86 protein-coding genes, 1 tRNA gene and 2 pseudogenes (1 of these 89 running past the window's edge) are annotated in these 115,343 nt (G+C 58.4%); 37 read left to right on the top strand and 52 right to left on the bottom strand.

Features of this window, described 5'->3' with window-relative positions:
* Both rfbA and ACWTU9_RS14120 read right to left on the bottom strand, forming a co-directional pair.
* Positions 1-393: the 5' portion of a glucose-1-phosphate thymidylyltransferase RfbA gene (rfbA, locus tag ACWTU9_RS14125; RefSeq protein WP_455858800.1), read on the bottom strand. It extends 489 nt beyond the left edge of the window; the window shows 393 of its 882 coding nt (coding positions 1-393); the start codon lies at positions 391-393; its stop codon lies beyond the left edge, outside the window.
* Positions 394-680: 287 nt separating this feature from the next.
* Positions 681-1,274 (bottom strand): biotin transporter BioY, encoded by a 594-nt coding sequence (locus ACWTU9_RS14120; protein WP_455858799.1) that lies wholly within the window; start codon positions 1,272-1,274, stop codon positions 681-683.
* A 116-nt stretch (positions 1,275-1,390) separates the two neighbouring features.
* Here ACWTU9_RS14120 and ACWTU9_RS14115 point away from each other — a divergent pair, with 116 nt between their 5' ends.
* The gene (locus ACWTU9_RS14115) at positions 1,391-2,299 is read left to right on the top strand and encodes an MBL fold metallo-hydrolase (protein ID WP_455858798.1); all 909 of its coding nucleotides are present in this window, start codon (positions 1,391-1,393) and stop codon (positions 2,297-2,299) included.
* On the opposite strand, the gene ACWTU9_RS14110 is transcribed toward ACWTU9_RS14115, so the two are convergent.
* From ACWTU9_RS14110 to ACWTU9_RS14090, 5 genes are read right to left on the bottom strand one after another with little or no spacing between them, the layout of a single operon-like run.
* Complete coding sequence (locus ACWTU9_RS14110; RefSeq protein ID WP_455858797.1) at positions 2,296-3,216, bottom strand: phosphorylase family protein; 921 nt, start codon at positions 3,214-3,216, stop codon at positions 2,296-2,298. The two genes, ACWTU9_RS14115 and ACWTU9_RS14110, sit on opposite strands and share 4 nt — an antisense overlap.
* Positions 3,217-3,230: 14 nt before the next feature.
* On the bottom strand, positions 3,231-4,022 hold the full coding sequence (locus tag ACWTU9_RS14105; protein ID WP_455858796.1) for an ABC transporter permease: 792 nt from the start codon (positions 4,020-4,022) through the stop codon (positions 3,231-3,233).
* A complete protein-coding gene (locus ACWTU9_RS14100) occupies positions 4,015-4,902 on the bottom strand; it encodes an ABC transporter permease (protein WP_455858795.1) in 888 nt (295 codons plus the stop codon). The genes ACWTU9_RS14105 and ACWTU9_RS14100 overlap by 8 nt, the downstream gene beginning before the upstream one ends.
* Complete coding sequence (locus ACWTU9_RS14095; RefSeq protein ID WP_455858911.1) at positions 4,899-5,936, bottom strand: ABC transporter ATP-binding protein; 1,038 nt, start codon at positions 5,934-5,936, stop codon at positions 4,899-4,901. Before ACWTU9_RS14095 ends, ACWTU9_RS14100 begins: the two co-directional genes overlap by 4 nt.
* A 36-nt stretch (positions 5,937-5,972) precedes the next feature.
* Complete coding sequence (locus tag ACWTU9_RS14090) at positions 5,973-7,016, bottom strand: ABC transporter substrate-binding protein (RefSeq protein ID WP_455858794.1); 1,044 nt, start codon at positions 7,014-7,016, stop codon at positions 5,973-5,975.
* Between the two features lie 214 nt (positions 7,017-7,230).
* Here ACWTU9_RS14090 and ACWTU9_RS14085 point away from each other — a divergent pair, with 214 nt between their 5' ends.
* Positions 7,231-8,229, top strand: a complete 999-nt coding sequence (locus ACWTU9_RS14085; protein ID WP_455858793.1) for a LacI family DNA-binding transcriptional regulator — start codon at positions 7,231-7,233, stop codon at positions 8,227-8,229.
* 71 nt (positions 8,230-8,300) lie between these two features.
* On the opposite strand, the gene ACWTU9_RS14080 is transcribed toward ACWTU9_RS14085, so the two are convergent.
* Together ACWTU9_RS14080 and ACWTU9_RS14075 are read right to left on the bottom strand one after the other, a co-directional pair.
* Entirely contained in the window at positions 8,301-9,083 is a 783-nt protein-coding gene (locus ACWTU9_RS14080) for a DUF1499 domain-containing protein (RefSeq protein WP_455858792.1), read from the bottom strand.
* Positions 9,084-9,189: 106 nt separating this feature from the next.
* A complete protein-coding gene (locus ACWTU9_RS14075) occupies positions 9,190-10,818 on the bottom strand; it encodes a fatty-acid--CoA ligase (protein WP_455858791.1) in 1,629 nt (542 codons plus the stop codon).
* A gap of 209 nt (positions 10,819-11,027) precedes the next feature.
* Here ACWTU9_RS14075 and ACWTU9_RS14070 point away from each other — a divergent pair, with 209 nt between their 5' ends.
* On the top strand, positions 11,028-11,444 hold the full coding sequence (locus ACWTU9_RS14070; protein ID WP_455858790.1) for a hypothetical protein: 417 nt from the start codon (positions 11,028-11,030) through the stop codon (positions 11,442-11,444).
* A gap of 143 nt (positions 11,445-11,587) precedes the next feature.
* Complete coding sequence (locus ACWTU9_RS14065) at positions 11,588-11,977, top strand: DUF427 domain-containing protein (protein ID WP_455858789.1); 390 nt, start codon at positions 11,588-11,590, stop codon at positions 11,975-11,977.
* Between the two features lie 160 nt (positions 11,978-12,137).
* Here ACWTU9_RS14065 and ACWTU9_RS14060 read toward each other — a convergent pair whose 3' ends face one another.
* The 3 genes from ACWTU9_RS14060 to ppdK form a co-directional block, all read right to left on the bottom strand.
* Positions 12,138-12,908 carry a polysaccharide deacetylase family protein gene (locus ACWTU9_RS14060; protein ID WP_455858788.1) on the bottom strand — a complete coding sequence of 257 codons (771 nt, stop codon included), beginning with the start codon at positions 12,906-12,908 and terminating at the stop codon, positions 12,138-12,140.
* A 90-nt stretch (positions 12,909-12,998) separates the two neighbouring features.
* Entirely contained in the window at positions 12,999-14,102 is a 1,104-nt protein-coding gene (locus ACWTU9_RS14055) for a glycosyltransferase family 9 protein (protein ID WP_455858787.1), read from the bottom strand.
* 176 nt (positions 14,103-14,278) lie between these two features.
* Entirely contained in the window at positions 14,279-16,984 is a 2,706-nt protein-coding gene (gene ppdK, locus ACWTU9_RS14050; protein ID WP_455858786.1) for a pyruvate, phosphate dikinase, read from the bottom strand.
* A 241-nt stretch (positions 16,985-17,225) separates the two neighbouring features.
* Between ppdK and ACWTU9_RS14045 the strand changes: the two genes are divergently transcribed.
* The 3 genes from ACWTU9_RS14045 (at position 17,226) to ACWTU9_RS14035 (ending at position 19,652) form a co-directional block, all read left to right on the top strand.
* The gene (locus ACWTU9_RS14045; protein ID WP_455858785.1) at positions 17,226-17,570 is read left to right on the top strand and encodes a VOC family protein; all 345 of its coding nucleotides are present in this window, start codon (positions 17,226-17,228) and stop codon (positions 17,568-17,570) included.
* A gap of 109 nt (positions 17,571-17,679) precedes the next feature.
* A tRNA-Gln gene (locus ACWTU9_RS14040) sits at positions 17,680-17,754 on the top strand.
* A gap of 116 nt (positions 17,755-17,870) precedes the next feature.
* Positions 17,871-19,652, top strand: a complete 1,782-nt coding sequence (locus ACWTU9_RS14035) for a tyrosine-type recombinase/integrase (protein WP_455858784.1) — start codon at positions 17,871-17,873, stop codon at positions 19,650-19,652.
* A gap of 1,068 nt (positions 19,653-20,720) precedes the next feature.
* Here ACWTU9_RS14035 and proX (ACWTU9_RS14030) read toward each other — a convergent pair.
* The 8 genes from proX (ACWTU9_RS14030) to ACWTU9_RS13995 form a co-directional block, all read right to left on the bottom strand.
* Positions 20,721-21,710, bottom strand: a complete 990-nt coding sequence (proX, locus tag ACWTU9_RS14030; protein WP_455858783.1) for a glycine betaine/L-proline ABC transporter substrate-binding protein ProX — start codon at positions 21,708-21,710, stop codon at positions 20,721-20,723.
* A 401-nt stretch (positions 21,711-22,111) separates the two neighbouring features.
* Positions 22,112-23,047, bottom strand: a complete 936-nt coding sequence (locus tag ACWTU9_RS14025) for a LysR substrate-binding domain-containing protein (protein WP_455858782.1) — start codon at positions 23,045-23,047, stop codon at positions 22,112-22,114.
* A 79-nt stretch (positions 23,048-23,126) separates the two neighbouring features.
* Positions 23,127-25,394, bottom strand: a complete 2,268-nt coding sequence (locus ACWTU9_RS14020; RefSeq protein ID WP_455858781.1) for a N,N-dimethylformamidase beta subunit family domain-containing protein — start codon at positions 25,392-25,394, stop codon at positions 23,127-23,129.
* A gap of 329 nt (positions 25,395-25,723) precedes the next feature.
* Positions 25,724-27,043, bottom strand: coding sequence for a 4-aminobutyrate--2-oxoglutarate transaminase (gabT, locus tag ACWTU9_RS14015; RefSeq protein WP_455858780.1), 1,320 nt, complete (start codon positions 27,041-27,043; stop codon positions 25,724-25,726).
* 669 nt (positions 27,044-27,712) lie between these two features.
* Entirely contained in the window at positions 27,713-28,735 is a 1,023-nt protein-coding gene (locus ACWTU9_RS14010) for a DMT family transporter (protein WP_455858779.1), read from the bottom strand.
* Between the two features lie 110 nt (positions 28,736-28,845).
* Positions 28,846-30,183 carry an NAD(P)/FAD-dependent oxidoreductase gene (locus tag ACWTU9_RS14005; RefSeq protein ID WP_455858778.1) on the bottom strand — a complete coding sequence of 446 codons (1,338 nt, stop codon included), beginning with the start codon at positions 30,181-30,183 and terminating at the stop codon, positions 28,846-28,848.
* A complete protein-coding gene (locus tag ACWTU9_RS14000; protein WP_455858777.1) occupies positions 30,180-31,070 on the bottom strand; it encodes a dihydrodipicolinate synthase family protein in 891 nt (296 codons plus the stop codon). The genes ACWTU9_RS14005 and ACWTU9_RS14000 overlap by 4 nt, the downstream gene beginning before the upstream one ends.
* A gap of 1 nt (position 31,071) precedes the next feature.
* On the bottom strand, positions 31,072-32,559 hold the full coding sequence (locus ACWTU9_RS13995; protein WP_455858776.1) for an aldehyde dehydrogenase family protein: 1,488 nt from the start codon (positions 32,557-32,559) through the stop codon (positions 31,072-31,074).
* Positions 32,560-32,885: 326 nt separating this feature from the next.
* On the opposite strand from ACWTU9_RS13995, the gene ACWTU9_RS13990 reads away from it, so the two are divergent.
* The 7 genes from ACWTU9_RS13990 (at position 32,886) to ACWTU9_RS13960 (ending at position 41,085) form a co-directional block, all read left to right on the top strand.
* Positions 32,886-33,881 carry a LysR substrate-binding domain-containing protein gene (locus tag ACWTU9_RS13990; RefSeq protein WP_455858775.1) on the top strand — a complete coding sequence of 332 codons (996 nt, stop codon included), beginning with the start codon at positions 32,886-32,888 and terminating at the stop codon, positions 33,879-33,881.
* A gap of 308 nt (positions 33,882-34,189) precedes the next feature.
* Positions 34,190-35,167 carry an ABC transporter permease gene (locus ACWTU9_RS13985; protein ID WP_455858774.1) on the top strand — a complete coding sequence of 326 codons (978 nt, stop codon included), beginning with the start codon at positions 34,190-34,192 and terminating at the stop codon, positions 35,165-35,167.
* An 18-nt stretch (positions 35,168-35,185) separates the two neighbouring features.
* Positions 35,186-36,211 carry a glycine betaine/L-proline ABC transporter substrate-binding protein ProX gene (proX, locus tag ACWTU9_RS13980; RefSeq protein WP_455858773.1) on the top strand — a complete coding sequence of 342 codons (1,026 nt, stop codon included), beginning with the start codon at positions 35,186-35,188 and terminating at the stop codon, positions 36,209-36,211.
* A 70-nt stretch (positions 36,212-36,281) separates the two neighbouring features.
* A complete protein-coding gene (locus ACWTU9_RS13975) occupies positions 36,282-37,334 on the top strand; it encodes a quaternary amine ABC transporter ATP-binding protein (RefSeq protein WP_455858772.1) in 1,053 nt (350 codons plus the stop codon).
* A gap of 71 nt (positions 37,335-37,405) precedes the next feature.
* Complete coding sequence (locus tag ACWTU9_RS13970) at positions 37,406-38,170, top strand: SDR family NAD(P)-dependent oxidoreductase (RefSeq protein WP_455858771.1); 765 nt, start codon at positions 37,406-37,408, stop codon at positions 38,168-38,170.
* 138 nt (positions 38,171-38,308) lie between these two features.
* Complete coding sequence (locus ACWTU9_RS13965) at positions 38,309-39,829, top strand: trimethylamine methyltransferase family protein (RefSeq protein ID WP_455858770.1); 1,521 nt, start codon at positions 38,309-38,311, stop codon at positions 39,827-39,829.
* 200 nt (positions 39,830-40,029) lie between these two features.
* Positions 40,030-41,085 carry a GlxA family transcriptional regulator gene (locus ACWTU9_RS13960; RefSeq protein WP_455858769.1) on the top strand — a complete coding sequence of 352 codons (1,056 nt, stop codon included), beginning with the start codon at positions 40,030-40,032 and terminating at the stop codon, positions 41,083-41,085.
* Positions 41,086-41,119: 34 nt separating this feature from the next.
* Here the strand turns inward: ACWTU9_RS13960 and ACWTU9_RS13955 are convergent, their stop codons facing one another.
* Genes ACWTU9_RS13955 through ACWTU9_RS13945 form a run of 3 tightly spaced genes read right to left on the bottom strand, consistent with a single transcriptional unit; the run spans position 41,120 to position 44,823 of the window.
* Complete coding sequence (locus ACWTU9_RS13955; RefSeq protein ID WP_455858768.1) at positions 41,120-43,162, bottom strand: hydantoinase/oxoprolinase N-terminal domain-containing protein; 2,043 nt, start codon at positions 43,160-43,162, stop codon at positions 41,120-41,122.
* A gap of 59 nt (positions 43,163-43,221) precedes the next feature.
* Complete coding sequence (locus ACWTU9_RS13950) at positions 43,222-44,052, bottom strand: SDR family NAD(P)-dependent oxidoreductase (RefSeq protein WP_455858767.1); 831 nt, start codon at positions 44,050-44,052, stop codon at positions 43,222-43,224.
* A 9-nt stretch (positions 44,053-44,061) separates the two neighbouring features.
* Positions 44,062-44,823 (bottom strand): SDR family NAD(P)-dependent oxidoreductase, encoded by a 762-nt coding sequence (locus ACWTU9_RS13945; RefSeq protein WP_455858766.1) that lies wholly within the window; start codon positions 44,821-44,823, stop codon positions 44,062-44,064.
* 333 nt (positions 44,824-45,156) lie between these two features.
* Between ACWTU9_RS13945 and ACWTU9_RS13940 the strand changes: the two genes are divergently transcribed.
* From ACWTU9_RS13940 to ACWTU9_RS13920, 5 genes are all read left to right on the top strand, one after another.
* Positions 45,157-46,260 (top strand): mandelate racemase/muconate lactonizing enzyme family protein, encoded by a 1,104-nt coding sequence (locus ACWTU9_RS13940; protein WP_455858765.1) that lies wholly within the window; start codon positions 45,157-45,159, stop codon positions 46,258-46,260.
* Between the two features lie 48 nt (positions 46,261-46,308).
* Entirely contained in the window at positions 46,309-46,491 is a 183-nt protein-coding gene (locus tag ACWTU9_RS13935) for a tautomerase family protein (RefSeq protein ID WP_455858764.1), read from the top strand.
* Positions 46,492-46,616: 125 nt separating this feature from the next.
* Entirely contained in the window at positions 46,617-47,921 is a 1,305-nt protein-coding gene (locus ACWTU9_RS13930) for an amidohydrolase family protein (protein ID WP_455858763.1), read from the top strand.
* Positions 47,905-48,348 carry a hypothetical protein gene (locus ACWTU9_RS13925; protein ID WP_455858762.1) on the top strand — a complete coding sequence of 148 codons (444 nt, stop codon included), beginning with the start codon at positions 47,905-47,907 and terminating at the stop codon, positions 48,346-48,348. Before ACWTU9_RS13930 ends, ACWTU9_RS13925 begins: the two co-directional genes overlap by 17 nt.
* Positions 48,349-49,158: 810 nt before the next feature.
* Positions 49,159-50,811 carry an ABC transporter substrate-binding protein gene (locus tag ACWTU9_RS13920; RefSeq protein ID WP_455858761.1) on the top strand — a complete coding sequence of 551 codons (1,653 nt, stop codon included), beginning with the start codon at positions 49,159-49,161 and terminating at the stop codon, positions 50,809-50,811.
* A gap of 156 nt (positions 50,812-50,967) precedes the next feature.
* On the opposite strand, the gene ACWTU9_RS13915 is transcribed toward ACWTU9_RS13920, so the two are convergent.
* The 3 genes from ACWTU9_RS13915 to ACWTU9_RS13905 form a co-directional block, all read right to left on the bottom strand.
* Positions 50,968-53,040, bottom strand: a complete 2,073-nt coding sequence (locus ACWTU9_RS13915; RefSeq protein WP_455858760.1) for a hypothetical protein — start codon at positions 53,038-53,040, stop codon at positions 50,968-50,970.
* A gap of 185 nt (positions 53,041-53,225) precedes the next feature.
* A complete protein-coding gene (locus ACWTU9_RS13910) occupies positions 53,226-55,313 on the bottom strand; it encodes an AAA family ATPase (protein WP_455858759.1) in 2,088 nt (695 codons plus the stop codon).
* Between the two features lie 6 nt (positions 55,314-55,319).
* Positions 55,320-56,840: a VapE domain-containing protein gene (locus ACWTU9_RS13905; protein ID WP_455858758.1), complete on the bottom strand. Its 1,521-nt coding sequence runs from the start codon at positions 56,838-56,840 to the stop codon at positions 55,320-55,322.
* A 271-nt stretch (positions 56,841-57,111) separates the two neighbouring features.
* Between ACWTU9_RS13905 and ACWTU9_RS13900 the strand changes: the two genes are divergently transcribed.
* The 4 genes from ACWTU9_RS13900 (at position 57,112) to ACWTU9_RS13885 (ending at position 61,043) form a co-directional block, all read left to right on the top strand.
* Positions 57,112-58,041 (top strand): ArdC family protein, encoded by a 930-nt coding sequence (locus tag ACWTU9_RS13900; protein ID WP_455858757.1) that lies wholly within the window; start codon positions 57,112-57,114, stop codon positions 58,039-58,041.
* 164 nt (positions 58,042-58,205) lie between these two features.
* Complete coding sequence (locus tag ACWTU9_RS13895) at positions 58,206-58,550, top strand: hypothetical protein (protein ID WP_455858756.1); 345 nt, start codon at positions 58,206-58,208, stop codon at positions 58,548-58,550.
* A 104-nt stretch (positions 58,551-58,654) separates the two neighbouring features.
* Entirely contained in the window at positions 58,655-59,575 is a 921-nt protein-coding gene (ligD, locus tag ACWTU9_RS13890; protein ID WP_455858755.1) for a non-homologous end-joining DNA ligase, read from the top strand.
* Positions 59,576-59,837: 262 nt separating this feature from the next.
* Positions 59,838-61,043 carry a PGN_0703 family putative restriction endonuclease gene (locus tag ACWTU9_RS13885; protein WP_455858754.1) on the top strand — a complete coding sequence of 402 codons (1,206 nt, stop codon included), beginning with the start codon at positions 59,838-59,840 and terminating at the stop codon, positions 61,041-61,043.
* Here ACWTU9_RS13885 and ACWTU9_RS13880 read toward each other — a convergent pair.
* The gene (locus ACWTU9_RS13880) at positions 61,011-61,277 is read right to left on the bottom strand and encodes a helix-turn-helix domain-containing protein (RefSeq protein WP_455858910.1); all 267 of its coding nucleotides are present in this window, start codon (positions 61,275-61,277) and stop codon (positions 61,011-61,013) included. The two genes, ACWTU9_RS13885 and ACWTU9_RS13880, sit on opposite strands and share 33 nt — an antisense overlap.
* Before the next feature lie 84 nt (positions 61,278-61,361).
* On the opposite strand from ACWTU9_RS13880, the gene ACWTU9_RS13875 reads away from it, so the two are divergent.
* From ACWTU9_RS13875 to ACWTU9_RS13825, 11 genes are all read left to right on the top strand, one after another.
* Positions 61,362-62,567 (top strand): hypothetical protein, encoded by a 1,206-nt coding sequence (locus ACWTU9_RS13875; protein ID WP_455858753.1) that lies wholly within the window; start codon positions 61,362-61,364, stop codon positions 62,565-62,567.
* Positions 62,568-62,898: 331 nt separating this feature from the next.
* The gene (locus tag ACWTU9_RS13870) at positions 62,899-64,248 is read left to right on the top strand and encodes a DUF3560 domain-containing protein (RefSeq protein ID WP_455858752.1); all 1,350 of its coding nucleotides are present in this window, start codon (positions 62,899-62,901) and stop codon (positions 64,246-64,248) included.
* A complete protein-coding gene (locus ACWTU9_RS13865; RefSeq protein WP_455858751.1) occupies positions 64,245-64,847 on the top strand; it encodes a methyltransferase type 11 in 603 nt (200 codons plus the stop codon). Before ACWTU9_RS13870 ends, ACWTU9_RS13865 begins: the two co-directional genes overlap by 4 nt.
* 197 nt (positions 64,848-65,044) lie before the next feature.
* The gene (locus ACWTU9_RS13860) at positions 65,045-65,473 is read left to right on the top strand and encodes a hypothetical protein (RefSeq protein WP_455858750.1); all 429 of its coding nucleotides are present in this window, start codon (positions 65,045-65,047) and stop codon (positions 65,471-65,473) included.
* A gap of 461 nt (positions 65,474-65,934) precedes the next feature.
* Positions 65,935-67,620: an SIR2 family protein gene (locus tag ACWTU9_RS13855; RefSeq protein WP_455858749.1), complete on the top strand. Its 1,686-nt coding sequence runs from the start codon at positions 65,935-65,937 to the stop codon at positions 67,618-67,620.
* Complete coding sequence (locus tag ACWTU9_RS13850) at positions 67,617-68,204, top strand: hypothetical protein (protein ID WP_455858748.1); 588 nt, start codon at positions 67,617-67,619, stop codon at positions 68,202-68,204. Before ACWTU9_RS13855 ends, ACWTU9_RS13850 begins: the two co-directional genes overlap by 4 nt.
* Entirely contained in the window at positions 68,201-70,639 is a 2,439-nt protein-coding gene (locus ACWTU9_RS13845) for an AAA family ATPase (RefSeq protein ID WP_455858747.1), read from the top strand. Before ACWTU9_RS13850 ends, ACWTU9_RS13845 begins: the two co-directional genes overlap by 4 nt.
* A gap of 78 nt (positions 70,640-70,717) precedes the next feature.
* Positions 70,718-70,852, top strand: a complete 135-nt coding sequence (locus tag ACWTU9_RS13840) for a hypothetical protein (RefSeq protein WP_455858746.1) — start codon at positions 70,718-70,720, stop codon at positions 70,850-70,852.
* A gap of 345 nt (positions 70,853-71,197) precedes the next feature.
* On the top strand, positions 71,198-71,995 hold the full coding sequence (locus ACWTU9_RS13835) for a sce7726 family protein (protein WP_455858745.1): 798 nt from the start codon (positions 71,198-71,200) through the stop codon (positions 71,993-71,995).
* 7 nt (positions 71,996-72,002) lie between these two features.
* Positions 72,003-72,944, top strand: coding sequence for a sce7725 family protein (locus tag ACWTU9_RS13830; protein WP_455858744.1), 942 nt, complete (start codon positions 72,003-72,005; stop codon positions 72,942-72,944).
* 5 nt (positions 72,945-72,949) lie between these two features.
* The gene (locus ACWTU9_RS13825; protein WP_455858743.1) at positions 72,950-73,972 is read left to right on the top strand and encodes an RES family NAD+ phosphorylase; all 1,023 of its coding nucleotides are present in this window, start codon (positions 72,950-72,952) and stop codon (positions 73,970-73,972) included.
* A gap of 136 nt (positions 73,973-74,108) precedes the next feature.
* Here ACWTU9_RS13825 and ACWTU9_RS13820 read toward each other — a convergent pair whose 3' ends face one another.
* The 3 genes from ACWTU9_RS13820 to ACWTU9_RS13810 form a co-directional block, all read right to left on the bottom strand.
* Entirely contained in the window at positions 74,109-77,579 is a 3,471-nt protein-coding gene (locus tag ACWTU9_RS13820; protein ID WP_455858742.1) for an AAA family ATPase, read from the bottom strand.
* Complete coding sequence (locus tag ACWTU9_RS13815) at positions 77,576-78,835, bottom strand: metallophosphoesterase family protein (protein ID WP_455858741.1); 1,260 nt, start codon at positions 78,833-78,835, stop codon at positions 77,576-77,578. Before ACWTU9_RS13815 ends, ACWTU9_RS13820 begins: the two co-directional genes overlap by 4 nt.
* A gap of 70 nt (positions 78,836-78,905) precedes the next feature.
* Positions 78,906-84,491 carry a DUF3320 domain-containing protein gene (locus ACWTU9_RS13810; protein WP_455858740.1) on the bottom strand — a complete coding sequence of 1,862 codons (5,586 nt, stop codon included), beginning with the start codon at positions 84,489-84,491 and terminating at the stop codon, positions 78,906-78,908.
* A 563-nt stretch (positions 84,492-85,054) separates the two neighbouring features.
* Here ACWTU9_RS13810 and ACWTU9_RS13805 point away from each other — a divergent pair.
* Together ACWTU9_RS13805 and ACWTU9_RS13800 are read left to right on the top strand one after the other, a co-directional pair.
* A complete protein-coding gene (locus ACWTU9_RS13805) occupies positions 85,055-85,504 on the top strand; it encodes a MucR family transcriptional regulator (RefSeq protein WP_455858739.1) in 450 nt (149 codons plus the stop codon).
* 96 nt (positions 85,505-85,600) lie between these two features.
* Positions 85,601-86,368, top strand: a complete 768-nt coding sequence (locus ACWTU9_RS13800) for a thermonuclease family protein (RefSeq protein WP_455858738.1) — start codon at positions 85,601-85,603, stop codon at positions 86,366-86,368.
* A 13-nt stretch (positions 86,369-86,381) separates the two neighbouring features.
* On the opposite strand, the gene ACWTU9_RS13795 is transcribed toward ACWTU9_RS13800, so the two are convergent.
* The 20 genes and pseudogenes from ACWTU9_RS13795 to ACWTU9_RS13700 all read right to left on the bottom strand — a co-directional run bounded on the left by ACWTU9_RS13795 (position 86,382) and on the right by ACWTU9_RS13700 (position 111,728).
* Positions 86,382-87,254: a hypothetical protein gene (locus tag ACWTU9_RS13795; RefSeq protein WP_455858917.1), complete on the bottom strand. Its 873-nt coding sequence runs from the start codon at positions 87,252-87,254 to the stop codon at positions 86,382-86,384.
* Between the two features lie 126 nt (positions 87,255-87,380).
* Positions 87,381-87,527: pseudogene (locus ACWTU9_RS13790) on the bottom strand (DUF4236 domain-containing protein); the annotation flags it as partial.
* 48 nt (positions 87,528-87,575) lie between these two features.
* Complete coding sequence (locus ACWTU9_RS13785) at positions 87,576-88,625, bottom strand: hypothetical protein (protein WP_455858737.1); 1,050 nt, start codon at positions 88,623-88,625, stop codon at positions 87,576-87,578.
* Entirely contained in the window at positions 88,622-89,938 is a 1,317-nt protein-coding gene (locus ACWTU9_RS13780; RefSeq protein WP_455858736.1) for a hypothetical protein, read from the bottom strand. The genes ACWTU9_RS13785 and ACWTU9_RS13780 overlap by 4 nt, the downstream gene beginning before the upstream one ends.
* A complete protein-coding gene (locus ACWTU9_RS13775) occupies positions 89,938-90,756 on the bottom strand; it encodes a hypothetical protein (RefSeq protein ID WP_455858735.1) in 819 nt (272 codons plus the stop codon). Before ACWTU9_RS13775 ends, ACWTU9_RS13780 begins: the two co-directional genes overlap by 1 nt.
* Positions 90,749-92,188 (bottom strand): hypothetical protein, encoded by a 1,440-nt coding sequence (locus ACWTU9_RS13770; RefSeq protein WP_455858734.1) that lies wholly within the window; start codon positions 92,186-92,188, stop codon positions 90,749-90,751. The genes ACWTU9_RS13775 and ACWTU9_RS13770 overlap by 8 nt, the downstream gene beginning before the upstream one ends.
* Before the next feature lie 307 nt (positions 92,189-92,495).
* Positions 92,496-93,341 (bottom strand): trypsin-like peptidase domain-containing protein, encoded by an 846-nt coding sequence (locus tag ACWTU9_RS13765; protein WP_455858733.1) that lies wholly within the window; start codon positions 93,339-93,341, stop codon positions 92,496-92,498.
* Positions 93,342-93,687: 346 nt separating this feature from the next.
* Positions 93,688-94,074 (bottom strand): annotated as a pseudogene (locus tag ACWTU9_RS13760) (FMN-binding negative transcriptional regulator).
* 931 nt (positions 94,075-95,005) lie between these two features.
* Positions 95,006-95,785 (bottom strand): hypothetical protein, encoded by a 780-nt coding sequence (locus tag ACWTU9_RS13755; protein ID WP_455858732.1) that lies wholly within the window; start codon positions 95,783-95,785, stop codon positions 95,006-95,008.
* Positions 95,786-95,829: 44 nt separating this feature from the next.
* Positions 95,830-97,011: a M24 family metallopeptidase gene (locus ACWTU9_RS13750; RefSeq protein WP_455858731.1), complete on the bottom strand. Its 1,182-nt coding sequence runs from the start codon at positions 97,009-97,011 to the stop codon at positions 95,830-95,832.
* Positions 97,012-97,714: 703 nt separating this feature from the next.
* Positions 97,715-99,169, bottom strand: a complete 1,455-nt coding sequence (locus ACWTU9_RS13745) for an amidase (protein ID WP_455858730.1) — start codon at positions 99,167-99,169, stop codon at positions 97,715-97,717.
* Between the two features lie 122 nt (positions 99,170-99,291).
* Positions 99,292-100,461: a M24 family metallopeptidase gene (locus tag ACWTU9_RS13740; protein WP_455858729.1), complete on the bottom strand. Its 1,170-nt coding sequence runs from the start codon at positions 100,459-100,461 to the stop codon at positions 99,292-99,294.
* Between the two features lie 150 nt (positions 100,462-100,611).
* Positions 100,612-101,781, bottom strand: a complete 1,170-nt coding sequence (locus ACWTU9_RS13735; protein WP_455858728.1) for a M20 aminoacylase family protein — start codon at positions 101,779-101,781, stop codon at positions 100,612-100,614.
* Between the two features lie 261 nt (positions 101,782-102,042).
* Positions 102,043-103,152 (bottom strand): DUF2817 domain-containing protein, encoded by a 1,110-nt coding sequence (locus ACWTU9_RS13730; RefSeq protein WP_455858727.1) that lies wholly within the window; start codon positions 103,150-103,152, stop codon positions 102,043-102,045.
* Positions 103,153-103,336: 184 nt separating this feature from the next.
* A complete protein-coding gene (locus ACWTU9_RS13725) occupies positions 103,337-105,112 on the bottom strand; it encodes an ABC transporter permease subunit (RefSeq protein ID WP_455858726.1) in 1,776 nt (591 codons plus the stop codon).
* 20 nt (positions 105,113-105,132) lie between these two features.
* The gene (locus ACWTU9_RS13720) at positions 105,133-106,179 is read right to left on the bottom strand and encodes an ABC transporter ATP-binding protein (RefSeq protein WP_455858909.1); all 1,047 of its coding nucleotides are present in this window, start codon (positions 106,177-106,179) and stop codon (positions 105,133-105,135) included.
* A 204-nt stretch (positions 106,180-106,383) separates the two neighbouring features.
* Positions 106,384-107,580 carry an ABC transporter substrate-binding protein gene (locus tag ACWTU9_RS13715; RefSeq protein ID WP_455858725.1) on the bottom strand — a complete coding sequence of 399 codons (1,197 nt, stop codon included), beginning with the start codon at positions 107,578-107,580 and terminating at the stop codon, positions 106,384-106,386.
* Positions 107,581-107,903: 323 nt separating this feature from the next.
* Positions 107,904-108,605: a hypothetical protein gene (locus ACWTU9_RS13710; RefSeq protein WP_455858724.1), complete on the bottom strand. Its 702-nt coding sequence runs from the start codon at positions 108,603-108,605 to the stop codon at positions 107,904-107,906.
* A 164-nt stretch (positions 108,606-108,769) separates the two neighbouring features.
* A complete protein-coding gene (locus ACWTU9_RS13705; protein ID WP_455858723.1) occupies positions 108,770-109,939 on the bottom strand; it encodes a M24 family metallopeptidase in 1,170 nt (389 codons plus the stop codon).
* Positions 109,940-110,291: 352 nt separating this feature from the next.
* A complete protein-coding gene (locus tag ACWTU9_RS13700; protein WP_455858722.1) occupies positions 110,292-111,728 on the bottom strand; it encodes a LuxR C-terminal-related transcriptional regulator in 1,437 nt (478 codons plus the stop codon).
* Positions 111,729-111,778: 50 nt separating this feature from the next.
* Here ACWTU9_RS13700 and ACWTU9_RS13695 point away from each other — a divergent pair, with 50 nt between their 5' ends.
* Positions 111,779-112,174, top strand: coding sequence for a hypothetical protein (locus ACWTU9_RS13695; RefSeq protein WP_455858721.1), 396 nt, complete (start codon positions 111,779-111,781; stop codon positions 112,172-112,174).
* A gap of 105 nt (positions 112,175-112,279) precedes the next feature.
* Here ACWTU9_RS13695 and ACWTU9_RS13690 read toward each other — a convergent pair whose 3' ends face one another.
* Positions 112,280-113,359: a hydroxyacid dehydrogenase gene (locus ACWTU9_RS13690; protein ID WP_455858720.1), complete on the bottom strand. Its 1,080-nt coding sequence runs from the start codon at positions 113,357-113,359 to the stop codon at positions 112,280-112,282.
* Positions 113,360-113,556: 197 nt separating this feature from the next.
* A complete protein-coding gene (locus tag ACWTU9_RS13685; protein WP_455858719.1) occupies positions 113,557-114,507 on the bottom strand; it encodes a 2-hydroxyacid dehydrogenase in 951 nt (316 codons plus the stop codon).
* Positions 114,508-115,343 lie beyond the last annotated feature (836 nt).

Genomic DNA, 115,343 nt, shown 5'->3' with positions numbered 1-115,343 from the left:
CGACGCGCCGCTTTCCCGCTGCGCGGCAGCGCGGCAGAGCTGTGACAGGCCCTCGCCGAAATAGATGTTGTCGCCGAGGATCATCGACACATTGTCCTTGCCTATGAAGTCGCGGCCGATGATGAAGGCTTCGGCAAGCCCGTTGGGCCGCGGCTGTTCGGCATAGGAAAATTCGAGCCCGAATTCCGAACCGTCACCCAGCAACTCCCGAAAGATCGGCAAGTCGCGTGGTGTCGAAATGACCAGAATCTCTCTGATCCCCGCGAGCATCAAGACGCTCAACGGATAAAAAATCATCGGCTTGTCGTATATCGGCAGGATTTGCTTAGAGATCGCTAATGTTAAGGGATAAAGACGCGTCCCGCTGCCTCCTGCAAGGATAATTCCTTTCAACAAGCTCTCCTTGAATTGCCGAGGCCCCCGCCCTGAAATCAAGTTGCCTGTGCTTAGGTATCGCGCAATCGCTTGTCAATTCAAGCTCGGCCCGGGATCTGCACCAGAATTGCGCTGCATCTGCCGCCTCGCGGCAATCTGACTGACCGGCAACAAGCTGCTGACCGACCAACCACAAGCTGGCGCTGCAATGGGCGTGGCGATTTGGCAAACCGCCATCCTGGTGGACGCGTGACAACAAAAAGCCAGCGGGTCTTGGACCCGCCGGCTCGTTCTGTTGTCCGGTTTCAGGGCTGCTTCGGCAGCAACGACCAGAGCGCCGGCACCAGGCTGGCGGCGAGCGCCACCTTGATCAGGTCGCCGAGGATGAACGGCAGGACACCGAACTGCCACGACTTTTCCACGCCGATGATTGTGGCCAGCCAGGCAAAGCCCATGGCCATCATGACGATCTCGGCGACCAGCATGGCGTTGAACAGCTTGATCGGGTGGCGGTCCCAGCCGCGATCGGCGACCCAGCCGACAATTGCCGCCATGACGACGAAGCCGGCGAGATAACCACCGGTGCCGCCGATCATGTAGGCGATGCCGATGCCCTTTTCAGGCGTGCTCTGGAAGACCGGGAAGCCCATGGCGCCTTCGGCCATGTAGAGAAGCAGGGTAGCAACGCCAAGCCGCAGGCCAAATGCGGTGGCGATCAGCAGAACGGCCAGCGTCTGCATCGAGATGTCGACCGGCCCGAGCACGACTTTCGTCTTGGCCGACAGGGTCAAAAGCAGCGTTCCGGCGATCGCCAGCAAAAGCTGGGTTGCCAGGCGCAGCGCACCCTCCTGAGGCAAAGCGAGAGAAACAAGTGGGCGCATCGTCGTTGCAAGTGCCATGGTCTTCCCCAATCCGGATTGCCGCAGATGGCGGCCTCGCTTTTTCCTATATTGGCTTCCGTGCTATGCGGCAATCGCTTTTGCCGTCCCCTTGACCGGAGCTCAACGACACCGCCATGGCGCTCAAATTCGACACCAGCTTCGATCCGGCCTATGGCCAAGGGGTCACCGTTGCGCCGGACGTGCAGCGCGTCACCGCCAAAAATCCCAGCCCGTTCACCTTTCACGGCACCAACAGCTACGTTGTTGGCCGCGAAACACTGGCAGTGATCGACCCGGGCCCCGACGACGATGCGCATTTCCAGACGCTGCTCGCGGTGATCGCTAACCGGCCGGTCAGCCACATTTTCGTCAGCCACACGCATCGCGACCATTCTCCGCTGGCCGCCCGGCTGAAGGAGCACACCGGTGCTGAAGTGCTGGCCGAAGGCCCGCATCGCCCGGCGCGGGCGCTCCGGATCGGCGAGATCAATCCGCTCGATGCCAGCGCCGACACGGCTTTCGCGCCTGATATCGCGCTGCCCGACGACGGGCTGATCGAGGGCGGCGGCTGGGCGATCCGAACCGTGCTGACGCCGGGCCACACCGCCAATCACGCGGCATTTGCGCTGGAAGGCACCGGTATCCTGTTTTCGGCCGACCATGTGATGGCGTGGGCGACCTCGATCGTGGCGCCGCCGGACGGCGCGATGGCCGACTACATGGCCTCGCTCGACAGGCTGATCGCGCGCGGCGACCGCCTGCTACTGCCCGGCCATGGCGGCCCGGTGACCGCGCCGCGCAACTTCATGCGCGGGCTCAAAACCCACCGCAAGATGCGCGAACGGGCGATCCTCGAGCGGATCCGCGGCGGCGACCGGACTATTCCCGACATGGTCAAGGCGATCTACCGGGACACCGACCCGCGCCTGCACGGTGCTGCCGGCCTGTCAGTGCTCGCCCATCTCGAGGATCTGGCGGCGCGCGGCCTGGTCAGCACGGAGGGTGAGCCGGCCATCGACGGCGTTTATGTGCTGGTTGGCTAAAACCGGCTGGAACGTTCTTCCGGTTGAGCCGACTTCAAACCGTGGCAAGAGCATTCGGGATTAGCCGGAAGTCGTGCCGCGGTCTCCAGCGCAACCCGCGAGGCTGAAATTGAGAGGCTTGGCAACACGTCGTCCTGCAGCAATTTCTGGCGATTGCGGTCCATATAGTCGTTGAAACCTGCCGTCACGAACGCAAGAGGCACGAAGCACGCGCCGATCTCGCGCGACAAGGTAGCCTCGGGGGCGATCGAATGGTTGAGCACATCCGCCCCTAGGTTTCGAAACGCCAAGGCTTCCGCCGGGGTGGTCAGCCGCGGCCCGTAACAGTGGCCAGCGACCAACTGCTGCTCGATGCCATGAACGCGGCATTCGGCTGGCCAATGACGGCGGGCGGTTTCGACCAGAGCCGCCGCACATCTTGGACACACGATCTGCTTGCCCGAGCAGTCGAAGCTCTGGCGGCCGGGAAGCAGTGAAAACGGGGTCTGCGTCAGTTCGATGATATCGGCGTTCACCACCATGTCGCCGGGCTTGATCGCCTTGTTGACGGCGCCAATGGTCGAGCAGGAAAGGACTTGCCGTACTCCCGCTTTCATCAAGACCCAGAACGCCCGGCGATGGCAGGAATGGTCGATATGGTCGCGGGGATTGCCGTGCGAATACATGCACAAGGCACGTTTCGGTTTGCCTTCGACGGTAATCGACGCATCGAACTCGAGCAGCTTCCAGTTGTCGCTGCAACCGAAAGGCGTTTCAAAACTCATGTCGCGCCGCAAGGTCCGAACGCCATCGACTGCGACGTCTTCCGGAAAGGCGAGACCCCAATTCGCCGATCCGGTGATGATCGCCAACCCCACTTGGGGTATGTCCGTTGAATGATCCGCCAGATCGTCGGCTGCGTGATGATTGTTGGGCATGTTTCCGTTCTCTGTCAGGATTTTTGGCGAAGGCTCACGATCAGGACGGCGACCAGGACGATGACGGTCCACAAGGTCGAAATCGCCGCAATGGTCGGGTCGATCTGATCGCGCAGCGACAGGAACATAAGCTTCGGCAGCGTGCTGTTTTGACCGCTGGCGATGAAGATCGAAATGACAGACTCGTCAAGCGAGGTCAGGAAGGCCATCAGCGTGGCCGACAACAGACTGATCTGAAGTTGCGGGACAATTATTCCGCCAATGGCTCTCGCCCAGTTTGCGCCGAGGCTGCGCGCCGCCTGGACCTGGTTCCAATCAAAGCGGACCAGAGCGGGCAACAAAACAATGCAGGCGACCGGGATGGCCAGCACCACATGTCCGACCAGGACGCCGAACAGCGTTCCGACCAGACGTTGCGCCGCCAGAACAAAGAAGAGACCGATCGCGAGCAGGATGCCCGGCACAATGGACGGGGTGAGCAGAATGCCTTGAATGGCTACGGCGGCCTTTCCGCCAAGCCTGTTCATCGAGATGCAGGCCAGCAGCCCCAGGGGCACTGCGATCATCGCCGTCAATGTCCCAAGGATCAGGCTCGTCCTGAGCGCGACCATCCATGTAGCCGAACCAAAGAAAGTCTCGTACCAGCGCAATGAGTATGCGCTCGGTGGGAACTCGAGAAGATTGGACGCCGAAAAGGAGAGCGGGACGACGACCAGCGTCGGCAGCATCAGGAACACCATTACGAGCGCGCAAAAGCTCCACAGGAGGATGCGGGCCAGCCTGTTGTCTGGATAGGCTTCAAGCATGGGCTGTACCCACTATGCGCCGGGCAATCAGCCGCCGTGCAGCCAGGAACATCACCCCCATCAACGCCATCAAAATGAGGAGCAGAATACCCAGGACGCTCGCCGACCCCCAATCCTGAAATGTCGACAGCGTGCGCTCGATCCTGATGGAGAGAGGATTTACCTTGCCCCCGCCAAGCACCGCCGGCGTGATGAAGAACCCTATCGTGTAGATGAAGACGATGATCGAACCCGAGAAGATGCCGCCGGCCGAAAGCGGCAGAATGACGGTGCGGATCGTTTGCCCGAGAGTGGCGCCCATGCTCGCCGACGCGCGGACGAGGTTTGCGTCGATATCGCGCATCGCCGCATAAACGGGCAGCAGAAAGAGCGGCAGCATGTAGTGAACCATGCCGACGAGCGTTCCCGCGAAGTTGTAGACCAGCGGCAATGGCTCGGCTGTCAGGCCTGAACCGGTCAAAGCCGCGTTGATCAGGCCATCGCGCCGCAAGAGCACGAGCCAGCCATAGGTGCGCACCAGAATGGAGGTCCACAACGGCAGCATGACGAAGGCCATCAGCAAATTGGCCACCCTTGGTCTGGCGCTGGCCAAGGCGAGCGCCAGGGGGGTACCGAGAAGAATGCAGATCGCCAGCGTGCCGAGGGACAGCTCAAGGGTCGTGACGAGCGCCGACCATGTCAGTCCGCTCGACAGCACCTTCTCGTAGTTGCCGACGGTGTATTCGCCCCCTGTGGTCAGGAAGGATTGCCGGATGATCCAAACGATGGGCAGTATGGCCGCCAGCCCAACGATGAAAAGCGCAGGCAGTGAAAGCGAGAGGAAGAACCGCCGCTCGCGTCGAGCGTCTGCCGCGAGCGCAGGATCGGCGATGACGGTCACGCTACCGCTCCTGGTATGGCGTGAACTTTCGCTGCTGGTGCATAGGCGGTCACCCGCTGACCGGTGGCAAGTTCGGCGCAGCCACTGGCCAGCGCCGCCGGAATGCAGACAAGGATCTCTTGCCCGCCGTCAAGCGCCAGCGTCAAAAGCCAGTTCTCGCCACGAAACGCCTTGGCGCGCAGCCTTCCCTCAAGCGCCACCCCGTCTCGCCCGACGAGCTTCCCATCAAGATGGAAGCTTTCCGCGCGGATCATCAGAGCTTCGCGTGACGCATCGGCGCCGTCTATTCTGCGCACCGCGCCTGGGGCCACAATGTTGGCCTCACCCATGAACTCCGCGACGAAGCGGGTCGATGGACGATCATAGATCTGCTGTGGCGTGTCGATCTGCTGAATGCGGCCGGAGTTCATCACCGCAACCCGGTCTGACATGATCAGTGCTTCGCGCTGGTCATGCGTCACATAGATCGTGGTGATCCCCAGATCGTCGTGCAGACGACGGATCTCGTACTGCATGGTTTCGCGCAGATTCTTGTCGAGCGCCGACAACGGCTCGTCCATCAGCATCACGCGCGGCTCGAAGACGATCGCCCGCGCCAACGCCACCCGCTGGCGCTGGCCGCCGGACAGTGCGGCAATGTTGCGCTCCGACAGACCTTCCAGCTTCACGCGGGCCAATGTGTCGAGCGCCCGCTGGCGCGCCTCCGCTTTCGGCGTTTTGCGCAGCACCAGCGGATACTCGACATTTGCCAGAACGTTCATGTGGGGAAACAGGGCGTAGTTCTGGAACACTATCCCGATGTCGCGCTTGTTGGGGGCCAGGCGGGTGATGTCCCGATCACCCAACAAGAGCCTACCGGAATCGGGCCGGACAAAACCGGCCAGAGCCATGAGCAACGTGGTCTTGCCCGATCCGGACGGCCCCAGCAGTGTAAGGAATTCGCCAGCCTGAATGTCGAGCGAGACATCGTCCAGCGCGACGTAAGACCCATAGGTCTTGCGCACGCTGTCGATGGTGATCGGGAGCGACTTCATCATGTGCTGCAACCCTGGAGCTGACGAGTTCGAAGCTCAGCGGTTCATCATTTCATCGAAGGCTTTTTGGGCGGCCTCGCCGTTCTTGACCCACCAATCCGCATTCGAAAACACCGAAGTGCCGGCATTGTCAGGCGCGGTCGCCAAGGTCTTCAGACGGTCCTGAGGAATAAGGCCACCTTCATAACCGGCAGGATTGACCGGGCCATAGGCGATGAAGTCGGTCAGCTTCGCCACGCGCGCGGGCTGTGTCATCGCCGCGATGAGCTTCATGGCTGCTTCCTTGTTCGGCGCTCCCTTCGGCACCGCAAGACAGTCGGTGCCGATGACCGAACCCTTGAACGTGTAGTCAACCGTGCCGCCATCGGCTTTCACGGTCTGTGCCCGACCGTTCCAGGTCACGACCAGATCCGCCTCACCATCTTTCAGCAACTGGGCGGACTGCGCTCCCGAGGTCCACCAGACCGAGACATTCGGTTTGATCGCCTCGAGCCGCTTGATTGCGCGCTCCAGACCCTCCGGGGTGCTGAGCACGGGATAGACGTCGGTCGGCGCCACCCCATCGGAGAGCAGCGCGATCTCGATCAAGTCCTGCGCATTGGCGCGCAGCGCGCGGCGGCCAGGGAATTTGGCGACATCCCAGAACTCGGCCCAGGTCTTCGGCGACTTCTCGCCATAGGTCTTGGTGTTCCACGACATGACAGTGCCATAGGAGTCAAACGGATAGCAGTAGTCGGACTTCGCGCCGGCGGGCACGGAGTTGGGATCGATGATCTTGTAGTCGAGCGGCTCCAGCAGCGACTGTGCTGCCGCCTGCGCGCCTTCCGGCGAGCCGAGGTGGATGATGTCGGTGGTCACCGCACCCGAAGTGACCTGCATCTTCAGGGCGGCAAGGCCGTCGCTTTGCGTCTCCTCACGGATATCAAAGCCGAGCTCTTTTGCAGCGGGGGCCCACATGGCCTCCTTAATGGCGTTGCCATAGTCGCCGCCCGCGGTGGTGATGGTGACGGTTTGGGCATAGACGGGCAAGGCAACCGAGACCGCGATCGCTGCCAGGGAAATGCGTAGTAAACGGGACATAGTTTCTCCTCCTCCGGATTCATCAAAACGCCGATAAAATCGGCTTTTTTGTTAATCGTAACGTTACGATTGCTGAAAATAACCCCAGAGTCAAGCTGGTGCCAGGCAGTCCGTTCAGGTTCGCCGAGCCTGGATTTGACCCTCAGGTCGAATCCGGTAACGTTACGATGCCCAGCAAAATCAGCCGGCGCTTTCGCAAATCAAGTCGGGCGACATGGCCAATCTAAAACAGATCGCGGCGGAACTTTCCCTTTCGGTGACTACGGTGTCCCGCGCTCTGAAGGATGGGCCGGAAGTGCAGCCCTCGACCATAGCCCGCGTCAAGGAGGCGGCGAAGCGGGTCGGCTATGTCCCAAATCATCATGGGCGCGCGCTGAAAACCGGACGAACCCTGACGCTGACGGCAGTGCTGCCGATGGAGACGCGCGACTACCTGTCCGATCTGGCAAAGCTTCCCTTGATCGAAGGCATGACGCTGGCGGCGCGTCAAGCGGGTTATAGCCTATCCATCTATTCGACCACGCCCGATGACGATCCCGTCGAAAGCGTACAGCGCCTGCTCCACGCGCGCAGCGCGGACGGCCTGATCATCACGCGCATGGTCTCGGGTGATCCGCGCGTCAAGCTGCTGCTGGATCAACGCGTTCCGTTCGTCGCGTTTGGAAGAACCGACCTGAACATCGCCTATCCCTATGTCGATATCGACAATGAGCAGATTGCCTACGATGCGACCCAACGGCTCATGGACAAGGGCTGTCGACGCATTGCATTGCAACTTCTCGTGCCGAAGGATCAGGCGAGCGCCTTGCGTCTTGCAGGCTATGGAAGGGCGATGGCCGAGGCCAGTATTCCGATTGACCAATCGCTGATCGGTCATGGCACGTTCACGGTGGAATCGAGCGCAGCCTGGTTCGATCGCCTGCTGGCGTCGTCAGATCCGCCGACGGGCTTGGCATGCGCCAACGAATTGGGCCTTCTGGGAGCGTTGCACGCTCTCGGCAGACGCGGTCTCGAGCCGGGCCGCGACGTCCACGTCGTTACACGCGACAACACGCGTCTGGCACGCTTCCTGCCGGCGAAGATCGGCGTTCATTCCGTAGACATGGCAGACGTCGGGCACAAACTCATCGAGGTTCTGGAGAGCCGGATCGTCAATCCGCTTGGGCCGATCGCGACAGTCTTGTTGCAAGGCAGATACGACCCCGCCGAGTAGTCTGCCCGCGGACTCAATCCGCACTTTTGCGGCGCCGAGCGATTCCGATTGGCCGTCCGATGCTCTGGATGTCACTCAGCAGCCGCCGCGCCCACCTGGCCCGCAACCTCCTGGTCCAACTCGGCGAGGAACCCGACGATGCGCGCGGCATTGTCGCCGAGGTCGTAGCGGCCGTAGCGGGAGGCCGAGCGCATGTCGACGACGATCGTGTCGCCATCATTGCTTACCCGGATGGCGATGTCCGCGGGCAGGCCGACGATGAAGCTCCGGGCCACGGCCGATATCGTCACCTCGTCCTGGCCATCCGTCACCGGGTAAGGTGCCGTAAGCTGCCAGTCGCGGCGGTCGAGCACGGTTTCGACGGCGTCGACGACGGTTTCGAACGGCAGGTTGTAGCTGTGGCCGGTGACCAGCGGATAGGCATCCTGCTGCAGGCGTGCCTCGCCCGGCGTCGGCGGCGCGAGCGCGTTCATCTCCTTGGTGCGGTCGCTGGTGTCGAGCACAGGCGGATTGTCGAGATCGGTCGAGATGTCTCTGAGCGGCGGTGTGGTCGCTGCCCAATAGGCGGCGATGCCGTAGGGCGTCAGCACCAGCAGCGCCAGCAAGGCGCCGACCGAGAGGTCGCGGCCGCCGCGGTCGCCGAAATGCCACAACCTGGACAAAGCGAGGCCGGCAAACAGCAAGGCGAACGCGGCAAGCAGGGCGACGATCGCCAGCACCCACAGGAAGGCCGGCGTTTCGACCAGTTCGAAATGATGGCCGGCCAGCACGGTCAGCAGCAGCACCAGGGCAAAAGCGCCCGTGCGCCGCGACCAGCCGGCCGCCGTCGATGTCTGCCGGTCGTCAACGTCCATTGTCTTCAGCACCGCCTCACCCCGCACAGAGGCTTAGAGCAAAGGCTGCTCAAATTGAACATCCCCTGCCTAACGTTTTCGACAGCCCAAAATCGCACGACCTCAATCAATCCGTCGGCAGCCGATAGTCGCGGAACTGCTGACGCAGGGTGATCTTCTGGATCTTGCCGGTGGCGGTGTGCGGGATTTCGCCGACAAACGCGACGTCGTCGGGCATCCACCATTTCGCCACCTTGCCGTCCATGAAGGCCAGTATGTCGGCCTTGCTCGGCTCCTTGCCCGGCTTGGCGACCACGACCAGCAAGGGCCGTTCACCCCATTTCGAATGATGGACGCCGATTGCCGCGGCCTCGGCGACATCGGGATGGCCGACGGCGAGGTTTTCCAGGTCGATGGTCGAGATCCACTCGCCGCCCGACTTGATGACATCCTTGGCGCGATCGGTGATCTGCATATAACCGCCCGGATCGATATGGGCGACGTCACCGGTGTCGAACCAGCCGTCCTTGTCGAACTGCTCGGAGCCGACGCCGCCATAGTAGGCGCTGGCGATGGCCGGACCGCGCACCTTCAGCCGGCCAAAGGTCTTGCCGTCCCAGGGCAGTTCCTTGTCCTCGTCGTCCGTCACCTTCATTTCGACGCCGAAGGGCGGATAGCCCTGCTTGCCCTGGACATCGAGCCGGGCTTCGCCCTCAAGCTCTTGGTACTCCGGTTTCATGGTGCACAGCGTGCCGAGCGGCGACATCTCGGTCATGCCCCAGGCATGGATGACCTCGACGCCGTAATTGTCCTGAAATTTCCTGGTGATGGCGCGCGGGCACGACGAGCCGCCGATGACGACTTTGCTCAGATGGGGAAGCTTCTTGCCGGTCTCTTCCAGATGCTGCAGCAACATCATCCACACGGTCGGCACGGCGGCGCTGAATGTCACCTTCTCGGTGTCGAGCAACTCGTAGATCGAGGCGCCGTCCATCTTGCAACCGGGCATGACCAGCTTGGCGCCGATCATCGGCGCGCTTTGGCCAAGGCCCCAGGCATTGGCATGGAACATCGGCACGACGGGCAAGATGGTGTCCCGCGCCGAGATGCCCATGGCGTCAGGCATGGCGGCGATCATGGCGTGCAGCACATTCGAACGGTGGCTGTAGAGCACGCCTTTGGGATCGCCTGTCGTGCCCGAGGTGTAGCACATGCCGGCGGCGGTGTTTTCCGGGAACGTCTTCCAGGCGAAGTCGCCATCGGCCTCGTTCAGCCAGTCCTCATAGGCGACCACATTCGGCAGCGTCGTCTCGGGCAGATGCGCTTTGTCGGTCAGCACGATCACCTTGCGCAGCGATTTGACCGCGCCGGCGATCTTTTCCAGCAGCGGCATGAATGTCAGGTCGACGAAGATCGCCCTGTCCTGCGCATTGTTCATGATCCAGACGATCTGCTCGGGAAACAGCCGCGGGTTCAGCGTGTGGTAGATGGCGCCGATGCCCATGATGCCGTACCAGGCCTCGATGTGGCGCGCGGTGTTCCAGGCCAGGGTCGCGATGCGGTCGCCGAGAACAAAGCCATCGCGTTCGAGCCGTTGGGCAACCTTCAGCGCGCGGCGATGGATCTCGGCATAGGTGGTGCGCACGACCGGACCTTCGATCGAGCGCGACACGATCTCTCGTGTTCCGTGCTGCCGCTCGGCATTGTCGATCAGCTTGTGGCAGAGTAGCGGCCATTCCTGCATCAGTCCGAGCATCTGGTTCCTCCCATTGGTTCCTCGTTCTACCGTTTTTTGTTCCATTGTGAGACGAACGGGCCGATTGTCCAGCCATCAAGTCTCCAACCGTTAACGGCTGAAGCAAGCAGTGATCGAACGCTAGAGAAAACCGCCACAATCCGGCCATCGTCGGTGTTAACGTTCGTTAACGGGGCAAGGGGTGCGATTGGCGACTGAAAGAGGTTCGCATGGACGCGCAGCTCGACGACAGGCCGTTGGACGAGAGCCAGGCCGAAGACGTGCAGTTGGACGACATTCAACTCGACGACAAAGAGCTTGAAGATACGCTGGCCGCAAGTCTGGCCGATCTGGTGCCGGAGGCCAAAAAGGTTTCCGAAGACGAGTTTGTCGAGGTGGTCGGCGGCGCCCTCGAGGCGGTCGGCGGCACGCTGCTGTTCAAAATGTGCGTCCAGAACGAGGGCGAAGGCCAGCATGTCGCGGCCGCGTCCATCGGTGACGGCGGCAATCGCCAGTTCCTGCTGCTCACCTTGCCGACCGGCGGCGGCGCGCTGAAGGTCGAGACAACGTCAAGAAGCACCAACCCGGTGGCCGGCATTGCCGCTGCCTATGCCGGCCTCATGGACGTCTTCAAGACCGCGGCCTGAGCGTTCGCTAAGCGATCGGTTCAACGACCGACCAGGCACGCCTGCCTGTCACGACGGCCTTGCGCAACAGGTTCTCCGAACACACCTTAAGGGCGACAGCAAATCCCCGTCGCGCTCCCAACCGGACAAAGGAGAACCCCCGCATGGACCAGATCGCCAACCCGGCCCCCGGCTTTCAGAGCAATCCGGCCAAGGTCATCACAGTCGAGCCTTATCGCGGCACGGTTGTCGTGCGCGCCGGCGATACGGTGATCGCCACGTCAACGCGGGCGAAGCTTTTATCCGAACCTCCCTACCCCCAGGTGCTCTACATCCCTTTCGCGGACATCGATTTCAGCCAACTCGCCAAAACCGCCCATTCGACGCATTGCCCCTACAAGGGCGACGCCAGCTACTGGAGCGTGCTGCCGGCCGGCGAAACCGGCAAGGACGCGATGTGGGGCTACGAGCAGCCTTTCGACGAAATGGCTGAGATTCGAGACCACGGCGCCTTCTACCCCAACAGGGTGACGATCGAAGCCACGCCGGCTTGAGCAAACGGCTCAAGCGCTTATCGCGTCGTCATCCTCGGGTCTTCGCGACGGAGCTTCGCTCCTGCTTCGCCCGTGGATGACGAAGTTACGAGGCTTCGGCTAACCTCGAATGTCGCCAGTGACGCTTTCAACCGGCGATGAACACCGCGTTCGCCGCAAGCTAATCAGTCGTCCCGTCATTGCCGACCCCATCAGCGTCGTCGAGGCGGACGAAGGTGAGGCCCTTGGCCTTGAGCGCCAGCAGGCCTTGCACGACGCCCTCGCCGGCCGCGTGGGTCGGCTGGTTGATGTGGGCGATGATGACATCGCCATCCTTGGCGGCGGCGATGCGGCGGGCGGTTTGTTTTGCGCCGAGCAACGAGCCGCCATCGCCGTTTATCGAAAAGCCGGCGATCTTGAAGCCGAGCTTGCGGATCATGGCGATGGCCGACGGGCTGTATTCGGCGGTCGCGCCGCGGAACCATTTCGGGGCCGGCTCGCCGGTGCCGGCAAGAGCGGCCGCGCCCGACTCGACTTCGGCCTGCACCGCTTCAGGGCTGCCGGCGCTGCGGATGCCGTAGATCTTTTGCGGCGTGTCGACGGCCGGGATGTGACGGCCGCCATGGTTTTCAAGTTCGAACAGATCGGGATGCGCGCGCATGATCTCGACGGCGGCGGCATTGCGCTTCAGCCAGATGCCGGTGACGAAGATCGTCGCCGGAATCCGGTTTTCCACCAAGGCCGAAAGTATCCTCGTATCGGTCTGCCCGCCGCAGGCGTCGAGCGTGAGCGCGACGCGGCCCACACTGCCGGCCGCGTTCGCCTTGAGGCGCAGCGTCGGCTCGACAAGCAGCGCGGCATGGGCCGAAGACACGGCCAAGATAGATAGCGCCAAGGCGCAAAGCAGCTTTTGCAAGGGATGCCTGTCTCGTTTCGGAATCGGCGTCGTCATAGCCGCATCCCAAGACCGGCAACAAGGCGGAAATCGGGATATCAGCCATGAGAAAAGCTGATATCCCGACAAAGTGACAGCCGCGCACCGTCAGACGGCGTGTTCCAGCTCCACTTGTGTTCGCGACAGGATCTCGCGCACCGCTGCGACGACCGGTTCGACCTCGAGGCGCCAGACGCAGCAGGCCTTGCTGGGATCGACCGGATTGCACAGGCTGCCCGCTACACAATTGCACGGCATGGACGGCTGCAGGGCGAGGCTGGGCACGCCGACCGGCCCCCATATGGCCGGGCTGGTGAGGCCGTACAGGCCGACCACCGGCGTTCCCGCGGCTGCGGCCATGTGCATGGGGCCGCTCTCATTGCCGACAAACATGCGCGCCTGCTGCAGCACCGCCAGCAGTGTTTCCAGCGACAGCGCACCGACGAGGTTGACGATCGGCGACGTGGCCCTGGCCAGGATCTGCTCGGCCGGCTTGCGCTCGTCCGGCCCGCCGGCGAGCACAAAATCCAGTCCGGTCTCGCGCGCAATCGTGTCGATCACGGCGGCAAAGCGTTCCGGCTGCCAGCGCCGGCCGTGAAAACTCGCGCCGGCATGCACGGCGATGAAACCGTTTGGCCGCAGGCGGTGTTTGTCCAGCAATGCATGGGCTCGCGCGGTCTCCAGCGGCGAGGGCCGGATCGACGGCGCGCGCACGCGCAGGCCGACGCCAAGCGGCTCGAGCGGCGAAAGATAGCGGTAGAGGTAATGCTGCTCGCCAAAGCCGAACGGCCTGGCAAACAGATTCGCCGGCTGACGCTCATGCCAGCGCAGCGGCCTTTCCGGAGGGTTGTAGCCGATGCGGGTCCTGGCATTGAGGAGCCCGACGATGATGCGCGAGGTCTTTGAATCGGTGAGGTCGATGGTCAGGTCGAAGCGGAACCGGCGCAGCTTGCTGATCATCGAATAGAGTTCGCGCCCACGCTCCATCGGGGTGCCGCGCATGGCCGCGCGGCGGAAGGTCACGACCTCCGAGGCGATGCCGTGCGCGGTCACGAAACTGGCGAGGCGAGCCTCGCAGAGAAAGACGATCCGGACGCCGGGATATTCGAGCTGCAGGTTCCTGGCGAGCGTGGAGGATAAAACAATATCGCCGATGAACTTGGTCTGGATGATCAGGATCGAGCGGAAGGGTTTGGGCGAAATCTGCAACATCTGTTTCTCGGCACCGGGCGGGGTTGGGAGGCCGTCAAATTGGGCAGAAACGATGTCGGGATTGCGTGCGCGGATGCGCACATCAGCGTGAATTTGCTTACAAAATTGTAAGCTTAGTGGCAAACGGCCGCCCTTGGGAGGGCCGTTTGGTCGACGCGGAAAGAACTATGTCGAAATCAGGATGCCGCGGCGCTCTTTTTGAGGCGCGGCACTGCTGTCTTGGCAATCTGCACCGCGGCTTGCGCGGCGGCTAATCTTGCGATCGGCACGCGGTAAGGCGAGCACGAGACATAGTCGAGGCCGACCTCTTCGCAAAAGCGGATCGAGGCCGGATCGCCGCCATGCTCGCCGCAAATGCCGAGCTTGATGTCGGGCCGCGTTGCCCTGCCCTTTTCAGCCGCCATACGCACCAGTTCGCCGACACCATCGATGTCGAGCGAGACGAACGGATCCTGCTCGATGATACCCTTCTGCCGGTAGGTCTCGAGGAAGGACGCGGCATCGTCGCGCGAAATGCCGAAGGTGGTCTGGGTGAGGTCGTTGGTGCCGAAGGAAAAGAACTCGGCTGACTCGGCGATGACATGGGCGCGGATCGCCGCGCGAGGGAGCTCGATCATCGTGCCGGTGAGATAGTCGATCTTGACACCGGTCTCTTCCATCACGCTTTTTGCCACGGCATCAATGCGCGCCTTGACGTAATCGAGTTCCTTCACCAGGCCGACCAGCGGCACCATGATCTCGGGAACCACCAGCGCGCCGGCCTTCTTGCCGGCCTCGACCGCGGCCTCGAAAATGGCGCGCGCCTGCATCTCGGCAATCTCGGGATAGGAGACGGCGAGCCGGCAGCCGCGATGGCCGAGCATCGGGTTGAACTCATGCAAGGCCTCGGTGCGCTGCCTGAGTTTTTCCGGCGAGACATTCATGGCGGCGGCGACTTCCGCCACTTCGGCCTCGGTCTTTGGCAGGAATTCATGCAGCGGCGGATCGAGCAGCCGGATCGTCACCGGCAGGCCGGCCATGATCTCGAACAGTTCGAGGAAATCCGAACGTTGCATGGGAAGAAGTTTGGCCAAAGCGGTGCGGCGGTCCTTCTCGGTATCGGCCAGGATCATCTCGCGCATGGCGACGATGCGCTCGCCGTCGAAGAACATGTGCTCGGTGCGGCAGAGACCAATGCCTTCGGCGCCGAAGGAACGCGCCATGCGCGCATCGAGCGGCGTCTCGGCATTGGTGCGTACCTTCATGCGGCGCACGGCGTCGGCCCATTCCATGATGGCGGCGAAATCGCCGGACAGTTCGGGCTGCAGCATCGACACGGCGCCCTTCAGCACCTGGCCGTTGCTGCCGTCGATGGTGATGATGTCGCCCTTGCGAAAGGTCTGGCCCATCGACATCAGGGTGCCGGCCTTGTAGTCGACGCGCAGCGAACCGGCGCCCGACACGCAAGGCTTGCCCATGCCGCGCGCCACCACGGCGGCGTGGCTGGTCATGCCGCCGCGCGTGGTCAGGATGCCCTCCGAAGCATGCATGCCATGGATGTCTTCGGGGCTGGTCTCGATGCGCACCAGGATCGCCTTGCGACCTTGCGTCTTCAGCTCCTCGGCATCGGCAGACGAGAAGACGACCTCGCCGGTGGCGGCCCCCGGCGAAGCCGGCAGGCCCATGCCGATGACGTCGCGCGCGGCCTTGGGGTCGATGGTCGGGTGCAAGAGCTGGTCGAGAGAGGCGGGGTCGATGCGGGCGACCGCTTCCTCCTTCGTGATCAGCCCGTCCCTGGCCATCTCGACGGCAATCTTGAGCGCCGCCTTGGCGGTGCGCTTGCCGGAGCGCGTCTGCAGCATCCACAATTTACCGCGCTCGATGGTAAATTCGAGATCCTGCATGTCGCGGTAGTGCTGTTCCAGGCGGTCGGAGATGTCGACGAAGGAACGGAACGCGTCCGGCATCAGCTTCTGCAGCGACGGCTTGTCGGAACCGGCGGCGATGCGCGCCGCCTCGGTGATGTTCTGCGGCGTGCGGATACCGGCCACGACATCCTCACCCTGCGCGTTCACCAGGAACTCGCCATAGAGCATCTTTTCGCCGGTCGAGGGATTGCGGGTGAAGGCAACGCCGGTGGCCGAGGTTTCGCCCATATTGCCGAACACCATGGCCTGGACGTTGACCGCCGTGCCCCAGCTTTCTGGGATGTCATGCAGGCGCCGGTAGGTGATGGCGCGGTTGTTCATCCAGCTCGAAAACACGGCGCCGATCGCGCCCCAGAGCTGCTCGTGCGGATCCTGCGGAAACGGCTTGTCGAGTTCCTCCTCGACCTTGGCCTTGTAGAGCGCAATGACGTCCTGCCATTCCTCAGCCGTCAGTTCGGTGTCGAGCTCGTGGCCGAGGCTCGCCTTCTGGTCCTCGAGGATCTCCTCGAACACTTCGTGGTCGAGCCCCATGACGACATCGGAATACATCTGGATGAAGCGGCGATAGCTGTCATAGGCAAAGCGGGCATCGCCGGAATCGGTGGCCAGCGCTTCGACTGTCTCGTCGTTGAGGCCAAGATTGAGCACGGTGTCCATCATGCCCGGCATCGAGGCGCGGGCTCCGGAGCGTACCGAGACCAGCAGCAGTTTCGACGGATCGCCGAAACGACGCCCGGTCAGCGCGCCGATATGGTCCAGCGCCTTGACGACGTCGGCCTTCAACGTGGACGGATACGATTTGCCGTTGGCGTAATAGGCGTTGCAGACGTCGGTGGTGAGGGTGAAGCCCGGCGGCACCGGCAGGCCAAGACTGCACATCTCGGCCAGGTTGGCACCCTTGCCGCCGAGATGATTGCGGTCGCCGGCACGGCCTTCCGCGGCACCATCGCCGAAGGTGTAGACCCATTTGGTCATGCTCGCCCTCCAAGTCCTCGGAAGATAGACAACACTTCCCCGGAAGATAGACAACACCGGAGCCAAGGCCCGGTTCCCCCGCATTCCGACCCGAGCGTTATTATGCTGCAGTGCGAAAGGCAAGGCGTGGTCAGCCAAGCCTCGGCCACTACAATCGATTAAGCAAAAGCTGCGTCAAAAAGACTTGCCGACCAGCCGTTCGCGATATAGAACATAACATGAACAAGTTGGGAGTAGCGTGATGAAACTCAACGGAAAACTCGACTATCTCGAATTGCCTGCGACCGGCGGGACGCTGGACAGCGTCAAGGCTTTCTACAGCGCGGCCTTCTCGTGGTCCTTCACCGATTACGGGCCGACCTATTCGGCATTTGGCGAAGGGCTCGACGGCGGCTTCCAGGCCGATGGCACGGAGGCGCCGGCCAAACCGTTGCCGGTGCTTTATTCGCAGGATCTGCAAGCAACCTTCGACGCTGTCGAAAATGCCGGCGGCACAATCGTCAGGCCGATCTTCTCGTTTCCGGGCGGCAGGCGGTTCCACTTCACCGATCCGGCCGGCAATGAACTGGCGGTCTGGGGCGAATAGAGATCACCGTGCCAAGCGGTGGATCAGTTTTGCACAGGGGCCAACTCGGCATTGAGCTTTCCACCGGCTCGTCCTATAAGGCCGCGCGCAGGGGGCAAAGCTCGCCTGCTGGGGCGTCGCCAAGTGGTAAGGCATCGGTTTTTGGTACCGACATTCCCAGGTTCGAATCCTGGCGCCCCAGCCAACAAACTCCTAACTGATTGTTCTACCTCACTTTCTCGCACCGAAGACCAAGCGACGTCGAGCGTTGCTACAAATGAGTGCTACAAAAGCGGTCGAGGACGGCGCCTACTCAATGTAGTGCGCCGAGGGGGCATCTTTCATTTTCGCAGGGTTGTGCCCCCGAAACTGCGCCTTCGCATTGGGCGAACCGAGTTGGTACGCAGCCTGTCCACAAATGCGATTCCCTCTGCCAGAATGCGCGCCGATCTGCTTTACAGGCATACCGAGGGGATTTTTGCAGCCGCCGCCATGCTCTCATCCGATGAAATCGCTGGATTGGTGAGGGAGTTTTATGAACTCACTCTGACCATTGATGACCACCGCCGGCTTTTTCCCGACCAACAGTGGTCCGAGGAAAATCACCAAGCGCGGTCGGACTATCTAGATCAATCGCTCGCAGAGACACGTGACGCTCTGCGCAAGGACGACTTTGAAAAGGCCAATCCGGCCGCTCAAGTCGTGTTGGCTCGCCGCCATTTGTCTGAAGCCGCCCTTGGCCCGGGCGAATACAACCAGATTCGGCAGGCAATTTTGCGCGCTAGCATCGATATCATCGGCGAGCTCCGCGCGCGGCAGGATGGCGATTACAACTACGAATCAAAAGACAGCTTGGTGAAGGCGGCTTTCTACAGAAGCACGGGCAGCGAACCCGCACCGCCGAAGGACGCGACGGTTGCCAGCCCACCCCAGAAGGCCTCCAAACTTGAACCGAATTTTTCAGAAGTCGCCGAGGCTTTTCGGTCAGACCAGATTGCGGTCAAAAACTGGGACCAACAGACTGCTTCTCAGGCACGGGCTTCGTATCGCCTGTTTGCCGAAATTTGTGGTGACCGGCCTGTCTCAACATACACTCGTGCCGATGCGGACGAGTTTCGTAAGAAAATACAACGGCTGCCGTGGGATTACTCGAAGACCCCCGTATATCGAGACCGCTCGGTCGATGAGATCCTGAAAATCGCCGGCGCGCAGTCAGCGACCAAGGAAGTGCAGCTCTTAACACAGCGAACCGTAAAGCGGCATTTTTCCGTGCTCAGCGGTCTTTGGGGATCTGCGTTGTCCGCTGGAGCAGTGGCGCAGAACATATTTGGCGGTTTCCGCTTCGTCGCGTCAAAAAGAGCCACGGAGCAGCGTGATCTATGGACTGCGTCGGAGTTGCAGGTGCTGTTTGGGTCTCCAATCTACACAGGCTGCAAATCTGAGGTGCGGCGGGCAGAGCCCGGATCGCTAATTCTCAAAGACGAGCGATACTGGCTTCCATTAATTGCCCTTTTTTCCGGAATGCGGCAGGAGGAAATCGCCCAGCTCCATGTCGATGACGTGCGGGAATCTGACGGAATAGCGTTCTTCGATATCAATGATCGCCCACCGCGCATGCTTAAGAATGCAAATGCTGCGCGTCAGGTGCCGCTGCATTCAATGCTGATCAAGTCGGGATTTTTGGGCTACGTCGACCAGTGTCGGAAAGCGCGGCTAACAAGACTATTTCCAAATTTGAAACCCGGTGGCGCAGATAGTCGTCTGGGACATTCCTTTTCAAAATGGTTTACACGCTATCGCAGGGACATAGGTGTTTATCGAAAGGGACTTGATTTTCACAGCTTCCGCCATACTGCAAGCACGTTGATGCACCAAGCGGGCGTGGAGCGCGCGGTTTTGGATCACGTCACGGGCCACTCAACGCCCGGAGAGACTAGCCGATACGTTAAAGGCTCTGCAGTCGGACAGCTTCGACTAGCAATCGATGCCATTGACATCGGTTTTGATTTGATGGCGCTGCTGCTCGGCAGAGCAGACGTGAAGTCTGTCGTTCGTCCGCAGCTCAAATATCGTAAGCGGAGACGACCAGCTCAACAGAGTTGACGTCCGGCCGATATACAACCTCCCGAAAGCCTGAAGCCGATTGCTGGGAAATTGCAGCGTCTTCAGCACGACCCGCTGTTCGCGCTACGAACCGTCGAAAATGTTGTTTACTTCACCATCACAAGAACGTGTACGCTGCCCGTTTGCAAAAGCCGCAAGACCGCTTGTTCAATCTGCACGGTGTCGCGGATCTTGCCCGGCAGGCCGTAGACGCGCGCACATGGGCTTGGGAAAGAGCGCCTTCTTCCTGACAGTCCCGTTGGTGACGACGAAGCGGGTAACGGCAGCCTGGGCGCCGACCTTGAGCCGCGCGATGATGCGATAGACCCCAACTAGGGGAGCCCTCAACGAACTCCTGGTAATTTTCATTGTGAACTGACCCGGCATTGGAGTGCCCCCACTGAGTTGGACCGGCCGGCGTGAAAAAGTGATACGTTCGGAGGCCCTGGGCGAGGGCTCGCGAAGTCAAAAGGTTCAGATCATCGGCACACAACGCAATTCAAATTCCCATCAGCTCGCAAATGCGGGTCAATGATCTCGAATACGCCGATCGCTTTCTCGTCCAACGCAAAAAATTATGTAAGCCACGTCGACACTTCAGTGGCATATCTAGGCGATCGAGACCAAACCCTCCGCATGTTCGATGCTATCCGCTGCGAAGTCATCAAGGCTCGCATGGACACGGATCAGGGCTTCTCAGATAGCGCAACAGGTCTCGTCCGGAACGCTACAGGTGTATTGCGGCATTGTGCCGCCAACCTGATCTACCAAGGTAGCGGCATTGCGGACGGCAGTCTCGACATTCATTGCGCCACCTAGACCAGATCTGGCTTGCTGCGGTGTGGCGCGACAAGGCGCCGTACCTCGCAGCTGCCGCTGAATATGGCCCTCCGCTGCCATTCGATCCGGGACAATGCCCTGGCCTTTTTACCGGCAAGAAGCCCCCGATGGCGAGGTGCCCCTGGACCCGACCTTCGCTCCACTGCACGATACAAAAAAATCGGCGGTCGAGGGAGCGATCGGCCGCCGAGAATTTCTTAAACTGATTGGTAGAGGCGGTTCCTGTCGTCAGCTTTTCGCAGGAACGGCGCAGGCCTTATTGACCCAACCGTCGAACTGCGACTGATGCTCAGCAATCCAAGCCTCGGCGTGGCGCTGAACATCGTCGACGGAGCTTTCCCCATTTTTCTGTCGCATCGCTTCCGCCGAAAGATCATTGATATCGATAGTGACACTTTCAAATAGGGTTTTTACGGGCGGGTTGTCGGCGAGGAACTTGTTGTTGACCAGGAAGCTTGCGTAATCGATGCCGAATCCCAAGTTCTTGCCCTGATAGTCCGTGTACAACGCATCGTCGCCCTTGGTCTTCGGCACGTCCAGCCATTCCACATCCTTGCCGGGGACGAGAATGCCCGATACCCAATACGGGACCCAGGTAAAGTAGAAGATCGGCTTGCCTGCTTTGAATCGCGCGATGACATCTGCCATCAGAGCGTCATAGGATCCCTGGTTGTGGGTAACGGTGTCGCGCAGGCCCAGCTCGGTGAGATAGTGCTCGATACTCTTCTCGCAGCCCCAGCCCGGAGTACATCCGGCCAGATCGGCCTTGCCGTTGCCGTCGGCATCAAACCGGGCGGCTACAGCCTTGTCCTTGAAATCAGTAAGATTATGAACGCCTTCGTCATAGCTCTTTTTGTCGACGAGCAGGCCTTGCACGGCGCCGTCTACGACCTTGCCGACAATCGTCACTTTCTCCGCGCCGCCGACCTTGTCGTAGAAGCTTTTGTGCAAGAGGTTCCAGTAGGCGGCCGTGAAATCGCCGTCGCCATTGGCCAGTGAAATGAACAGGGCTGCATATTCGGTTTCAAGCGGCTCGGCGACTTTGTAGCCCATCTTCTCCAAAGCCGTGTAGACTACTTTATGGGTGAACTTCTCCACCATGCTCGCAGTAGCTTCCATCGGCCGGACTTCGCGACCCTCGCCGACCTTGCAGTCCGCGCTGGCAATTCCTGTGGCTGCGGTGAGCACAAGTGCTGAGAGTAGTGATTGACTGTACATTCGGTCCCCTTTTCGTTGATAGTGGTTTTTAATTCAATTCCGGCGCGACACTTGTGACAGAACGGCTCGCGTCAGCCGTCCTGCATCGCCTGCATTCCCGTCGCCGACTGGGCCTAAGAGCCGGAAGCAACGTCCAGTGTGGACTACTTCCCATGGCTGGACGGGACACGCTCGAACCCGGAGAGTTGCATCGACCAGAGACGCTACCGGCGCGGATATCGCAAAACAACCGTAGAAAAAATCATGTTCCGCAAGACCAAAATGTTATCGGCGGCATAGGCCACGGTTTAAAAACCCAATCTGTTGGCTGATGGCGCTGCGAAGCCGTGACAGGGTGGCGTATCCCGCCTGAATAGCGCGGCATCCAAGATGCCTGCGTGCCACGGCGGATATTGCCGGAGTTACACCGGCGGATACGAGGGTCCGCCCGAGGCCGCGGCGACCGGACATTGCTGCCTTAGCCAGCCGGCAAATGTATCGGACGCCAGGGATGCAGGCTTCAGATTGCTAAGTGTCAGGTAGTAGCTGCCGGACGCCGGAATTTCCAAGCTTGTGAACCTGACGAGTTTGCCTTCGGCAATCAGCGATTGGACGAGCCGATGCGATGCGAGGGCGACCCCCATATTGGCGCAAGCTGCAGCCACGGCTGCACTGAACCGGCTAAACCGGCGGCCTTCGCCGGTTCCATAGGGGATCCGGAACATCCGGAAAACATCGGGCCAGTCGATCCATTTCGGGTTGACCCAGTCAACATGAAGAAGAGGAAGCTCGGAGAGCTGGTTCGGCGACGTCGCCGCATGATCTAGCGCAAACTTAGGTCCGCAGACCGGGTAAAGCGTGTCATCGAACATAAATTCGGCCGTCTCGTCAGGCCAGATTCCCGAGCCGTATCGGATCCGCAGGTCGATTTCGGTGCGTCGGTAGTCGCGCGCTTCATCCGAAATCAGGTGATCAATGACAATGTCAGGGTACTTGGCCCAGAACTCCACCATCCGCGGAAGCAACCAAAGCGTGCCAAAGGCATCAGAACAGGCAACCGTGACAGTATTCGAACCGCCGCCGCGTTTAATGGTGCGTACCGCTGCCGACATATTGGAGAAACTGGTCGCGACGGCGCTGTAAAGGTCTTCCCCAGCGCACGTCAGGGCAACTCCCCCACCCAGCCGGACAAACAAAGGGATACCGAGTTCGTCCTCAATGGCCTTGATCTGCCGGCTGACCGCGCCAGGAGTGACATTGAGTTCCATCCCGGCTCGAGTGAACGACAGATGCCGGGCCGACGTTTCGAACACTCGCAGGGCCGTCAGGGAGGGAAGTTCATAGCTCCAGCGTGTCATTCGACGTGACCTCTATAGTCGGCCAAGATGCATGAACGACAGGTCGCCGGGCACTGCCGGCGGCAGTCGGCGCAGGACCCTAGACGACGTCAACCAGAGGAACTTGTACCGGAGGGGGCGCAAAAGGCTCGACGGTCCGGAAGCGCTCAAGAACATTGCGGGTCACACGGGACACGCCGTTGTCATACCCATCAATCGGCAGGCTCATACACCAGGATATCGAACCCACCGAGAATACTGCTCCTCCCCCGTTGGTTTCGAAGAAAACGATGTCAGATCGCACGTTATCATTTTCACTCCCCCCGATCATCCAGTGCATCGCGCCGAACTCTTCCTTCGCGTAAACCATATAATCGGTGTGATTGGTGGACGTTGCCAGCACGACCGCATGTTTTGGCGATCCCAAGTCCACGTCGTAGCGATCCAATTCTTGTCCTGCAGCACCGTTGCCGGCCAGGCCGTAGTTCCCGAAAAGAGCATCCCTGTCGATACCCGCCAGGATGAAGTCTACGCGGGAGTTGGCACTATCCGGCTTCCATTGATAATAGGAACTTGACTGGAAGCCTTGGGCACAAAAGCCGATTCCAACCAGCTGGTTCGGGGTGCGGTCCTGGCGGCGCCACAGCCCGCCAAATTCGCCGGTCGAGCTCATAAAGTACTCACCCGGCTCCGCTGACCACGTTCGCGAACCGTCCTCGGCCCGACGGACCTCAATCAAGCCTGGAAGCGTCGGATGGAACGCCGTTCTCCAGTAGAAGCCGTTGCCACCCAGATACATCAGACGGCCGCCGCGACCGAGATGGGTCCTCAGGGCGTCCCACATCGACAGCGACACATACTCGGGATGACATCCGGTAAGCACCACGCGGTAAGGCGCCAAGAGGCTCTCGCCTTCCCGATGGAGATCCTCGTCGGTGATGACGTCCGCCTGTATGCCCATGGCGTCGAGCCATCCTGTCAGGTATCCGTCGCCGCCAAAGGACCAATATTTCGCGTTCGGCGACATGTTAAGCACCGGCCGCAGCCGCGAGGAGTAACACACGCCGCTGCCATCGGTATGCAGATCGTAGAGCGACTTTCCGTAGTCCAGATGTTCGTCGAGAAAAACGTCGTCTTCTCCGAAAATCGGCAGGCTGCCCATGCTCATCTCATCCAGAGGGTCTCGCGCAATGAACCTCTGGTTGGCGTAGGCCATGTACGTGGCCGTGGACACAAGGTAAACCACTTCAGATGTGGCCTGACCAGTCGGCGGTCGTACGAAGAAAACAACATAGGCCGAATTGGTGCCAGCAGCATCAAGGCGAGCGGCATAAACGCCACTTTCAAGCCCTTCCGGCACTGTGAATGAGAAGTCCGTGGACCACTTTGCGTCGTAAAGATCGTCCTCGTGAAAATGGATGGCTCCATACTCGCGCGGGGCGGATCGCCAATCATGAAATGCGCCGGTCCAGTTGTGGCCTTTCATCGCTCTGGTGGGCATGTTGATCAGAATACCGTCAAGGCCGTTGCCCGAGACATCCTTGATGAGATCAGCGCCCTGCTCAATACTAAAGTCCCAGGCGGCGATTAAGTATTGCCGCCAGTAATTATCAACATTTCCATCGCGCAGGTTGGCGACTTCGTCCAAAGGGAGGGCGCAAGCGTACAGCTTCGGGGAATCGATCTTACCGTTATAATGGCCGTCGGACAAAGTACCCTGTGAGCTGCGCGATAAGGCGTGAGCAGCGAGCAGAAACGCTGACCTTTCCCTGCGACCCAGGCCTGCGGATAGTTCAAAGCGTCGCGTCTCCACGAGCTCAAGATCACCCACATCGCCGCGAAGATATTGATGCAGGATCAAGGCCCGCTCCTCGTGGCTGTAACTGGCCACGACCAACATCCACCGCCGCTCAGGCAACGGGGTATCGAGGGACACGGCGGAGAAATTACCTTCGCCATCCCCTACTCTTACCGTCAGGCGACTGAACTCGTCGATCTCGACCGCGAATCCGTCGCGTCGGTCTTCCTGCCACGTCCCGCCGATCGTTTGCCGCTTGCGTCCCGGTAGCGTGGGCCAGATCCATGCAGTGAACGTGAAGTCTTTCACTCCTGAAAAGGCGGTTGCATGCTCGACCTGGCCATACGAGCCTATGTGGATCGGCTGCAGCCGCGCGGGGTATTCTCCGTTAAACGGTGCGTCGAGACCGCGCTCGACCATAGCGGCGGCCCTGGGGTGGTCTTCGGTGGTGATGAGCCTCACCAGACGGGCCGAAAACGACTTAGCCTCGCCGAGCGAACTGACTTTGAAGTCGATAACATCACCCGGCTTCGCACTGAGAATGTTGGCATAGCCCGACAACGTCCTCATGCGTCGTCTCCATCCGGAAGCTCGGATCCAAAATGTTGCAGCCAGCGTTGGCGGAATACGTACCATTCCGCCTCGGCCAGATCGTCGAAGATTACATCCTGATGTCTTACCAAGGGACGTCCCGGTATTCCCGTCAGAGTCACGAGCATCCAGCGCCGGTTTTGCTCGATTGTTAGCAATGCGTGTTTCCCAGGGATTGGAAAACTCCGAAACGTCCGAAGGAGGCGTTGCAGGCTCGGGCTATGGTGCCCGAACGGTGCCCGGCGGAATTCGGCGGCCAGATTGAGTGATTCCAAGGGGTCGTCGTGATTCATACGTTTCACCGACGCCTAAGCGGCCGCAGTGGTTTCGCGCTTGAGTTCGTTGCCGACGACGGCGTCTATTGAGGCCTCGATGATACTCAAGCCTTCGTCGATCAAGTCGTCTGAAAGAGTTAACGGCACCAGAAGCCGGATCACGTTGAAGTGGCGACCGGCGGAGACAAGAAACAACCCTCGGCTGGCTGCTTCCTTGATAATCCTTGCGGTCATGGCGCGAGCAGGTCTGCTGACGTCGTCGTTTTCGATGAACTCGACACCCACCATCGCACCAAGGCCACGAATGTCGCCAATAGCCGACCGGTTCGATCGCTGCCTGATCCGTTCGAACCCCGCCTTGAACCTGTCACCGATCTCATTTGCCCGGGCTAGCAGCTTCTCATCGTCCAACACATCCAGAACCGCCAACGCTGCCGCGCAGGCTAACGGATTCGCAGCGTAGGTGCCGCCCAGGCCGCCAGCGTCGACACAATCCATAAGATCGGCCTTGCCCACCACTGCCGAAATCGGGAGGCCGGCGCCCAGGCTTTTGCCCATCGCAATCAGGTCGGGTTCGACCCCGCTGTGCTCGACGGCAAAGAGACGCCCGGTGCGACCGAATCCGGACTGGACCTCGTCGACGATCAGGACAATGCCGTGGCGGTCGCAGACCCGCCGCAGACCTTCCATGAACTCAGCAGGAGCGGGAACAAACCCCCCTTCCCCCTGGAGGGGCTCGATGACCAAGGCAGCCACTGCAGCAGCTTCAATTTCCGTTTCAAACACAGTGTCCAAAGCCGAAAGGCAATGTTCCACGCTCAGTCCGTGGTAAAGGTCAGGGAAGGGCGCACGATAAATTCCGCCCGGGAACGGGCCGAACAGTTCCTTGTATGGCTTCACCTTACCCGTCATGGCCATGGTCAGCAGTGTGCGGCCATGGAATGACCCGCCGAATACAATAATGCCGTGGCGCTTGGTGTAGGCACGAGCGACCTTGACCGCGTTCTCAACAGCTTCCGCACCGGTGGCCACCAGTAGGGTCTTGGCCGTTCCGCCGACCTTGCAAAGAGCGTTCAAGCGCTCCGCCACAGCTATGTAGCCTTCATAAGGAATGTTGCCAAAGTAGGTATGGCTGAACTTGGTCAGCTGTTCCTGCACCGCAGCGACAATCCGGGGGTGCGAGTGACCCACGGCCAAAGCGCCGGCGCCCCCCACGAAGTCGATATAACGCCGGCCCTCAACATCCCACACTTCTGCGTTTTTACCACGGTCCGCGTAAATGGGGTTGGAGCAAGAAACGCCCACCGGGAGAGCTGCTTTCCGCCGCTCATCCAAAGTCTTGTTGGAACCCATATCGAAATTTCTCCTGTACGTGGCCGCTGCCCGTTAAATTTACTCGAATAATACGCAGCTTGAGACGCGCCAACGTATCGGTTTTTTATTTCACGCAAAATCCATATGGCTATGCGGGGTGAACTTCAATCGTCCGTGCTGAGCAAAAAACTCACACTGTGCTTTACCGGAAATCACATCGTATTTTTGCCAGCATTTTCATTCCGCTCGTGTGATGGCCGTTCCTTATCGAGATGGAATGCCTGCCGCGTTGGAGGACAAACCGAGATTGTCAGGGTTAAGTCCCGGCGCGCATTCTGTGCCGATCCCCATCCAGATCCAGTGGGGGACGGCGGATTCCCCAACTTCTCGCCGGTACCGCTACACGGGAAGCCGTCCCAATTATCATCCACGCTATCTGTGCAAAAACGCCAAAACAACTGGATAAAAACTTATGTAGCTCAGCAGCTTAAGTTATCGAGGAAGGACTCTTCGACAAGCGGGCATTAACTGAAACAAAGAACGGCAAAATCCGATAATAAGTAGCTAAAACAACTGCTTAATGCGCATGATCGCGATCGTGTTAAACAGCACCGGTCCGATACAAGTCCGATCTCACCGGACATTGCACGGCCGCCATCGTCCCTCTGGCTGCAAGCCGATCTGGTCGGCGACTGTTCGCCGGCATGATTATGAATCCCCATGACGCTGAGGCCGTTCCAATTTCAGCTCCGAGCTCACACTAGACGCGATGGAGCCTTTTGAGGAGGCTACGGATCCCCAAAGCTTGACATGGAACAAGGCATTGAATTTCCCGTCAGTTCGTTTTGGCTTCAACACGGCGGTCTGAGGCCGGCTGAGCGATATCGCCGCACCACCCAGGCAGATGGCGAGCCCCCCAATCTCGGCCGCAGTGACAGGTTCATCAAATATGATCGCTGAAATCGCGATTGTGACGACCGGAGTGAGGTAGAGAACTGTACCGACATGGACGGCCGAAGAGCGGCGAAGATTGAGCCAATAGAACCCATAGGCACCTACGGTCGAGAAGATGATAAACCAGCCGACTACGAACCAGAATGATGGATCTAGGACCGGCGGGCGAAGCCCCACGTCCATCCATGCCAAGGGGCAGAACAAGATTGCGCAGCACGCGCTTTGGATTCCAATTCCAGGGAGGATAGGGGTTTCGTCTGCGACAGCTTTCGAAATCACTGTTGCCGTAACAATTCCAGCTGTCCCGAGAGTCGTCAAAGCGTAAGCAAGTGCTGGCGCGGCTAAGCCATCGTAGCCGCCCGCAAGGGATACACCTGTAAAGGCCACAGCCAGCCCGACCCATTCCCGCACAGTGACCCGCTCGCCCAATAAGGGGCCGGCCACAGCAGCGGTGAGCAAAGGCTGTAGGGCATAGATTATCGCGACAGTTCCGGCAGGCATGCCCATGTCGATCGCGACGATCGCACAACCGATCTGGAGGAACATCGCGCAGACGCCCAACACCCCGTTGACCCACAACGCGCGGAAACCGCTTTTGAGCACGTAACGGACTGACATTGGCGCCAGCACCAGCGTGATAAGCAAAAAGCGCCAGAACAGCACCAGCAGGACCGACTCTGTCTCTGACGCGAGCTTGGCGCCAATATAGCCCGAGCTCCACATTGCTACGAGGCCGAGGTCTAAAAGGGCCAGTGGATAGTTGAAAAGCTTTTTCATGAGATCTTTGCGTGCTTGAAACGTGCCGTGGCGCTGGGGGTGAAGGCCAGGGCCAGCCTCATCACAAGGTGGCGAAAGCGACCGATAGATCAATTATGGTCAAGGCGGGGCTATTCCCTCCCCGCCTTCCATTCCCTGTATTTTAGGTTCAGCCGAGCGCCTATCGCCGTCATCGGCTGGCGCGGCAAACCCTCGGGACTGTCGTACGCGGAGAAAATGTCACCGAGCTTGGAACTCATCCCCGCCAGAAGTTCAGCGGTCGCGATCCCGGTCGCTGTAGCCTTTGTTCCACCAATTCCGTTGCAGGCACAGGCAGCAAAGAGATTGGGCTCGACCTCGCCAAAGAGGGGTACTGTGTTCCAGGTCAGTGCCATGGCCCCTCCCCACCGGTACTGCATCTTCAGGTGGCTCAAATCCGGAAAACGATCAGCAAACTTCCTATCGTGGAGGTTGCCGGCGCTTCCGATCACACCGTCGCTGGCCGTGATGGCCGGATTATGGGTGTAGCGGGAACGGATCAGGATACGATCGCCCGCCGGTCCGTCCACACGCCTTACAGTTGTCCCCATAGGCGAAGCGGGCGTCGCGCCCCACTTGCGGGCACCGCCGAGCGCTCCCGGTTCGAACGGTTCACTCAACGAGGCATAGGTGAAGACATGCAGGAGTTCACGCTGCCCGATTCCAAAGCTCGTGGCATGGCCATTTACGGCAAGAACTACGCGGGCCGCGTTGATTTGACCTTTGGGGGTGATGATTTTGCAACCGCTCGTGGAACTCTCGATAGAAAGGGCCGGGGTTTGCTCGAACACGCGGACCGGCCCCTGGAGCTGGTCCGCAACGGCGCCTACCAGAGCGGCGGGCTGAATCAGGGCGGCGCCTGGCGTGAAAAGGCCGGACTTAAACGACGCCGTGCCCGTAACGTCAGCGATCTCGGCAGCGTTCAGGACCAGATGTGGTTCGCCCAGTGCGTTGAGTTTAGTAGAGTATTCCGCGAGATGGCTGGATCCCCCCTTCGTCATGGCCACGCTGTATTTGCCACACGGGTCGAAGACTGATTTCGCCCAGCCGTGCTCAGCCGCCAAACCGGCGTAAAGCTGGATCGCCGAACGCGCGACAACGATGTCGTTACGGCTTTTGGCTAATGCATCCCCGGCGAAATCGCTAGTCGAAATGTCGTGCGGCAGATCGATTAGGAATCCGGAATTCCTTCCGCTCGCGCCATTTCCAACGTTGTCCGCATCAATAACCGCAATGGACAGCTGGGGATCAAGCTGGACAAGGCGGACGGCCGTCGCCAGCCCTGCGAAACCAGCCCCGATAACCGCGACGTCGACAGTGATCGTCCGGTCCAGTTCAGGCTTCGGGATCCTTGGGGGTAGCAATGCCGTCCAGGCTGGGGGAGGGCCATGGTCCGGCAGCTGGCGCGCCCGAAAAACTCGGGCGGTCATTTTGCGGTTTCTTGCCCAATCAGAGGACCGAGGGCGGCACGAAGGGCTTCGACCCGCTCGCCGGACAAGGACCGAAATGGCTTTCTGACTTTGCCCGGCGAATAGCCCGTCAATTCAGCTGCGGCATAGACGCTTTGCACATAGTCGCCTTGCCACAACAACGACATAAGCGGTTCCAGCAGGACCCACAGCGCCCGGACATCGTCCCACCTCTTCTCGCGAGCAGCCTTGACGACCGCCACACAGGCGCGCGGGGCAATATTCGCGCCCCCCCAGATCAAGCCCGAACATCCCGCAAGTTGCGAAAATGGCACAAGCGGGTCGGCCCCGTTGATGACACCCAGCCCCGTGCCGATTAGGCTCACCTGCGCAATCAGGTCACCACTGCTGTCCTTGACGGCCTGGAACTCGGGCAATGTGCAAAGTTTGCGCAGCAGCTCAGGCGTAATGCGCACGCCGACGGCCTGCGGCACGTTGTAGCCGATAATGGGCAAACCGACCTTTGCCACCTCAGCGTAGAAGTCAAAAATCCCGTCGTCATCGGATGGCCCCTCGAAGAAAGGCGGCAGCACCATGACGCCGTCGGCGCCGGCATCCTTGGCGATTTGGGTCCGTCTCACCACATCTGCCGTAAGCAGGGCCGACGTCTGCGCGATAACCTTGGCTCGCCCGGATACGACGCGGGCGCCACGCTCGATGACAGCCTTCGATTCCTCCGCAGTCAGGTAGACATGCATCCCAGTGCCGGAACTGAACACGATGCCATCGACGCCCGCCCCCAAGTAGCGTTCCACGAGGTCGTCCAAGCGTTCGAAATCCACATTGCCACTAGAGTCGAAAGGTGTGGTAATGGCCAGGTTCAGGCCCGGAAATGCAAAAGCGGTCATCTTAAAAACCTTCGTGGGAGGTGCTCAGGTCGACCCAAAGCGTTTTTGTTTGTGTGTACTGGTCGTGGGCATGGAAGGCCTTATCGCGCCCCCCGAAACCGGACTGTTTGTAGCCACCGAACGGGGTTGCCGCGTCCCCTTCCCCGTAGCAGTTGACGGTGACAGTACCTGCCCGAAGTGCCCTGGCGGCCCTGAGCGCGCGGGTGCCATCGCCGCAGAACACCGAAGCCGCCAGACCATATTCCGTGGCATTGGTGAGCGTTACCGCCTCGGCCAGCGACTGCACCTCAATAACGGCGAGGATTGGCCCAAAGATCTCTTCGGTAATGTGCTTTCCCTCATGGGCATCAAACTCGATAATCGTGGGCTCGATGGTTGTGCCGTTGAAGGCGTTGCCGCCAACAATCAGCTTGCCATTCGCTTCCAGATAGCCGCTGACTTTCTCGAAATGCGCAGGGGAAATGAGCGGGCCGATGCGAGTGTCCGAGTCAAGCGGATCGCCAACCGTCCAGGTTTTGGCCACCTCCTTAAGCTTGGCGAGCAAGCGCCCCTTAACATCCTTATGCACGAGCAGACGCGAAATTGCTGAGCAGTTTTGGCCCATGTTCCAAAACGCGCCGTTGCAAATATGAGCGGCGACGGCATCCAGATCGTTGGCGTCATCCATCACGATGCAGGCGTTCTTGCCCCCCATCTCGAGAACGACCTCCTTCAGGTTGCTTTCCGATGAGTATTTCAGGAAGCGTCGGCCGGTTTCTGTAGAGCCGGTGAAGGATATCGCGTCGATGTCCGGATGGCGGCCGATCGGCTCGCCAACGTCCGGACCGTCCCCGGTTACGACGTTGAAAACGCCTGCGGGAATACCCGCTTCCAAGGCCAGTTCAGCTACGCGAAGCGTCGTCAATGAGGTTTCCTCAGCGGGTTTCACGACGACCGTGCACCCGGCAGCCAAGGCCGGTCCGATCTTCCATCCCAGCATGAGCAGCGGAAAATTCCACGGAAGCACGATCCCGACCACGCCGATGGCTTCCCGCACGACCAGTCCAAGCGATTGATCGGTGGCGGGCGAGACTTGGTCGTAGATTTTGTCGACGGCTTCGGCGTGCCACTTCAGGCTGTTGACTGTCTCCGGAACATCGATGTTCACGCAATCACTGATCGTCTTGCCGCTGTCGAGGCTTTCCATCAGGGCCAGTTCGGCGGTGTTCTCCTCGATGAGCGCGGCCAGCCTGAGCAAAGCGTGTTTGCGGGTCATGGGCGTTTGCTTAGACCACCGACCATCGTTAAAGGCCCCGCGGGCCGCCGCAACCGCCTTATCGACGTCGGCGGACGAACCCGCCGGCAAGTCAGCTAGGGCGGCACCGGTCGCTGGATTGACCGTTGGAAATGTCTTTCCCGACACCGCGCCAGTCCGCTCGCCGTCAATGACCATCTTCGTCGGCAATTTCATCGATTGCACCTGCGTTCTGTAGTCGACTTTACCGTGCATTCAGGTCTCCCGTGGTGGGCGCAGGCCGTGCCTTCAGGCCGCAAGTCAGTTGTTCATCAGCGTCGTACCTGCGCGCCGAAGCGGACCAAGGAAGCCTTGGTAGCTGCAGCCTTCGCTACGGCACAAATCAGCCCGCCGGTGGGCGGTAGGGCGTTGTGCTCAATAGTGGGTGCCCGCGGTTCGGCTTGTTGCGCTCGCTTTACGCGCGGGGCTGTTGAACGAACTAGCTGCCTGCCCGCTCGTTTGATCTTTAACGTGCCGATGGTTATAGATAACGGGACACCGCGCAATTTACTTTTTCTCAGGGCGCAGGATAACAATTACTTATGTCGAAGGACTACAGGCGTCTCCCACTCAGTGCGCTTCGTGCGTTCGAGGCAGCGGCCCGGCACTTAAGTTTCACGAAAGCTGCCAATGAGCTGTCTGTGACCCAGGCGGCGGTAAGCCGGCACATTCTGACGCTTGAGGACCACCTCGACACCCAGCTCTTCAATCGGGGAAACCAGAAGGTCTCTCTGACCCCAGCAGGTGAGGAGCTCTTTGAGGCCACCGCCCTGAGCCTGGCACATATCGGCGCTGCCTTCGACAGCGTCCGGCGACGGCAGAAACCGCAACGCCTTACGGTCGGCATGCCAAGTTCGTTCGCAACTCTCTTTATGAGTCACCGGATTGGCGAGTTTGTCACCAACAATCCAAACATTGACTTACACCTGGTCTCGCTCGAACGGAGCCCAACGCCCGCGACCGACGGCTTCGACGTATCCGTTGTCATGGGATATTTGCCCCGCCCTGAGTATACAGCAACGGAGCTGTTCAGCGAGGAAGTCTTTCCCATTTGCAGCACGACCTACCAAGCTCATTCCCCGAATATCGCATCGCCAGAGGACCTTTTGAATGAGGTCCTCCTCGACATGGACGATCAGCATTGGACCGCCTATCCATGGTCGCCTTTCAACTGGGCCCACTGGCTTGAGCAGTTCGGGATCTCCACCCCCTTCAAGCGCCCCATAACTTTCAATAACTATCCGACGCATCTGCAATCCGTACTGCGAGGAGCCGGTATCGGGCTTGGGTGGCGCCACCTGGTGAGCGACTATCTGGAGGAAGGCACGCTGATCAGGCCGCTGAAGGAAAGCTACCTTACGGGGCGGAAGCACCATCTCGTAGTCCCGAATTCGGCCATCGGACGGGAAGATGTGACCGTCTTCCGTGACTGGATGATTGCGCAGGTTGCGGGTCTCAATCCACCTGAAAGCGAGGGGCTGGAGGGCGAAGTCTCGTTGCAAAACACCGCGGTCGTCCCCACGGCGGATAACATTTAGTCCTGAAATGCATAACTTTTTGTTCGGTTGTTTAAATCTCCCACCGTCGTTAGCCTTTATCTGCAGGTAGACGGGCGGTCCTGACAGCAGACGAATGTTCTTGAACATGCGGCGTGCGAAGGGATGCGGTTAAAATGAAGTTACCGCTGGAAATGGGAACACAACACTAGCGCCACTTTTATCGGCCGCTCGCGAGAGCCCGTATCTCTAGGAAATCTCTGGCCGTCGTCAGGATGCCACTGCGCTGTGCGTGGGCGGTGACGCAGGCTATGGTCATCGACTGACTGTCATGACTGAAAGGAATTTTGGTGAAGCCCGAAGACATCCTCGATCCTTTCAAAACCCTCCGCATACCATTTGGAGACTGGGTGGACGTGGGATTGGGCTGGGTCGTCCAGCAATACCGGCCCCTGTTTCAGACATTGAAGTGGCCGGTTGACCAGCTTTTGACGGCATTTGCAATCGCCTTGAACGGCATCCCTCCCCTACTCACGATTTTGGGTTTTGGCCTGATCGCCTGGCAGATCGCGGGCTGGCGGCTGGCAGCCCAGGTCGTGGGATTGCTCGCTTTAATCGGTTTCCTGGGCATCTGGCCAGAAACGATGATCACCCTTGCCTTGGTATTCACGGCCGTTGTCGTGTGCACCGTCATCGGCATCCCGCTTGGGGTCCTTGCTGCAAGAAGCGACCGCGCAGCGGCGATCTGCAGGCCAATCCTCGATACGATGCAGACGATCCCGTCGTTCGTTTACCTCGTCCCCGTCGTCATGCTGTTCGGCATCGGCAACGTCCCCGGCGTCATCGTGACGATCATCTTCGCCCTGCCTCCCGTGATCCGGCTCACTACCCTCGGGATCCAGCAGGTTTCTGAGGAGGTGGTCGAGGCGATGAAGGCCTTTGGCGCCACGAACAGACAACTGCTGTTCAAAGCCCAACTGCCACTCGCGCTGCCCAGCATAGTAGCCGGCGTGAACCAGACCCTAATGATGTCTCTCTCCATGGTTGTGGTGGCGTCCATGATCGCGGTCGGCGGCCTTGGCCAGATGGTTCTGCGCGGCATCGGCCGGTTAGATATCGGTCTCGCGGCCACCGGGGGATTAGGCATCGTTATCCTCGCTATCATCCTCGATCGCATGACCCAATCCGCGATGATCCAGCGGAACCGCCATGTGCATATTGCCTGGTACGAGCGTGGCCCGGCCGGAGTGTTCACCCGCGCTGTTAGATACTTCCAGACCTCCCCGGCGGGGAACGGAAGGCAAGGATTAGCCGGCAATCAACGGTAAGCAAAAAGGGGAGTTTTCATGAACGTTCATCTGAAGAAAACGGTTCTGCAGTTAGCAACCGCCGTCGCCCTGGCCACCACATTCGGCATGTCCATCAGCCATGCCGTCGCGCAGGATCTGCCGGGCAAAGGCGTCACAGTACGCCCCCTGTACCTCGGTCAGGCCGAGGAATTGTTCGAGGCCTATATCGTCAAGCTGGGTCTTGAAGACCTTGGATACACTGTCAACGAGCCATCGGCTGCGCAGGTCCCCCTTGCCCACATCGCAGTCGGCAATGGTGACGCTGATTACTACACGCCACACTGGTACCCGTTGCATATCGCCTTCGCCGAAAAGGCTGGTGGAGAGGCGAAGCTGCGTCGTGTTGGAACCCTCGTGCGCGACTCGATCCAAGGCTACTCGATCGACAAGGTTACGGCTGACAAGTATAACATCAAGACCATCGACCAGCTCAAGGATCCCAAGCTTGCCAAGCTGTTCGACATTGATGGGGACGGCAAGGCCGACCTCTATGGTTGTGATCCCGGCTGGGGATGCGAACGCATCATCGAACACAATCTCGATGCCTACGGCCTGCGGGATACCGTGACCCACAAGCAGGGAGAGTACTTCGCCCTGCTCCCCGACGTCATCCAACGCGTCCAGTCCGGAAGCCCGGTTCTCTATTACAGCTGGACCCCCAACTGGATCCAGGGCGTGCTGAAGCACGGCAAGGATGTCGTTTGGCTTACCGTCCCCTTCACGGCGCTACCGGACGAACAGGCTGGCGCAAATACTACGGTTGCGGGTATCGGCAACCTCGGTTTTTCGGTGAATAGCCACCATGTCATCGCCAACACCACGTTCCTCAATGGCAACCCGGTCGCGACCAAATGGTTCGAATTGGTCGAAGTGCCGATAGCGGACGTCGATGCCGAAAACCTCCTGATCCATAAGGGGGAAAAGAACAACGAAGATATCCATAAGCACGCCGAAGCGTGGAAGGCCGCCCATCTCGACCAGTGGAACGCTTGGCTCGAAGAAGCCAAGAAGGCGGCGAAGTAACGCTTGCCGCATAAGTTAAGCGCCTGGCCGGCTTCCCTGGCCGGGCGCCACTCACAGTTTGGAGCTCCCCTTGAAAGCGCACGCCATCGAATTTAAGGACGTCTGGAAGGTTTTCGGGACCAACTCCAAGTTTGATTTCACCACCGTCCAGCGCCAGGACCTTTCAAAAGAAACCCTGCTTCAAAAGCACGGGTGTGTAGCAGCCGTCGCCGGCGTCTCGTTTCGCGTCGAAGCCGGAGAAATCTTTTGCGTGATGGGTCTGTCAGGTAGCGGCAAATCCACCCTCGTGCGCCACGTCAATCGTTTAATTAAGCCCAGCGCGGGCCAAGTAATCATCGGCGGCGAGGACATCAACCTCAAGTCTGAAAACGAGATGCGCGAGCTTCGGGCCCGAACCATGGGCATGGTATTCCAAAACGTGGCCCTCCTGCCCCACCGTACGGTGCGCGACAACGTCGCGTTGAGCCTCGAATTGCGCAAGGTGCCACCGAAGCAACGCTATGAGGTTGCAGAAGAAAAGCTTGAACTGGTCCAGCTTTCAGGATGGGGTGACCGGTACCCTGACCAACTCTCCGGTGGGATGAAGCAGCGTGTCGGGCTGGCGCGCGCGCTTGCCGCAGACCCGGCAATCCTATTGATGGACGAGCCGTTCTCGGCCTTGGATCCGCTGATCCGCCGCGATCTCCAAGACCAGTTCAAGGAGCTGTCGACCAAACTCGGGAAGACGACTCTGTTCATTACGCATGATTTGGAGGAGGCCATCCGGCTAGGCCACCACATTGGCGTGATGAAGGACGGCAAGATGCTGCAGATCGGCTCCGCAGATGACATTATCGGCAACCCAAAAGACCCGTATGTCGAGAGGTTCGTGCAGGGAAGCAGCCGCCTCGGCTTGCTGAAGGCTGAATCGGTCATGGTTCCCATAAGCGAATTCGCGAGCTCTAACGGTACCCTGAATCTGGACAATGCCCCGCGGATTGGCCTCGAAACAGCCCTCAAGGACATGCTCGGCCTCACCACCCAACACCCAAACGGGCCGCTGGTCGTGGTCGACGCAAATGGGGCAGATGTTGGGATCATCACCGCATCCATGATCCTACGCGGCATTCACGAGAGGATCTGACCCCTCCCGCGCCCCGATTCCCTGCATGGATAATTCGCAGGGTTTCCTCCTCAAGCAATGGTTGGACGCTCATGACCGCTGAAAGAAAGACTGTCGTTGTAACTGGCGCTGCCGGCGGGATGGGGCAGGCCATCTGCCGGAAATTCGTTGCCAATCGCTATTATGTTGTGGCGGGGGATACCAATGAGGATCGCCTAGCGACCACGGCGGCGAACCTCAATCGCGACGGAGAGAACGTCCTCGCCAAAGCTGGAGACCTCCGCAGCAAAGGCTACTGCGAGGACCTCGTCGACATGGCCATTGAATCAACCGGCCGCCTTGACGCGCTTGTTAACAATGCAGGCATTATCACCCGCGGCACCATTCTCGATACTAGTGACGAGGACTGGGACAGGACTTTCGACATCAACCTCAAGGCGATCTTCTACACCTGCCGGCGATCCATAGCGTTCATGAGCTCCAATGGGGGCGGGTCGATCGTCAACATCTCTTCCACCTGGGGAATCTATCCGGGTCCCAGCCACGCGGCTTACTGCGCCAGCAAAGCCGCAGTAGCAACATTCTCGAGGTGCCTCGGAAGGGACCATGCCGCTAGCGGCATCAGGGTAAACGCCGTTTGCCCCGGAGAGATCGACACTCCAATGCTCCGCTCAGGTTTTATTCATCGCGGTTTTGATCCGGATACCGCCGTTGCCGAGCTTAGCAAATCCAATCCGCTTGGCCATCTCGGTGATCCCGCGGACATTGCCGATGCGGTTTATTTTCTCAGCTCCCCGGAGGCCAGATTCATCGCCGGGACCACCCTTGAGGTGGCGGGTGCTAAAGCCGTCTACTGACCGAAGTCAGCGTCCTAGGGATGGCCGAGCGGCCACATCCGGTGATGACCTGAAGGCATACCTTGCATTATCTTTTATTATTATTTGGTGGGCACTTTTGCCTGTATATTATTGCAAAACATCAAGGGTAAGGTTGAAATGTCGTCTAGATCAGGAGGGCGAGAAGCCCGCCAGAAATTACGGAATGACAAAACAGTAACCCTGTTGCCCGTTCTTGAACGCGGCCTTCCATATATGGATGTACTAAGCGCCGAGAATCTGCTGCATCTTCATAATATTTCTATGCAGATACTTGAGGAGATCGGCATCGAGTTTCGCGATGACGAGGCGATCGACCTTTGGCGCAGGGCGGGTGCAAATGTCACCGGGCAGCGTGTCCGGATCGACCGCGGGCTTCTTATGGACCTTGTTTCCAAGGCGCCGGAGACGATCACTGTTCACGCTCGCAATCCCGCTAAGACGGTAACTTTGGGGGGGCGAAAGACGATCTTCACGCCGGCATATGGCTCACCGAACGTGCTCGACCTGGAGGGCAAGCGCCGTAACGCGACGATTGCGGACTTTGTGAACTTCGCCAAACTGGCCTACCAGTCCCCGGCGATGCACATGACCGGCGGCGTTCTCTGTGAACCGATGGACATCGCTGTGCCGCGGCGCCATTTGCACATGAACTACAGCCTCATTCGCTACTCCGACAAGCCGTTCATGGGGGCCGTGACTTCCCGCGAACGAGCCGAAGACACCATTGAGATGGCGAAGATCGTTTTCGGTGAGGAATTCATTCAGAACAACACTGTCATCATCTCTCTGGCAAACTGTAACTCGCCGTTGGTCTGGGATGCTACCATGCTGGATGCCGTCAAGGTATACGCGTCCAACAACCAAGCCATGATTCTGGCACCGTTCGTGCTGGGAGGTGCAAGCACCCCGGCAAGTACCGTGGGCGCCGTGGCCCAGCTGAATGCCGAAGCTTTGGCAGGTGTCGCGTTCGCGCAGTTGGTCCGGGCTGGAGCCCCTTGCATCTATGGCCAGTGGCTGGCGACGGTTTCCATGAAGAGTGGCGCTCCCATGGCTGGAACGCCGGAGATCTGCCACATGAACATGCTCGTGGGTCAATTGGCGAGGCACTATAGATTGCCTTGGCGCTGCAGCGGCAGCAACACCAGTTCCAAGCTGGTGGATGCACAGGCGGGCTACGAGGCGGCCAGAAACATGTATGGCGCCCTCATTGCGGGTGCAAATTTTGTGCTGTCGTCGACCGGTTACCTCGAAGCAGCCCTCACCCAGAGCTACAGCAAGTTCATGCTCGATTCAGAGCAGATGATCATGTTCTACAGGCTTGGCCAAGGCATCAACTTGAGTGAATTCGACGAGACGCTGGACGCGATGCGGCAGAGCGAGCCGGGCAGCCACTACTTGGGGACAGAACACACGCTCAAGAATTTTGAAAAGGCTTTCTTCGTCCCGGACCTGATGAACCATGACAGTTTCGAGCAATGGTCGGTAGCCGGGGCAAAAGATGCCAATGTGCGCGGGATCGATGCAGCCGTGAGAGCCCTGCAGGATTACCAGGCGCCCCCCATTGACGAGGCGCTTGATGAAGCGTTGCTGGATTTCATCAAACGCCGTGAACTCGAGATCGGCGACGCGGTGCTGTGAGCGCTTGCAGTCTTAGGCCTGAGCGAACGTGCAACGCGGATTTCTGCCAAGACGCGCACCCTAAATCGGCCCGACCGGCGGGTGTCGGGCCTGGTATTTCGGACGATCGGACTAGCGCTCGTTGGCACCGGACACCGCCTGGATCTATTAGGATTGGGCAGGCTCACCTTAACCACTTGCGAATGCATGGACGGGTTTCGATGAATGCACCTCCTTACATCAACGCAGCTCAGGCCCTAAGCCTGCCCGACACTGCTTTTCCGGTAGGAATGCCGTTTCAGGTCGTGGTCGTGGTCTTACCGGGATTCTCGCACCTGGCCTTGCATGCGTTCCTTGAGCCGTTTCGGATTGCGAACACCGTTTCGCGTCTCACCATGTTCCAGTGGCGTATTGCTGGGCTCGACAGCGGGCGCGTGGAAGGCGCGAATGGCATCGCGATCGATGTCGATTTGACGATCCAGGATCCAGCACTTCTTTCGGGGAGCCGCAAACCCAACCACCTCGCAGTCATCGCCGGCGAGCCCGTGGCGCAACCAGCTTCGCCTCACTTCAACACCTTCATGCGCGCGCTGGTACGCAGGTCCATACCAATCTCCGCGGTCGGGACCGCCACCTGGCTACTGGCGCAGACCGGGCTGCTCGCGAATTCGCGGTGTACCATCCACTGGTCTCGCCTGGCAGCTTTTGCGGAAGTTTTTAGCCAGCCTCAAGTAAGGGACTCGCTGTTCGTCAAGGACGGACAGTTCTCAACCTGTGCCGGTGAACTATCGGCCTTTGACCTTGCGGTTGACCTAATCGCAAACCACGCTGGAGGCTTCACCGCCCATGAGGTCTGCAGGCACGCGACCGTGGAAGGGCAGCGGTCGGGATCCAATCGACAGACCGGTCCTTCCGGTCTTGCGTTTGCCGGCGTAAGCGACAAGCTTCTGATGGCGATGAGAATCATGGAGTCAAACGTCGAAACGCCCCTCAGCATGAGACAGATCGCTGAACGGACGGGCATCTCTCGCCGGCAGCTGGAACGCTTATTTTGCACCCATGTCGGGCATCCCCCCTTGCGGCATTACCTGCGTATCCGCGTCGACCATGCAAAACGACTTATTGAAGGCACGCGGATGCCGCTCATAGACATTGCCATTGCCTGTGGTTTCATTTCACCCTCGCACTTTTCTAAATGCTTCCGGTGTGTGTATGGGATTACACCTCAGCAATGCCGGACTTCGGTACCGGCGTGGGTAGGTCCCGGTCTGGGTTAAGAACGCAAAACCCTCAGTGGAACTGGCTCGAGACTCAAGAAACGGATGCTATCCGGGGACGGCCCGACGCCACGACTACAATATGCGCTTCAACAAACAGGCGTTGATCCTCAATCATCGATACCTTGAAGTCCCTGTGGATCTGAATCTCTGCATCGTCAGTGCCGGCCTTTTTGGCCTGCTCCGTAACGACTTCCCTAAGGCTTGCTTCTGCCGCCTTGATGGCCGCATCCTCGTTCATAAAATCACGAACACGGCCGCCAGCGGTTAACCGGAAAAGCCCTTCCTTGGGTTGATTGATTAGGGCCTCTGCCGAGACGCGGACCTGGCCGACCACGGCGCCAAGCGCATTGGCGACGTCAGTGTCCTCGGGCACTACGCAGTCATTGCCGATAAGGGAAGCAAGCCCCGCATAGTGCAGCGGCGCGGAGGCGCCGAGCCCCACCACCGGACGATCGAGTGCCACGGACAACTGGGCTATGCCTGAATGGGCGTCGACCGCGCGCTGCACCAGCGCATGAGCAACGGTCGCAGCACCGTCCAACCCGTCCTCGGCGAAGGCGGTTTCAAGAATGCACTCTGCGGAAACGCGGGTCAGGGTAACAAGTACACGTTCGGAGATCGCCTCAGGCGTCGGTGCGACTGGATGCCCGAGTCCATTGCGGCGGCGAGCCAGCAGACCGGCACCGAGTCGTGCGGTCGCAGCATCCCAGTTGGCCTGCTTGCCCAGCACATGGGCAGCGTCCGAGGGCGTGAAGCCGCAGACTTGCACCAGCCCGCGCGCCACCAGCCGGTTCAGCGTCGCGTTCTGAGCGTTGGTACTCAAGACCTTGTCTAGCGGCAGCGGCATGGCGCCGATCGCCTTGTAGAGCTTGGCCTCCGGAGTGGTCAGCCCGGCAGCCAGCCTGGCTGGTACGCCGGTGCGGACCGCAAAACGGCCGTCCATGCGGCCCGGGTTGGGCGCCCGCAACTGGCGCTCAAGTTCCGATGTAACGGCGTCGCCATGCGCCATGCCGGCCAGCGCCAGCGGCACCAGGCGGCGCGGCCCAAGCAGAATTTTCGGGTTGAGGGCACCATCTTCCAGAGCCACTTCGGAATCTCCGCCGAGACCGAAGGTGCGCATCGCCACCGCCTCGACCATCGTTCGGTACCCGCCGACCGTTGCGCCTTCGGGGTCAAGCCGCGGACGGCCGCCATCGAGCACGGCGACATCCGTTGTCGTGCCACCAATGTCCGACACCATGGCGTTGTCGAGCCCAGTCATGTGGCGGGCGCCGACCAAGCTGGCAGCCGGGCCAGAGAGAATGGTCTCGATCGGCCGCTGGCGGGCAAAGGCCGCCGAGACCAGCGCGCCGTCACCGCGCACCACCATCAGCGGGGCGGCAATTTTGCGGGCTTCCAAAAACCCTTCGGTTGCCGCCACCAGCCGGTCGATCATCGAAATCAGCCGGGCGTTGAGGAGTGTGGTCAGCGCCCGGCGCGGGCCGCCTAGCTTGGCGGACAATTCGTGGCTGGCGGTGACCGGCAGGCCAGTCCTGCCGCGAATCAGCTCGCGAGCGGTGATTTCATGCGCCGGATTACGAGTGGCGAAATAGGCGCAGACGGCAAAGCCGGACACCGAGGCGCCGAGTTCCGGCAGCATCGCCTCCAACCCCGAGAGATCGAGCCTGGCGGCATTGCCGTGGACGTCATGTCCGCCTGGGCAAAACACCACCGGATCGGTGCCGAGCGCCGTCTTCAGCCCATCGCGGGCGAGGTCGGCTTCGGAAAAGCCGATCATCACCAGCGCCACGCGGCCGCCCTGGCCCTCGACCAGCGCATTGGTTGCAAGCGTCGTCGACATCGACACAAGTTTAATGGCCGTCGGGTCCGTGGCGGATTTCTCTAGTACCGCATCGACCGCGCCGGAAATGCCAACAGCAAGATCGTGCCGCGTGGTAAGGGCCTTGGCCTTAGCCAGCACATTGCCCTTGTTCGGCCCCTGCTGTGGGCCTTCGGTTTGCGACCACAGCACGGCATCGGTATAAGTGCCACCGGTGTCGATGCCGAGGAAAAGAACGTTGTCGTCCGAGGACATCAATCACCATTCCGCGTCTGGCGGCCGCTCTGGCGCAGAATTCATCCGGCTGTTAGCGGCTAGAGTTCGGCCGCCGATGCAGCCGCCACCGGCCTAGTAAGTTTGGCGCGATACTCTTCGTCCAGTATTGCTGGAAGGGGGATTTTCTTTGTCCGAGCGCCGTCGACGGAGATTCTTTCGCCACTGACAAAGCTCGAATCGTCGCTTGCCAGCCACAAAACTGCCTGGGCTATATCCACGGGAGAACCGATCCGGCCGACGGGATGCAATTCTCCCAACTCGCGCTCGACTAGCGTGCGGTCGGGGTGCATCTCGAGGTAGGCCCTGTTGAGATCCGTATCAATCCAGCCCGGACAAACAGTGTTGCACCTGATGCCGTCCGGACCGAGATCCACCGCCAAGCCAAGAGTTAGCCCGTGGACGCCAGCCTTGGTAGCGGCGTAAGCCGTATGCCAGGGATTGACCATATGGCCCTCAACAGAGCCGATGTTTATGATCGAGCCCGATCCGTTACGCCTCATTTCCGGGGCAATGTACTTCGCCATAAGGAAGGGCCCGCGCAGGTTGACGGCCATAAGCCGGTCCCAATCCTCAGCGGTTTGGTCCTCAAGCGATTTGTGAATGACCATGCCGGCATTGTTCACGAGGATATCGATCTTGCCATAACGCACGATCACCTCGTCGACAAATGCGCGAATCGAATATTCGTCCGTGACGTCAAGAGGCAACGGGAGAATTCGTTCCGCCACAGTAGGTGTCGATTTCGGATTGGGAAGATCGCCTACCGCAACGTTGGCACCTTCGGCGGCCAATATCTCCGCGATTGCCCGACCAATACCCCGGTTCCCCCCGGTAACGACAGCGACCTTGTTCGACAGCCTTTGAACCATTGGTGACTCCTATCCTGCTGTGAAGCCGCCATCGATGGGTATTGCGACACCGGTAATGTGCCCGGCATCCTCACTCGATAGAAATACCGCTAGGCTTGCGACTTCCGATGCCTTGGCGACCCGTCCCTGAGGCGTGGAATCGCGGTTCCGTTGGAGCACTTCTTGAGCCGAAACCGGCTTGGAATGTGCCGACACCAACATCGGCGTATCGACCGCTCCGGGGCAAATTGCGTTGATGGTAATGCCCTCTTTCGCATGGTCGAGGGCCATTGCCTGTGTCAGAAGGACAACCGCTCCCTTTGAGGCACAATAGGCGGCCAAGCCGGGGCACCCGACAAGGCCGACATTAGAGGCGATGTTGACGATGCTTCCCCCGCCGGTCTGACGCATGGTTTTGACTGCGGCGCGGCTGAAATAAAATACGCCATCAACGTTGGCCTTGAACGTATCGCTCCAGTCATCATTCGAGGTCTCGACCGCATTGCCACGGCGAATTATACCGGCGCTGTTGACCAGCACATCAAGCTTCCCAAACCGCTCCAGTGTCGCGGTGATGACCTGTTCTGCAAAAGCCGGATCTGCAACGTCACCGAGCAACAACTCCGCAGGACTGCCAAAACTCATTGCAACAGCGCGGACTGCCTCACCGCGCGCTTGGTCACGACCCACCAAGACCAGGGAGGCACCGGCTTCGGCAAATGCCTTGACGACGGCTTCGCCGATGCCGGAGGTAGCCCCGGTTATTACAACAACTTTCCCCGCATGCTTCATTTATTGATTGCCCATTATATCGGTGTCGCCGTGACCAATCGGATCGGTACTGGTCTTGATCTAGGGCCGCATCTCGCCGGGCCGCAAGCTCCTAAAAAGTCATGGGCGTGACAAACTAAAGTCATGGCCATTTCGTGCAGGAAGCTTGAACCGGAACGGTTCGCCACACCGTGTCCAATCATAACTTTAGGTCATTTGGCATACCTACCAATACTCATTTGAAGTGGATTTCCCGATTCCTTATAGCTCGCGCCTAGGAGTCTTCTCGCCGTTCATTTCGAGCCAAGGATCCAGGGCGCTACCACGGCCTACGTGTGGCAAGAGGGGGATTTTATGAAGATAAAGCGTCTGCGCGTCTTCCATAAACGGTTTTCCATTCCCGGGGGAAAATACAAGGTTGGAAAGGCTACGATCTCCGACGTCGATTCAACCATCGTTGAACTTACTTCGGATGACGGCCTAACCGGATGGGGTGAAACTTGCCCTATTGGCCCGATCTATTCGGCAAGTCATTCGCTCGGCGCTCGTGCTGCCTTGACCGAAATGGGCCCCGGTCTTATTGGGGCGCCGCTCGAGCCCGTCTTGCTCCACCGTAAGATGGATGCACTGCTCACCGGACACTCCTATGCAAAGGCAGCCATCGATATTGCCGCGCATGACTTGCTTGGAAAGAAAACCGGCAAGCGGGTGGCCGAGCTGCTCGGCGGCATCGCGACGGAGCGAGTGCCTTTTTATTTTTTCATTGGAATCACCAGCTCTGACGAAGCCGTGCGTCTGGCAAAGGACGCCGGTGCCGGCGGCTATGTGCGTATCCAGACCAAGATCGGGGGCCGGCCAGTTGAAGAAGATATTGAGGTCCTACGCAAGGTGGGCGAGGTCCTACCCAAGGGTATGCGCTGGGCGGTTGACGGCAACCGTAACCTCACCACGAGGGACGCCATTTTTCTCAGTCAAAAGTGTGAAGACCTGCAGTTCGTGCTTGAGCAGCCTTGCAACACGATCGAGGAAATCGGTGTGATCCGGTCGAAGGTTCGGCATCCCATTTATCTTGATGAAAGCGGCGTGGACCTCAACACTGTCATTCAGGCGATCGGAAGCGGTTTGTGCGACGGCTTCGGTATGAAGGTCACCCGTATCGGCGGCTTGAAGCCGATGGCGACTTTCAGAGATATCTGCGAGGCCCGTTCCCTTCCGCACACAAGTGATGATGCGTGGGGCGGCGACATCATTGGATCCGCTTGCACACATCTCGGTGCAACCGTCCGGCCCGACCTTTTTGAGGGGTGCAGTTGGGTGCAAACCATCTCGGAAGACAGTCATTATGATCCGCGAAATCCATTACAAGTCATTGATGGACATATTCCAGTCTCCAAAGGCCCCGGGCTGGGATTGACGATCGATCCCAGTCTGTTCGGTGATCCAATCGCCGAATTTTAGGCCTTGTGAAGATAGCCGCGACAACTCCACTTAACAGAGGACAAGCCCATGCCCGTTATTCATATCGAGACGTTCAAATCGGATGACGACAAAAAGACGGAGATCGCTGCCGAAATAACAAACCTCTTCGTTCAGAAGATGAATCTTCGGCCGGAGCAGATCCACGTCGTTTTTGACGAATATACGCCTAACAATTGGGCCACCGGCGGCAAGCTGTGGTCACGGATGTAGCTAACCGAACGCCGTGAGACCCGCTTTCGAGCCTGACGGACGGCTGCATATCTTGTGTTTGACGTGCGGATGGAGCCTGGCCAGCGCGGGCTTCCTTCCGCCCAATGCTTTTCGCGGAGGTCGTCTTGATTGAAACGGAAGTATCCGGCTGGATTTGGGAACAGGTCAAGCACACCGTCCTAGCCGACACCCATGAGCACCTCGTGGAGGAGTCGCGGCGCACAAGCCCGCATTTTGATGGCATATTGCCTTGCGATGACTGGTCGCTGCTGTTCAAAAACTACCTGCAAGACGACCTTTCCTGTGCGGGTATGACGACCGCCGAGAGCCAACGGTTCTATGATCCCGATACCCCGGCGCAGGCGAAGTTTACGATCGTGCAGCCGTATTGGGCTACTGTGCAACACACTGGTTACGCCAGAGCGTTGAGTCTCACCCTTCGCGAGCTATACGACATTGATGCGTTCAGCCGACACAATGTCGAGCAACTGTCCGCCCGTTATCAAGAAATGCGACGCCCGGGCTTCTATACTCACATTTTGAAGGATGTATGCCGTCTCTCGCAATGCCATGTGAATTCCCTTGAAATGGTCTACATGGAGACAGAGCAGCCCCAACTGCTCCAGAATGACATTAGTATCATGGAGTTGAGCCGCTGCAGTCTGACCGACATCCGTAAGGTGCAACAAGAGCTCAACGTCCAGATCGGAAGCCTGACAGAATGGCTCGCAGCGATTGATCAATATTTCGAGCGTTTTGGCCGGCAGGCTGTGTCAGTTAAGTATGTGGGCGCCTATTACCGGCGGCTGAAATTCCAAGATGTCAGCCGACACACCGCAGAGCGCTTCTTCGCGACGATGATCTCCGACCGCCCTTTTATTGGTCCAGACGGGTATCAGGCGCTTGAAGATTACCTCGTGCACTACTGCCTGGGGAAAGCGCAGGAGTACGGACTGCCAGTGAAAATTCACACCGGGTATCAGGCCGGTTCCGACTTCATGCCGCTTGCGCAGGTGCACCAGAACGCAAGTGACATCTGCAATCTACTCCAGACCTATCCAGGTATACGCTTCGTGCTCATGCACATCGGCTATCCTTACCAAGACGAATACCTGGCCCTTTGCAAGCACTACAAGAACGCGTACGTCGACATGTGCTGGGCATGGATCATCAATCCCCAAGCCTGCGTTCGTTTCCTTGCCGAGTTCTTGGTTTCCGTCCCTTGCCACAAGGTTCTCACCTTCGGCGGTGATTATTCCATCGTCGAAAACATTGTCGGTCATAGCATTATTGCCCGCAAGGGAATCACAGCGGCTCTTGCCCAGGTTGTCAGCCATGGCTGGATTGACCGGGCGGGCGTCCCAGAGCTGATCCGACGGCTCATGCATGAAAACGCCGAGGAGTTGTTTCCCAATGCGCGAAACACTTAAGCACCTGCCACGTGTCCGCGACGCGCCTGCCAACCCCCAAGCGTTCCCGGGATCAAGGCCAAAAGTTTTGATCGCCGACGACGACCTGTCGTTTGCATTTTCGCTGAGTAACGCCTTGGTGGCGGCAGCAGCGGATGTCTACCATCCCGCCGGGACACTTGAGGATGCGCTCGATGTGGCGATGTACTGCGAAATCGATGCGGCCATCCTGAGCGTCTGCATCCATGGCGAAGAATGCTTCGTCGTGGCAGAAAATCTCTTGCGGCGAAAAATCCCGCTCGCGTTCGCCCTGTCAGAAAACAGTTTTGATATCCCCGAAGTCTTCGCTCAGATCCCTCGCATGTTCAAATCTGACATGATCGACCAACTTCCTCGCTTGCTGGGGTATATTGGCATAGGGTATTTGTCGCGCGACACCGGGGTCTGACCATTGTATACGAGGTCTATCGAGCCCGCGCCTTGGTGCCGGGCGCCAGGTTATTTCAGTGATTGCAACTTTTCCGCAAATTCGCGAGTTCGCCGGTCCTGATGGTGGCAAAGACAATCCCGCCGGAAGGGCTCTCTTGAGCCTCGTCATTTTCATATTCATCTCCTGGGCTCCGAGCGGAACTGAAATGCATATTTTCAGCGCGTGGAGCCCCTTGAATCGCGCCTAGAAGCCCATGGCAACCACGACAACAAATTGGCGAAATGACAATGGGCACTTTCTATCCCGACCATCAATCGAAGCCGAACGCCCCCTCGATTTCTCATAAAGCGTCCACGTGCGGTCGGGTGGCCGACATCTCCCTCGATAAACAGCCACGTCCGACATTCCGCTCGGCCATGTCATAGCCAACGGCCGTTTTTTTATCTGACCGGTTCCGCTTTAATCACGAAGCATAGACCGCTCCCGTTTAAGCCGGCGACGGCTGTAAAATACCTGAGGGCTACCGCGGCAAGGGCAAATCAGTTGCGCGAAGAGCCACTGTTTTCTTATAACATTTAGTCCTGCGGAGCATGACTTTTTGTCCGGTTGTTTTGTTGTTCCCTGCTCGCTAGCGTATCCGAAATAGGAGGAGTAGGTAGGAACTCTCCACTGCCCCCAACCTCCCGTCAGGCAAGAGTTTATCGGTACTTCCGGGAAGTTTGCGGCGGCTGTCGTTCGAAATCAACATTTGAGCACTTTTTGACGCTGCCGTAACGGGGCTACCTGTGCGCGTTCAAGCTGCGGTCCATAATACTCTTGGAGGTTCAGATGGGTTATTTCAATAGGCATGGCAAGGCTATGCCCAAGCTCTTCGACGGCCTCTCCGACGATGTAAAAATGGGCGGGATGGATCGGCGCGAATTCCTAGCACTCGCTTCAGTCTTTGGCGCCTCGACTGCGATGGCCTATTCGATGCTGGGTGCAGTGCCGGCTGCGCAGGCGGAAGAAACTCCCAAGAAGGGTGGGATACTGCGAATTGCCATGGTGGTTTATGGCGCGAAGGACCCGCGCGTAAATGACTATTCTGAAATAGCAAACATCTACCGACAATTCCTGGAACCTTTGGTTAAGTACACCACGGAGTATACATTTGAACCCAAGCTTTTGGAAAGTTGGGATACAAATGAAGAGGCGACCGAGTACGTTCTTCATTTGCGGAAGGGCGTCAAGTGGAACAATGGTGACGACTTCACTGCAGATGATGTGATGTTCAACCTGCTGCGCTGGTGCGAACGAGACGTGCCTGGAAACTCGATGGCCGGACGAATGGCCACGCTTATCGATCAAACGACAGGCAGGGCAAGCGATGGCACCATCATAAAAGTTGACGACTACACGATTAAACTGAAGCTGCCAAAACCCGACATTACCATCATTCCCAGCCTCGCTGACTATCCCGCGCTCATAGTTCATCGCGACTACGATAAAAACGGGTCCAATATCGTTGTGCATCCTGTCGGCACAGGTCCGTTCGAACTGATTTCATGGGAGGTGGGCCAAAAGGCCGTCCTGAAGCGTCGAACAAACGGCAGCTGGTGGGGCGGTGAAGTGTATTTGAACGGAGTGCAATTCATCGACTATGGTAGCGATCCCTCCGCTCTTACGAGTGCTTTCGAATCAGGCGAAGTTGATGCAAACTATCAAACGTACGCGGATTATGTATCCATATTGGATAGCCTTGGTTTGGTTAAGTCTGCATCTCAAACGGCGAGCACAGTGGTGTGCCGTACTCACGTCGCCGCTAAACCCTACAATGATCAGCGTGTGCGCAATGCCCTGCAGTTGGCGGTCAACAATGGTGCTGTGCTAAAACTTGCCGTCAATGGCGACGGCACCATTGCCGCGAATTATCATGTTGCACCATTACAACCCGATTTTTATCCCGTCCCGGAAAAGAAACGGGACCTCGAAGCAGCCAGGCGGCTTATGGCCGAAGCTGGGCTGATGGATTTCGAACACGATATCATTAGTAGTGACGAGGATTGGCACAAGAACACCGGTGACGCGATTGCCGCACAGTGGCGTGACGCCGGATTCAAGGTGAGGCGTACGATTGTACCAATCAGCACATTTTATAACGATTGGTTGAAATACCCTCTTTCGATAACAGACTGGAATCATCGGCCGTTAGGAATACAGACGATGGTGCTTGCCTACCGCAGTGGAGCAGCATGGAATGAGACGGGGTGGACCAACCCGGAATTCGACCAAAAGGTGGACGCGGCTTTGACGTTGGCGGATGTCAAGAAGCGCAAAGCTCTAATGCAGGATATCGAAAAACTTCTCCAAGAGTCAGGTATTATAATTCAGCCTTATTGGCTTTCTTTGTTCAACCACGCGACAAAGCATGTCAGGGGCTATGCCATGCACCCGACCTTTGAAATTGACCTTGGAAAGGTGTGGCTCGACGGGACCGCATGAGATCGGCTACGGATTGCTGCACGTTTCGTGGCTGAAGACGCAACCAAGCGACTTGACGACCAGAGCTGTGCCGTTAAAAACAAATGGGTCCAAACGAGGTTACTGTGCTCGCGAATAAAGTCGGGCATCTATGGACCAACCGAAAACGACGCAAGTCTAAGCCTCGCCTGCAGGCTGAGCCCTAACGATCAGCAGCGTCTCCTCCATAGCATTGTTGATGCCAGTGAAATCCGAATGATCTTGGCCCCAAAAATCAGCTAACGCGCTCCATAACTCCGGATAGCTTTTCTCCTGTGTCGTGGCTCGATCCCGCAACAAATGCATCAAGCATTGAAGCCCCGTGACGTGAGGCCGCCAGGAGGGCGACCGACGAGTGCTGTCGAGATTTCGGTCCGCCAAATGGAATAGGACCGCCCTTATTCGCTCGAGCACCAAGCGTGGATTGGTCTTTTGCAAGAGCGATAGATAACCGCGGGTGTGCGGCGCCTCAGATTGGAGCATTGATGCCCAATCGGCTATGGCATCCGGAATCCAGTCGCGATCTAGAGCTTTGGTTGCGTCTTCCACGGCAAAGGCATTTTCGCCAGCGATTGCCGCACTCGCTTGAGCAAGCGTCCCTGGCAAGCCGCAACCCTTTTCGAGCAGCAACTCGAGCACATCAGGATCAGTCATCCTTTTTTGCTGGCAGAAGCGCGACGCGAGCTTAGTCGCATCCTCATAACCGAGGGGGGCCAATCGATGCACCTCACACCGAGAGACCCCTGTCACGCTCAACCCCGATAAGTCCCGAGCGCAAATTATAAACAAAGTGTCCTTGGCGCTTCTCTCAATGGTTTTCAGGAGCGTGTCGATCAGCTCAGCCGCCCGCTCAGCATTCTGAATAATGACCACTCTTCCGTTTCCTTGCGACCGAAATTTCATTAATCTCAGCCAGGCTCTTATGTTCCCCGGGTCGCCTTCTTTGGCTCTTCCATCGAGCCGAATGAGGTCAAAGCTGCCCCTGTCAACAGCTTTGCAGGCCGAGCATCGACCACACGCAATATGCGACTGTTTTGAGCGTGACTCACAGAGAAACGCCTTGGCGTAGACCAAAGCCAGCGTCTCCTTGCCCACACCATCCGGTCCATGAAGGCACAGGGGCGGATGCTCGCCCCGGGCAAAACGACTTTTGATGGCATTTGCAATCACACGATGCCCAATGATGTCGTCGAACGACTGCGCCATTTTTGCCGGCGTTGGATCTATTCGGTTTTCAGCATGCGTAACCACCGGGATTCGCCACGCGTTTAGGCCGACCCGAAGGCGTGTAATCCATCTTGGTTCGTAAGCCTCGTCTTCGCCAAGCAGATCTACCAAGCAATGCCACAGGCTCGGTTCGCCCTCGCCCTCGTCGTCTTGGAAAAAAGCTGTTCTGGCGTCGTCCAAAAGGGACCAGAGGCCGGCAATACGATCGCGGCCGGTCAGTTGGCATCGATTATGGTAGTCACGTAACATCTGCTCCACGGTGGCGACAAACGTGTCAGAACGCGCGCCCTCCCCGGCGGCCTCGCCTGCGGCGCCTTGGAGACTCAAAGTCCACGCCATAACCAGGGTTGCCCAGAGCGAAAGGTCTAATTTGGCGGACCCGCTTGTTGAGCCTTCAAGGCGCTTCCTGATCATCATCACGCTAAGCTGGTGCAGCTCGTCCACTATTGACGTTTTAGACACACCGTGCCTGAGCCGCAGATCGACGGCGCGAATGACGTCAGCGCGATGGTTCGCCTGCGGATCGTGCACATAAGAAGCCAGCGGCCCAGCAAGGAGACTGCGCTCTCGCGCAATTTTCTTTTTGTCTGGCTCTCCGACTAACTGCCCAAATGCGTCGAAGTGCACCGCCACATACATATCGAATGCATGCATGATTTCTGGTAGTGTCAGGCCAGCGCCAGCAATATAAGATTCGAAGCGGCTTTTGAGGCCCGGGTGGCCCAAAGCATCAATCGAAGCCAAGTTGCAGTTCGCTTTCAAGAAATCCCAGACTTTTGGGGAGATCACTTCCGTTTTCAAAAGCGGTTCTGTAAGCAATAAGACGCCGTCGCTGTCTAGCCATGATTGGTCCGAGAAAATCCGGCACCTGCTATCGGCAAATATCACGACGTTTTCCGTCATTGGATGCTTGATCGTGGAAACCACTGATTCGTCGTCGACGGCACCCGAAATATCGCAGAAATAAGCGGCGGGAATGAGCATTCGGCCGCTCCCCGCCATTTTTATTTCTGACACCTTGCAAGGGTAAAGTTCAAAGCCAATCGTGCCATACAAAACACGTAAGCTTTCCTTTACACGACGACGCAAAATGCCAGTTCGCGTCCGGTAAACCAGGACGCGAGACGGTAATGAGGGGTTAGCGAGAAATTCGACGTCAAGCATCGAATTCACGGCAGCGCCCTCCACCAAATTTTCCAAGACCGGCGTCGACGTTTTGCTTCAGGCCACCCCGCCTGAAGCCGCTCTCGTTCCGCCTTGAGCCGTTGCGGGTCGGCGTCAAATATCCGTAGTTCTGCCTGCTGCTGACGACGGTAGTCGCGTTCTTTGATGCGGTCTTTGTACTCTTTCAATTCCCATTCCCGGCGCAGTTGAGGCCAAGCCTGGTCGTCAAAAGCAGATAGGAACTCCATACCGTATGCCTTCGCTTCATCAATGGCCGCGTTGGCCATTAGGCCGTGAAAATGGAGAACTGGAAACGGTAACCCAACGGGTTCGCGCCATTCGTTTTCCTTCACCCCTATGGCTTGTAGAAGTTCTTCGGCTTGGTCGCCGCCTACAAAGGCATCTCCCCCAAGTCCAGCGCAGAGGTTCAGCACCTCCTTCCAGTGAAATTTCATGCCTGCGTGATCTTCGGGAAGGTTTACGTCGATCCCATGCGCACTACCGTTGGGATGCCCTTCGCCGAACCGGCCACACCAATCCAGCAGTCTTGAGCGGGCGTGGCTGTCGTCCAGCCCCTCGATATGGGCGCAAATATAGCCGGTGAGCATATCAAAATCGCCGGCTTCCAGGACTACAATTGACGCGGTCATCCGCGGTAAGTCGGATGATCCGGGCCACAGGTCGCTAATAAAGTTTTCGATGAATTTGACGGTAATGTCGCGCTCGATGCCGGCGGATGATTGCCATATTTCAAACGCCGCGTTCACCCGGCAGCCAGTCGATTGGGTAAACCAACTGGCTCTGTTGATGATTTCGCGAACATCCATCAGGCTTAGACTTTGTCGGTCGCCCAAGGCTTGATCAGCAGGCACTAGTTGTAGGAGATCGGCGTCTGTGTGGTCTCGGCGTCGGTCGCGTCGGAGACTGCTATCGACATTGCTGCCGTTCTCATGTTCAAGGCTTGAGGGATGTGACGACTGTGCGGCGGTGCCAGTGGATACCTCAGTTAGACGACGGTTGACCAGGTCTTGGAATAACGCCATCCGGAGCTGCAATTCGACCTGATCATTCGACACAGGTCGGTCCCAGAATGACAGCAGGCGCTCCCAAAAAGGCAGCACTTGTTGAACAGACGAAAGGCCTAGCCGACGACAGAAGCCGTCGACAATCGCCGCGCCGCTGTCCTTGACCGCGTACGTGACCGGATCAATGACGACATCAAGGCCATGAATATCGCGGTAAAGGATTGCCGTTAGAAAGACGCGAATCCAATCGATCTTGACCCGAATCTCATCGTGCCATCCCGAAAGAACCTCGTGCTGCCTGGCTTCGTCACCGCTTGCAAATGCCGAAAAGAGTTGAACAAGCCAAGCAGTTTGCTCAAGCCCAAATATCTCTTTGACCGTCACAGGGGTCACGGAATTGCCCAAGCCGCGCACTTGCTCGAGGGCTATCAACAAGTCACGCGGATAACCGCGCTTGATGACGGCCAACAGCGCTAGGCCGTCAACGTCGTATTCAATCCGTTCGTGGTCAGCCACGGAGCGCAGCAAAGAGACGGCATCGTCGACGGGGAGCGCCCGCACCTCTAGGCGCGCCAGGCGGGAACGTAATGCTACCTTCAGGCGCGACGGCTCCGTGGTCGCGAACACGAACGCGACCCCTTTAGGAGCGTTCTCGATCCTTTTCAGAAGGCTATCATCAGCCTCCCACGAGAGGGCGTGCGCTTCATCAAAAAAAAAGACGGTAGTTCGGTGATCGACCGGCGTTTGATCTCGTCCTTCGAGCCAAGCCGCGATATCAGCCTTCTCGCCGCCTTGGCCAGGGACGTCATATTCGAACAGATATTGTTCGGGATGCGTACAAAAAACACACTCGTTGCAAGGCGAGCCTTCGCTGTCAACGTTGGAGCAATTCAGCGCCTTGGCGTAGATCTTAGCAAGCGTCGTCTTCCCGGAGGCATGGGACCCACATAAAAGCAAGTGTTTAGGCTCGCTGGAAGACAGCACCACCGCCGAGAGGTATCTGATGACCTTCGGCTGGCCCACCACTTTGGAAAATCGGTCTGGGCGATGTTTTTCCGCAAGACTCACCGGCGATCACCCCAATTGATCAACTTTACCGGCATCTAGGCCTCGATGTTGCAGTTCCGGTTGCGACGGTGGTGAAGGTGGTGAAGGTGGTGAAGGTGGTGAAGGTGGTGAAGGTGGTGAAGGTGGTGAAGGTGGTGAAGGTGACGTTGTTGATCCGTCCGGGTCAACCGTGCGGCTCTTGAATACGTATATGGAGCACTTGTTGTTCGTTGTCCGTCCTTCGAAGGGGACATCTGGATCTCCGCAGTTCGTCAAGACCTCCTGAGAAAACTTCTGAGCACTAATGTCATGTCCGGTCTGCTTAATGTAAAGCTCGTGCAAGGGACCGGCCTTTGCACCAGCTCTATAGACGATGCCGCGGATTTCTTTCGAATTGATGTCTAGCCTTTTTAGCCATGACACGACGCGGCTCTCGGGAACAAACGAGCCTTGATGCCGGTGTAGCTGCGCAAGCACCGCTTTGATCGGCGCAGGGTCCAATTCTGATACCGAGCGCCACAGCAAATCGTAGTCGAGTGATTTTACGATCTTCCAGACCCGCTCATCACCACCCTTCTCGACGCAGCCGTTGCGAAATGGCAGCATCGCAAAACGACGGCTTCCAGTTTCGTCGCGAACTAGATGTTGAATGGGTTTGTTGGCCGTCCCAATGAATGTAGAGCGGACAAGGTGGCGCGCAGTGAACGATGTATGGAGGGCCCTGTTCGTTGCTACCTCCAACGTCATCAGTGATTTGAGGACGGCCAGCAACCGTGCCTCGAGCTCCTGCATGTCATCCACTACAACCGCAGGGAAACTGAATATTTGGCCGGCGCGCGTATCGGCGATATCGGTCAAAAATGCGAATGCCGCGAGCTCGCGAAGTGGTCCGACAAAATCCTTCACAAACGTCGATTTTCCGGATCCTTGGAGCGAACTCCAGATAATCGGCATCAAGTGGTGCTGGATGGGCCTTCCAAGCGCTTTCATCTTCACCTGCCAGATAAAGTGCTGAACTATGGCGACGCTCAAATTCGAATCCATTTCGAACAGCATCCCGACATCTGCCCATTGCGCTCGCGCTCTTGCAATCTCATCGACGTTCAGTTCGCGCTGGATAAGAGGCCCAAGCACCGTTAGCCGCCTCGCGCCCTTTTCACGCTTCACTATTTGTCGACAAGCGGTCGCAATCATTGATCTTTTGAAGGGGTGACCCTCTCGCTTGGCGAACAAGACCATTTGGTCGACCAAATCCGCAGTCGTTGCCTCCTCTTTCGCCAGTACTTCAGCAATAGTTTCTGGGCGCCTTGCGCCCGCCTGTCGATCACTCTTTGCAATCGAGCCATCGTAGAGAATTTCGAGACCATGATAGCGCAAGTACTGCGTCACCCATACGATGGGATCATTCTCATCGATGGATGGCGGTGGAGCTACGGAACTCCCCCCTGATTCCAGCGCCGGTAATGAGTTGACGGTTTCAGCCGAGGCGGGCACATCGGGTTCACAGACCCGCATATCAGGCGGCGGCAATTTCGTGTTTTCGTCCATACAGACCAATTGTTGAGGACGTTAATTCGTTGCCTTAGTGGCAATTAACAAACTCAATAATATACGTAATTTTTCCCGTATTTACCGTTTCGCCGGTGGGGTCGACGCGATGGCAAGCCCTCGATTTTGGAACGGGGATGTATATACTCGAGCCCTCAAACATCGCCACGATAGACCGGCCGGGGTCTTCGATTGGCTACAAGCGACCGATCAGGCAACACGCGCAACGCACGACTGAACCTACTGACGTCAAACGTTGGAGGTTTCGGCCATGGTCGGCGGCTTATATCGTCAGGTCACAGATGCAGTGCTGGCACAGATCGCGCACACTAATGGTGGTGACTGGATCTGCCCATGGCATGGATCAAAGGGCGGTTTACCCATCAACGGCACAACCGGCCATCGCTATCGCGGCATCAATATTCTGAACCTCTGGTGCGCCGCCGCGACGCTGGGCTTCGCCGATCACAGATGGGCCACTTACCGACAGTGGCAAGCTCAGGGCGCGCAAGTGCGAAAGGGCGAAAAGGGAAGCCTCGTTCTCTTTTACAAGGAAATCGAACCCGCAGGTGTAGTAAGCGTGGACCAAGACCGCGCCGCCGAACGCCGCTACGTTTTGCGCTCGTCGGTCGTTTTTAACAGCGATCAGGTCGACGGAGTGAAACATGAAGCGGAACCAACCCTTGCTAGTCGCTGGATTACCGAAGACTTCGACGAATTCGTCGGAAAAACACGGGCCGCTATTCGCTTTGGAGGCACGCAAGCCTTCTACAGCCCTTCGTCGGATGAAATTTGTCTGCCAGAGAAAAGTCGCTTCAAAGATCCCGAGGGATATATGGCCACCTTGGGGCACGAGCTCGTGCATTGGACCGGCGCGAAAACGCGATTGTCGCGCGACCTCTCCTCCCGATTTGGCAAACGGTCCTATGCCGCCGAAGAACTCATTGCGGAACTGGGATCAGCGTTTTTGCTGGCCGGACTTGGCCAGGCCATTGTACCGCATCAAAACCATGCCTCATACATCGCCAGCTGGTTGCCGCTCCTGCGCGAGGACCCGCGCGCTATCTTTGTCGCCGCGGCGCAAGCCTCTCGGGCCGTCGATTGGCTCTTTGAGATCACATCTGCATCTACCGGCGACGACGAGGACGCCAGCGTCTTGGACAATCGGGTAGGCAACGCTCTCTTTGAACCTGCCGTTTAATCCGCCGGGTCGATCACCTGCAGTAGTGGGGCGGCCGAGAGGGCCAAAACTGAACCACATCGCAGGGATGGTGCTTGCGCAACACCATTGGGTCAACGGTGACACGTTCTGCCCAAATTGATCCGCAAGCGCCCTGTCGTACGCGCTGGATATGAGGAGCGGCAATGACCGAGAACGTGAAATCCTATTCAGTGCTCATAGCGTGGTCCGATAGCGACCTCGAGCAAGGCGACTATGCCGCGACCGTGAGGGCCCCGAATGCCGATGCCGCCGAGGCCTTGGTGCGCGCTTTGATGGCCGATAGCGTCTCGGACGACAAAAAAACAGGCGGTTTTGGTCGCCTGATCGAATGCTCCGAAGGTGCCATCTGGCATGCTGCCGACCTCGAGAAGGCACTGCGTGCGTTAAAGGCAGTTGCCGTGTGGGATGCCGACAGCGACCGCACCGCGTTCGACGCCGCTATGGCGTTCGCGGATAACGTACTGGCGGATATCGACAGGGCCTACTGAACACACGCGGCCCCGGAGCCATTTCCCTCAAACCGGGCGACCCGCGAAGCTGGCAATACCCAGCGTTGACGGTTGAACACCTAAAAATACATAAGGGGTGTCCGATGGATTTCACGCCATGCCAACTGGCGGTCTCTGCAAGCGTTCTCCCATCCGACGCAAATTGGGTTTTCGAGCCAAAATACGATGGCTACCGCTGCCAACTCGTGGTGCGGGCGGGCAAGTTGCAGCTTTTTACACGTAACGGTCTTGATTGGACGCACCGTTTAGGTCGTTCGCTGCCCGCCGAAGTAAGCGCCGATCATCATTTCGCTTTCGACGGCGAGATCTGCGCCCTTGATAGGAGTGGCCGGCCGGATTTCGGCCTGCTTTGCGAAGCTCTCTCAGACCGCAGCATTCCTTTGTCGTTTTTTGCTTTCGATCTTATCGCGGTTCAAGGCGTCAGCCTCACCGCCCTGCCATTCCTCACTAGAAAGCAGCGGCTGCGCGAAGTCATTTCCGAATTGGGCGTCAAAAATATCAACTTCGTCGCACATACAGCCGATGGCATCAAGCTGTCCGAGGCTCTGCGACAAGCGCGTTGGGAGGGCGTAATGGCGAAGGATGCCCACGCCCTTTATCTGCCAGGCGCTCGATCGCCGGCCTGGCGTAAAATAAAGTTCACTCAGCGCCAGGAGTTCATCGTTGCTGGCTGGCGACCAGATCCTGCCACTGGTGACGTCAAGTCGATCGTCTTGGCCACACTGGACGGTGGGACGATGAAGCTTCGTGGAAGCGTGGGAAGCGGATTTTCTTCGTCGGAACGCAACCGACTGGCCGCCCTTTTTTCGAAATTGGCTCAACCTTTTGAACCCACCAACAGGAAGTCCAGGCGCGACGGCATCATTCTGTTGCGGCCCGAACTGGTCGCCGAGGTCGAGTTCTTGGAATTCAGTTCGAAAGGGTGTGTTCGTGGCCCAAGCTTCATTGGGCTGCGCGAGGATAAGCGGGCGGCCGACGTTTGCCGTGAAACGTGGACCGATTAAGAGTCCCGCCGCCTATCGCTCGCCCCCTCGCCCATCATGAGATGCGAAACCGAGTGGTCAAACGCCATTATTATTACCTCTAGAAGAGGGCGATGATCAACATCATCATCACACCACCAGGAACAGGAACAGGAATTTCCCGACAAACCGACAAAACAACCCCATGACTACGAAATATTTCTAACCTGACTTTCTGCTATCGCATCTGGAAATCGCTGGACCCCATCATTGAACCTCTCAGTGTAACTGACAGGAGCCATTGATGGACAACGCACTGACCCTTACCAGAGCCGACAATGCCACAGCCGCCGCCGGCACCGACCGCTCACGCTCGGTATTCGAACGGCCCCTCATATACGCGCCCCTCATTCCCGAATTCGTTTTGCGGGCCAGCAATACCTTCATCGCGACTGATGCTCGGTTCGGTGCCGCGGCCCGGCTGCTCAGCGCACTTTGGCGTGAGGAACAGAAAATCCCCATTGGAGCCGTCATCGCCGGGACGAGAGGCGACACACGACGGATCAAGCTCGGTTCCCGCATATCAGGGCCGGCCGCGCGGGTCGGCGCCAACTTCATGACCAACGACGTCACGGCACTCGCCAAGGCCGAGCTCTTATTCCGAGAACCTGGATCCGTCTGGAATGAGGAGCGACTTTGGACAAACCTTTTGTCCTCACAATGCCTGACCATCAACCTGTGGGCACCCCTGGCCTTCGACCTAGATCTTGCCACCGCGGTCTGGAGCAAGCTCTTGCCCGGCTTCGTCCAAACCGTCACTCGCATCAGGTTTGAACACAGCCCCGGCCGCTTCCAGGAAACCTATTTCGGCGATGGAACAGCATTCGACGTGCTGGTCGATATCGTCACACCAGACGGCGAACCAGGCTTCGTCGCTGTTGAGATCAAGTACGTCGAGGAAATGTTGGCGCCCCCTGCCCGTCACAGAGACCGCTATGACGAGACGACCCGGGAGTGCGGACTGTTCATCGATCCGGAGGACACAATCCTTACACGTGCTGGCTTTGAACAGCTTCGCCGCGAACACGTGATGGCTCAGTTGATGGTCGATAACGGCTTGGCTTCACGCGGCAAGTTCATCACGATCGTACCGCGCCTGAATCGACGCGCCGTCGCATCGAACGCCCTATACGCGGCCGAACTACACGACGCCACGGGCGACCAGCCACATGATGATGGACGTGAGCGCGTCGGCTTCCAGGCGTTCACGCTTGAGACTGTGGTGCGAGCGATCGCAGACCATGGTGCGGCCGAGTACGCGTCAGCCCTCTGGGGCCGATATTGCGATTTTCATCGGGTTGTTCGCCACGTAATGGAATCGCTGGTAGCGACCCCTTCGGGTAGCGCGTTCGACGCTGGCAAATCTCACAGTCCACGCGCCACAGCGGCGAAGGCACCGGTTGCGCCCAAAAAGCGCTCAAATCCTTCTAGCGCGGCGACCGCTTCGTAACGGCTTGGGTGGCTCTTCGCCAGGCTCTGGCTGCCTAAGAAGGTCCGCCAAGTCGACATCCAACGTATGGGCGAGGCGGTCCAAAACGTCGAGCGATGGATTTTCAGTCTGTCGCTCGATGCCGCCCAAATAGGCTCGATCGATCTCAGTATCCGCCGCGAGCCTGTCCTGGGACATGCCTTGAGCGACGCGTATCCGTCGCAAATTCCAAGCCAGAAGCGCCCTTCCCTTCATGGCAGCAAAGACGCAGCTTGCCGCCATTCAAACCAGTGGCTATAGCCATCCTATTTCCTTTTCATCGTCTTCAGAGGACGGATCATGAGACTTGGGCGAAAGCATTGTCACGCGGCAGGCACGGTTATCCAAAGCGTCCTGAAAATGACCGTTTGCGCTGGCCTTACGGGTGCGGTGCTGTTCGCTATTCAGCCCGCCGTCGCTTCATCGGCACGAGAATTGATCTATGTCTCCGATCCCGCCTCTTCGCCCAGTTACCAACTAGTGCAGAGCGACGAGAACGCGCTTCCTGCACAACAAGTCGTGCCAGGCGTTTCACCTGTATTTCTTGGGAAGCTCTCAGCAATCACCGAAAGCGCTTCGACCTCAGATAAAAAGCTTTCCGACATTGACTCGCTGGTGCGCTCTTACGGTTGGCCCTCGATCCCACCAGCCGTCGCGCAGGTTGTCGCCGCGGCCCGCATCAACATATTGGCCCAAAAAACGAAACCAGCAGATCTGGTCATCGGCGGGATCCCCTGTGACCACCTCACGGTCGACTTTAACAGCAGGCAGCAATGGTATTCCGGAGGGAAGCCATTCGGGATCCCTTTCGAACAATGGACCGTTAGCTCTTTCAACGCACTGAAGGCCCGGATATCCGAATGCGGAAACCCTGATCGTCAGGGTCTGATCAACTATCTTGAATACTCGGTGGGACAGCCGATGGCCGAGCGAGAGACGGAGGCGGTTCGTACAAAGGAACTCTTAGATGAACTGGCCACAATCGTACGGGATCAGAAAAATCCGACGCAAAGACTGGTAGCTATCGACGACTTCCTAGGGCGCCTCAAATGGGCAGCTCCACCCAAGGTAGAGCAAGAGATAGAGCGAGCCAAGGCCGTGGCACAGGTTGAGGAGCGAGCTGCGGAATCCGCTCAATACCAAGCTACAAGGCAACAAGAAGAAGCGAACAGAAAAGCCAACGCCGGCGAGGACCAGGAGAGCGAAGAGCTGGCGATTTTCACGCAATTCTCGGCAAGATACTACATAGCAAACTATTGCGCGGAACACGACGCCTTTTTCACTGCGGAGGAGATCGAACGCCTAACGGCGGAACTCCGGTCGACATTCGCATCCATGCATTTGTCCCAACAGAAGAAGGATGCGGCGTGGAACAATGTCCAGGCCGCGGCACCGGCGCAGCTTGCAGGCATCACCGAGGAAGAGTGCGCATCCGAGAAGCGATCCTACGCACTGATTTGGCCCCAGGTTTTTGCGCCGTCCAGCCCTGCCGAGAACCCGTTCTAGTTCGGCAGATGTAAGGGCGAAGCCCAAAGCATTCATGTCGAGCGGCAAAGAGTGGCGTTCGAACTCTTCCAAGACGACCCAGACGTTAGCGTCGTCAATTCCCCGCCGTGCCGCTCCCATCATGTCGTACGAGAATGGCTCCTGAGCGAGAGTAGTTCGGCTCCGCGCAACATTGCCGTCTGGAACGCCGTAAAGACCAGCATACCCCGAACGAAAATTGATTGTGGCTGAGCAGCCCCGCATCACTGGACCGATGCATGGTCCGCAGCTGCTTTGGCTCGTGTCGGCGTCCCGCCGGGACGCCTTCCAACTCGTGGGGGACGATTCGCAAATGAAGATCACCGCAAGTTACAGCCCGGAGGACAACAAACTTCGACTTTACGCCTCCACCCGCCTGGATAGCGAGACGTATCAACGTGTCAGGGATGCCGGCTTCGTGTGGGCGCCTAAGCAGGAACTCTTCGTCGCCCCCAAGTGGTCGCCTTCGCGAGAGGATCTAGCAATCGAACTGGCCGGTGAGATCGAGCCCGAGGAGATGACGCTCGCAGAGAGAGCGGCGGCCAAAGCGGATCGGCTCGACGAACTCGCAAACAAGCGCCACCGCCAGGCGAACGCATTCCAGCGCGCAGCGCAAAATCTCTCCGAGGCCTTCGCTTTCGGACAACCGATCCTGGTCGGTCATCATTCCGAGCGAAAAGCGCGAAAGACCCAGGTGCGCATGCAATCTGCCATGACCAACGCCAACAAGGCCGAGAAGTCGGCGAATTACTGGCTCTACCGCGCCGAAGGCGTCCAACTGCATGCAAACTACAAAAACGATCCCCGCGTGCGCGCAAACCGCATCAAGACTTTGCTTGCAGACCTGCATGACATGCAGCGCGAGATCAACCACGCCCACCTCTCGCTCGCGATGTGGGAGAAGATCACCCAGGACGAAGCCATCAAGATCGCGATTGGTCGCAGCATACCCACGGGTCAACTCGCGCCATGGGATCTGTGGGGCAAAGTCGAGAAAGGTGACGTGTCGCCGCAGGAGGCGCGGCAACAGTGCATTGACGCAGCGAAACGATCGATCACCAGCGACAAGCGGCGCCGTTACATCGAACACACCCTCAACCGGCTCAGCTACGAACGTGAATTGCTCGGGCCGGTTCGTCGATACGAAGGCGAACTTACACCGATGATCCTACAAGCGTTCGCACGCGAGCACGGCGCGCACAAACCGCAGGCGCGCGCGATCGACGCCGAGACCTTCATAATCGAAAGCAAAGCCGCCCTACCCCTCCACCTCGCTAACGACACTGAACTTTCATTGTCCGCCGAGGAATGGCGTAACCTGATGCAGTCCGCTGGCTACGAGGTCCCTACCGAAAAGGACGCGCTACCGCCGATCCTGAACCTGAAGGCAAAAGCGCTCCAGTCGCGGCATCGCTACCACCGCGATCAGGTGCAGACCTTTCCCGTGGTCGAGATGACCAAGTCTCAGTACGCCCGGTTTCATCTTGAACAGCGCGGAACTCGGCGTTCACTCTGTGGCGGTTTTCGCTTCCGCATTTGTATCAACCCGAACCATGAACCGCGCCACCTTGCGCCCTTCGTGGCCGTCTTTTTCACCGACGCGAAGGCCCATGCGCTGCCCGACAGCGTTGCAATTCTCGCAAACTCGGATGACGCACAATGAAGCGCGGCGTCTACGCCCGCCCCGACAAGCCGATGCGGATTCCTATCAAACGCCGCGACGGCTTCAGCAAGCTCGAACCCGTCCAGGTCGTCGAACCCGTGATCGTCGACAAGTTCACCGAATGCCACGTTACCCCCGACGATGTGGCAGCGCGGATGGTTGCATATCTAGGGCCGCTGGGCGATTTCCTCACGCTAGAGCCAAGTGCCGGTACCGGCCAGCTCACGAAGGCGTTGCTCGCCTCTGGCCACAGTCGGCATGAACTCACGCAGGTCGAACGACACAACAAGCTCGCGAGCGGGCTGCATGAATTTGGCCCTGTCATAAACCGGTGCTTTCTTGAGTGGGCCGACGAGGTCACAGGACGCGTCGAATACCCGCGCATCATCATGAACCCGCCCTTCAGCGAGGTCCATAAACACCTTGCGGCCGCCCTGTCGCTTCTGGGCCGTGGCGGCCACAAGCATCCCGCGGTGCTTGTTGCGTTGGTGCCAATTACGTTCGATCACCCGCAAGCTGAGACCCTCGAAATCCTCCCCGCAGATACTTTCGCCACAGCTCGGGTCCGTACCAAGATCATCAGGGTGTCGAACGCATAGCTACGATACCGACGTCATGAGCCACGGGACTGAGCTTCAACATCGAACCGCACCTTGCAGCGTCGCTTACGGACTCGCCCCGTTTAGAGCTTTTGCGGTCCGAAAATCCAGGACGGGGGCAAGCGCGTCACAGATCGCTGAACATTCGCTATGCCAAAATCGCTCCACCACTTGGCGCCGAATAAGGTGCTGAACCCGTGTTCCAGACGCTAAATTATAGCACTTCCCTCTATCACTCTCTCAAAGATCCCATCAGTCAATCCACCACCATCTCTTTCTCTCACCTTCCATCCGAGAAACCATTACTCAACCAGCAATGGAGCAGAATATTGGGAGACACACTTCACCGGCCCGATGACACGATGGAGATGAAGTTCGCCATCGAGCATCTCGTTGCTAACGGCCATAGAATAGCAAGGAAATCTGCCTACCAACTCAAGGTGGGTCCCTATAATTTCTATCCCACAACGGGCAGAATTACCAAGGACGGCGGACCACCTATCCAAGAGAGGGGCATTGAGCAATTTAGCGACCTACTTCCAAAAACCAGGGCTCAACCAAATTCCTCGGCTTCACTTATTGAAGATCTCAAAATGCTCACGATAACGGAGTTTATTGAAGACTAGGGCGATCCGGTTCGAAAGCTCATTAACAGGTCCCTCGCGCGGGGCGCTCGTCGCATTTGCGGGTTGCTCCAGATCAAGCGTTTCAGCGCGGATCCCAAGCTAACGGCAGCTGAGGGCTGCTTGTTGCTCGCATCGGAAAGGCGGATATGGGGGCGTAAGCGGACTATCCGCATGTGGGGGACTTCAAACGGGAAGCGGACAGATCGCCGATGAGAGCCCGAGGCCGGAACTGCCTAAGTCGGGCTTTCTCGAAGGGTTTCAATGCGATATCCGACCCGCGACACAGACAGATATCGACCTCCAATCGTCTATCTCCACTGTGAAGAGTACCAAGCACATGAGCTGGCGCTGTACTCGTTGCATTGACGAACCGCCAAGCGCTGTTCGCGACCCGAATATTCTTCAAAATATTGGTGGAAACAGTCGCTCGGTCACGCTAGGCGTAGTGTGGAGGGGGCACCTTGCCGACAGCGTCAACTATTAAGATCGCGGAAACGCTCGACTTGCTCGACGGTCCGCACAAGAGCTTTTCCGCGGGCTTCCAGGCCGGGCAGTACGCCCTCTGGTTGGGATCTGGCATTTCGCGGGATCGCGTGGTCGGGCTGGACGGTGTGCTGTCCAAGCTACTCGAGAAACTGCGTCTCCGCATCACCGGCGCCGACTGCGAGCACCATCGCGCGTTCGACAGTATCCTCGGTCTTGCCGACCTGTCTGCTGCCGAGAGAGCGCAGGTCGATCTCGCGCAGCCAGTTGGGTCATGGCCGATCCACGGTGCACTCATTGACCGGCTCTGGAACAAGTACTCGAAGGTGCTGGGCACTGAGGTTCAGGGCCGGCCCTTCGACTACCTGCTGTGGGACGTCCTCGAGTTCGCTACGACATTTGCCGTGCAGAAGGCCGACGCCGAACACCTGGCGATCGCCATGTTGGTTCTCGAAGGCGTGGTGTCAGATCTTGCCACGGCCAACTGGGACGGGCTGCTGGAAGCGGCAATGGTTGAACTCGGTCGGCCGAACGAGACATTTCGCGTCGCTGTCACCGGGGGCGACCTGCACGGACCGCTGGGGATCGGGACGTTGTACAAGTTCCACGGCTGCGCGAACCGGGCAATAGCTAACGAAGCCGAGTATCGACAGCTGCTCGTAGCGAGGGAAGCAGCCATCACGCATTGGGCGCAGAACCAGCGCTTCACACAGATGCGGGAGCAGCTCAGGGCACTGATTGCTCGTTCAAGAACGCTGATGATCGGCCTCTCCGGGCAGGACACCAACATCCAGCAGCTGTTCGGGGCGAATGGTTGGGTCTGGAATTCCGTCCCAGCGCCGATAGTGTTTGCGGCCCAGGAGCTCTCCGAGGGACAGAAATCTATCCTTGAGGGTGCATACCAGGGCGACTATGAGGCTAACCGAGACAAGATCCGAACGGATGCCACCTTGCCTGCCTTCGGAAAACCACTGTTGCTGGCGCTGCTGCTGAGAACGATGTTCGGCAAGCTTGCCGCCCTCGCTGGCCTGCTGACGTCGCCAGCCGTAGGTGCTGCGGGCAAGCAGAGCCTCGTCGAGGGTCTGAAAGCGCTCGAACGTGCCGCGGCGCAGGCCGGGAACGCCAACCGGTACGAGTGCGCCCGGACGATTGCCGCGTTGATGGGCCGGGTCACCGAGCAGTTTCTCGGGGGGCCGGGTAGCGCCGGCCGCCGCCCCTACATGCCGCTGAGTGCGCAGCCGGCGCATCTGATGCAGCAAGACCCAGCGGTAGGGTTCTCCGGCAGGCCGGAAGCCGCTGCCGCACTGGGGCTGATCGGCCAGGGAGTTATCGCGAACCAGTGGTCGGTTGCGGTCGACGATCCGGAGCAGCCGACGAGCGGGGCGCTGCGACTTGTCGCTCCGGTGGCCCAGGCCCGCGTGTTTTTCGCCGCCAATGACGACAACATCAACCAGCTCGTCGCGTCGGGGGCGTTCGACGAGGTGAACGACGACGTCGTCGTCATCTGCTCGCGCAAGGTCACGCCCCGGCAGCAGCGAAGCCCTTCCAAGTCCTGGCGGACAGGCAAGGCGCCGCCGCGCTATGTTAGCGTCAGCGACCTGCTCGAGGGCTCGGCATCGTTTGACGAGGTCCAGGGCAGGTTCAACTCCGAGGTCGGGCTATGACGACAGCGGAAACGGTCTTTGAAATCCTGACGAAGGAGGGTGGCTACCGGCCGCTCGGCAAATCGATCAGGATCGGTTCGCAGGCTTTCGATTTCACCTATGTGCTGGTGGCCGGCGAAAAGGCCAACGACCTTGTGATCGTGATCGAACTCACCGGCGCGTCTGAAGACATACAGGTTACGCGGTCGGTTCTCGCCTTTACTCGTGCGCTCGATGTGCTGGGCTCGAAGCGATCGGTAACCGCCGTTCTGACCTCCGGTCAGGCGGACAACGACCTGGTGAACTCGATCAGTCGCGTCTGCCGCGTGCTGCCGGTCGGCGCACCGACCGGGCCGATGGCGGAAGAAATGGTGCGGGACTGGCTGGCCGTGCTGCTGCCGCTGAAGAGCCCGCCGCCGGTCGAGCACCTGGCCGACTGGAAGGCCAACCTCGAAAAGCACCTTGACCACACCGATGACGAGCCGGCTGTCGTCCGGTTCGTGCAGCTGGCCGAAAGGGGCAAGGAGGCGGTGGAGGCGGCACTCGCCCTCGATATCTCGACGCTTGCCGACAAGGTGCTCGAGGACGGAGCGCCGCAGTCATGAAACCGCGTTTGAAGTCGCTCTCGATCCAGAATTTCCGTTCCATGCGCGGATCGGTGGTCATTCCGCTCGATGCGCAGGTGGTGCTGGTTCACGGCAGCAACGGCATGGGGAAGACCAGCGTGATGTCGGCCATCGAACTTGGTCTTACCGGCTCTATCGCTCATCTCGAAGACCAGTCGAAGTACCACGACTTCCTCACCCATATCGACACGGCGGGTGGTTCAATCCAGCTCGCCGTCGAAGGGATGAATGGCCGTTCGACCGGGGCTGGCCAGGTCACGTTCGCTCCGGGTTCGTTCGACGCCACGCCGGCGCTCAACGCGGTCGATGCCGGTTTCTTTGCTGAGCGGTGCTACCTGCCGCAGGCAGTGCTAGGTCGCCTGCTGGACATCTACGACCAAAAGAAAACCACGAACTCGCGGCTGACGGAGTTCGTGAAGGAGTTGCTGCGCCTTGATGCGCTCGACGCCCTGGTGGACGGCCTCGACCATGCGTTCAACGTCACCCGGATACGGAAGCTTGCTCCGGTCTACAAGCAGCTCGAAGAGGCTCGTGATCTGCTCGACCAGCAACTCCAGCGTGAACGGTCGAGCGTCGAGATCGCCCGGCAGGCGACAACGCAGCGCATCTCCCGTCTCAACGAACTGCTTAACGTTCTGGACCCCGCCGCAGTGCCGGTCGGTGCCGGTTTCGATGTCGCCGCACTGCGGGCCCGGGTTGGAGACCGAGACAGGGACCAGGCCGAACTCGCCAGCGTCACCCAGCAGGGCTCGGAGGTGAGCTCGTTGTTGAGCCGTCTCGAGCAGACCTCGCCAGGAAGTCCCGACGCCGAAATCGCGGCGCTGGAGCGAGATGCTGCCACCATCGGGTCCGAGTACGAGACGTGGCTGAACGGCCCTGGAGCGCAGATAACCCAGGCGCTGGACGTCCTCAGAGAGTTTCATTCCGAGCTTTCGCCACTCGATGGCGCCAGCGTCGAGGATCAGGTCCGCGATGCTCTGAGATGGTGCGTCGTCGAGGTCGATCGCTGGCAGCGGTTGCTGGACCAGCACGGCGCGGCGAGCCAGCAGCTGACGGCGGCGAGAACGACAATCCAGAGGGCGACGACGCGTATTGGTGAGATCAACCAGGCGCTCGAAGCGGGCGCTAAGGATGCCCGGACCCTCGCCGCTGCCCTTGCGGGAATCGCACCGCATGTCGAAGGGGACATGTGCCCGGTCTGCAACCGCGACTACGGCGAGCTCGATAATGGCTCCCTGACCGCACACATTGCGGCCACCATAGCGAACCTCACGTCGGAGGCAGGGCGCCTGCAGGCGCTCTCGACGGAGCGAGCATCGGAGAGCGAGCGGCTGACGACGGCGCGGCGGGATGAAGCAACAGCCGAGCGGCTAGTGCTGCAGCCCGAGGCGCTCGTCGATCTGCGCCGGCGCCAGTCCGCGATCGCGTCGATCAGGTCGAGGCTTGAACCGTTGCAGGGGGATGCCGCTGACGGGCAGAGCCTCTTCGTGCGCCTCGACGGTGCTCGCCGGAGCCTCGCCGCCACGAGACGGGCAGGGCTGCAGTCGGCGTCCCTGCTTCCCGAAATTAATGATGCGGTGGAACGGTCAACCGGCCAGCCGACGACGAACTTTTCGAGCCTGCGAGAGGCCCTCGATGCGGCTACCGGAGCGCTGTCGGGCCGTCTCAGAGCTGTCCAGGCGACACTTTCGTCGCGCGTCTCGGTCGAGACCGAACTCGACCAGTATGCCCGCGAGGCACAGTTGCTGTCGGACCGCAGGGCGCGGGCAATCGAGCTGGAAAGGCGCGTTGCGACGGTGAAGGGGGCCTTTTCGTCGATTGGTGAGGTGCGGGAGCGGGCGAAGACCATCGCGACCGCGGCAACCCATGTCCGTTCGGGGATCGTCCGCGACGTTTTCAGCGGGTCGCTTAACAAGGTCTGGCGAGACCTGTTCGTCCGGCTTGCTCCGAACGAGCAGTTCGTTCCGCAATTCCGGCTTCCCGATAAGGGGGATGGCAAGGTGGAGGCTGTGCTGGAGACGTTTCATAGGTCAGGGCAGTCCTCCGGCCCTCCCGGCGCCATGCTCAGCCAGGGCAATTTGAACACCGCAGCTCTGACCCTGTTCCTTGCGCTTAACCTGTCGGTACCGTCGCAGCTGCCATGGTTGGTGCTCGACGACCCCGTGCAGTCGATGGATGACGTTCACATCGCTCAGTTTGCCGCTCTGTTGCGAACGTTTTCGAAGGGTCTCGGCAAGCAAGTGGTGATCGCGGTGCACGAGCGTGCGCTGTTCGAATATCTGACGCTTGAATTAAGCCCAGCCTTTGCTGGCGACAGTTTGATTACCGTGGAGATCAGTCGCAATTTCGCCGGCGACGCCGTTGCGGATCCTCACTTCTACGCGTTTGAGGACGATAAGGCTGTCGCTGCCTGAGATAACTCGGCCTATCTGCGCAGGTCTGCGTGGCAGCGGGTTAACGGATCTGGCCGATGCCAAAAGTCGGCACCTTGGATGATCCGGGCAAGATTTGTCGATTATCTCGAAGGGCAAACGACAAGGGAAGCCGAGAGCCGCTACGGGCAATGGGTGCCGCCCGGCTTCGCCGGCCATGTGGACAATTATGCCGTCGGTAGCGGCGAGCAGTAGATGGCCCCGCACCGCGCCAACATCAGCGATTTTCACACCGACCGGTGGCGTGAACGCCTGCTTCGGGGAACTCGCCGGAGCTCCGTAAATGTCTGAGATAGGCGCAAGGCCGCCGCACGCTGGCTACAGCGCCTTTCGTTGGGGCGGTCGCCAGCCATTCACGTCGATGTTGCAACGCCGATTCCATGCCCGAGCGTTTTGCGCTAGAAGAGCCCGCGTAGGCGCAACGCGATCTACGATTCTTGTGGGGGAAGGAAAATCTACAGCGCAGCGCAACTTTCTGTTTTGACCCGGCTATTCTCCGCAAGCGTTTTCCGCGAAATGGCGAGGACTGGCCGATCTGGCTTGTTCCGTCGGCTGCTAGAGCAGACCGAACTGCTTGCGCACACGGGCAGGCCCCAGACGGTCGGCGACATCTTCGACACCGCGTTCGAGATTCTAAAGGTCGCAGGGCATCGCGACGAGTACATCTATCGTGCAGCGATTAGTCACAAAGTGCTCTTGGGCACGCACTCGCTACGCACTGCCTCCATGCTCACCGAGTTCCGGGCTGGTAGCTGCAAGGCTGACTTGGTCATCCTGAATGGCACAGCGACCGTCTATGAAATCAAGTCCGAGCGGGATACGCTGATCCGACTCGCCAATCAGGTGGACAATTACAAGCGCGTCTTCGCCAAAGTTAACGTGATCGCGAGCGAAGGCCATGTCCAAGGCGTTCTGGCCACGGTACCGGACGATGTCGGCGTAATGTGCCTGTCGAAGCGCTTTCAAATCACAACCGTGCGCGACGCCATCAACTGCCCAGCGCGAATCTGCCCGGTCACCGTCTTTGAATCGCTGCGCACGGGCGAGGCTGCTACGATCCTAAAGGCGATGGGCGGGCCCGTGCCAAAGGTGCCGAACACGCTGCGGCACGCGGCGATGCGCGATCTCTTCGTCGCGCTCGACCCGGCGAAGCTGCATGTCGAGATGGTCCGGACACTCAAACGGACGCGAAATCTCGCCCCGCTTGGCGAACTCATCAACCATCTGCCGGCGTCTTTGCAGGCCGCCGCCCTGTCGATGTCGGTGCGGCGCGTCGACCATACGCGATTGGTCGAAGCCGTCGCGACGCCGTTGCAAGCGGCCATGACCTGGAACTGACAAGCCCATGTATCACCCATATTTTCGCGGCAAGCAGTTCGAACTTCTGACAATTCGGGAGTCCGCTAAGCTGATGGCAGAGCGGCAATTTGTGGCAGTCATCGAGCCCGTGAAAGAGTCACTGGGCGGCCTCGAAAAGGCGCTAAAGGCAATCTGCGATGCCGAGGGGCAGGCGATTGTTATCGTGAACCCCTATCATGGCGACCATCAGGAAAAAGGAACCGGCATTTCGCAGCTTCTACAACAGGGCATGTTCGGCGGCGCGATCTCGGCAGGCATTCTCCTGCGCGGCAACCTAAACCTCGCCGAGGCAGTCACATGTCACCAAGCCCATCTCGACCACAATCCAACCTTCATCCACGCTGGGTTCACCGATCAGAAAGGCCTTGCCGGATACCTGCACAATACGATGCCACAGACCCAGCACGTTTTCATCGAGGACCACGCCAATACCCTGTACCGCAAGCACTTCGAGGGCAGCAACCGCATCCTAATTCGCGACGGCTTCAAACGGCGCAAGAACGCCGAGTTCGCCAAGATCCCGCTCGAGGAATTCTCCGAGCTCCATCTCACCTTTCAGAGTGATCTCGGAATGAACGGCTTCGGCGATTTCCTGACGGTCGGCGACGTCTATTCCGAAGGTGGCGGCCCCGCCTATGCCGTGGCGATTCACCTGACCTTCACAGACCCCGATGCCGACGAGGTCATGTACATCTATCACTTCGTCTCGACCACGAACGATACGCCGACCGACCCCGCAGGCAAGTTCGGCCAAGCACTGCAGAAGCTCATCCTCAGGCTCAACTCCGGAACATCAAAGCTTCTAGAAACGAGCGCGATCAAGGAGTTTCGCGACCTCCACGCTAAAGGTCATTTTCCGGGCCTCGGCTATGCCAAAAAGCTCTCGATGAAGCACCATATCGAGACGCTCGCCGATTATCTTGGCTGAGTCCCATGCCACAACGGTTCTGCTGCCCGGAGTGCTTTGACGATCGCGGTCTGCGCGATCAGCTCTTCCCGTCGCTCGACCCGGGCCGTGGCACCTGCGATTTCTGCGGGACCGCTAACACCCAGCTCCTCGAGCCAGGCAAGCTCGCCAATTATTTCGAACTGATGGCCAACGTCTACGAGCCGAGTGACGACGGGAAATCGCTCGTCGAATGGATGAAGGACGACTGGCAGCTCTTCGGCCATCCGCGCATGGACATCGCACACGCGAAGGACTTGCTCGGCGAAATCCTCAATGATGGTGAGATCGTGCGGCGAGGCTTCGTCCCCTCGGCGAGCTACATCAGCGAAGGCCTCGCGCAGTGGGATAAGCTACGCGACGAGATGATGTACGCCAATCGCTGGTTTCTCGACGTCGCGATCGATTTGGACCGTCTCCGCCAGCTGCTTGACTTGCTGCTGGCGGCGCCCTTGCCCCGGCAATGGTATCGCGCGCGAATTCGCACAGAGGATGAGGTCTTCCCGATTGAAAAGATGGGTGCACCGCCGAAGCGACGGTCGTCACATGGCCGGGCCAATCCGGCAGGCATCCCCTATCTCTATCTGGGTTCGTTTCCCGAAACGGCCGCGGCCGAGATTAGGCCCCATACCGGCGAGGTTGCTTGCGTTGCGGATTTCACCATTCCCGAGATCAAGGCTGTGGATCTGCGCAATCCGCGCAAGCTCGTATCGCCATTTATCCTGGCCGACGCAAGCGAGATCGGCCAGCTGCGTGCCGACTTGCCATTCCTCGAACGCCTAGGCGAGGAACTGACGCGGCCGGTGCAGCCGGCGGGCGCAGCGATCGACTATATTCCGAGTCAGTATCTGTGCGAGTTCATCAAAAAGAGCGGCTTCGATGGCGTAGTCTATCGCAGCTCGGTCAGTGATGGCATCAATCTTGCCCTATTCACTCCCACCCAGGCCATTGGGGGAACAGTGGCGCTTTATAACGTGTCCAAGGTGGCGGTCGAAGTGGCCGCCGTCTGATATTGGAACCCGCGCAGCAGCTTCCAGACCTGCGGCTGACTGTTGATTGTCCGCGATGAGGCGCAAAGCAGCCGTCTACCGTAGGTTAGAATGGTTGTCCGTCTGAATGCGCTCGTTCAAGCATGTGGCAGACGACCTATGCGAGGTGATGGATCCTCGTCCCCGGTACGACAACCTCAGCGATTTCACATAGGTGTTTGTGGTGCGTCAGGTAGATCACCTGACCCTTGTTCGCCATCTGCCCAAACAATCTAAAAACCTCCTCAGACCGAAAATGGTCGAAGGTTTCCATGATGTCGTCAGCGATGAAGGGTACCGAGGGTCGGAATTGCGCGAACTCGTAATAGCCGGCGAGCCTTAGGGCAAGGTACAGCTGAAATCGCGCACCCTTTGAAAGGGCCTCGGTGACCTTGGATTGTCCGTCACCCTGCACGGCGATCAGCACCTCGCTGCCTTTTGCGGGCTGGGTTGTCAGCCCCGAATACTGACCACGCGTCATTAGCTTGAATGCGTCTGATGCGCGCGCCATCATCCCGGAGCGATGGCTCTCACGGTAGATCCGCAAAGCGTTTCCAGCCGACATGATGCCAAGCTTCAGCTCTATGTAGCGGGTTGCCTTCTCCTCGATTTCCAACAGGGTTGTGCGCCGTTCGGCATCCAGGTGAGCGACCGCGCTGTCGCCGCCGATGGCGTCCAGCTTGTCGGCCGCGCGCGTTTGCCGGATCAACTGTTGCTGGATGATTTCGTCGAACTGACGAAGCCGCTGCTCGCCCTCAGCCTTCTCGACCGCGAGGGCGTCAAAATTGATCGCCTCCAGCATCGAGCGGGCCCGCTCGAATTCGTCGACCGCGAGCTCCGCCACTATCCGTTCCTCAAGTTCGGCGACGGAGGTGCGCAAGCCGTCGCGCTCACGCAGCAGTTCATCGCGTTCGACCACTTCGGACAGAGTGGCGACGCCAAAGACTGCCAGCACTTCGTTCTTGCCGCGTGCGTGCGCCGAAATCTCATTGTCGAGGATGTCGCGCGCTTCCTTCAGGCGCATCAGGTCGTTGCCGAGGCTTGCCTTTGTTTCGCGTGTCCGCTCGGCGCGCTCTAGGCGCTCTGCAAGGCGGATAGCCAACTGCTCCGGCTCGCCATCCTTCGTGGGCTCGTCGGCTTCAGCCGCAACGGCGATGACCTCGACCAGAAAATTGGCCCTGTCGGCCTCCATCTTGTCGATGCGCAGCTGCAGATCGTCCCGTTCCTGCAGGCTTCTTGACAGTTCGGCCAATTGATCGAGCACAGCGCCAACGCCTGACGCGGACAGACCGCTTTCGAGCCACGTACCCTTGAGCGCTTCGGTAATGCCGGCCAGCCATTCCTCCTCGCGCCGCTCCGCCACGCCTATCGCAACCCGTCGGGCAGCAAGATCGTCTTCTTTGGAGCTCACCATTCTGAGCGCCTCGGCATATTCGGCGTCTACCTTGCGCTGCCGCTCCAAAAACAGCTCCGCGATGGCCATGATTGCTTCGAGGGTGTCGCCGGGCTCTGATGCAATGCCGACGCTTTCCAGCGCCGCTCTCATGTCCAAGCGTATCTGCTCGCCGGCGTCAGTGGCTCGTTGCGCCTTCCTGCGGGCAAGTTCGATCTGCTCCCAGGCAGCGAGCGCATCGCTGCGCGCCTTTATCTGATCCTCGATCCTTTCGATCAGGCGCTCAGACGAAGTTTCCACGGCCCCTCCGAGCAGGTCGCTGGCGGCCGCGCGAATTTCCAACAATTGGGTATCTTCATCCTTGGCGAGGTGTGTGCGTTGGATGCCGTTGCGTGAGAGGTTGGCCGCGGCCTCGGTCAGGTCGCGAGTCGTTGCCCGGATCTCGGCCAGATCCGCCGCGCCGGCCAGCCGGCCTGCGCTGGCAACGTCATCGCGCGCCAACGCCACGGCGAAATCGTCAGCGGTGTCACCGGTCAGCTCTGCGCGGTGCGTTGCCCAAGCTTCATCGCGAACTCGGCGGATGGCGGTAGCCGCTTGATCGTCGACGATGCCGCCCGGAGCACGAAGGGCATCCAATCGTGCTGCGAGAATGGCATGGTTGCCCTCGTATTCGGCAAGGCGTTCGGCATGGACGGCCGAGTCCCTGGCCAGTTTCGATGCTACCGTCTTCCAGGCGGCAATCTGTCCGGCGCTCGGAACCGCGACGTTGGCGAGAGAAAGGGCATCTCCGTTCCATGGACGCAAGCGCGCTAGCGCCGCCCTCCATCGGATTGTTCCGGCATCTTCCGCCTCGCGAGCTGTCCTGATTTCTGCCTGGTGTCCGCTTGCTCGCGCCGTCGATAGAGCCGAGCCCAGCCTTGCCCTGGCAGGTTCGGGCACCGCCCTCTCCTCGCCGACCCGCTGCCTCGCCGCCTGCAGTGCATCGAGTGCTGCCGCGGCCTCGTCGCGAGCGGAGCGCAGCCCGGTAGCAATCCCTGACCTCTGCTCGACCATGGCGCGAACAACGCCAACGGTGACGGCAGGCAGGAGCAGTGCGGCAGGATCCGGCTCGGAAGATCGGCCCAAGGCGGCAAGGCAGTTTGCCACGGTGTTGTTGAGGATTTTCAGCTCCATCCTGCGGGTGGGCAGGTCAAAGCCAGCCGAGGTATGACGAACCTTGCTTTCCGCTAGCCCGCGAATGCGTTCGGAAATCGACAAGATCCGTTCGTCCTCATCGACCGCGGTGACTTTTGCCGTCAGGCGCTCGACCTCGTTGATGTTTGCGGACAGCCGCGTTCTGAGGCTAGCATCGTCATCGATTAGTTCGGTGACACTGCCTGTCCATGTGTGGGCTGGAGAGGCGGTGTCCGGCAGTTGATTCAGCCGGGCAATCTTGCGCCGGATATCCGCCAACATCGGCGCCGTCCTCACGTAGCGAGCAATGGTATCCAGCCTGGCCGTTAGGACCGCTCGGTCGCTGATGGTCCCGTCGTACTGCTGCGCTGCGTCGAGACGTTCGGCCTCCAGGCCCTCGTAGGTCGATGCAAGGGTGTCGATCGCATCTCTGCGCGATTTTACGTCAAGTAGGCGCTTCTTCAGCAGCGCCAGTTCCGTTCCATGCGCCTGCTTCCGATACAGCGCGTCTGCTTCGGCTTCGAGGGCGTTCAACGTATCACTTGCGTTCCCAAGACCGGCGCTGGCCGTGAACAGGAGCTTGCCGAGGTCGCCCCGCGACTCCAGGATCGACTTCCCGCCCGCTTCCAGAGTCTCGTCATCGAGTGAGAACATCGTCGTGTAGGCGTCACGCGACAGTCCGGCGAGATGCGCCGTGATCGCCACCTCGCTCACTGGTTGGCCCGTCGCGTTCAACAGCGAATTGCTGCGCTGTTTTGTCCGCGTGAACGTATGCTCGCTGCCGGCCAGTTCCAGCACCCCGCCTATGCGCATGGCACTGTACTCATGCAGGAAGTTGTAGCGGCTTCGCTCCTCGATGCCGAACAGCAAGTCTAAATAGGCCGATAGCGCGGTCGATTTGCCGGCCTCATTCAGGCCGAACACGATATGCAGGTCAGGTCCAGATTCCGGTTTGGGTCCGAAGTCGATCAAACCATCAGTGAACTTTCCATACCGAATGAGGTCGAGGCGCCGCAACCTCATGACGATCCACCGAACTTAAGTCGGGCAGTCACCAAGTCCGTACCCTTGGAAAGCACCTGATCGACGAACCGTTCCAGCCCGGCTTCGTCCTTTCCGGCAAAATCGCGTCCGTCGGCTGGAAGGTCGGCGACCACCTTTTGGACGAACGTCCTCGCCTCGGCGCGGAAGGCCTCCGAGGTAGCATCGGCGCGCATGGATTGCTCGAGTTCGAAAATCGGATCAGCAATATCTTCGGCGGGCTGCGTGCGAGGTGGCAGGAGGTCAAGCTCAAGCTTCTCGACCCACGTATGGCCTAGCTGTTCAGCAGCCTGTTCGGCCTCGGCAAGAAGGAGATCCTTGTCGCGGATGAGCGCCCACATCAATGGTGACATCCCTGTCAGGCCAATGCGGGCCACAGCATGGCGCGAGCGGACGGCGGCCCGCATCTCATCGAGTGCGTTGCGAACACCCGCAACAGCCTCGGTCCACTCCACTGCTCCGGTAAGGTCGACGCTGACCCTTTCGAATTGCGCAACGCTGGTCAGCCTTTCCTCGATCTCCACCGAACGGTCGTCGCGCACCGTCACCAGTGTGACTGATTTCTCGCCGGCCTCATTAATATCCCTCCCCTGTGGTATTCCTGGCATCACCACCGTGCTTGCGCCGGAATAGACTTGGCGAACATGAATGTGGCCAAGCCCCCAATAGTCAAAACCGTGGGCGTGCAGGTCGGCGATGCTACAGGGCGCGTAAACGTCGTGACCCGGCGATCCGGCTAGACTGGTATGCATGATGCCTATGTTGACGGCCCCTTCACGAGCCGCGGGATATTTAGTCAGTAAGCTATCCGGCGCCTTAGGGCTTGCAAAACTCAAACCATGGAAAACGACGTCCAGACCGCCGGCTGTCTGCAACACCGACTGAGCACGACCGCCAAAAATTGTAACGGTGTCGGGAAACACCAGCTGTTTGGAAATCCGCGACAGGGCGTCGTGATTGCCGCGGATCTTGAAAACTCTGACGCCGGTCTGATGCAGGCGCGTCATCTGCGCTGCCAGGAACCGCGCAGTTTTCATCGAGGTCTGATCGCCATCGTATAGGTCGCCAGCAATGACCAACGCGTCCGCACGTTCCTCAAGGCAGAGATCTACTATCGAAACGAATGCCTGGCGGCTGGCGTCGCCCACCAACCCGGCAAGATCGGGATTTCGCAACGCCAGCGAACGTAGCGGCGAGTCGAGATGAATATCGGCCGTGTGTACGAATCGAAATGCCATTCGGCCTCGCCAGGGAAAGAGGTGTTGCGATCGTCGACAGTCATTGCAACGAGGACGCCGCAGTGCCCCGTTACACTTCAGCTAATTTCTCACTCGCGGATTCTCCAACCACCAACAAGCCGTCTTGGGACCGTAACAACCCCTTGGCAACCAGATCGGCGACGCCAGCCGAAATCAGCTGCCTCAATTGTGCGCTTGTGGCCTTAAAGCCCAGCATTCTTGCAACGCCTGTGGCGATTTCGTCCTCCGTCGCACCGAGGTTGGATTTCACGACTTCCATGGCGCCTTGGGCAAGTTCGTCCTGCGCAATCATTTCGGGCTTACGCAATCCGGGCGACACGACCCCACTGCGATCCCTGAGGCAAACAGGAGCACCCGGCTTGAAGCAGAAGTTGCCTCGACGGTCTACTGCACCGCCCCTCTGTGCCATGCCTACACCACGCTCGATTGCATCCTGGATCCGGCCACCGGCACGCTGCAGACCCCACGCGTCCCGAATACGCGAAACTATTTCGTCGACGTGGATTGGCGTTTCTATAGCCACAACCTGCTCGACCAGCCCGGCCATGATTCCACTAGGCGTCTCGTGCAGTTCGAACGATCCCGGCCGCTTTAGTTCGGCCTCTTCGTAGGCTCGATTGGGTGTCTCGGATCCGCTTGTGCTCTCGAGACCGATTTCCGTCACGTTGCCTCGGTCGACCGTAACAACCTGCACGGCTACAGCTCGATCTCTCCGGATCCCCAATTCAGCCCGCTCATCGAGTTCTTTTCTGGCAGCCTCAATCGCTAGTATGGTTCGCTCTAGCTGCTCGCGAGGCCTCTGGAACCAATCAGCGCTCCATATCCGATGAATAATCCAACCATGGTCCTCAAGGACGGATTGCCGTAACCGGTCACGATCCCTGGCCGAGCGCGATGAATGATATTCTGCACCATCGCATTCGATGCCAAGAATATAGCGGCCCGGCCTCTCTGGATCCGCAACCGCGAGATCGATGAAGAAGCCGGCAATGCCTACCTGAGCGTGAACCTGATAACCCTTTTCGATCAGTGCGTTGGCCACCTGTTCTTCAAAGATTGAATCCATTTCGCGAACCGTGGCTTGGGCAAGCGAAATTCGCCCTGTTCTGGCGTAATGCAAGAAAAGCTTGAAGGCGAAGATGCCTTTGCCTTTGCCACGCTCCAGGTCGATGTCCTCGTCTGTAATCGAGGCGAATACTTCGCAGCTGCGCTTGGCGCGGCTTATGAGGACGTTGAGCCGACGCTCGCCGCCTTCCGCACCAAGAGGGCCAAAACGCATGGCCATGTATCCCTGCGCATTCTTGGCATACCCGACTGAGATCATGATCACGTCGCGCTCATCGCCTTGAACATTTTCAAGGTTCTTGACGAAGAATGGCTCGCTGGGGTGCGCGTGAAAGAATTCCTCAGTGTCAGGATTTAGTCGCCGCAGCGCTTCGAGTTCATCCTGAATCGCGCGGCGTTGGCTAACCGAAAATGTTGCAACGCCTAGAGTCTCTTGCGGAGTGACCTTCGCATGGCGGATGATCGCTTCGGCTACTGCTCGCGCCTCTACCGGATTGGTTCCTGTGCCACCGGAATCGAATACCCCCTCCGGCACATGGTGAAACCGCAACCCCATACCCGCCTCGTGGGTATAAGGGCTTGGCACGATGAATAGCCGGTTCTCGTAGAATTGGCTATTCGATACGGCGATTAGAGATTGGTGACGGCTACGGTAGTGCCAGCGGAGCATACGCTGCGGTAAGCCGCGGGCCGTGAACAGGCCGAGTATGCTTTCAATGTCGGCGACCTGCGCGCCCTCACCCTCGTCATCGTCGGACTGAGAGCCTGTCATCTTGGCAAAAAATGTCGTGGGGGGCAGTTGGCGTTCGTCGCCGACAACGACCACCTGACTGGCCCTGGCGATCGAGCCAAGTGCGTCCACGGGCTGGATCTGAGACGCTTCGTCCATCACCAGCAGATCGAAGGACATCCGACCCGGCGACAGGAATTGGGCCACCGAAAGCGGGCTCATCATGAACACTGGCTTCAGTGCCTGGATGGCAGGGCCTGCCTTCTGCATCAATTGCCGGATGGGCATGTGGCCTCGTCTGCGCGCCATCTCAGAGCGAAGCAGTCCGACAGGTCCAGCTCCACCGTCTCTAGATGGAATTTTCCGGTGATGGGCCGTGACCACTTCGATGGCGCCGGCCTTGATGCGTTGGCGGTCCAGATCTGCGAAGTCACGCACAGCCCTCGAATGCAGTTCCCCGTCGAACCTTGCCAGCTCGGGCTGCTCGGTCGCCATCGCCAGAAACATTCGTTCGTAATAGGCCATATCAAAAACTGATCGCGCCGATGCTGTTGTAATCTGGCCGTTGGCTAGGCCGTCTATCAACTGTCCCAGTCCAGCCTTGCGAGCTGTTTCAGATCGCTCTTCATAGGCAACCCATTTCGAGAGCTGCTCCTGATGATCGAGCCAACCTTGCAGTCGAGAAACGACCTCGCCTATCGCGACGTCCGGAAAATCGTCTACTCCAAACAACGAGGCAGCATCCGCTTTTAAGTCCCCTGTGAGCGCCTTCAATTCCCGCGCTGCCGCTTGAGCCGCTTCACGTGAAGAACGCGCCAAGATCGCGATCTCTGTCCTTTCAGGCAACCGCGCAACCAAATGCCGGATTGAGCCATGTTCTCTCAGCCAAAGCTCGGCTTGCGTGAGAGCGGCCCAATCCGAGCCACGACCGAACCACGACGAGCCGAATGCGGACTTACCCAGGCTTTCCCCGGCATCGATTTCTTGAGCAAGCGCTTGTAGCCTGCCCAGTTGGCGCAGTAGCGCTACCCGCTCAGTGATAAGATCCGGAACGTCCGTCAGAACCTGTCGTGAGGCTTCATCGGCTTGAGCTACAGTGCTCGCCTTCGCTTCCATCAGTTGCAGTGAGGCGCGCTCGGCGGAAGCTACATCACCTAGCATGGATGACGCGAGATGGCCGAGGTCGTTCCAGAAGCCTTCGATAATCGGCCGACCGATTTCGATAACCTTACGAACTCGTGCCGCACGCGCACCGGCTTCGGTGCGCTCCGCCATCCGGCCGGCGATAATCCGAGGCTCTGAGCCCAGCCCCCGTAACGTGCGCATCCATTCCACGAGCGCCAGCAGTGGCGCTGATGGCGATCGCTCCCCACGCCAATCTGCTCCGAAGGCCGAACGGCCAAAAGCGTCGCCTTCGCGGACTCTTGCTGCGGCAGCCTGACCCTTCATCAAAAGGTCGAGGAGACCAACTATTTGCGTCGCAAGCGCGCTAGGATCGACCACAATAGTTCGCGCAAGTGCAGCGGCGCGACGGTAGTCGCCGTTCAATGCTTTCAATATGCCGGTGTGTGTGGCGAGCGCTTGCCGCGCCGCGGCCACCTCCGTGTTCCATGCCGCGTCAACGACCTTGCCTTGGAGTTGTGCTCTGGCAGCCTCAAGCGTCGCTACGCTGTCGGCAAGGTCGCCTGCCTGTTCCAGCCCGGAGTCCCAAACAGTTGCTGCGAATGCCTCAGGACTTGCGTCGGGGGCCGCAGCAACTCTCTCACCGGTCACCACAACCTTGAGAAGACCTGCTAGCGTGTCTGGTAAAACCGTCGCCCCCAGTTCTTGATTCAGCCGCTCAGCTTCTTCCCGCAAACGCGGGAGAAGAATCGTGAGCTGTTGTGCACGATGAAAACCATCTTTTGGAAACTCCGAGGGGAGTTTTGCAAGCTCTGTCTCGAGACCTTCAATCGGCGTGTCGACAGCCGTTGCCGCCAGCTGCTCCGACAGTTCCTTGGCTTTGCTGGCGAAGTCCGTTCCTGTCCAAAGAAGCGATGAGATATCTTTTGGACGCTCATCCCATACCGGCGAGACAAGTGCTTCCGCAGGAAGTGCCGGCGCGGACGCAAGAAGTTCAGCGCGATCTTCTATCTCACCGCTGTCGCTGAGGATTGTCGGAGGCTCAGCCTCGATCCGCTCCGCAATATCGACTAGTTTGGCCTGCAGTGCCTTGGTTTGATCCAGCAACGCCAAGATGCGTGGGACGAGCCTCTCAATGGTCGTTGGAAGAACGACATCCAGACCTACTCCACGCCATGGATGGTGAATGGGCAAGCCGATCTCGTTGATCCGCTGAGAGACCTCATCGAGCAATTTGCGACGTTGCGAAACGCCGTCATTTGTCCAGCTTGTGGCATCCTTAAGGTCGATGTCCACGGGCTTCTGACCAACCTGCCTTAGCCGGGTCAGCTGACCTAGAACCTGATAGGCGGTGAGTTCCGAGGCTCCATAGGGAACATGCATCCGCGTCGCATGTGCATTGAGCTTATCTCGAGCCTCCAGCAGGCGCTCAGTCAGCGACGAGGCAATCTGCCCCCTCGGCGAACCAAGTTGCCAGGTGCGCCGAAGCTCCTCCAGCATCATGCGCTTGTTCGCCTTGTTGCTATGGAGCTCGAGGCACGCGTCCCCGACCCCAGCAGTATCAAGCCGTCGCTTCACGACCTCAAGTGCGGCCATTTTTTCGGCCACAAAAAGCACGGTTTTTCCGTCGGCCACGGCCGACCCGATAATGTTTGCGATCGTCTGCGATTTTCCTGTCCCGGGCGGACCTTGGATAACGAGGTCGCGACCCTTTCTTGCATCATGGATCGCCAGCGTCTGAGAACTGTCGCTGTCGACGATATGCAACATCTCAGCTGGTGCAATGTGCGGATCAATCGCAATGTCATCCGACATCAGCGGTTCGCGTGTTTCGAAACCATCTGAAAGAAGCGAGCGGATCTTCGGTTGCGCGATAATCTTAGCGCCATCCGGCCAGAGATCCGGATCGAGGTCACGGTACATCAAGAACTTCGCAAACGAGAAGAAGCCGAGCACCATATCATCGGCAAGCACCTCCCAGCCCTCTTTGGTCGAAACTGCGTCGGCAACGGCATCGAGATAGGCCGAAACGTCGAAGTCATCTCCTACTTCAAAACGCGGCAAAGCGAGCTTGTGGATGCGGTCGAGATAGAGTTCCAGGGAGAGATTTGCGCTATGGTCCTCCGGCCTGGCTCGCAGCCGGAACTTCTCCCCAGCAGCCCCTCGCTCAAGCTGAACCGGGACCAAAACCAGCGGCGCCTGACGAATGTTTTCTTTGTTGTTCGGATCAACCCACTTCAGCATACCAAGGGCTAGAAAGAGGATGTTGACACCCTGCTCCTCCTCCAGCGTCCGCGCATCATGATATAGGTCAAGCAGCCGGCGCTGAAGGCCCGTTGGCGTCATTCGCGTCTGAAGCTTGGTGTCGGAATGCCGCGCGGACACCCCTCTGTCATTGACTTCCTCGTCCTCGGGCTGAGCGAGCGCTACCGGAGAATAATCAATCTCCTCGTCTTGAGGGCCGCCTTCGGCTTCGCCCGATCTCGGCCTATCGGGCTTTCCAGCCAGGAAGGTGAAAGCCTTTCCTTCGCTCACCAGCAACCGATAAATTTCGGACGACTTCTCGTCGACGATATCGATTGTCTTCGCACTCTTGGAAAACCGCGGCACATTCAAAAGGCGGTTGCGTGCAGAGAGATCGAGCAACTCCATTCTGGCGCGCTCGAGTTTATCCCTCAGGGGCAAATCGCTCTGGAAAACTGACTGTTTAACGTCCAAGACTTACATCCGCTTTGAAGGAGGACCAGCTAGAGCCCGCATGGAACGCTCGCTCAAGAAAAACAGCCGTTTTGAAATTCAAACGACTGCGATTATTTTTCGAAACCGTCACTATTGCGACGTGCGCCATGGATGAGGGCTGCTTCTTGGCCCAACCATTTTGGCTAGTCGCTGTCTGACGAGGATTCTCTCTCCCTGCTCGCGTATTTAGCCGCCTCCACAGCGTCGCTTTCCGACACCGACAACCCGTTGCGGAACCGTATGGCACCTGCAGATGGACCGCGGTCCGATAGAGATCCACTCTTTGGCTTTGCCTTACCCTTTTTGGGCTTATCCTCCGGCGGCGGGTCTTTCGAAAATGTCATCGCTAGGCTCTCCTTTTTTGTAAATCTAAATGCATCCGCCTGTGAGCCTCAAGCCGCTTTCCTGATTATACAAAAAAACGCCTCGCCCAAACAATCCACCGTCTCCCCGTGGTTCCGCTTTAGTATCCTCTCTCTACTGGTTTTTTCGGCCGATAAGTAATAGATCGGGATTTCACTGCAAAAGTCCGGAGCCATGAAGTGACTGACGAAATCCAAAATACCGCCGCCGCGCTGATGGAGCTTACCGCCGATATCGTTGCGGCTTATGTGAGCAAGAATTCAGTGCCGGTCTCCTCATTGCCCGACCTAATTGCCAGTATCAATTCGTCATTGGCGCGTATCAGCCAGCCGTCCGAACCGGAGAAACCCGACCAAGTTCCCGCGGTCAACCCCAAGCGCTCAGTCACTCCGGACTACATCGTCTGCCTCGAAGACGGCAAAAAGTTCAAGTCGCTCAAGAGACATTTGAACACGCAGTTTGGGCTGACGCCCGACGCCTATCGCCAGAAGTGGGGCCTCTCCCAGGATTACCCAATGGTCGCACCTAACTATTCAGCCAACCGGTCCAGATTGGCAAAATCAATTGGCCTCGGTCGCAAAGCGGCAGCGCCCAAGAAAGCAGCAACCAAGAGGTCAAAGGCGCGCTAACAAACATTTGGCAGCTTGGCAAAGGATTGGAAATTGAATCGCGATCGCTATTCCCGTCGTCGCAGCTCACGGTCGAGACGCGGCCGGGTTTCAATCATGCGCAGCCTTCTGTTCTCACGGAAAACACTAGGCGCCATCCTGGTGATGATGATGGCGGCGGGCGCTTATGCCACTTCCTACCTCACAGGGTCAGGCAACAAGATAGCGGGTCCCAATGCAGCAAGCGCGCTCGGGTCGACGCCGGCGCCTATCGTTGGCGTCGCGTCCGTCATTGACGGGGACACGATCGAGATCCACGGACAGCGTATTCGCTTCAATGGCATCGACGCCCCTGAAAGCAGCCAAAACTGCAGCGACGCAAGCGGGCAACAATATCCATGCGGCCGCAAATCTGCCGCAGCCCTGGAGAGCTTCCTCAGTCAATCACGACCCATCCGTTGCAACTTTGTTTCGTGGGATCGGTATCACCGCTTCGTTGGTGATTGTCTGCGGGCCGACGGTGCTAGCGTTGCGTCTTGGATGGTCGAACAGGGTTTTGCCCTTGATTGGCCCCGGTACAGCCATGGCAGTTACGCGTCACAACAGGCTGATGCCCAAAGGGCCAAGATTGGCATCTGGGTTGGCACTTTCACCGCGCCTTGGGATTGGCGAGCAACACATGCTGCCAACAATAAACCCGGCAATGAGGCTTCCTACCACCTTACAGGCCTTCGCCAAATGGCTCAAAGCTATTCGTGTCAGCCGCCTCGCTATTGTAAGCAAATATCCTCATGCGATGAGGCGCGGTGGTATCTTAATAACTGTAGCTGGGGACCGAAATTGGACCGGGACGGTGACGGCATTCCTTGCGAAGGCATTTGCTGACTAGGCCCATCCCTTAGCGCCCTTTCAGCAGGCCGGACTGACCACCGGCGTTTCGGTGCATCTGCGCGAGGGCCGATAGAGCCTGGCAAAAAGGCTGGCTGACGTTGGTCTTGGAAAATTCCACCAGCTCGTTGAGCCCGGATGGGCTAGAAAGCCGCAAGGCTTCGTAGCGACAGACAGGAATCTGCCGATTATCTCTGAAGCGCTTATCCGGTCCGCCATTCTTATTGGGATGAGCCCAGGTATAACTCACGATCTCAGCATCAGATGGAACTTTGCCGGTCTCGATGAAATTGCTGGGAGCAAATTGCGTCCTGAGGTCGCCATACCCAACGGCACCGTACCGATTTCCGTCCTTCACCAAAATCATGTCCGGCATGAAATAAAGGATTTGCCGGCCGACATGTATCGACGGTGGTGTGACATTGCTGCGCACAACGCTCGGCAAGGAAGCTTGGAGCGTCGTCGACTTTTTATCGACCAACATCGAGGCCCCCGCATTGCGCTTCCATGCTGTGAGATCTTCTATCTTGCCACCGGCGGCGACATGCCAACTCGCCGCGCAGCGCGTGAGCATTTCAAAGGCGGCGAAAAGTCGCCCGTAGGCCGCCTCCGCGTCCTGCTCCAAGTCATAGTAGAGCACGCTCACCCGGCGGTAGCTGTCCAACCATTTGCCAATGAGCATGCCCGGCAAAAAGGCAGCAATGCCGATCAGCGCGACCCCACCTCCAAGCATTGCTCCTGCTATTAATCCGGCGACCCCAAACAGCATGGCCAGAATGAGCGACATTCGCGTCTGCGAGTGCCGCGCATTAATTTCGTCAAGCACATTGGCGAATGTCTCATCCCGCATCTCGATCACATCGGCGGACTCGATTTCTCTCATGACGACGCCGTCACTGACATATTGCGCGGGTGAGGTTGTTGGATGGAGCTGTGGCGCATGTGGCAAGCGAGACAGTTGCTCCGCCTGCTTCCCGCTGCGCTTTCCCAAAGTGCCTCGGTAGTAGAGACCGCCGACGCCTGCGTGAATATAGTGCCCTCGCGGGCCAGTCCCGACACGAAGACCTTTCACGCCAACGGATGCGCCAACCCCGCCAGACGAGAAGTTAAAGCGGAAAGGTCCCGCACTAATCGATTTTCGAACGTAAAACCCCATCCGCAATCCCCCCAAAAGCCCTATGAGCGAACTCAAGGGCAGTTCGCCTCACAATTTTGGTATCGGAACCACGCCAATATCTGTTTCTCGCGAACGTTGCCTAACCCTGATCTCAATTCGCCGCCTCGCCTTGACGTCGCCGGCCTGTGCGCCGTCGGTGAGCCGGTCGCCAGGCAATATCAACTGGCCTCCGGACATCGGCAGGATTGTAAAGCCTTCCAGTTCGGGCATGTCGCGCAGGATACCTGTGACGGAGATTGCTCGCGCCAATCCGAGCCCGGCATTGTCAGCCGGGTGGAGTGTTCCAATGTCCATCTTGCGCGCCAGTACGGGCTGAAGGCCTTTGTCCATATTCGATGAACCCCCGGACATCGCCTGCTCATCCGTGTGGCCAATCACCTCAATGACGTCCACCCCATAGGAAGTGGCAATTCCAGCAATGGTCTTCGACATCTGCCGCAACTTCGTTTTGAAGCCATCGGAAAGCTCCGCACTTCCAGTGTCGAAGTTATAGCCATCCAGCTCGCTAAGACTGATGATCGGTGGCCAATCGTGCGGCTTGTCAATAAGGGGCTCGTCCGCCGCCTTTTTCAGCGCGTCGGCAAGATCCTTGGAAGTTTTGTCCGTGCCAACGTAACCGAGTTCGCGCAGAACCTTCATCTTCTCGATCATCGCTTTGGCCTGATCGACGTCGACGCTGTTTTCGGACAAGACTTTGATGACCGGCGCGCTTTTCACCACCTCCTCAAGGGTCAGTCCCGCCTTTTTGATTGCCTCTGCGGCCTCTTTGGCCCGAACCAATTCACGCCACTCTTGATCAGGTACATTGCGTCGACTGGCAGGCTTGACCATGGCATTCAGCTGAGCCAGCAACCGCTTATTTTCCTCTTCAAGCTTGCGAGCGTTCTCATTGAGGGACTGCGCAATCTTCTGTGCCGCCGCGGCCTCTTTCTTTGTCTTGGCAATGATCGCGCCTGCAGCAAGCAAAAGGCAAAAAACGAGTAGCAGCATCGTCTCAGCCATAGTCAGGCCGAGTATCAGGCCGCGCCCATAACCCTTGCGCTCAAACGTGATGGCCGTTCCGCCGACCTCACTCACCTGCCCCACCAACTTGCTCGTTTTGGCGGCTCGTTCTTCTCCACCTGCGCCGGGCTGCTCAACGATTGGAAGGTGTCGCCCTGCGTATCATCCGCGACGTTGATTGGCGTCTCCACAGCGGCGGCAACAGTGGAAGGTGCCGCCACCCGCTCGACATCGTTTGCGATCGCATTGCTCAGAGGCTGGGGCGTACGCACGGCCGGGAGGCTGTGTTGCGTGAGAGCTGCTACGAGGCCGCGGGTTTCATTGCTGTGTTTCTGCATCGCAGCCATGAACTCCTCAGTCAAACGCTGCTGCGCCTGGACAGTTTCTGCGGTCTTTTCTGCGGCCGCTACCGCCCTCTCCACTCCAGTCGCCACCTTGACTACTGCGTCGGCAAGACTGGTCATCCGCGTTTGCTGCTCTTGCGAGGCTGTTTCGGTCTTTATCGCATATTGTGCGACAGCATTACCGAGGAGCTTGACCATCGGCGCCAGATCGTTCTTCAGCACCTCATCAGGAACAATTACCTTATCGAGCTTAGCAGCCATATTGTCGGCTTGATCACCGAGCTTTCCGACAGAGGTGGACATCGAGCTGTTGGCTTTATCTAATAGATCCGCTGCAGCTCCAACGCGGTTCGCTATCGAAGCGAACTGGGTTTCCACTTGCCCGAAATTGTGCTGCAACGCGTCACTGAGCTTGGCAGACGCCTCTTGGACAGGCTTGATCGATTCCATTGCGATCTTGTCCAGGGCTGATCGAATGTGCTCCCCGTTGCGTGCCGCTTGTTCGGCAATCTCTGCGAAGCCCTCTTCGAGCATTTGATGGCTAACACGACGAAAGTCGGCGAACTCCCTGGTTACGCTTTCCATCTCGGTTCTTACACGCCGTGTCATGTCGGCAAGTTCGTGCCTCGCTGTTCGCTCGATATCCGCGGGATCGCGCCGCATCTGATTGTAGAAAACCCTCAGCGCAATTCCGGTGATGGTCGACGTGATCGCGATACCAAAATTTTGGACGATCGTGTCGGTCGAGCCTTCCGATCCAAACTGAAACAGCGAGACCCCAAGGCTCGTCAGGGTGAACAGGAAGCCCATATAGTAGAGGTTATCGCCGGTCTGCTCGTCGTGCAGTTGTAGCTTTCCAGCAAAGATCGAGACCCCGAGATAGAAAAACATCAGGCAGGCCGGTGCTACCGCCGCCACGATCGGATTTACGCCCGAGAGTTTTGCAATGGCGATGAACACACTCCCGCCAAGTGTTAATGCCGCGAAAACCACGACCGGCAGACGTGGATGATCCAGCAAAGGTCTCTCGCGCGTTCTGGCCATCAGTTTAACCCATCCAAACCAACCAGCTTTTCGAACTCGCCATGATGGTTCTGGACCCATTGTGTCCAGAACTCCGCGTGATCGAGGGTCTGAAATGGCTTCTTTGCCCGATCGACATAAAGAATTGTGATGCCCACCCCGTCCAGCGACGTCCCATATGTGCGGTCGGCGGCACTGTTGATGTATTTTTGGTAATCAAGCCCCGATCGGTACTGCGAGTAAATCGTTGTGTGCTCGATCATGTCGGAGGCGACCACCAGTTGTTTGGGACTGCCCTGTTTGGCTAAGCTGCTGTCAAAGAGCGACAGCTTGATTTTCTGAATACCAGCCATAATCGGAGACTGGCTCGCGGAAGCCGCATTCGGGATTTCATCTGGAAGCTTATTCAAAGGATCGCCGAAGGCGTCTTCCCACTTTTTTTGACGCCGCGCAGGATTGTTGGTCCAACTGTCGACCGTCGACCCGTCACCGGGGTTGCATCCATCGAACATCACCGTCAGCTCACCAGGTACCGAACTCAGGGCGTAAATTCTGACATAGCCACCAGGCTCGACCCGCCCGATGGTCTTTCGAAACTCGTTCTTGAGATCAGCCATCGTAGTCGCCGAAATTGGATCAGTGGCATCGATGAGGACTGCCGTCAGGCTGGTTGGTCCGTTCAATGGGCAATTCGTGTTGGCGTCGATCTGGCCATTGCCCGACCTTGTCCACATCCAGCCGAAGCCCGCCAACATCGCGACGGATAGAACACCAAGGGCAATGGCCGCTGCGATCGTGCCTGCACTGCCTCTCTTCCGTCTACGGGTCCGCCTAGACATTCACGCCGTCCGGGTGAAGCTTATCAAGATCTCGGTACTGCTCGATTCCCCGCTCGCATTCCTGACCAATCAGACGAACCTGCTCGTTGAGTTCCTCCTGCGCCTGGCGGATTGATGCGCCAACATCTCCCTCATTCCACTCCCGCTCGCCGGTGACGTATGGTTTGATGCGCTCGAGTTTATAGGGCGTTCCGAAATGCTTGGGCGCCGGCTCGGTCCTCGCCTGGATGTTGGCTTCCCGATACATCGACAATAGCTGATTGCAGGCTCGCTCCAATTGGTCCTGATGCTGCGCAAAAAGCGCCAGAAGCCTGGATCGATGATCGATGATCGCGCGGTGCTCGCGCCGGCGACTACCAAGCTGCTTGACGATTTCCTCGACTTTTTCGTTGTGGTCGTCGCGGACATCCTGCAGCTCTTCGATCAGCTCCTTTTTCCGATCGATGTAGTCATCGCGCCTTCGAACGAGCCGGTTTTCAACACCGGTGTAGCCGGGGTAAGGGTCGAGCACGAACCAGCCGTCGATAAAAGCGAACAGCGAGAACATCAGGCCAATCGCAAACAGCAACCAAGACTTGATATCCGTGAGACCCGCTGGATTGGCGAGCATATTTCGGATGACCTCAGCGCCGGCACCGTCCGCAAGCGAGCCGCTTACCTCACGGTAGTGCGCCAGTGCCAGGTTTATGGTTATGGCCAAGCCACCATAGAAAAGGATCGAGATGATCCCGACGAGTTTTACGAAAAACGACCGATGGGTGACGAGACGGGCGCAGAAAACCGCCAGGAGCAAAGCAGCCCCAATGTTGATGAAGGAGAATGCCGCGGCTTCGAGAATGCCTCCGAAAAATCCCTGCTCATTGCCCTTGGCCAGAAAGTTTCCGTTCATCGCTGTCTCAATCAGAAACAGAAACAAGAGAAGCGATAGCCGGAAAATGTGAGCGGCACCGTGCTGCACACGCGCGGCACGAACCAGACCGTGCTTCTCCTTGAACCAGGCATGCTCCTTTTCGGCGTCGTTAAGAGCCCTCCTCAAGCCGTGAAGTTCATCGAGGCCCACGGCGACCGAGGCTTTAAAGTCCGACACGCTAGCCGCATTGGTCTGACGAATCAGGCCGAATTGCTCTTCAAAATCGAGGCCGGCCAGACGACCTCCAAGAAGTTGCAGGTTGTCTTCAAGAGTGTGATGCGCGGCCTTCTTCTCATCCTCAACGCGTTCTACGACGGCATGTTCGACATCGTCGAGATTCTTTGCCGTTTTCGGGGGCTGGTTCACCTCACCGCGCTGCTTCCCGCGGTTAATGACATCCAGGTCGGCGTCTATCTTGGCAGGATCCAGGCTGGTGAATAGCTGAGTGCTCGCTCGAAAATCGTGGTTGGATTCTCGCAGTGAGTCGCGCAACTTATTTAGTTTTTCGAATTTAGAGCCCACGCACTCACAACCCCAACTTTACGCCCCCCCGGCAGAGTGGTTTCTATGCATAGTAGAGCTAAAGGGCAACCGGACATTCACTTCTGTCCACTTGCAAGTGCGGATCAGAGTCAATTGCGTCCCAATAAATGATCATGGCTGCTGATTAAGTGGGCGGCCGCGACGCCGAGCTTAATCGAGTATCCTGAGATGGCGATCCAGGCGATTGCAGCCTGATACACACGGTCAGTGACCGCTGCCATATGGCTTGGCGACCGGTCTGCCCTCCCGAGCAACGGCGCCAAGGTCGCAGGCCCCAAAATCTACGCTAGCCTGTCGCCCTATCGATCTCAGGGAACGCAGCGAGCATTACCGGCAGGATGACCGCCATCTGAACCGCGAGCAGCACTTTCTCTTTTTTGAGTTCAATAACGATGCCAGCGAGCAACGGGGCAGGCAGTTCGCCGCTGCTGAAGACGCCTAGGTCGGTTGGACGCCCCACATCGATGACCGCCCCACCGCTCATGCCCTTGAGTTTGGTGGAATCCACAACCGTGCCGTCGTTGTCACGCGACCGTTTGTCGTACGTTAGAAAAATGTGGTGTTCTCCGGCGGCGGGAAGCTTCGTCGCGACTTCGGGGTAAACTTTGTGAATGCTGCTGTAGGAGAACAGCCTCGCCTTCACCGAATTTCTTAGGGGATCGTACTTTCGGTTTTTCGAATTAGGATAGCCCAAGGCGGTGTAGTAGCGACCTTGATCAAGTCGCGCGGATCTCGAAATCTCTTCCAATCCAATGAAACGGCCATCCAGATTGTCGGCAAGTTCCTTTGGAACCTCATAAAACGCGAAGTCGTAATGGTCATGGTCTCGACCGTTCGGCGCCCCGGTCGCGGTAAACTCGCCGACAATCGGCCGCAGTTTTTTCCCGCTGCCCACATAAAGCGTCGTAAACACGTTCGCATCAATAATGTGAGCTGCCGTAAGAAGAACCTTGACACCGTTGAGATGTAGAAGAACGGCCGAACCGATGTGAACTGGACGCCCGTTTGCCTTGCTGCCGTAAATAGGCACAACCGCTTCGCGGAATTGCAGTTTAGCTCTTTCGACGAGGGTGTTCGTTATCTCTCGCAAGCGTGCCACCATTTCGGGTGTCAGAGCATCCTTGAGTAGCATCGTTTCTCCCGGCATCATAAACTAGGTTACTCTCGTTGGTTCAACGGACGCCATATCGTCTGAGTCCATCTCGTGAGGAGCAACTGGCGGGTCGATGCCACTGCTGGATCCCATCAAGGCACGCTTGGCCAGATCAACGCTTTGCAGACTGTGCAAAAGGTCCCCTGCGACCGCTACTTTGATTTGTGGGCCGCAGCAATAAGCATCGCTTCCCCTACGCCATGGACCCCTTGAGCATTGAGAATCTCACCTGCGTTCTGAATGTCGCGCACTTCCTTGTTCTGACTGAGCTTGAATTTGCCGACGAGTCTCGTGATCTCGATCTACATGGCTACGATCGCCATGGTCATGGCATCGATGAATCCTTCGGGGCATCGCCCATCTTCCAAGGAGCGGGCTGGGTGGACTCGTGTAGGTGGGGAAGCTTTGCGATGTTGCGACGGACATAACGTTCATCGTCTCGGACGGTAATGCGTCCGTGGGCGTGGGCGACGAGATAGTTCCAGGTAGGCACCTGCTTGTGGAATTCCTGTTTGCTCGGATACCAGTTCGGCGACATATAAGCGTCAGCCGCACGGAAGACGACGAGGACCTCCTCGCCATCGGTCACTTAATCCCAGACCGGATTGTTTCTGGCGACATGGCAATTGAGGAAGCCCCTGTTACCTTTCGATCGGTCGAGCTCAAAAGGGATGTGGTTCGCATTGAGTGCGGCGTTGCTTGGGGTGATCAAGATGCCAAGAGGGTGCGGGTACGGGGGGACGTACAAAGAGACTCTCCAGTCGTGAGTGGGTTAATCGTTTGCGATTTCATGAGAAACGTCGGTGAACGGCGAAATTGGCGGAAAATGGGCGCCACAATCCGTTGCCGGCCTCGTTCAAAAACAGCCATCGAGAAGTGAGCTGCTTGGTAAGATATTCAGGCATACGAGTGCGTGATCGGTGACCAGGTGAGCACACTCACCCCGATTGAGAATGATCTCATAATTACCAACCCTAACTTTCAAGGAGCTGCGGGTTACCGAGATTAGTTCGCGTGTGTCGGGGCTGTGGGCATCAGCGGAGAACTGGTCGTCGGCATGATCACCCAACTCCACAACTCAGACATTGTGCGTCCCGACGTCGATGAATGTCGCTGTGCCTGGCTGCCCTTGCTGGTAGTCCAAAGCGTCCGCGAGACCCTTCGCTCGATCAAATGGTCGGGATCAGTAGGAAACGCGTCGTTGAACAAATCGTCGAAAGACAGCTAGAACGCGGCTCCTCAACGGCAGAGGATGTCGATGATTGGTTTGGCTTTGCCCAGTTCAAGCGGAACCAATCCGCGTCAAGCTTGCACTTCTATAAGCGCGGTCTGCTGATGCACCTCAGCAATCCCAAGCCGGTACTCGCCTGCATCGTATTGGTCACGCCCCGGCTTGGCCCGACGCATGCTCGCTAGACGTGCTCATCATCAATTCACAATGTGCGCTGCTGAGCGCTGCGATTGTTTTCGGGTATGCTATCCTTCCTTCCGCCCACAATTCGCCCTCGCCGGCTTACGGCTGCTTTTTGTAAGAACCAACAATCGAGCGGAAGTTCGGGTTCAAATCCATACGCTCGCAACGCGAACGGAGGTGGCGAATGCAAGCCGCATTGTCTGTCGGCCTGCCGCGCAGTCGTGACGCCCTATTGAAGGGCGGCAGCGACCATCATCTTGTTGAGAACGGTTATGTCAAATACGGGAAGCCCGCTCGCCGCTCTAAGCTGCTTGCTGATCAATGGAAACGACGTGCATTCGCACAAGACCGCCGCGATTTCAGGGTTCTCATCGCGCATGCGACTGAGCCTTGCAAACACGTCGCGCTCTATAGCCGGAATGTCCATGGGTGGGCATGGACGCATCATGGCATCTCGCCAGTACTTCGTTCCTTCAATGCCACCAATCACGATCCGATCTCTGTCGCTGTCCTTTTCGAGCCCAAAAAGGTCATCGGTACAGTGGGTCGAATCTGCCGTGAGAACAGCCAGCTTCTTCTGGGGGTTCAGCTGCTTGAGCAGTGTCGGCACCAGAAGTAAACTGGACAAAGCGACCGGCACGTTCACCGAAGCGGCAACGGCTGCTTGGTGACGGACGAAGAAGCCGCAGTTTGCAGTGAGGGCAATGGCGCCATCGGCAACAAGCTGCCGGGCAGCACGTATACACGCTGCCTCCAGCTGAATATCGCCCGCAATAACGACCTCCGCCCATGCCCCCTCGACAACCCGTAAAATGACTGGAAGGTTGTACGAAAGCGGGTTGATCATAGCTCCCTCGGCGTCATCGGGGAATGCGTCGCCGTCACACCCTTCTAACCCGAGGACACCCAATGCACGTGGCATGATCCACTCCTGTTCCACTGAATTAATTAATCCAAGACGTGCCGCGCTGTCTTTGTTCAGGCCCGGCAGGTAACTGAGGAAATTCAAAACTCGATGCAGGAAGACAGCGCGCCGATTGATCTGGTGGCAGGTCAGTCGATAACGATCAGGCGGCGTTCGACATCACAAAGACGCTCACCACCTTTTGGTGTCACGACGAAGGATTCCGACACCGCGGCCCCAAAATCGTCTAGCCAGACACCCGATTGGAAATGGAAGCACATGCCTTCTTGCAGAGGTGTCCTTTCATCGGCCCGGATGCTGATCGTGCGCTCACCCCAATCGGGGGGATAAGCAATTCCGATTGAATATCCGACGCGGCTGTATTTGCTGTAACCATTGCGCTTGAGGACAGCTTGGAAGACGGCGGCGACCTCTTCCACCGCCATGCCTGGTTTTGCTGCCTCTAAAGCGAGGTCCCCACCTTCAACGATTACCGCCGCCAAACGTGAAATTGGTTCAGGGGGTTTTCCAACGTGAACTGTACGCGTCAGCGGAGTCGTATAATGACGCCGCGCCGCCGCAAGCTCCATCATTATTAATCCAGATTCAGGAACGACTTGGTCACTCCAAGTTAGGTGGCAGGTACTTGTCCCCTCCCCGATCTGAAGAAGTGGTGAAAGGCTTGTATAATCACCGAACTTGCCGTCGGCTCCAAGAATTTGATTGCGGTAGACGTCAGCTACCACCTCATAGTCGCGCACGCCTGGCTTCAGTTTGGCGATTGCCTGCCGCATGGTGTTGCTGATGATCCGGCCAGCCTCACGCATATAGACGAGTTCGGCTTCGGATTTGACCAATCTGGCCCAGTTCACAAGCTCGCGGCTATCCGAGATCTTGGCATTCGGCAATCCTCGCACAAGATGCTGGTGAGCGCGGGCCGTGTAGTAGTGCGTGTCGAGTTCAACAGCGATGCGACCGGCGCCCCAGCCCTTGTCGAGAATAAGCTTGCACAGGTCGTCAAAAGGGTGGTTATCCGGATGATGAACCAGGGTTTCGGAGAACGAGAGAATGTTTTGCGAAGGGAGATTGGTCGTAACCGTAGCCGATTTTGCATCAATCGGGCGCCCAAACCAAATTGGCATTTCTTCGTTTAAATGCACGAGCACTACCTGCGGGGTGTAAAAGGACCAGCTGTCGAAGCCCGTTAGCCACCCCATATTTGCCGGGTCTTGGCAAATGAGAAGGTCAAAGCCCGCTTTCTGCATGCGCCCTTTGACGTCCTTGACCCGGCGTTCGAATTCCTCGGGCAAAAAGGCTTTTTCATATTGCATCCGTTTGATCCTCTCGGAGATGATTACCTATGCGCTGTCGTTGGACTTGGCTGCGTGCGCTGCGGTATATCTCCCGCCTTGCACCCCCATGTCCTTCTTTTTTGTGTTGCTGGATGTGAAAGAAGCATTCGTCGCGAGTGGTGCGCAAATGCAGTGTTTATATCGGCATCATCTCGCTTCGAGATAGCGGCGAGCGTAAAGCGTCCAGCTCAAATTTGTTCGATTTGTAGTCATTTGATCGCCCTCGTCCGCCGGTTCCGATCGTTTGTGCAGGGATAATGCCCCATGCAAAACTTGGATTTATTAACCTCGCGGACGCCGGCCATTTGGCGGTGATGCAGTTTCTGCTTTTAACGCACGACAAAGTCGGCAAGCCGGGACGGCACCTCCGTACAAGGTTTCTAGACGCCAACGCGAGTGATGGATTTTCGGCGGCGAAAGCGGCCGTCAGGTTCCCGCTCGGAGCTTGATGTTCTGCTCAGCGAAATCACAACGTGAACCTTCCACAGGGACCTGATCGGCAACGGCTCGCGCCAGCGCAGGCTCACCGGATTACAAGGACCATGGCGAAGTCCGTTTCTCCGAATCCTCAAGCGGCTTTGTGTACAGCAAAGGTAATTCAGACCCTGAGAACCTTGTTCGGTGGCGGAGGTACCGACCTCAGGTTCAAACCTGCTCCCGGGATGGCGGATTTCCTACTGGTTCAGTACCCCGGTGGCCACTGACTTTGCGGTCGCAAAAAGTGTTGCGGATACATGGCTTCGAAGGCAAGCGCCGCGGATAGTACATCTGCATCCGCGCCGCGGGCACCTATGATTTGCATGCCGATGGGAAGACCGTCAGCCGTCAGCCCGCACGGTATCGAACAAGCCGGCTGCTGGCTTAGGTTGAGCGGGAAGCTGAAGGAGCACCAGTCGACGACACCACCGCCCTGGCGCTCCGGCGGCACGCTATGGCCGACCGCGAAGGCCGGGATAGGCACGGTGGGCGAAAGAACAAGATCATACTGCGTCAACAAAACATCCATCGCTGCGCCGAACCGGCTGCGGGACAGTTCGGCCGAAATGCGCTCCACGGCGCTAAAGCCTTGTCCCTTGCTAGCGACCTGGAGGAATCCGGGATCGAGCAGGGCCACCTCGACATCCTCGAATGTGGAAAGCCTCTTCGCCGCTCCGGTGAACCAGAGCGCATAAAAGGCGTCGAGGATAGAATCCTGGTAGGGGAGTCGAATTTCGCTGATCGTCGCTCCCGCGGCCTCTAGGTCCGCGAGCACAGTCCCGATGGCGGCACTAACGGACTCATCTACCGTTCCAATGCAGGGTGTCTTCCAATAACCGATCCGCTTGCCTTGCCATTCGGCAGGAGAAACTGCAGCTCGGAAATCGCCGACGGGTGGCTGTGTCCAGTCGCGGAGATCTCGCCCCGACATGACTTCTAGCATCGCCGCAGCGTCACCAACCGTTCGCGCCATCGGGCCTATATGCGCTAATGTCCCGAATGCACTTGGCGGATAAGCTGCGACACGGCCGTAGCTCGGCTTGTGACCGACGATGCCCGAAAAAGAGGCCGGTATTCTGATGGAGCCGCCGCCGTCGGTGCCCAAATGCAAGACGCCGGCACCGCTGGCCGCCGCTGCCGCTGCCCCTCCAGAGGACCCGCCGGGGGTCTTTTCAAGATTCCAGGGATTGCGAGTGATGCCGAATTTGGGACTGTCCGTCACGGCCTTCCAGCCAAATTCAGGCGTCGTGGTCTGACCGATTAAGACGGCGCCCGCGTTTCGGAGGCGCGCGACCGAAGGCGCATCGTCCAACGCCGGGCTCCGGTCGGTCACCGCGCTACCGTAGCTGACTTGCCAGCCCCTCACCGTCACGATGTCCTTGATCGTTGTCGGGACGCCGTCGATTCGCGATAGCGGCTCTCCGGATCTCCACCGCTGTTCTGAAGCCCGAGCCGCTTGCAAAGCGGATTCCCGGTCGATCAAGCTGAAGGCATTGATCGCCGCTTGTGTGTTTTCTGCGTGATCGATGACCGCGCGGGTCACTTCGAGCGGCGAAAGCTGGCCGCTTCGAAAGCCGACCGAAAGCGACTCAACGCCCAGTCGGGTCAGCTCAGACGGTCGCGGCAGTGCAACGGACGGCGCACGAGAGTTTCTCGACACGGCCTTTCTCCTATCTCCAAGCGGCCGTGGCACCCAACGTGCACAGGCTGCTCGTGCTCGCTGTCCATAGAAACAAGATTTCCGTCGCGTGCGAGATCGCAGGGCTACTCATTGAGTCCGGTTCAGATTTCAAAAATCTTGCGGGGTGCTGAAGTGAGAATTTCCGCTCCATCCTCGGAGACGCGGAAAGTCTCGCTGATAACATAGCCGAATTCCTCATCTACCCAGTTGCCGAGCATCAGATGGAACGTCATGTTCGGCACCAATACTGTCATGTCGCCATCCTTGAGGCTGGCAGTTGGTTCGATCCAGCCGATGCCATGCGCATAGCCGCAGCGGGTTTCCTTTTTGAGACCCTGTTTCTCAATGGTCTGGTAGAACGCATTTGCCACGTCGCTGCAGGTCCGGCCGGGCGCAATAGCGGCGATCGCGGCCTCAAGTCCCGCGAGCTGAATTTCGTGGGTTCGCTTCAGCCGGTCCGACGGCGCGCCGAGCGAATACGTCCGCATCAACCCTGCGCAATAGCCATGACGCGACCCCCCCACTTCCAGATTGACCTGCGATCCCTTGCGAAACACATCATCGCTCCAAGGAATGTGGCAGGTGCCCGTCCGGGGTGAGGAGCACAGTCCAATCTGCTCTATCCGCGTCCCGCGTATTCCATCGACACCGCGAATAAGGGTTGCTGCAATTTCCGCCACAGCATCTGCTTCGTGGACGCCGGGTCGAATGACTTCGGCAGCCCGCAAAATCGCAGCATCCGCAATTGCCGCGGCTTGCCGCATCACCGCAATTTCGAGGTCGGACTTTACCAGCCGCAGCCATGTGACCATCTTCGTGCAATCCACAATCCTAGCGGAGGCTAGGCGTGTCTTGAACTTGTCGGCGGATACCGCTGGTAAGGCATAGAGCTCGATGCCGATCCCGCGTTTGGTTGCACCAAGCTCTTCCAGATGTTCGATAACGACGTCATACCCGTCACGCACAGAATTTCCGATCAGCGCTTCCGAATAGGCAATGATCTTGTCGCGTTCCATAAAACACTCATACAGCGCCGCAGGTGCATCGCACTGGCGGAGAATGAATGTCGGCTCCTCGGCATCTATGGTGACGATCAACCCCTGCGGAACATAGCCCGATAGTGCGGTATAGCCGGTGAGATACGTGATGTTGTGCTGATCAGAAACGACTAGCGCTCCAATATCTCGCTTTTCCATTTCTAATTTAACCAGCGAAAGCCGACGCACATATTCGCTTTTCGGGAATGCTTGGGGGCCTCTGCTGATAGACACGATCTTTGCTCCATTATGTTGGCACGGCGAATACGACGGGAGGCTTCGGCCGAACGCTTTCGAACGACCGAGGAGAAATGAAGGCCTCAGCAGGTCAATCGGTTGGCTGCAGGGAACCAACTGATTATGGCGTCATGGCCACCGCGCGGCTTAGCCTGGCGTAAAAGTGTTTCTTTCGACCAAATTGACCCAATAGCCAATGCCATAGGGTATGGCGTCGTCGTCGAAATCATAGGCAGGATTGTGCAGGCCCGCGGTTGCACCATTGCCTAGAAAGATGAATGCTCCCGGACGCGCCTGCAGCATATAGGCGAAATCCTCCGATCCCATGAGAGGCTTGATCTTGTCGTTCACGCAGTCACTTCCGACAAGATCCACCGCCGCCTTCACTGCCTGGGTTGTGCCACTGGTATGATTAAAGGTCATCGGCTCGAGCCGGCGGTAAGAGTATTCGATGCTGGCGCCCATCCCCCGGGCGACACCGTCGGCGCAAAGTTCGATTCTGCGTTGGGCGAAGTTGCGTACCTCAGATGAAAGTGTCCTGACCGTCCCCCCCAGCGATATTTTGTCGGGAATAATGTTATACGCGCTGCTGCCGGTGAATTTGGTGACTGAGACCACCAATGCGTCGGCCGGATCCATGTTGCGCGATACCAGTGTCTGCAAGGCTGAGACAATCTGTGTGCCCACCACCAGCGGGTCGATGCATTGATGGGGACTTGCCGCATGACCGCCCTTACCATGGACCACGATGTCGAATTCATCGAGGGCGGCCATGATGGCGCCGTCGCAAATTCCAAACTGGCCGACACCTAAGCCTGGCATATTGTGCATGCCAAAGACGTGGCTGACCCCGAATTTGTCCATGATGCCTTCCTGCACCATCTTTTGCGCGCCCTGGCCGTCCTCTTCAGCCGGCTGGAAAATCAGAACCGCAGTACCCTTGAAATTGCGTGTGCTGGCCAAATACTTTGCTGCACCGAGAAGCATCGAGGTGTGGCCATCATGCCCGCAGGCATGCATCTTGCCTGGGACACGTGATGCCCAAGCCTTGCCTGATGTTTCCACAATCGGCAGGGCGTCCATGTCCGCTCTCAAGCCGATCGTAGGACCCTCGCCCAAACGCCCATTGATCAAGGCTACCACGCCGGTCTCGGCGATGCCTTCCTCGATGTGATCGACTCCGAAGGATGCCAGCTTTTCTGCGACGAACTTCGCCGTCTCATGCACTCGATAATCAAGTTCCGGGACCTGGTGCAGGTAACGACGCCACACGGTGGCCTCCGCCTTCAGGTCCTGAAATTCTAGCCTACGATGCATATCGGCTCCTTGAGACCCTACCTGCATTCAACAATTATCGGGTCACGAGCGGACAATCCGTTCCGACAGCGCTCCAGTCAAATGCAGTGTTTAGATCATCGGTATCTGACTTTGAGATGAGCCGGACACCAATGACCACTCCCTCGAATGGACTTCGCGCGAGATTGCACTAATGCGCGTCTTGCAAACAGCGCGCGCAAACAGTTGCTATATCTCCCTCGACGCTTGCATCGCTCAAAGAGGGTTCGCCTTGCGGGATGGCTAGGGGCGATTCGTCCTCTGGTAGAATTCCATGGCCTGGGATTGGACCTGATGGCATCGCCATAAGACCATTTCTTTCCAGTCGGCGCCTTCAGGGTGAAAAAATGACTTCACTTCGCTCCTGATCTGACGGCCCAATTCCAAGTTCGCGGCCTCCGGTTGATGCGTGAAGAGGCAGAGATCCTTGCCGATGGCGGCACGCCCGCGTGGGGCGGGAAATGTACCGAATTCGGGGCCGACATAGGTGTGCCGCTCGCCAAGTAGCCCCTGCCAAAATGCATCTTGAGTGCCGGGAATGCAGACCGAGGACGAATCTCCGCGGACGGGGGAAGTTACCGAAGGTCCAAAGATCGCCAAGGCGCGCTGATAGCCTCCCTCGCCCGAGGACAATTCGCATTGCAGTTCACCATATCCGTAGGGCCCAAGCCCTGTATGGTAATCGAGGATTAACACCTCCTCACGGTCCGCCACATCGAAATCGGCGACAATACGCTCGAGCGTGCGGCGCTCTTCGGTCGGCTTTGTTCCGCCGTAAAATACTCCACCGGGATGGGTGTACTGGCCCTTGGCGATCGCGATCCTATAATTCAGGTCGCCGAGCCTTTCCTCGGCGGCCTGAAGGCCCGCCTGTGCTTTTGCCAGGGTAGCCTTCGAAAGATCGGGGGGAACCAGAAAATTAGCTAAGCTCTCATACTCGAGATTTTCAGGAAGCGGTTGGCTGAAATCCACAAAGTTGCGGTTTAGGTCGACGTGCTCCGCGGTGAAACGGCGGTCCCAAGCAAAGCCATAGGCACCCAGCGCATGGACTATGAGAGCGCCTGTCGAGCTGGGCAGTGTCTCGTGGAACCCTTGCCCCATAAACAGCAATTGCGCCGCTGAGCCAGTATAGCCCTCAACCCCATGCGTCGCGGAAATCAGGATGATCAGCCGCTTGGCATTAACCGGACCGAAATAAGCTACGTCGGTGAACAGCGCCTCGCCGGCCGGACCAAGCGCGGTATATTTGTAGGCAGTGGCACCTGGTGCAGTTTGTAAGAATTTGGCGCGCGCTTCCTGATAATCGGCGGAGAACAGCTTTGGCACGTGCGACTTTGCGGTATCGAAGGACATTGGTGACACCTTTATAGCCTAGTTGGGTATGCACAGGGTCTACGGCTCCAACGTGGGGGCGTGCCTTTTGCCTTTTCTAAGCCCACCGTTGGAGAGGGCATCAAAGCGCCTGGCGCCAGGATGGCGCTGCCAGGCAAGGTAGTGGTGCTGCAAAAGCGGGGCGTGAGGGCCTGGCGTGCGCCGGCTACGCCGGTGCACCAAGCATGACAAACTGTGCCTTCGACTTCGACCGGCGCCAGGCGAGATAGACACCGACTAGCCACAACAGCGGGAGGATAGTGAGCAAAGACGCGACCGCGGCCAAGGTCGGATCGATGGCATTTTTGATGTTCTCCCACATTTTCAGTGGCAGCGTGGAGACTGAGAAGCCGCCGACCAATGAGGTGACGACGACCTCGTCAAAGGAGTGAATGAACGCTAGAAACGCACCACCAATAATTCCAGGTCTTATCAAGGGCAGCGTCACGCGAATAAAGGTCTGGATCGGACCCGCCCGCATGCTCTGGGCCGCCTGCTCCAGCCTGCGGTCGAAATTGGCAAGCGTGGCGGAAACAATCACGACTACGTAGCTGACCCCGCCGATGCTCTGCGCCAAGATCACGCCCGTCCGTGTCCCGATCAAGCCGAGGCTGGCTAAGCCGAAATAGCTAGCGACACCGACAACAATCAGGGGGATCGTGAGAGGCGTTAATAGCGCCATCGTCAGAGAGACACGAAGGCGCTGGGAAGTTCGCGTCAGTCCAAAGGCAGCCAAAGTGCCGACGACGGTGGAGATAGCGGCGACGGCGAGACCGATTTCGAAACTCGTCAAAGCAGCCCCGTACCAGGCAGGATCGCCAAAGAAGGAATCATACCAGCGAAGTGAAAAGCCTGATGGGGGGAACTCCAGGACCGAGGCGGAACTGAAGGACATGATAATAACAACCAGTTCAGGCGCAAGAAGATAAGCCAGCACCAGTCCGATAAAGACCCTGCCTGCTATCTTGGGCAGTTGGCTTTCGCCCTCCGACCGATACCGTTGCTGCACCCAGCGGGTCGCTCGCAAGCCAGCCGTGCGCTCCGAAACCAAGCGCAACAGCGACCCAACCGGCGTGATTTTGGACAGGCGTCCCTTGCGCGCTTGCTGACCCGGCAACCCCTGCGCGCCGGACAGATCAAGTCCTACGATCAAGAGAACCGCCATTGCGATGGCCAGCAGGGCAAAGGAGCTGGTCGCAATCGCCTTGACGTCGAATGCACTCGTCACCTGGGCGGCAATAAAGTTCGAAAGCATCGCATCTCTGAGGCCGCCAAGAGCAGCTGGCGTGATGTAAAAACCGAGGCAAATCACGAAAACAAGAACTGTGGCGCTGCGAACGCCTGAAATGCTGAGGGGAAGGAAGACGCGGAAGAAGGCCGTCAAGGGACGCGCGCCCATGCTCCTTGCAGCCGACATTAAGGACTTATCAATACCGACCATCACGCTGATCAGCGGCAGGATCATCATAGGCAGCATAATGTGGACCATGCCGACATAGATTGCCATCCGATTGTATATGAGCTGCAGTGGGCTCGAGATAACTCCCAATTGCAGGAGCACATTATTGATCAACCCGCCATCGCCAAGGATCATGATCCATGCGTAGGTTCTGGCGAGCCCGCTGGTCAGATAGGGGATCACGATCAAAATGATCAGCACAATTCGTAGGTGCTTTGGCGCCGAGACAATTAGATAGGCCGTGGGATAACCGATCAATAAGCAAATGACCGTGGCAATCACGCTGATCTGCATCGTTTGCAGAAGCACGCGTATATTCGCTGTCTGACCGAGAAAACTCGAGTAGTTGACAAGCGAAAATGATGGGGCGTCGAGGCTGATGAGGAACAGTCTGACGATTGGTATGCCGAAAACGACAAAGAGAATAATGAAGGCCGGGGTGACGAGGGCCAAGGTGCGACTTTGTTTGTCAAGCGTTTGCAAGGGCGTGCCCCTTTCAGAACTTAAGATGTCACCAAGCGGATGTCGGAGCGCAACCAGTCAAGGCGAACATCGTCTCCTGGGGCAAAGATGGGCTGGCCCGATGCAACATGTTCCCGCACAGCCAGAACGCGCTGTCCCACGCGGACATTGTATTTACGCACGGCGCCGGCATAGATCATTTCCTCAACCTTGCCGGTGACATGCTGTCTTGCGGAAATGTCGACAGGTTTAGCCGTGGTTGCGGCCACGCGCAGACGCTCTGGTCGGATCATCGGAACCGAACTGATCGACCGGCTTGGCGGCACATTGATATCGACACCCAGGCCATCAAGGATGTTGGCTTCGCCCAAGAAACTCGCCACAAAGCGAGACACCGGCTGATCGTATAGGGCTTCGGGTGTGCCAATCTGTTCGATTTGACCGGCCCGCATCACGACGATCCGGTCGGAAAGGGTGAGGGCCTCTTCCTGGTCGTGCGTGACGCATACCGTGGTTTTTCCAAATTCCCGGTGTAGGCTCTTAATCTCGCTCTGCATCTGTTCCCGCAGATTTCGGTCCAGGGCGCCGAGCGGCTCATCCAAAAGGAGGATCGGCGGGTCGGCGATAAGCGCTCGCGCCAGCGCGACGCGTTGCTGCTGACCACCGCTAAGCTGCGATGGGAACCTGTCACCGAGTTCTGCAAGATGCACGCGCTCCAGCATGCGGCGCACCAGCTGGGCTCGCTCCAGCTGCTTCATTCCGCGCATCTCAAGCGGAAATTCCAAATTGCGGCGAACGGTCAGATGGGGAAACAGGGCGTAGCTCTGAAAAACAATTCCCTGGTCTCTTCGGTAAGAAGGGACTGAGGCCACCGATTTGCCGGAGATCAGAATATCGCCATCCGTCGGTTCGGCAAAACCGGCAAGAAGCATCAGCGCCGTTGTCTTCCCGGAGCCGCTCGGGCCCAGAATGGTCAGAAACTCGCCATTCTCAACCGTCAGTGACAGTTCGCGAACCGCCGCGACTTGGCCATAAAGCTTGGTAACCTTACGAAATTCAATTTGCGCGCTGGTCAACCCGTGATTCATGGCATAGTTCTCTACAAGCGGCGTCTGGATGGCGATGGGATGGCGACCGCTGCCATTCGTTTGGATGTTCCCAACGTTGTCGGCGGAAAAGGCTTGGTCATAGACGCCCAAAAGGTTCGGCATGGATACTCCATAAGAATATCAGGTTACGGCAAGCCCGACTACGCAAGTAGTCAGGCTTGCCTGCCATATTGATATGAAGCCTTATTCGAGAATCCACTTGTTCCAGCGCTGGATCAGCCGGTCAGTATTCGTCAGACCATCGGGGCCGACTTCCACATACCAGGCGCCTTTGACGGGCACGCTCTTGCCGAGATATTCTGGATAGGTCGGCAGCTTCTTCGCTACCTCCTCGGCAATATGCTTGAATGCATTCTTGTTGGTGGGACCTTCGGGGTAAAGCTTCACGAAAGCCGCCTGACGCTCCGCCCGTGTGGCGTACTCAATAAACTTCTGCGCATTATCACGGTTCGGGCTACCCTTCGGAATGACCCAGTGAGCCCAAGTCAATTTGGCCTGGTTGCGGCTGATCTCGACGGGCGCACCCGCATCGATGGCGGCCAACGCTCGACCATCATAGGCATGGAAGAGGTCGCCGCTTTGGCTCTGCATAAGCTGCTGGATCTCGGAACCTGCATCCCACCATTTGCGAATATGCGGTTTGATCTTATCGAGGCTGGCAAAGATACGATCGATATCCATCGGATACAACTTGGCTGGATCAACGCCATCCGCCATCAAGGCCTCTTCCCAAGGACCCTGGGTCCCGTACTGGCCGCCAACTAGATGGCGGACACCAGGGAATTTCTCGACATCCCAGAATTCTGCCCAATTGCCGGGGCGCGGAGCGCCGCTGGGATATTTCTTGGTGTTATAGACCATGTTGAATGAATAGATGAGCTGTCCGACGCCGTACTTGTCCTTCGCGAAATCAAGAAACCCGTCTAGCTCCTCCTTCTTGTAGATCGAGTAGTCGATCTCCTCCAGCAAGCCTTTTTTGATCGCGGTGAGCGTCAGAGCCTGTTCCGTTCCGGCCACATCGACCGTGACATTCTGGCTTTTGACCATCAGCTCGAGCGGGGCCAGTGTGATATCCTGCGTAACCGGGATCATCTTTATCCCAGTCTCTGCCTCGAATGGCTTCAACGTGGATTCAATCAGCGCTTCGCCGATCTGGCCACCATAAACCGAGACACGCAGCTCGTTGGACGAACTTGCCGAAGCGCGGCCTGCGACCCCACTCAGGGCGCCCGCTGCAATAACAGACGATGCTGTCTGCATGAAGCGTCTACGATTGATCTCAAATGTCATTCCCTTGTTCCCTTCTTTTTTCCGTCTTTTGACGGATTGCATCATTGTGAAGTCAGACTTGGCACGTTGTGTTTTTGAGAAGTTCTCCATATGCCGGATCCATCCCAAACCAAGGACAAGCAGAATGCAGCTTGCCTTCCGGCTGTGTTTTTGGGGCTGGACCAAATTTGCCGCTCTTGACTGGATCATTCAGCAACCGGGCAATGCGCGTCAAATTCAGTTTGTATATCCAATCATCTCGTAGCCAGATGGCGAGAAGCCTTGGCCATCCGCGACAACGCCGCGCCCCAGCAAATTTTGCCTAGCGTGCCAAATCCTTGCAGACGCAAGGCTTGCTCGACATTGCCTCGACCCACGCCAGCTAGTGCCGACTAACGTCAGGTCAGTCTGGCGACAGCCGCCGCGCAGATCGGTCAGCCGGCCGCGCTTATCAACATGCGGATAAGATTGTTGACGTCATATTGAGGGAGCTTGGAGAGTTTGCGCATCGCAGGAGCGATGATTGGAATCGCAGTGCATTCAAACAAGATCGCTCCGATATCGGAATGCTCGGCGAGCAGTTTCTCGACACAGGCAACGAAATCTTTTTCTACGGTCCCATAGTCAAATGCTGCTGGTGGGCGTTTCATAAACTGATGCCAGAACTCGCCGCCTTCAATCCCCCCAATCACAATTCTAGCCTGGTCGGCTTCGTCGACGCCGAGCAAGTCCCTGCTACAACAATTTGCATCCGCAGTGACAACAGCCAGTTTTTTGCCCGGCGGCATAAGGCGAAACGCGGTTTTGGTCATTAACAGGCTCGAAAGCGCAACGGGAACCGGGACGGCTGCGGCCACAGCGCGCTGGTGGCGAACAAAGAAACCGCAATCAGCCGCAATTATCGAGGCGCCGCGTTCGACCAGCCGGCGAGCCGCTGCCACACAGGACTCTTCGAGGTTCGGGTCGCCTGGGATCAGTTGATCAGCCCAACCGTTAGCAACCGTTTCCTTGATGACGGGAATTCCAAAAGTTTCCGGATGAAGTACCGCCCCGACAGGATAGTGGATGGAGCTGTTGGGAAGCAGTCCGTATTCAAGTTCCAAGACACCCAGTTTATGCAGGGGCGAAGATGGCATCGGTCCTCCAGCTGATGTGCGTTTCAAAGGAATTCGAAGAAAGGCGGAGTGCGGCAAGATTTGATTAGCTGCGGACCCCCGAACGCAACACGCTCCCATCCGTATTCACCGGGTTCGCCGCGTTCTAGGTGATCCCGTTGACGTTACTTTCGCCCTCGAACTGCTCAGGTCAGCACGAACAGTTCGCGTGGTGTTTTGGTCAGAACTTCCACGCCGGTGTCGGTCACCCGAATGCTCTCGCTGATAACATAGCCAAAGTCTTCTTCGACCCACGATCCAAGATGCATATGGAATGTCATATTGGCCTTCAACAGCGTCTTGTTCCCGCGCTGCAGGCTGAGTGTCGTTTCCATCCAATCGATACCGATGCCATAGCCAGGGCGAGATCTTTTGATGAACCCGTGTTTCTCGGTGGCGATATGAATTGCCTGGGCAACATCGCCGATGACGGCGCCGGCGCGAACCGAGCTCAAGCCGGCACTTAAACCCGCCATCTGCGCTTCGTGGATTCGTAACAACCGCTCAGAGGGTTTCCCTAGCGAATAAGTTCGGCATATCGGCGCGGTATAGCCATGCCGCACGCCTGCAATTTCCAAGTTGATCTGCGACCCCTGTCGCAACACGTCCTCGCTCCATGTCACATGGGGCGTGCCGATTCGAGCCGATGCGCAGAGAAACGGCGTTGTAACCCATGTGCCCGACTTGCCATTGGCTCCATGCGCCAGCGCGCCAATGATCTCGGCGATTGCATCGGCCTCCCGCACTCCGGGCTTCATGATTTGCGATGCTCGCAACACACCCGCATCGGCTATGGCGGCCGCCTCTCGCATTACTTCGATCTCGAGATCCGACTTGACGCTCCGGATTTGCGTGATCATGCCCGCGACATTGGCAATCTTGGCCTCGGGAAGCCGCGTCTTAAACTTCTCGGCCGTTTCGGCCGCAAGACTTCCAAGCTCGAGACCGATGCCGCGACCGCCAAAGCCGCCGTCAAGAAGGAAATCAATGACCGCGTCAAAGCCATTCTTGTTGGAGTCGCCCATCAGTTCTTCGGGATAGCCGACGATATTGCTGCGATCCAGAAATGTTTCCTGAATGGCTGCCGGCGTATCCATCCAGCGTAGAATGAATGTCGGTTGCTCGTCGCGCGCCGTCACCACCAAGCCTCTAGAGTCATAAGATCGCGCGGTGGATCCGGTAAGGTAAGTGACATGCGCGGGATCAGTCACCACAACGGCATCGAGGTCCCGCGCTTCCATCTCGTGTTTAACCGCGGACAGCCTCCGCAGAAATTCAGACCTCGGAAAAGCTTGAGGACCCCTGACGACTGGCACTGTGAAGACCCTCCGATTGAGTTATGGCTAAATGGGTCACACGTGTCGCGTTGACCTCGCCGCGATCTTACGCCAGGCATCGTGCCTAATTCGGCACAAGGCATGACCATGCGCGACGAAAAACTGCGAAACAGCGGGCGGTCACGCAGCTTTAGGTCGAATTGCTATGACCCATGAAGCACGCCAGCCTCGGCGTCTTATGGCCGTATCTTGGCAAATGAGGAAGGTCGAAGTCTGGCTTTTTTAGCCGCTCCTTGGCGTTCTTGACGTGGGGCGGGCGAACTGGGCCGCTTCCGGTCGGGCGGCTTTCAGGAACTGCCCTGGGAAAGCAGACGCAAGCTGGTCGTGCGCCTCATTGCGAAATGCGGGCTTTCGCGGCGTGGCGTATGGCCCGCACCGCGTCGGGGTTAGTCACCGGATAGTTCGTGATGAAACGCTCGGCCGAAAAATCCGGAAATTCGGTTTTCAGGCGGACCTCGATCCTACCCGCATCGCCCGCCTCGCCCACGGCCGAATGTGCCAGCGCCAAAAACAAAAGTACATTCGGAGAATCCAGTGTACTTCTGCGCAACGCCGCGATGGCTTCCCTGTACCTGCCGGCCGTGAACAGGATGCGGCCCAGCATGCCGAAATACCAAGGGGGGGCCAGCGGATTGAGGCGCATGGCACGCTCGATCAGCGGCAGCGCCTCGGTCGGATCGCCAGCGACCAGCGCTCTGCTGCCGGCCAGCAGCGTCAACGTATCGGCATGGTTGGAGCCACATTCGAAGGCACGGCGATACGCACGCTCGGCTCCTTCGATGTCGCCAAGACACCCCCGGACGTCGCCGAGGCAATTGCACGCGACGCTGTCCATGGGATCCAGCAGAATCGCTTTTTCGACCGCCGTCCGCCAGTTCTCGATCGAGCCCTGCGGGTCGTTGCTGAAGCCGTTGGCACCCTCGATCGAATAGGCATAGGCAAGCGCGGTCCATGCCCTGACCAAGGTTGGGTCAAGTTCAACCGCGCGTGAAAACAGGCGTATCGCTTCGGCGGTGCCGGCGCGGCTGAATGTGTCCTGTTGTTCAACACCAAGTAGATAACAGTCGTAGGCACGTAGACTGGCCGGCGGTTTGCGGCGGATCGCGTTGCGTCCGAGCGTCGCAAGCGCGCCGTAGCTGCCTGCGATCACATTAATGACGCTTTCCGTCAGGCTGTCTTGCAGCGTAAATACATCCTCAACCTGGCGGTCATAGCGCTCGCTCCATAGGCTTACGCCGGTGCTCGCATCGGCGAGCTCTATCGATAACCGAACCCGCCGCTCGTCGGCACGCAATTGACCTGACATGATGTAGGTGGCCCCAAGCGCCTTGCCGTCGGCGGCGAAATCGGCAGGTTTGCTGTCCAAGGATTTCATAGTGTGGAAGGCAATAACCGGCAGGTCCGCGTAGCGCGCCAGGTCGATGGTGATGTCCGACGAAAGGCCGTCGGCAAAGCGGCGCCATTGCTCGTCCGACTGCAGACATTCGATGGGGAATATGGCGAGCACGGGAGAGGCTTCTGCCGAAGGCGGCAGCCCGTCCATAGCCTTGTCGAGAGCTCCATTGATCTGTGAGGCAAGCGCAACTTTGTTGCGCACGCCGAGCTTGTCATAGATCGAGACGAGATGGGTGCGCACGGTCGAAGGGGCGATGAACAGCGCCTCGCCTATCTCGCGATAAGTCAGTCCGGCTGCGAATTTCTCCGCCACCGCGCGCTCCCGATCGGACAGCGCGCCGGGACCGGGTGAAGATGTCTCGATGCGGCTCATGGCAGACCGATCGGTACGGTTTCAGCTTTTGCATAGGCAAAATACTACAAATGCTGGAGCCCGAATACACCATCTGCCCGATCCCCCTGCTGCCAGACTCGATGCAAATTCCCCTACAGCAAAAAGGGTTGCATCGGCGAAAGGAGCCTTTCATGCGCGCTGTTTCGATTGGTCTGGTATCCGGGATCCTGTGTTTGTCCAACGCACCGCCGCCGTCGTTCGCAAGCGGATGCAGGCAGCTGCTGGAGTCGGATGTGAAAATCGCCAGCATGCGTCTTTATGCCGATATCGTGGCCGATGCTGCCCGCAATGGCTGGAACTATGCACCTGAACTGATCGTCAGCGGCTCAAAGCGACATTTCGATGAGCTGAAACTCCGATTAATCGACCTCGGCTACGAGATCGTACCGGTCGGCGCCCAACGGAATTGCGGCATCGCAAGCTGATCGCCAATACTTGTTGGTAGTCGTGTAAAACTGAGCCCGCAGTTGAGGAATAAGCTTGCTTTGTTTCTCAATTTTGTAGTGGTACATAGGGGCACCAGATTAATATCAATTTACAAATTCACGACCTCCTGCACGCGCTTGCGGGTTGACGATATCGGCCTGTCCTTCGCCGCTCATCATGGCCCACAGGTTCTTGGCCGCATGCCAGCCGATGGCCTTGGTTCCTTCTGTCGTCCAGGCCGCTACATGCGGTGTACACAAGACATTGGGTAGAGAGAAAAGCGGATCGTCGGTCTTGGGCGGCTCGTGGTCGAATACGTCGAGGGCCGCACCCGCGATTTGGCCATTGGCCAGAGCTGCTCGCAGGGCCGTGTAGTCGATCAGCGATCCGCGCCCGGTGTTGACGACGATGGCTGACGGTTTCATCTTAGCGAACGCGGCGGCGTTCAGAATGTGATGGTTGTCCGGGCTAGGCGTTGCGTGCAGCGTCAGGAAGTCGGATTGCTCCAGTAGGGTGGAGAAGTCGACGAGTTCGATGCCTGCAGGCGCTTCCTTCAGAAAGGGATCATAAGCAACGATGCGGGCTTCCCACCCCGACAGCCGTTGCGCCACGCCACGACCGATGCGGCCAAGGCCGAGGATGCCGACGGTGGTGCCACGCAGCGTCGCACCATGTGTCAGGCCGCGCCATCCGCCACGCCGCATGAATTCCGGCGTCCACGTGCCAAGTTGTTTGGCAACAGCCAGCATCAGGGCGACCGCGTGCTCACTGACGGTGAAGATCTGAAAATCGTTCGGCGTGCTCGAAACTAGAATGCCGTGCTCGGTGGCGGCGTCGATGTCGATTCTGTCGACGCCAATGCCGTATTTGGAGATGTAGCGCAAATCCGGAAGCGCCTGCATGACGCGCCTGGTGATGCGGGTACCGCTTGCCCCCATCAAGGCGACACAGCCATGTGCCTTGGCAATCAGCTCATCCTCGGTGAAGCGCTTGAACGGCATTTCCCAGAGCGCGTGGCCGAAAATAACGTTGACCCCACGCTCGCGCAGCCAGTCCAGCGAGGCGTCAGTCGGGTCGTAGCGTTCAAATGCGAGAACGCTGGGCAAACCTTGAGCGCTCATGATGGTGGCGATCTCCTCAATACTTTCGAAGTGGCCTGGCTGAACCGTTCCGGTCGATTTCAATTTGCTTCGAAGGGCTGTTCGGACGGATTGCGCTGGCAGGTATTGGGCCGATGCACGCGTATCGCCCGCGGCTGCCGGCAGCAGCTTGAGCGCTCAGCCGCAACGCTGCCCGACGGCTCGCAACCCGGATATGGCGACGTACTCGCTGATGTCCACGCTTCATGAAGATCGGAACCTGTCAAAGGCGCTACTTCGATTCAATAACCCCGTTCGAGGTCAATCTTGTTGGACAGAGGCTCTCCTCTTGCAACTTGACCGCAGAGATCGGCGGCTTGGTCGATTCCAGAATCCACCCAGAAGCTAGCGACATGAGGGGTGATGGTCACCCTGGGATGAGTCCACAACGGCGATGAAGCCTCCAGGGGTTCACGCTCAAACACGTCAAGACAAGCACCAGAAAGCTGACCTTCCTCGAGGGCGCGGATCAGGTCGGCTTCGTTGACATGCGCGCCCCTGCCGACATTCACAAGATAGGCACCTCGCTTCATTTTCCCAAACGCACTGGAGTTCAGTATCCCGCGAGTGTCACCAGTCAGGGGAAGTGAACAGATAACGTAGTCCCGACTTGCGAGTGCGTCCGCGAGCTGGGCGCGACCAAAGTAACTATGTATGCCAGGAAGGGTCTTTTGATGGCGAGACCAGACTGCCGTGTCGTAGCCCAAGTCCGCAAACAGCTTTGCGGCCCAGCCACCGATCCGCCCCGCACCCAGCACAACAATTCTTGTCTCGGAGATCTTCCGCGGCGCGAGCGGTTTCCAAACCTTGCGAGTTTGCAGACCCATGTAATCGGCAACATGCCGTTGCTGGCAGAGAACGCGAAGGACGATGTACTGCACCACTTCCGAAGCCTGCTCGCGCGTTGCGAGCCTGATGAGCGGAACACCCTTGGGAAAGCTCTGAAGATCAATACCCTCGACACCGGCCCCCAAATAGACGACGGCGCTTAGCCCCGTCATGCCGTCAAAAAAGCCAGGACTGGCGCCCTTGTCGATCAACACAATATCTATTTCGCTTTTGTTCCCGGCGTCTGGCCAAAGCCTGAACTCCAACTGCGGCACGCGGTTTTTCAGCTCAGCAGCCCATACTTGTGCATCAATGTAGTCAGGATACTCGTTCACCATGAGAACGGTAATGGGCTCGCCGAACACTCCGCACCCTCCCAGAGTCAGGTAACTAGGCATTCACCGTGATGAAACACCATCGTCTCGACGCATTGGTTTAACAGGGATGACCGGCTCCGGCATTGCGTCGGTGCTTTTGGTCGAGCGCTGGTTGAAAAGCCAAAAGGCCAGAAGGAAATATCCAACTTGCAAAATAATCAACGTGAGTGCGGTCCAGGCGAGCGTTTTCCAGACGGACCCGGTTGCTATGTAAGTCCAGATCGCCACAACGGTCGACGTGGTGAACATCCCAACCAAGAACCGCGGAAGAAGCATCGTGCTCACCACCTGAAAGGGACTTGATGTAAGCCAATGCTAATTTAGCTACCACTCACGTTATGAGTCGAGTTGTTTTTGCAGGTGGCCCTCGCGAGCTCGGAAGTCGCATCCCGGCACGTCCGGCCTGAGCCACCACCGAAAAGAACCCCAGAGCCCATATCGGGGAGGTTTAGGCGGCGAGGCGACGTTCCATGAGCCATTCCCTAGAGAAAGCTAGTACAAGCGCACGAATACTGCTTACAACCGAACGCGCTTTCAGTTTGCATCTGGGTTCGGCATCAAGGCTTTATCAGTCGTTTTCGCGCAGCCGGGTAGCACGGAGTGCCGCCGTGCCTCCAACCACTGATGGGCCAGTCTCGCGGGGTCTAATCTTGGGAGCGGCACCCCAGTTGCACAGCGCAACCATGACCAAAAGCCCGGCGCAAGTCATGTCCGCTTTCGGGCAACAGCGAAATGGCTCCGAATGACCAAGATGAGGCGGTGGGTTCAACCGGTCATCGCAACACGCTTTAATCTGAGAGGATGAGGAGGTGTTGCATGGTGAC

This window comes from Mesorhizobium sp. 128a, from assembly GCF_053848025.1.
The sequence above is the reverse complement of the archived record's forward strand: the minus strand, read 5'-3'. Positions and strand labels throughout refer to the sequence as shown.

Bases quoted from the DNA above. Each gene is read 5' to 3' on its own strand.
- ACWTU9_RS14120 (WP_455858799.1), bottom strand. From the start codon at position 1,274: ATGGCACTTGCAACGACGATGCGCCCACTTGTTTCTCTCGCTTTGCCT.
- ACWTU9_RS14115 (WP_455858798.1), top strand. From the start codon at position 1,391: ATGGCGCTCAAATTCGACACCAGCTTCGATCCGGCCTATGGCCAAGGG.
- ACWTU9_RS14110 (WP_455858797.1), bottom strand. From the start codon at position 3,216: ATGCCCAACAATCATCACGCAGCCGACGATCTGGCGGATCATTCAACG.
- ACWTU9_RS14105 (WP_455858796.1), bottom strand. From the start codon at position 4,022: ATGCTTGAAGCCTATCCAGACAACAGGCTGGCCCGCATCCTCCTGTGG.
- ACWTU9_RS14095 (WP_455858911.1), bottom strand. From the start codon at position 5,936: ATGAAGTCGCTCCCGATCACCATCGACAGCGTGCGCAAGACCTATGGG.
- ACWTU9_RS14090 (WP_455858794.1), bottom strand. From the start codon at position 7,016: ATGTCCCGTTTACTACGCATTTCCCTGGCAGCGATCGCGGTCTCGGTT.
- ACWTU9_RS14085 (WP_455858793.1), top strand. From the start codon at position 7,231: ATGGCCAATCTAAAACAGATCGCGGCGGAACTTTCCCTTTCGGTGACT.
- ACWTU9_RS14080 (WP_455858792.1), bottom strand. From the start codon at position 9,083: ATGGACGTTGACGACCGGCAGACATCGACGGCGGCCGGCTGGTCGCGG.
- ACWTU9_RS14075 (WP_455858791.1), bottom strand. From the start codon at position 10,818: ATGCTCGGACTGATGCAGGAATGGCCGCTACTCTGCCACAAGCTGATC.
- ACWTU9_RS14070 (WP_455858790.1), top strand. From the start codon at position 11,028: ATGGACGCGCAGCTCGACGACAGGCCGTTGGACGAGAGCCAGGCCGAA.
- ACWTU9_RS14065 (WP_455858789.1), top strand. From the start codon at position 11,588: ATGGACCAGATCGCCAACCCGGCCCCCGGCTTTCAGAGCAATCCGGCC.
- ACWTU9_RS14060 (WP_455858788.1), bottom strand. From the start codon at position 12,908: ATGACGACGCCGATTCCGAAACGAGACAGGCATCCCTTGCAAAAGCTG.
- ACWTU9_RS14055 (WP_455858787.1), bottom strand. From the start codon at position 14,102: ATGTTGCAGATTTCGCCCAAACCCTTCCGCTCGATCCTGATCATCCAG.
- ppdK (WP_455858786.1), bottom strand. From the start codon at position 16,984: ATGACCAAATGGGTCTACACCTTCGGCGATGGTGCCGCGGAAGGCCGT.
- ACWTU9_RS14045 (WP_455858785.1), top strand. From the start codon at position 17,226: ATGAAACTCAACGGAAAACTCGACTATCTCGAATTGCCTGCGACCGGC.
- proX (WP_455858783.1), bottom strand. From the start codon at position 21,710: ATGTACAGTCAATCACTACTCTCAGCACTTGTGCTCACCGCAGCCACA.
- ACWTU9_RS14025 (WP_455858782.1), bottom strand. From the start codon at position 23,047: ATGACACGCTGGAGCTATGAACTTCCCTCCCTGACGGCCCTGCGAGTG.
- ACWTU9_RS14020 (WP_455858781.1), bottom strand. From the start codon at position 25,394: ATGAGGACGTTGTCGGGCTATGCCAACATTCTCAGTGCGAAGCCGGGT.
- gabT (WP_455858780.1), bottom strand. From the start codon at position 27,043: ATGGGTTCCAACAAGACTTTGGATGAGCGGCGGAAAGCAGCTCTCCCG.
- ACWTU9_RS14010 (WP_455858779.1), bottom strand. From the start codon at position 28,735: ATGAAAAAGCTTTTCAACTATCCACTGGCCCTTTTAGACCTCGGCCTC.
- ACWTU9_RS14005 (WP_455858778.1), bottom strand. From the start codon at position 30,183: ATGACCGCCCGAGTTTTTCGGGCGCGCCAGCTGCCGGACCATGGCCCT.
- ACWTU9_RS14000 (WP_455858777.1), bottom strand. From the start codon at position 31,070: ATGACCGCTTTTGCATTTCCGGGCCTGAACCTGGCCATTACCACACCT.
- ACWTU9_RS13995 (WP_455858776.1), bottom strand. From the start codon at position 32,559: ATGCACGGTAAAGTCGACTACAGAACGCAGGTGCAATCGATGAAATTG.
- ACWTU9_RS13990 (WP_455858775.1), top strand. From the start codon at position 32,886: ATGTCGAAGGACTACAGGCGTCTCCCACTCAGTGCGCTTCGTGCGTTC.
- proX (WP_455858773.1), top strand. From the start codon at position 35,186: ATGAACGTTCATCTGAAGAAAACGGTTCTGCAGTTAGCAACCGCCGTC.
- ACWTU9_RS13970 (WP_455858771.1), top strand. From the start codon at position 37,406: ATGACCGCTGAAAGAAAGACTGTCGTTGTAACTGGCGCTGCCGGCGGG.
- ACWTU9_RS13965 (WP_455858770.1), top strand. From the start codon at position 38,309: ATGTCGTCTAGATCAGGAGGGCGAGAAGCCCGCCAGAAATTACGGAAT.
- ACWTU9_RS13960 (WP_455858769.1), top strand. From the start codon at position 40,030: ATGAATGCACCTCCTTACATCAACGCAGCTCAGGCCCTAAGCCTGCCC.
- ACWTU9_RS13955 (WP_455858768.1), bottom strand. From the start codon at position 43,162: ATGTCCTCGGACGACAACGTTCTTTTCCTCGGCATCGACACCGGTGGC.
- ACWTU9_RS13950 (WP_455858767.1), bottom strand. From the start codon at position 44,052: ATGGTTCAAAGGCTGTCGAACAAGGTCGCTGTCGTTACCGGGGGGAAC.
- ACWTU9_RS13945 (WP_455858766.1), bottom strand. From the start codon at position 44,823: ATGAAGCATGCGGGGAAAGTTGTTGTAATAACCGGGGCTACCTCCGGC.
- ACWTU9_RS13940 (WP_455858765.1), top strand. From the start codon at position 45,157: ATGAAGATAAAGCGTCTGCGCGTCTTCCATAAACGGTTTTCCATTCCC.
- ACWTU9_RS13935 (WP_455858764.1), top strand. From the start codon at position 46,309: ATGCCCGTTATTCATATCGAGACGTTCAAATCGGATGACGACAAAAAG.
- ACWTU9_RS13925 (WP_455858762.1), top strand. From the start codon at position 47,905: ATGCGCGAAACACTTAAGCACCTGCCACGTGTCCGCGACGCGCCTGCC.
- ACWTU9_RS13920 (WP_455858761.1), top strand. From the start codon at position 49,159: ATGGGTTATTTCAATAGGCATGGCAAGGCTATGCCCAAGCTCTTCGAC.
- ACWTU9_RS13915 (WP_455858760.1), bottom strand. From the start codon at position 53,040: ATGCTCATTCCCGCCGCTTATTTCTGCGATATTTCGGGTGCCGTCGAC.
- ACWTU9_RS13905 (WP_455858758.1), bottom strand. From the start codon at position 56,840: ATGGACGAAAACACGAAATTGCCGCCGCCTGATATGCGGGTCTGTGAA.
- ACWTU9_RS13900 (WP_455858757.1), top strand. From the start codon at position 57,112: ATGGTCGGCGGCTTATATCGTCAGGTCACAGATGCAGTGCTGGCACAG.
- ACWTU9_RS13895 (WP_455858756.1), top strand. From the start codon at position 58,206: ATGACCGAGAACGTGAAATCCTATTCAGTGCTCATAGCGTGGTCCGAT.
- ligD (WP_455858755.1), top strand. From the start codon at position 58,655: ATGGATTTCACGCCATGCCAACTGGCGGTCTCTGCAAGCGTTCTCCCA.
- ACWTU9_RS13885 (WP_455858754.1), top strand. From the start codon at position 59,838: ATGGACAACGCACTGACCCTTACCAGAGCCGACAATGCCACAGCCGCC.
- ACWTU9_RS13880 (WP_455858910.1), bottom strand. From the start codon at position 61,277: ATGAAGGGAAGGGCGCTTCTGGCTTGGAATTTGCGACGGATACGCGTC.
- ACWTU9_RS13875 (WP_455858753.1), top strand. From the start codon at position 61,362: ATGAGACTTGGGCGAAAGCATTGTCACGCGGCAGGCACGGTTATCCAA.
- ACWTU9_RS13870 (WP_455858752.1), top strand. From the start codon at position 62,899: ATGAAGATCACCGCAAGTTACAGCCCGGAGGACAACAAACTTCGACTT.
- ACWTU9_RS13865 (WP_455858751.1), top strand. From the start codon at position 64,245: ATGAAGCGCGGCGTCTACGCCCGCCCCGACAAGCCGATGCGGATTCCT.
- ACWTU9_RS13850 (WP_455858748.1), top strand. From the start codon at position 67,617: ATGACGACAGCGGAAACGGTCTTTGAAATCCTGACGAAGGAGGGTGGC.
- ACWTU9_RS13845 (WP_455858747.1), top strand. From the start codon at position 68,201: ATGAAACCGCGTTTGAAGTCGCTCTCGATCCAGAATTTCCGTTCCATG.
- ACWTU9_RS13840 (WP_455858746.1), top strand. From the start codon at position 70,718: ATGATCCGGGCAAGATTTGTCGATTATCTCGAAGGGCAAACGACAAGG.
- ACWTU9_RS13830 (WP_455858744.1), top strand. From the start codon at position 72,003: ATGTATCACCCATATTTTCGCGGCAAGCAGTTCGAACTTCTGACAATT.
- ACWTU9_RS13825 (WP_455858743.1), top strand. From the start codon at position 72,950: ATGCCACAACGGTTCTGCTGCCCGGAGTGCTTTGACGATCGCGGTCTG.
- ACWTU9_RS13820 (WP_455858742.1), bottom strand. From the start codon at position 77,579: ATGAGGTTGCGGCGCCTCGACCTCATTCGGTATGGAAAGTTCACTGAT.
- ACWTU9_RS13815 (WP_455858741.1), bottom strand. From the start codon at position 78,835: ATGGCATTTCGATTCGTACACACGGCCGATATTCATCTCGACTCGCCG.
- ACWTU9_RS13800 (WP_455858738.1), top strand. From the start codon at position 85,601: ATGCGCAGCCTTCTGTTCTCACGGAAAACACTAGGCGCCATCCTGGTG.
- ACWTU9_RS13795 (WP_455858917.1), bottom strand. From the start codon at position 87,254: ATGAGAGAAATCGAGTCCGCCGATGTGATCGAGATGCGGGATGAGACA.
- ACWTU9_RS13780 (WP_455858736.1), bottom strand. From the start codon at position 89,938: ATGGCCAGAACGCGCGAGAGACCTTTGCTGGATCATCCACGTCTGCCG.
- ACWTU9_RS13775 (WP_455858735.1), bottom strand. From the start codon at position 90,756: ATGTCTAGGCGGACCCGTAGACGGAAGAGAGGCAGTGCAGGCACGATC.
- ACWTU9_RS13765 (WP_455858733.1), bottom strand. From the start codon at position 93,341: ATGCTACTCAAGGATGCTCTGACACCCGAAATGGTGGCACGCTTGCGA.
- ACWTU9_RS13750 (WP_455858731.1), bottom strand. From the start codon at position 97,011: ATGCAATATGAAAAAGCCTTTTTGCCCGAGGAATTCGAACGCCGGGTC.
- ACWTU9_RS13735 (WP_455858728.1), bottom strand. From the start codon at position 101,781: ATGCATCGTAGGCTAGAATTTCAGGACCTGAAGGCGGAGGCCACCGTG.
- ACWTU9_RS13730 (WP_455858727.1), bottom strand. From the start codon at position 103,152: ATGTCCTTCGATACCGCAAAGTCGCACGTGCCAAAGCTGTTCTCCGCC.
- ACWTU9_RS13720 (WP_455858909.1), bottom strand. From the start codon at position 106,179: ATGAATCACGGGTTGACCAGCGCGCAAATTGAATTTCGTAAGGTTACC.
- ACWTU9_RS13715 (WP_455858725.1), bottom strand. From the start codon at position 107,580: ATGGAGAACTTCTCAAAAACACAACGTGCCAAGTCTGACTTCACAATG.
- ACWTU9_RS13710 (WP_455858724.1), bottom strand. From the start codon at position 108,605: ATGCCATCTTCGCCCCTGCATAAACTGGGTGTCTTGGAACTTGAATAC.
- ACWTU9_RS13700 (WP_455858722.1), bottom strand. From the start codon at position 111,728: ATGAGCCGCATCGAGACATCTTCACCCGGTCCCGGCGCGCTGTCCGAT.
- ACWTU9_RS13695 (WP_455858721.1), top strand. From the start codon at position 111,779: ATGCTGGAGCCCGAATACACCATCTGCCCGATCCCCCTGCTGCCAGAC.